Raw genomic sequence first — 115,343 nt, 5'->3', positions numbered from 1 at the left:
GATAACCTCATTGCCTGGATGGGGCCGGCCATCGGCCCAAATCACTTCGAAGTGGGGCCGGAAGTTCGTGAAGCATTCCTGTCTGCCAATAGGCAGGCTGATGAGGCGTTTTCGGTTCAAGGCGCCCGTCCTGGCCATTATATGGCCGATATTTACCGGTTGGCCCGGCAAAGGCTGGAAATGGCCGGGGTTTCGTCCGTTTTTGGTGGCGGATTCTGCACGGTCACCGATGGTGACCGGTTTTACTCCTATCGGCGCGATGGCCAGACTGGCCGCATGGTAACGGTTGTCTGGATCGAATAATTGCACCGGGTCTGTCTCGTGCTTATCAAGCAACAACAGGTGATGCCTGTCAATTTTCTGACAGTTAGTTTGCCCAAGCGCTTGAACTCCCTCTACTTGCCCCTACATTTAAGATCAAAGCAATTCGGATGTTGACTGAGCCACGAAGGCTTGCGAAGCGCATTCGGTAATCGAATCGGGGAAGATGAACTATGAGAATTGACAAGCTGACCAGCCGGCTGCAGACCGCCCTTGCCGACGCACAGTCAATTGCGGTTGGCAAAGACCACAACTTTATTGAGCCGTTGCACTTGATGCAGGCGCTCCTGGATCAGGAGGGCAGCGCCATCAAACCTCTGTTGAAACAGGCTGGGGCAGAACCCGGGCGTGTACGTCAGGCTGTTGCCCGGGAGGTCGAGAATCTGCCGGAAGTGCCGGGTTCAGCCGGTGACGTGTCCATGTCCAACGACATGGGGCGCTTGTTCAATATTGCCGACAAACTGGCTCAAAAGCGCAATGACCAGTTTATTTCCAGCGAACTCATGTTGCTGGCAGCTCTTGAGGACCGCGGAACACTCGGTCGGGTGCTTCGGGAGCAAGGCTTGGATAAGGCAGCTCTGGAAAAGGCCATTGATGAGGTGCGAGGTGGTGAAGCCGTGAATGACGCAGGTGCGGAAGAGAATCGCCAGGCCCTTTCCAAGTACACTATTGACCTTACCGAGCGGGCGGAAGCCGGCAAGCTGGACCCGGTAATCGGCCGTGACGATGAAATCCGCCGCACCATCCAGGTCCTGCAGCGTCGACGCAAAAACAACCCGGTTCTGATCGGCGAACCAGGTGTTGGTAAAACCGCCATCGTAGAGGGGCTGGCTCAGCGCATCGTCAACGGTGAGGTGCCCGACGGGCTGAAAGATAAAAAAGTCCTTTCACTGGACATGGGGTCCTTGATCGCAGGCGCCAAATTCCGGGGAGAGTTCGAGGAGCGCCTGAAGGCAGTTCTCAATGAGCTGTCCAAACAGGAAGGTCAGATTATCCTGTTTATCGACGAGATTCATACCATGGTGGGTGCCGGCAAGGCAGAGGGCTCCATGGATGCTGGTAATATGCTCAAGCCTGCGCTGGCCCGCGGTGAGCTGCATTGTGTCGGTGCCACCACGCTGGATGAGTACCGTGAAAATATTGAGAAGGACGCCGCGCTTGAACGCCGGTTCCAGAAGGTTCTGGTAAGCGAGCCCAGTGAGGAAGACACTATTGCCATCCTTCGAGGCCTCAAAGAGCGATACGAGGTGCATCACGGTGTTGAGGTGACGGACGGCGCCATTATCGCAGCGGCCAAGCTGTCCCATCGCTATATCGCCGATCGCCAGTTGCCGGACAAGGCTATTGATCTGGTGGATGAGGCCGCCAGTCAGATCCGGATGGAAATGGATTCGAAACCCGAGCCTCTGGACAGACTCGAACGGCGACTGATTCAGCTCAAGATCGAACGGGAGGCGCTAAAAAAGGAAACCGATGCGGCTTCGAAGAAGCGACTGGAAGAACTGTCTGAGGTGATTGCCGGAGTTGAGCGCGAATACGCCGATCTGGAGGAAGTCTGGAACACGGAAAAGGCCGCATTGCACGGCTCGCAAAAGATCAAGAGTCAGCTTGAGCAGGCGCGTATTGAACTTGAAAATGCCCGACGAGCCGGTGATCTCGGGAAGATGTCCGAGCTTCAGTATGGCCAGATTCCCGAGCTTGAGCGCCAGCTGGATATGGCGAGCCAGGCTGAAATGATGGAAATGACGCTCCTTCGCAACCGGGTCACCGATGAGGAAATCGCGGAGATCGTTTCCAAATGGACGGGTATTCCGGTGTCCAAAATGCTGGAGGGTGAGCGTGACAAACTGATGCGTATGGAAGAAGCCCTGCATGGCCGGGTTATCGGCCAGCACGAAGCGGTAGAGGCCGTATCCAATGCGGTACGTCGCTCTCGTGCGGGACTGTCAGATCCGAACCGTCCCAATGGCTCGTTTCTGTTTCTCGGACCGACTGGCGTGGGTAAGACCGAGCTGTGCAAGGCGCTGGCATCGTTCCTGTTTGATACCGAGGAGGCCATGGTCCGTATCGACATGTCGGAATTCATGGAGAAGCACTCCGTCGCCAGGTTAATTGGTGCGCCTCCTGGGTATGTGGGCTATGAAGAGGGGGGCTATCTGACCGAGGCGGTTCGTCGTCGCCCGTATTCTGTGTTGTTGTTGGATGAGGTGGAGAAGGCTCACCCGGATGTGTTCAACATTCTGTTGCAGGTGCTGGAGGATGGCCGCCTAACGGATGGTCAGGGCCGCACCGTCGATTTCCGGAACACTGTCATTGTCATGACATCAAACCTGGGCTCGGACATCATTCAGCAGAAGGCGGGTGAGGAGAACTACGAGGCCATGAAGGATGCAGTGATGGAAGTTGTGGGTACGCATTTCCGCCCCGAGTTCATTAACCGGGTGGATGAAGTGGTTGTCTTCCATCCGCTGGCAGAAAGCCAGATTCAGGGTATTGCACGGATTCAGATAGAGTCCCTGAGCAAGCGCCTGAAGGAGCAGGATATGAGGCTGGAGCTAGATGAGGCTGCCATGGAGTTTCTGGCCGAAGTCGGGTACGACCCCGTATACGGTGCTCGGCCTCTCAAGCGCGCCATCCAGCGGATGATCGAGAACCCTCTGGCTCAAAAGCTCTTGCAGGGTGACTTTGTTTCCGGGGATGTCATTCATGGAACCGTGAAGGATCACAAACTGGTATTCGCGAAAGCATAACTCTGTACGGGGTCAGATCATTAGAGATCTGGCCCCGTATTCATTCCGTCCCGATTCATTGCTGGGCCTGACCGTTCTCGGGGCCGCAGTTTTCAGTGGCGATCTCTTCAAACTTCCGGCGCTGCTCGGCAATTTCTTCCGGTGACAGGTAGCGTTGCTCGCCGTTTTCTTCCACCCGGATGCGAGCGTTGCTGTCTATGACTTCCAGATTGGAACGAGCGGTGGCGCAGTTGGCCTCGCGTTGCTTGCGGCGGGCCTCTTGCTTTGCGGTTTCGCGCTGCCTTACGGCCTCGTCCTCCTGTTGTTCCTGAAGGTTGTTCACGCGCTCCTGTGCACTTTCGCGGTTCGAAGCGGCCTGGGAAGCGGTGCCTGAGCGTACGTTCACTTTTTCAGAGTTTTTTCCGGTAGGCTGCCGGTCCCCGAAGTGAGTCACACCATTATCGTCCGTCCACTTGTAGACAGAGGCGCTCATCGCAATACCTGGTACAACGGCCATTAACAAGGTCAGCGTCAGGATTTTTTTGTTCATGGGTCCACTCATCGTATGTTCACTGCTCCCGGGGCAGGTAAAAACCTGGGCAACCGGGCCCGTCTTTCTTCGAACTTGAAACACATCATGCCATTCATTTGGCCGTTTTTCTTCTGTCTGGTTCAAATCTTTGATCCGGAAACGGTCCAAGTATGGCAGACCTTTGGTCATAATGGTGTTATTAAGCCGCACCGCCTATTGACAGGGAGTTTCGCGCTGTCAGAATTACCAATCGCCTGAAGACTGGGGTCAATACGGCAGGCAATCCCGAGCGAGTATCCCCCGTTAATCACCACACTGAACGCACCGCGCCGTTGTCGCGGGATGGTTGTTGCATACTGCAACCCATTGATTGGCCGTTCTCCGCAACCCTCAGGAGGGCGGCTGGCCAGGAGATAACCTCTTACAAGGTGTGGAGGAGTAGCCGGTTCCGCTTTCACAAGAAGCTGGAAAACCGTGAATCCAGGCAACCGGGTTTAAACCCGGCTCATTCACTCGTATGAATATGAAGAGGGTAGAAAATCGTGGAGTTATTGTCTGGTGCCGACATGCTTATTCGCTCCCTGCAGGACGAAGGGATCGAATACATCTACGGCTATCCGGGTGGTGCAGCGCTTCATATATATGACGCGCTGTTCAGGCAGGATAAAGTCAAGCACATTCTGGTAAGGCACGAACAGGCCGCGGTCCACATGGCCGACGGTTATGCGCGCGCGACCGGAAAGCCGGGCACCGTGCTGGTGACCTCGGGTCCTGGAGCCACCAACACTATTACCGGCATAGCCACCGCTTTCATGGATTCCATTCCGATGGTTGTCCTGTGCGGTCAGGTTGCATCCACACTGATTGGCGAAGACGCCTTCCAGGAAACCGACATGATCGGTGTCTCGCGGCCTGTGGTGAAGCACAACCTCAGTGTGCGTCATCCGGAAGAAATCCCCGAGGTGGTCCGCAAGGCGTACTACATTGCCGCGACAGGTCGCCCTGGCCCTGTGGTTGTCGATATCCCCAAAGATATGACGACACCGAACGAACGGTATGAGTATTCGTATCCCAAGAAGGTCAAGCTGCGTTCCTATAACCCTGCGATTCGCGGTCATGCCGGCCAGATCAAGAAAGCAGTGGATATGATGCTCGCGGCACGCCGGCCGATCATCTACGCAGGCGGTGGCGTCATTCTGGGTAAAGCTTCTGATCAGTTGACCGAGCTGGTTCGTCTCCTGGGTTATCCGATCACCAACACCTTGATGGGCATCGGTTGCTACCCGGCCAGCGACAAGCAGCATCTGGGCTGGCTCGGTATGCATGGTACCTATGAAGCCAATATGGCGATGCATCACTCGGATCTGATCCTCTGTGTCGGGGCGCGGTTTGATGACCGGGTTACCAACGCAACCGAGAAGTTCTGCCCGGGTGCCCGCATTATCCATATCGACATCGATCCGGCGTCCATCTCGAAGACCATTGATGCGGACGTGCCTATCGTTGGTCCGGTTGATGCGGTCCTGAAGGAAATGCTGTCGCTGGCAAAGGAAAGTAAGGAAAAGCCGGACGCGGATGCGCTGGCTGCCTGGTGGAAGCAGATTGAAGAGTGGCGTGCCTTCCACGGCATGCGCTATGAAACCAGCGACGATGTCATCAAGCCCCAGGAAGTCATCGAAATGCTGTGCAGGCTCACGAACGGTGAAGCGTTTGTGACATCTGACGTCGGGCAACATCAGATGTTTGCTGCGCAATACTACAAGTTCGATAAGCCCAATCGCTGGATCAACTCCGGTGGTCTGGGCACCATGGGCTTTGGTTTGCCAGCCGCGATGGGCGTTAAATTGACACACCCGGATGACGAAGTGTTGTGCATCACCGGTGAGGGCAGTATCCAGATGAATATCCAGGAGCTGTCTACCTGCAAGCAATACAATCTGCCGGTGAAAATCATCAACCTGAACAACCAGGCGCTGGGCATGGTCAAGCAGTGGCAGGATATGAACTACGAGTCCCGTCACTCCCAGTCCTACATGGGGTCTTTGCCGGATTTCATAAAGCTGGCGGAAGCTTATGGCCATAAGGGCGTTCTGATCGACAAGAAGGCCGATCTGGAAGCCAAGCTGAAAGAAGTGCTGGCGATGAAGGACGAGCTGGTTTTCGTGGACATATACGTAGACCGCTTTGAGCACGTCTATCCGATGCAAGTCGCTCGTGGCTCCATGAAAGACATGTGGCTCAGCAAGACAGAGAGGGTGTGATCATGCGTCGAATCATTTCTGTTTTGCTTGAGAACGAGCCCGGGGCGCTTTCGCGGGTTGTCGGGCTGTTCTCCCAGCGTAACTACAACATAGAGACGCTGACCGTGGCGCCGACCGAGGACGAGACACTGTCCCGCTTGACGGTGACGACCACCGGGTCTGACAAGGTTATTGAGCAGATTACCAAGCAGCTCAACAAGCTGATTGAGGTGGTCAAGCTGGTGGACTTGACCGAAGGCTCCCACATTGAGCGTGAGCTCATGCTGGTGAAGTTGAAGGCTACGGGATCCCAGCGTGCCGAAATCAAGCGCACCGTGGATATTTTCCGGGGCCAGATTGTCGACGTTACCAGCTCGGTGTACACCGTGCAGCTGGCGGGTGACAGTGAGAAGTTGGACGGATTCATTCAGGCTGTCGGTACTTCGGGTGTGCTGGAAGTGGTGCGTACCGGTGTTTCCGGCATCGCCCGCGGCGAGAAAGTACTCAGTCTGTAACGGCTATTCACAGAGTTCGAACATCATGGCCTTGTGCGGCCATTACAAATATACAGAGGTTTGTCATGCAGGTTTACTACGATAAGGATTGCGATCTTTCCATCATCCAGGGCAAGAAAGTTGCCATCATCGGCTTCGGCTCCCAGGGGCATGCTCACGCATGCAACCTGAAGGAATCAGGTGTTGACGTAACGGTTGGTCTTCGCCCGGGTTCTTCCTCTATCGCCAAGGCTGAAGCATACGGCCTGAAAACCGCCGATGTGCCTTCGGCTGTCGCCGCTGCGGATGTGGTTATGGTGCTGACTCCGGATGAGTTTCAGGCACAGCTCTACAGCGCCGAGATTGAGCCGAACCTGAAGCAGGGTGCCACGCTGGCATTTGCTCATGGTTTCGCTATCCATTACAACCAGGTCGTTCCGCGCAAGGATCTGGACGTCATCATGATTGCTCCCAAGGCGCCGGGCCATACTGTCCGCACCGAATTTACCCGTGGAGGCGGCATTCCTGACCTGATTGCTCTTTTCCAGGATGCATCTGGCAACGCCAAGAATCTCGCCCTGTCTTATGCCAGTGGCATCGGTGGCGGTCGTACCGGTATCATCGAAACCACGTTCAAGGACGAGACCGAAACTGATCTGTTCGGTGAGCAGGCCGTCCTGTGTGGTGGCACCGTTGAGCTGGTTAAGGCCGCTTTCGAGACCCTGGTTGAGGGCGGCTACGCGCCTGAGATGGCCTACTTCGAGTGTCTCCACGAACTGAAGCTGATCGTCGACCTGATGTACGAAGGTGGTATCGCCAACATGAACTACTCCATCTCCAATAATGCGGAGTATGGGGAGTATGTGACTGGCCCGGAAATCATCAACGAGCAGTCACGCGAAGCCATGCGCAATGCCCTGAAGCGCATCCAGAGCGGTGAGTATGCCAAGATGTTCATCTCCGAAGGTGCCCACAACTACCCCTCCATGACCGCACGTCGTCGCCAGAATGCAGCTCACGAGATCGAAATCGTGGGTGAAAAGTTGCGTGGCATGATGCCATGGATTTCTGCGAACAAGATCGTAGACAAGGACAAGAACTAAGCTGATTTTTCAGCGTGTTCTGAAAAACGCGGCCCGGGTGGCCGCGTTTTTCGTATATACTCCGCCCAAATGCTTTCCGGAGTAATGGGAATGACCGACAAAAGAAAATCTGCCGACGCTGACGCACAGAGTGCCTCAGCGGAACAAAGCGAAAAGCATGCCTCGGAATACGAAATCGAAGCCGGGGAAGTGGTTGAGGAAGAGCTGGTTGAAGGAGCACCAGTGCGCCGAAAAGGCATTTACCTGCTCCCCAATGCGCTCACGACCGCGTCTCTGTTTTCCGGCTTCTATGCCATTGTATCAGCGGCAAACGGGATGTTTGATAACGCTGCCATTGCGATTTTCGTGTCCATGATTCTCGATGGGCTTGATGGTCGCGTCGCCAGAATGACCAATACCCAGAGCAAGTTCGGCGAGGAGTATGACTCCCTGGCTGATATGGTCGCTTTTGGCGTTGCGCCCGGCCTGGTGGCATTTTTCTGGTCGCTGAACGGCCTTGGAAAGGCTGGTTGGGCGATTACCTTCATCTATGTTGCCGGTGCCGCCCTGCGGTTGGCCCGCTTCAACACCCAGATCGGGTCTGTGGACAAGAAGTACTTTGTTGGCCTGCCCAGCCCGGCCGCCGCAGCGTGTGTGGCCGGCCTCGTATGGTGCTTCCACCAGTTTGAGCCGGCGTCCTGGTTGACGCTGCTCACCATTATTGTGGTGGGCGGTACTGGTGTAATGATGGTCAGCAATATCCTCTACCGCAGTTTTAAGGATCTCGATATGCGAGGGCGGGTACCCTTCGCTGCGATTTTGCTAGTGGTGTTAATGTTCGTTGTGATCGCACTTGATCCGGCAACCGTACTCTTTACCGGATTCCTGATTTATGCGTTGTCCGGTCCTCTCCGTGCGTTGTTTAGAAGAAAGCCTCGTCGTGCGCAGGGAGATTCAGCCTAGGTAAAATGCACCGGGCCCCAGTGGCCCGGGAATTTTGCACGGAACCCCCGGTCAACCTTCTCAGTGCCAGATTCTTTGGTAGCTTGAACGGAGTGTTTCGATGTTTATCAAAAAACAGCCTTCCTGGGCGCTTCCCCGGTCCTGCGTTACGCCCGAGCGCATCTTTCTCAATCGACGAAAATTCATGTCCGGTGCTGTCGCCGGCGCGGCAGGCCTTGCGATGCCCGGTCTGTTGTCAGCTGCCGCACTGCCGGTTCAGGGGGAGTCCCTGAGTTATGTTCCTGCCCCCGGATTGTCGACCAGCGAAGAAAAGACCCCTTACGAAGATGTCATCCGCTACAATAATTTTTATGAGTTTGGTACAGGAAAAGATGACCCCGCCAAATATGCGAATGAGATGTCTGTCGATCCTTGGTCGATTGCCGTCGAGGGCGAGTGCGACAGGCCTGGAACCTACGCGCTAGAGGATATCCTGAAGCCACATGATTACGAAGAGCGGATTTACCGCCTTCGGTGTGTGGAGGCCTGGTCAATGGTCATCCCCTGGGTCGGTGTCTCGCTTGCGGATGTCTTGAAGCGGTTTGAGCCTAATTCAAGGGCAAAGTATGTCTACTTCGAAACACTCCATGATCCTGAGCAGATGCGGGCGCAGCGGTCTCTATTCAGCACTATCGACTGGCCCTACCAGGAAGGCCTTCGCATGGATGAAGCCATGAACGAGCTCGCCTTTCTCGCGGTCGGGCTCTATGGGAAAACGATTCCAAAACAGAATGGTGCGCCGATCCGGCTGGTTATTCCCTGGAAGTATGGGTTCAAGAGCATCAAGTCGATTGTGAAGATTCGGTTTCAGGAAGAGCGGCCTAAAACGACCTGGGAAATGATCGCGCCCCGGGAGTACGGCTTCTATGCCAATGTTAATCCGGAGGTGGACCATCCTCGCTGGAGTCAGAAGCGTGAGCGGCGTCTGCCTTCGGGGCTGCTCTCTCCCAACTGGATTGAAACAGAAAAGTTCAATGGCTACGGCGACCAGGTTGCGCACCTTTACAAGGGCATGGATCTGCAGAAATTCTACTGATGTCCGGGTTTGATTGGCGCCGCAGTCCCGGGTTTCTGCTGACCTTCCGGCTGAGCGCGGCGGTGATTGCCGCGTTGCCTTTGATGCTGTTGGTTCGGAATTTTTTTGCCGCCGGGCTGGGGCCTGATCCGGGGCAAGCGGTCACCGAGTCTCTGGGGATTGCAGCATTTCAGTTGCTGCTTGCGACTTTGTGTATGACACCGCTGAGGCGGTGGACAAAGTGGGGTGGCTGGCTTCGCATTCGAAGAATGCTCGGCTTGTATGCCTTCTTTTATGCAGCGCTGCACATTTTGGCGTTTCTTCAGTTCATCGTCGGATGGTTTGACTTGTGGGCGGCGTTCACCAAGCGCCCCTACATTATCGCTGGCGCAGTAGCCTTCATGTGTCTGGTTCCCCTGGCGGTGACTTCTACCAAAACAATGGTGCGGAGGCTTGGTGGTGGTTGGAAGCGATTGCACCGGTTGATCTATCTATCCGTTGTCGTCGCATGGATCCATTTCATCTGGCAGGCCAGAAGTGATGTCGGCGAGATGGTTTTATACGGACTGGTTGTTCTGGTTCTGCTGGCGCTCCGTGGTTACTGGTCGGGGTGGTCTACCCTGATTCCTCTGAAAAAGGAGTGAATCGGGTTGATTTCTGATCAATTCGGGGTGGTGGTTAGCTCTTTTGTAGGTGGAAACCGCTACATTTAGTGATTAGTTTAAAAACCACGTTGACAGTTCTCCTCACGTCTGTAGAATGCGCATCTCTTCTGAGGGACAAGCCACTGAGACAGCGGCTTCTTGAGGGAGTAACTGTTTGAAAGCGCTGAAGAAATTGAGTTTCAAGATTCTTCAGAAAGCGGTTGACAGGAAAGCGATTCGCTGTAGAATGCGCTCCTCGAAACAAGCAGTAAGCCGGTCAGTTTTTCGGCGATTTCCGGAGACGGGGACGACGGAAAATAAACGGTTGACAGGGCGGCGGTTCGATGTAGAATACGCCACCTTGATTGAGCAACAGCTCAAACGCTCTTTAAAAAATTGACCAAGTAATTCGTGTGGGCGCTGGCCGAGGTATTTCGGATATGAAATATCAGGACAGTGACTCGTCGAAATTGAGTTTTGTCTTGAGCAAGAATAGAGAATCTTCGGATTCTTGTATGATTTAAACTGAAGAGTTTGATCATGGCTCAGATTGAACGCTGGCGGCAGGCTTAACACATGCAAGTCGAGCGGTAACAGGGGGTGCTTGCACCCCGCTGACGAGCGGCGGACGGGTGAGTAATGCTTAGGAATCTGCCCAGTAGTGGGGGATAGCCCGGGGAAACCCGGATTAATACCGCATACGCCCTACGGGGGAAAGCAGGGGATCTTCGGACCTTGCGCTATTGGATGAGCCTAAGTCGGATTAGCTAGTTGGTGGGGTAAGAGCCTACCAAGGCGACGATCCGTAGCTGGTCTGAGAGGATGATCAGCCACATCGGGACTGAGACACGGCCCGAACTCCTACGGGAGGCAGCAGTGGGGAATATTGGACAATGGGGGCAACCCTGATCCAGCCATGCCGCGTGTGTGAAGAAGGCTTTCGGGTTGTAAAGCACTTTCAGTGAGGAGGAAAAGTTAGTCGTTAATATCGGCTAGCCTTGACGTTACTCACAGAAGAAGCACCGGCTAACTCCGTGCCAGCAGCCGCGGTAATACGGAGGGTGCAAGCGTTAATCGGAATTACTGGGCGTAAAGCGCGCGTAGGTGGTTTGATAAGCGAGATGTGAAAGCCCCGGGCTTAACCTGGGAACGGCATTTCGAACTGTCAGGCTAGAGTGTGGTAGAGGGTAGTGGAATTTCCTGTGTAGCGGTGAAATGCGTAGATATAGGAAGGAACACCAGTGGCGAAGGCGGCTACCTGGACCAACACTGACACTGAGGTGCGAAAGCGTGGGGAGCAAACAGGATTAGATACCCTGGTAGTCCACGCCGTAAACGATGTCAACTAGCCGTTGGGGATCTTGAATCCTTAGTGGCGCAGCTAACGCACTAAGTTGACCGCCTGGGGAGTACGGCCGCAAGGTTAAAACTCAAATGAATTGACGGGGGCCCGCACAAGCGGTGGAGCATGTGGTTTAATTCGACGCAACGCGAAGAACCTTACCTGGCCTTGACATGCAGAGAACTTTCCAGAGATGGATTGGTGCCTTCGGGAACTCTGACACAGGTGCTGCATGGCCGTCGTCAGCTCGTGTCGTGAGATGTTGGGTTAAGTCCCGTAACGAGCGCAACCCCTATCCCTAGTTGCTAGCAGTTCGGCTGAGAACTCTAGGGAGACTGCCGGTGACAAACCGGAGGAAGGTGGGGATGACGTCAGGTCATCATGGCCCTTACGGCCAGGGCTACACACGTGCTACAATGGCGCGCACAGAGGGCTGCAAACCCGCGAGGGGGAGCTAATCTCACAAAACGCGTCGTAGTCCGGATCGGAGTCTGCAACTCGACTCCGTGAAGTCGGAATCGCTAGTAATCGTGAATCAGAATGTCACGGTGAATACGTTCCCGGGCCTTGTACACACCGCCCGTCACACCATGGGAGTGGATTGCACCAGAAGTAGTTAGTCTAACCTTCGGGAGGACGATTACCACGGTGTGGTTCATGACTGGGGTGAAGTCGTAACAAGGTAGCCGTAGGGGAACCTGCGGCTGGATCACCTCCTTAAACGAAGCCGAAAGCTTCGGTCAGAGTCCACACGAATTACTTGGTTGATTAATAAAGAGAGCAGATGGGTCTATCAGGCCCGTACCATTGGGTCTGTAGCTCAGGTGGTTAGAGCGCACCCCTGATAAGGGTGAGGTCGGTGGTTCAAGTCCACCCAGACCCACCAGAATTGTCCAGCTCGTCGTTGTGTCCGGACTTGCATAGCAGGCTATGCGGCGCCCGAACACGCCTAGATCTGAACAATTCTTGTAATAGCTTGAATGGGGCTATAGCTCAGCTGGGAGAGCGCCTGCCTTGCACGCAGGAGGTCGGCAGTTCGATCCTGCCTAGCTCCACCAAAACTCTACTGACGAACCTTCGGGTTGCGATCAGTGTACAGAAACAAGCATTTCATCACGATGACAGCGGTTGTTGGGTGAAGTTCTTCTTTCTGATCACTGGGTCAGATTTGCTCTTTAACAAATTGGACGAGATAGAAACACGATTGATGGATTCCATTATCTCCGGAATTCATTGATCAGAGTGATAACGATTTCAAGCGTTATCCGGTGTTGTCGTTGAAGTGGTTGTATATGACTTCGAGCGACTGTCTCTGAACCTCATCCTGGATGGGAAAGCTGGTGTCACTTCGGTGGTGTCGGGGCTCTTGTTCATGTTGAAGTCCAGATCAGTTGTCTTGGGGTTATATAGTCAAGCAACTAAGCGCATACGGTGGATGCCTTGGCAGTCAGAGGCGATGAAAGACGTGGAAGCCTGCGATAAGGTTCGGGGAGCTGGCAAACGAGCTGTGATCCGGACATTTCTGAATGGGGAAACCCACCTGGTTTCGGCCAGGTACCTTGCACTGAATACATAGGTGTAAGGGGCGAACCGGGGGAACTGAAACATCTAAGTACCCCGAGGAAAAGAAATCAACCGAGATTCCCTAAGTAGCGGCGAGCGAACGGGGATTAGCCCTTAAGCTAAACAACTGGTAGGAGAAGGCTCTGGAAAGTGCCGCCATAGTGGGTGATAGCCCCGTATCCGAAACCTGAGTTTAGTGAAATCGAGTAGGACGGGACACGTGGTATCCTGTCTGAATATGGGGGGACCATCCTCCAAGGCTAAATACTCCTGACTGACCGATAGTGAACCAGTACCGTGAGGGAAAGGCGAAAAGAACCCCTGTGAGGGGAGTGAAATAGATCCTGAAACCGTATGCGTACAAGCAGTCGGAGCAGACTTGTTCTGTGACGGCGTACCTTTTGTATAATGGGTCAGCGACTTATGTTCAGTGGCGAGGTTAACCGTTTAGGGGAGCCGTAGGGAAACCGAGTCTGAATAGGGCGATTTAGTCGCTGGGCATAGACCCGAAACCGGGCGATCTATCCATGAGCAGGTTGAAGGTTGAGTAACATCAACTGGAGGACCGAACCCACTGTCGTTGAAAAGCCAGGGGATGACTTGTGGATCGGAGTGAAAGGCTAATCAAGCCCGGAGATAGCTGGTTCTCCCCGAAAGCTATTTAGGTAGCGCCTCGGACGAATACCACAGGGGGTAGAGCACTGTTTCGGCTAGGGGGTCATCCCGACTTACCAACCCGATGCAAACTCCGAATACCTGTGAGTACTATCCGGGAGACACACGGCGGGTGCTAACGTCCGTCGTGAAGAGGGAAACAACCCAGACCGCCAGCTAAGGTCCCCAAGTACCAGTTAAGTGGGAAACGATGTGGGAAGGCTCAGACAGCTAGGAGGTTGGCTTAGAAGCAGCCATCCTTTAAAGAAAGCGTAATAGCTCACTAGTCGAGTCGGCCTGCGCGGAAGATGTAACGGGGCTCAAACTGGTCACCGAAGCTGCGGCTGCATACTTTGTATGCGGGGTAGGGGAGCGTTCTGTAAGCCTGCGAAGGTGTGTTGAGAAGCATGCTGGAGGTATCAGAAGTGCGAATGCTGACATGAGTAACGACAATGCGGGTGAAAAACCCGCACGCCGGAAGACCAAGGGTTCCTGCGCAACGCTAATCGGCGCAGGGTGAGTCGGCCCCTAAGGCGAGACCGAAAGGTGTAGTCGATGGGAAACGGGTTAATATTCCCGTACCTTGGATAGCTGCGATGGAGAGACGGAGAAGGCTAGGTGAGCCGGGCGACGGTTGTCCCGGTTTAAGCGAGTAGGGAGTGGACTTAGGCAAATCCGGGTCCACAATCCTGAGACGCGACGACGACTGCCCTTTTAGGGCGGGAAGTCATTGATGCCCTGCTTCCAGGAAAATCTTCTAAGCTTCAGGCTATTCGAGACCGTACCCCAAACCGACACAGGTGGTCAGGTAGAGAATACCAAGGCGCTTGAGAGAACTCGGGTAAAGGAACTAGGCAAAATGGTGCCGTAACTTCGGGAGAAGGCACGCTGGTGGTATGTGAAGCCCCTGCGGGTGGAGCAGAAGCCAGTCGAAGATACCAGGCCCCTGCGACTGTTTATTAAAAACACAGCACTGTGCAAACACGAAAGTGGACGTATACGGTGTGACGCCTGCCCGGTGCCGGAAGGTTAATTGATGGGGTTAGCATTCGTGCGAAGCTCTTGATCGAAGCCCCGGTAAACGGCGGCCGTAACTATAACGGTCCTAAGGTAGCGAAATTCCTTGTCGGGTAAGTTCCGACCTGCACGAATGGCGTAACGATGGGGGCGCTGTCTCTACCCGAGACTCAGTGAAATTGAAATCGCCGTGAAGATGCGGTGTATCCGCGGCTAGACGGAAAGACCCCGTGAACCTTTACTATAGCTTCACAGTGAACTTTGAGCATGTTTGTGTAGGATAGCTGGGAGGCTTTGAAGCGGCGACGCCAGTCGTCGTGGAGCCAACCTTGAAATACCAGCCTGACATGTTTGAGGTTCTAACTTGGACCCCTTATCGGGGTTGAGGACACTGTGTGGTGGGTAGTTTGACTGGGGCGGTCTCCTCCCAAAGCGTAACGGAGGAGCACAAAGGTGGGCTAAGTACGGTCGGACATCGTACGGTTAGTGTAATGGCACAAGCCCGCTTGACTGCGAGACAGACACGTCGAGCAGGTACGAAAGTAGGTCATAGTGATCCGGTGGTTCTGTATGGAAGGGCCATCGCTCAACGGATAAAAGGTACTCCGGGGATAACAGGCTGATACCGCCCAAGAGTTCACATCGACGGCGGTGTTTGGCACCTCGATGTCGGCTCATCACATCCTGGGGCTGAAGCCGGTCCCAAGGGTATGGCTGTTCGCCATTTAAAGTGGTACGCGAGCTGGGTTTAGAACGTCGTGAGACAGTTCGGTCCCTATCTGCCGTGGACGTTGGAGATTTGAGGAAAGCTGCTCCTAGTACGAGAGGACCGGAGTGGACGAACCGCTGGTGTTCGGGTTGTGTCGCCAGACGCATTGCCCGGTAGCTATGTTCGGATAGGATAACCGCTGAAAGCATCTAAGCGGGAAGCCCCTTCCAAGATGAGATCTCCCTGGACCTTCGAGGTCCCTGAAGAGCCGTTCAAGACCAGGACGTTGATAGGTCGGGTGTGTAAGCGCTGCGAGGCGTTGAGCTAACCGATACTAATTGCTCGTGCGGCTTGACTATATAACACCCAAGACAATTGCGGATAGCGCAACGAAATCAACATCACCCGTTTCCATCTCGTCCCCCAGTGATCAACCGTTTTGTCTGACGACCATAGCGGCTTGGAACCACCTGATCCCATCCCGAACTCAGACGTGAAACAGGCCTGCGCCGATGGTAGTGTGGCATTGCCCATGTGAGAGTAGGTCATCGTCAGACTCTTAATACCAAAAACCCCCAGCGGAATACCGTTGGGGGTTTTTTTATGGCCTCTAAAAACTCTGAGTGAGTGGTATACTCCCGTTGTATCGAGCCACACTATCTGATGGAGCACACGAATGCCCGCCCAAGACCATCTGGTTATCTTCGACACCACGCTGCGCGACGGAGAGCAAAGCCCCGGCGCAACCATGAACAAGACCGAAAAGCTCCGTATTGCGAAAGCTCTGGAGAAACTCAAGGTCGACGTCATCGAAGCGGGGTTCGCAATCGCCAGTCAAGGGGATTTTGATGCTGTAAAAGCCATTGCTGAGTCAATCAAGGACTCGACGATTTGCAGCCTTGCCCGGGCACTGGACAAGGATATTGATCGTGCCGCGGAGGCGATTCAGCCTGCACTCCGTGGCCGGATTCACACGTTTATTGCAACGTCGCCGATTCACATGAAGCACAAGCTGCAAATGCAGCCAGACGACGTAGTCGAACAAGCCGTTCGTGCTGTCAAGCGCGCACGCAGCCACGTCGATGACGTTGAATTCTCATGTGAGGATGCGGGGCGTTCGGAGCTTGATTTTCTCTGTCGCATTATTGAGGCGGCCATTGATGCGGGGGCACGGACGATTAACATTCCGGATACTGTTGGCTATGCCATTCCCGAGCAATTTGGTGAAACCATCCGACAGTTATTTAATCGTATTCCCAATGCAGACAAAGCCATTTTTTCGGTCCATTGCCACAATGACCTTGGGCTTGCTGTGGCCAACTCTCTGGCGGCAGTGAGTCAAGGTGCGCGGCAAGTTGAGTGCACCATCAATGGCCTGGGTGAGCGGGCAGGCAATGCGGCGCTTGAAGAGATAGTGATGGCCGTGCACACCCGTCAGGACCTCTTCAACATTGACACCCGGATTGATACCCAGCATATCGTGCCTGCTTCTCGGCTGGTCTCTACCATTACCGGGTTTCCGGTTCAGCCAAACAAGGCGATTGTCGGCGCCAACGCCTTTGCCCATGAGTCAGGTATCCATCAGGACGGTGTTTTAAAGCATCGGGAAACCTACGAGATTATGCGCGCCCAGGATGTCGGCTGGCACACTAACAGTCTGGTGCTTGGCAAACACTCGGGTCGCAATGCGTTCCGGACTCGTCTGCTTGAATTGGGTATTCAGTTCGAAACGGAAACCGAGTTAAACGAAGCCTTTACCCGGTTTAAGGCCCTCGCTGATCTGAAACATGAGATTTTTGATGAGGACCTGCAGGCAATCGCCAGTGACACGCGTCAGAAGGAAGACATCGGCCGTTATGGACTGGTGTGTATGCAGGTCTGTTCCGAGACCGGTGTGGTGCCCAAGGCAAATCTTACCCTGACTGTCGATGGCAAGGAGCACAAAGTGGACGCGGAGGGCAGCGGTCCGGTAGACGCAACGTTCAAGGCCATCGAATCATTGGTTGATTCAGGCTGTAACCTGCAGCTCTACTCCGTCAATAACATTACCAGCGGTACCGATGCTCAGGGAGAGGTGACTGTCCGCCTGGAGCGGGGAGGCCGTATTGTGAATGGTGTAGGAGCTGATACCGATATTATCATTGCTTCCGCCAAAGCATATATTGAAGCCCTGAACCTTATCAGTCGAGGGGTACGACAGCACCCTCAGGTAGCGGACGTCTGAGTGTTCGTCATGAGGAAGCAGGAAAGCATCTGATGGTTCGGTCGGAGACAGAACGACAGTTTTATCTTGGCATTGCAGGCGTGCGGCTTTGGTATGCCCGTGGGCCGCTCCCGGGAGCTGCGCCAAGCCCCGAATTCTTGTTTACCGAGGAGGAGAGTGGGGCGCAGTCCGAATCGGTTTCGCCGCGTGCCGTGCCAGTGAATCCGGTTCCGGGGGCGGACCGAACAGTGAAACCGGCACTCGACAAGAAGCCGGGTGCGACCCGGATTGCCAACCTTCAGGCTCTTATGGATAGTGCGCCCGAGCCTCATCAGGAGCCAGTTGCTGACTTGGAGCCAACGGAAAAAGTCGCCGGGGAATCGCTCAGCTTTGTTGCGACAGCAGAGGATACGGATCCAAATACGGCTACGACAGCAAGTCTTTCCGTTCGGCTGAATTTGCAGATCTGGAAGGGGCGGCGCACCGCTTTGATTGCGGAATTGTCCCCTGAGGCTAGTGGTCGTTTGCAGGAGACGCTTGCTTTGAACATCCTCAGGAGTCTCGGTGAAGAATCGCCCTTTTGTTTGGGAGGTGTCCGGTGGCCGGTGTTTAATAATCGCCTTGTGCCGGGCAACTCGATGTCTGATCTTCGCTCGGTCCTGAGTCACGTGACGTCGCAATTTGATGGTCAAAATGTGCTGGCGTTGGGGAGTGTCGACTCTGAAGACAAGGATCTTTCCCTGGCTGACCTGATCCAGGATGTCTCGCTGAATGTCACTTTCCCGCATTCCCTGGCAGAGCTTGCCGCGAATCATGAATTGAAGCGCAAGCTCTGGCAGGAAATCAAGTCCCTGGCAGGAAACTGATGTCAAAGCCGGATACCTACAGGTCCGTTCTGGACAGCGATTTCTGTATCCGGGAATTGCTTCAGGACGACCTGCCAGACGTTCTGGACATCGAGCGACAAGGTTACTCGCACCCTTGGCCGGAAACGGTTTTCCGCGACTGCTTCCGGGATAACTATCGGCTGTGGTCTGCCTTTCACGGTGACGCGTTGGTGGGATATGCGGTGGTTGCCTATATGTTCGATGAGGCGCATTTATTAAATCTTTGTGTCCATCCCCACAGTCGTGGGCAAGGGACGGCTCGCATGTTATTGCGCCATACGTTGGCCGAGGCGTCCCGGGAACAGATCTGGCAGGTCATCCTCGAAGTTCGTATCAGTAATGCTGTTGCCAATGGCTTGTACACCAGTGAAGGCTTTATAGAGATCGGCCGGCGTCCGCAATACTATCCCTGTGCAAATGGCAAAGAGGACGCGCGCGTCATGGCCCTTCGTTTCGGCCATTGAGCTGGCACTGCTTTCGGTCGCGTCTTGGCCTGTTAACCCCTATAATAGCGGGTTTTCCGAACATCTGATTCAGGTTGTCTTTCTACTATGTCGAACCTTTCCCAGGAAGTGGCCAAGCGCCGCACCTTCGCGATCATCTCGCACCCGGACGCCGGTAAAACCACCATTACTGAAAAGGTGTTGCTGTTTGGCCAGGCCATTCAGAAAGCCGGTACCGTAAAAGGGAAAAAGTCCGGGCAACATGCAAAATCTGACTGGATGGAAATGGAGAAAGAACGGGGTATTTCCGTGACTACCTCTGTTATGCAGTTCCCCTATGGCGGTAAGCTGGTTAACCTTCTGGATACGCCGGGACACGAGGACTTCTCCGAGGATACCTACCGGACGTTAACGGCGGTGGACTCCTGTCTAATGGTCATCGATAGCGCGAAGGGGGTCGAGGAGCGCACCATCAAGCTGATGGAGGTCACGCGGCTTCGTGATACGCCTATCCTCACGTTCATGAACAAGCTGGACCGGGATACTCGTGATCCGGTGGAGCTGATGGACGAGGTCGAAGACGTTTTGAAGATTGCCTGCGCGCCTATAACCTGGCCCATTGGCATGGGCAAGAGCTTCAAAGGCGTCTATCACCTGCAGCGGGATGAAGTGATCCTTTATAAGTCCGGGCAGGGGCACACTATCCAGGAAACCCGAATTATCAAAGGGCTTGATTCTCCAGAGCTGGATGAAGCCATTGGAGAATACGCAAGTGACCTGAGGGACGAGATTGAGCTGGTCAAGGGGGCCTCAAATGAGTTTGATCAGGAAGCGTTCCTGGCTGGTCAGCTGACTCCAGTTTTCTTCGGTACGGCCTTGGGCAATTTTGGTGTCGACCACATGCTCGACGGCCTCATCGAATGGGCGCCGGAACCGCAGCCGCGGGAAACGGACTTGCGTTTGGTTGAGCCTGCAGAAGACGGCTTTTCCGGGTTTGTTTTCAAGATTCAGGCAAATATGGATCCGCAGCACCGCGACCGGGTTGCGTTTCTCAGGATTGTGTCCGGTAAATACGCCCAAGGAATGAAGGCTCGCCACGTACGAATCGGTAAAGATGTCCGGTTCTCGGATGCCCTGACCTTTATGGCGGGAGACAGGGAGCACGCTGAAGAGGCGTTTGCCGGCGATATAATTGGCCTGCATAACCATGGCACAATACAGTTGGGTGATACTTTTACGGCTGGTGAGGATATGAAGTTCACCGGCATTCCGAATTTCGCTCCTGAATTATTCCGCCGCATCCGCCTCAAGGATCCGCTTAAGGCGAAGCAGCTTCAGAAGGGGTTGATTCAACTCTCGGAAGAGGGGGCGGTGCAGGTATTTCGTCCCTTGCGCAACAACGACCTGATCGTCGGGGCGGTTGGTGTGCTTCAGTTTGATGTTGTGGTTAGTCGCCTCAAGAGTGAGTACAAGGTTGAGGCGATCTATGAGCCCATCAACGTAGCAACTGCGCGCTGGGTGACATGCAAGGATGAGCGCAAATTTGACGAATTTCAGCGCAAGAACAATGACAATCTGGCCCTTGACGGTAGCGACCGGCTTGCCTATATCGCCCCTACCATGGTCAACCTGAATCTTGCGCAGGAACGTTACCCGGATATCCAGTTCCACAAAACCCGGGAGCATTAAGTCTGCCGGAACGGAGTGCCAGGTGCAGATCATCGATGCCCATTGCCACTTTGATTTTCCGCGTTTTGACGGCTGTCGTGAAAGCGAGCTTGCGAAGGCCCGAAAGCAAGGTTTGACTGGTCTGGTAGTCCCGGGGGTGCGGCGTGCGGACTGGTCGCGGGTTCGTGAAACCGCAGAGGCTTATCCGGGCATCTATTATTGCCTTGGCATTCACCCCTGGTTCATCTCTGAGCATTGTGAGAGCGACTTGCAGGTTCTTGGTGAACTCGTTCAGCAGGGTCGTGACAGTTGTGTGGGTATTGGTGAGTGCGGCCTGGATCGGCTGAAAGGCGACCTGGAGGCGCAGTGGCCCTGGTTTGAGGCTCAGGTGCGGCTGGCGTTAACACTTGATCATCCGCTGGTGATCCATTCTGTAAAAACCCATGACGAAGTGTGTGGTGTCCTGGCTCGCGCCAACTGGAGCGGCCGGGCCCTTGTGCATGGATTTTCCGGCAGCTATCAGCAGGCTAAGAAACTGATCGATCTTGGCTGCTATATCGGGGTTGGTGGTGTTATCACCCATCCTCGCGCCCGAAAAACCCGGGATACCATTGCCAGATTGCCACTGGACTCTCTGGTTGTTGAGACCGATGCTCCTGATATGGCTCCCGCCGGGGTGGCAAAGGGGCAGAACTCGCCGGCATTTCTTGATCGGATTGTTCGCGCATTGGCCGACCTCCGGGGCATGTCGGACAGCCAGCTCACGCCGATTCTGATGGCCAATGTCTGCCGCCTGTATGGTTGGGATGTCGGGGCTATAGGGGAATAGCGAAACACTCGCCCTCAGGGTTGGTTTTCTTTTTTGGTTCGAGTATACTTCGCGCCCTGGCTTTTCAAGGCGATGCCACTATCTCAGCCCCGAATAGTGTCACTGCCGACTTTATTACAGGTACAGAATCGCTTCCGGATGCAAAGCATTTACCGGCGGTGGTTTTTAACGTTTCTTATATAGCGTTCAAGGCGGAATCAATGAAGACTCTGAGTGCGAAACCAGAAACAGTAAAACGTGACTGGTACGTTGTAGACGCAGCCGGCAAGACGCTGGGTCGTCTGTCAACCGAAATCGCCCGTCGTCTGCGGGGCAAGCATAAGCCTGAGTATACCCCTCATGTAGACACTGGCGATTACATTGTTGTTATCAATGCGGGCCAGGTGCGGGTTACCGGCAACAAGGCATCTGACAAGATGTATTACAGTCACACCGGCTTTCCGGGTGGAATCAAGTCCATCAGCTTCGACAAGCTGGTTGACAAGGCGCCTGAGCAAATTATTCAGAAGTCTGTGAAAGGCATGCTTCCGAAGGGCCCGCTTGGTCGAGCCATGTTCAAGAAGCTGAAAATTTATGCCGGCGCTGAGCACCCTCATGCAGCCCAGCAGCCCAAAGAACTCGACATTTAACGGAAGGCGGATATGTCTGTAGCACAAAATTACGGTACTGGTCGCCGCAAGACATCCACGGCTCGGGTTTTCATCAAGCCGGGAAGCGGTAACATTTCCATCAACGGTCGTACTATCGAAGATTTCTTCGGTCGTGAGACTCTGCGTATGATCGTTCGTCAGCCACTGGTTGTTGCTGAATCTTCCGATCGCTTTGATATCAATATCACTGTAAAGGGTGGTGGTATCAGTGGTCAGGCAGGCGCTATTCGCCACGGCCTGACTCGCGCTCTGATGGACTACGATGAAACTCTGCGTCCGGCGCTGCGCAAAGCGGGTTACGTTACCCGTGATGCTCGTGAAGTCGAACGTAAGAAAGTGGGTCTGCGCAAGGCGCGTAAGCGTCCTCAGTACTCCAAGCGTTAATTGCGCTGGAGCAGAGCCCTGGAAAACCCGACCCTTTCGGTCGGGTTTTTTTATGGTCGGACGATTTTTACATCAAATTGATCTGGCGCAGGGATGGGGGCCGCCCCCGGCGGCTTTCCGACTTGTAAGGCCCTGGTAATTTCATTACCATTTGGGCGCTTACATTTTTGGGTTGTGAAGTCCTTTTAGATGTACATTGCCGGCTGATTGGCGGGCTGTGACATCGCCTGATGGGAGAAAACCATAATGAGTAATGGCGACGTGAGCCAAGGCCGGCGCAGGTTTCTGATCGGCGCTACGTCCGTGGTAGGTGGAGTCGGCGTCGTCGGTGCGGCAGTTCCTTTCGTGGCATCCTGGAATCCCAGTGCCAAGGCGGAAGCAGCTGGTGCGCCGGTAACCGTCAATATCAGCAAAATTGAGCCGGGCCAGCAAATTACCGTGTCGTGGCGTGGTAAACCTGTCTGGATTGTCCGCCGTACCGATCAGATGTTGGAAAACATCGATAAGTTGAATGACCAGGTGAAGGATCCTCAGTCCGAAGAGCCGCAACAGCCTCAGTACATTGAGGGTGCTTACCGGGCGATCAAGCCCGAGATCGCTGTTCTGGTCGGGCTCTGTACTCACTTGGGGTGTGTGCCTTCTTACCGTCCTGAAGTGGCGCCCGCAGATCTGGGGAAAGACTGGCTGGGCGGCTTTTTCTGCCCCTGTCATGGTTCGCACTACGACCTGGCCGGCCGGGTTTATCAGGCGCAGCCTGCTCCCCTGAACCTCGAGGTACCGCCTTATCGTTTCGACGATGATGTGACCCTTACGATTGGTCTTGATCCGGAGGCAGCGTAATGCAGAAGCTAATTCAGTGGGTAGACGATCGTCTGCCAGTCGTTGATGCCTGGAACAAACACCTGGCCAAGTATTACGCGCCGAAGAACTTCAACGTGTGGTATTTCTTTGGCTCGCTGGCGATGCTGGTGCTCGTTAACCAGTTGGTCACCGGTATCTGGCTGACCATGAGTTACAACCCTTCGGCGGAAGGCGCGTTCTCCTCGGTCGAATACATCATGCGTGATGTTGAGTGGGGGTGGCTGTTGCGTTATCTCCACTCCACCGGTGCTTCCGCGTTCTTTATCGTGGTTTATTTGCACATGTTCCGGGGTCTGATGTACGGCTCGTACCAGAAGCCCCGGGAGCTCATCTGGCTTTTCGGCATGCTGATCTACCTCGTGCTCATGGCCGAAGCTTTCATGGGTTATCTGCTGCCCTGGGGACAGATGTCATACTGGGGTGCCCAGGTAATCGTCAACCTGTTCGGTGCTATCCCGGTGATCGGTGACGACCTGTCGTTATGGATCCGTGGTGACTACCTGATTTCCGGCATTACGCTGAACCGATTCTTCGCCCTGCATGTTGTGGCTCTGCCGATCGTACTTCTCGGTCTGGTCGTTCTGCACATCCTGGCCTTGCACGAAGTGGGTTCCAACAACCCTGACGGTATCGATATCAAGAAAAACAAGGACGAGAATGGCATCCCGAAAGACGGTATCCCGTTCCATCCTTACTACTCTGTTCACGACCTTGTAGGCGTGGCGGTTTTCTTCTTCATTTTCTTCGTCGTGGTGTTTTTCTTCCCTGAGATGGGCGGACTGTTTCTGGAGAAGCCAAACTTTGAGCCAGCGAATGCTCTCAAGACTCCGGCACACATTGCTCCTGTCTGGTACTTCACGCCTTTTTACGCGATGCTTCGCGCAGTTACGGTTGACCTGTTCGGGTTGCCGGCCAAATTCTGGGGTGTGGTTGTAATGGGCGGCGCTATAGCCATCCTGTTCGTACTGCCCTGGTTGGACAGGAGTCCGGTTCGATCCATGCGCTACAAAGGCTGGCTCAGTAAAATTGCCCTTGCGATTTTTGCCGTAAGCTTTGTTATTCTGGGTTACCTTGGTCTGGTTCCGGCGACGGAAGGGCGCACCACTGTCGCGCAAATTCTGACAGTGCTGTACTTCCTCTACTTCATTCTTATGCCGTTCTATACACGCATGGAGAAAACCAAGCCAGTACCAGAGAGGGTGACAGGATAATGAGAAAGCTGATTTTTGGTCTTTTCATCGCAATCCTGCCAGCTCTTGGGCTGGCAGCCGGTGGCGCCGGTGTTCCTCTCGATCATATCGAGACGGATCACACCAACAAGGAATCGCTGCAGAGCGGCGCGAGTCTGTTCACCAACTATTGTATGGGGTGCCACTCTATGGAGTATGCCCGTTACAAGCGTGTTGCCGACGATCTGGAGATCCCTGCAGAGCTTTATGAGGAGAACCTGATCTTCACTGGCGCCAAGATTGGTGAGCTGATGAAGAATTCGATGAGCAAGGACATGGCGGCGGGCTGGTTTGGTGCGCCTCCCCCTGATCTGACTCTCGAAGCCCGACTGCGTGGCGAGTCATGGGTGTATTCCTACCTTCGTGGGTTCTATAAGGACGAAAGCCGGCCTCTTGGTGTCAACAATGTGGTTTTCCCGAACGTGGGCATGCCGCACGTGATGTATGGTTTGCAGGGGCTGTGTGCCGTCGAACCACATATTGGGGTAAAGCCAAGCGTTGAGCCGTTGAGTGGCAATATCAATAACGCGGACGTATGTCCCGAGTATGCCATTGAGGGCAGTATGTCTGCCGAGGAGTTTGATCAGGCGATGTATGACCTGACCAACTTCCTGTCGTACATGGCCGATCCGGTCAAGGTGGAGCGTGAGCGTCTGGGGATCTTCGTATTGATCTTCGTTGCGATCTTCTTCGTCTTTGCCTACTTGCTCAACCGTGAGTACTGGAAAGACGTACACTGAGAAATAGGGTATAATCCCATTTCCTGATTTCCAGCGGGCATTTAACCGGCCCGCTGGAATTTTGCGTTTTTCCAGGATCATTTCGATTTGTTTACTCGTGAGGTAGTTCTATGGGCGTTGTGACCAAGCGGTCATCAATGACGTTTTTCTCGGATCCAGCCAGCCACTATAGTCACAGGGTGCGCATTGTTCTGGCAGAGAAGGGTGTTACGGTCGATGTTGTAGATGTGGATCCCGATAACCCGCCGGCCGAGCTGGCCGACCTGAATCCGTACAACGCCCTGCCAACGCTGGTGGATCGTGATCTTGTGCTCTATGAGCCCAACATCATGATGGAGTATCTGGACGAGCGTTTTCCCCACCCGCCGCTGTTGCCCGTGTATCCGGTTGCCCGCGCAAACAGTCGTCTGATGATCCATCGGATTCAGAAAGACTGGTGCGGCTTGGTGGATCAGATTCTTGCCCAGCCCAATGCGAAAGCATCTGAAGCTGCTCGTAAAGAGCTTCGAGAGAGTCTGCTGGCGACAGCGCCTTTGTTTGGTGAAATGCCGTTCTTCCTGTCCGAAGAATTTACCATCGTTGATTGCTGCATTGCTCCCATCCTCTGGCGTTTGCCGGCGCTGGGTATTGAGTTGAATGACAAGCAGGCAAAACCGCTGCAGAAGTACATGGAGAGCATCTTCAGCCGTGAGGGTTTCAAGGCCAGTCTTTCAGATCTCGAAGAAGACATTCGCAGCTGATTTGGCGGCAACCCGTGTGAGCGGGGCAGGAGAGTGGCAGTGCCTGATAGTAAGATTCCTATGACATCCAGTCGCCCTTATCTTGTTAGGGCCTTCAATGAATGGATACTGGACAATGACTGCACCCCATACATTGTTGTGGATGCGGGTGTTCAGGGCGTTCAAGTGCCGAATGAGCACGTGGCCAATGGCCAGATTGTCCTTAATATCAGTCCGGGTGCGGTCCGGAGTTTAGTCGTTGGAAACGGGGCTTTGGAATTCAGTGCCCGGTTTGGCGGCGTACCCATGCAGGTGTTCATTCCGCTCCAGGCGGTCATGGCAATTTATGCCAAGGAGAACGGTGAAGGCATGGTGTTCGGTAGTGAGCCGGGCTCTCCCGATCCGGACGGTACTAATGATAGAGACGGATCGGAACAGAGCGGTGGGCAGGAAGAGCGACCTTCCGGACGCCCAACCCTGAAAGTCGTCAAGTAGACGGCAAGCAGTTGAAAAGCCAGCAATTATTGCTGGCTTTTTTCTTACCCACCGAAAAGTTTGCTGTCGATCAGTCCGCACAGGGCATTGATGATGACCAGCAGCAAAGGTGTCGCCTCTGTCGGGCTGAGGTTATTCAGTGCGATCTCATGGTCTTCGGGGTGCAGAAGAGAGGTTATGTCGGATTTCTCCCGCGCACTGAGTACTACGATGTTCATTTCCCTGTCATGGGCGGCCTGAATCGCTTGTATCAGGTTGGCTTTGTGGCCGTCATCAACGATAACGAACAGTAGGTCGCCTGACTTGCCAATTGCCCTGACCTGGCGAGAAAACGTGTCATTAAACCGGTTGTCACGGCATATGGCTGAATAGGTTGTCGCGTCAGCACCCAGGTTGATGGCCGGGAGTGCCGGGCGGTCCTGATCAAAACGATTTAATAGAGCTGTGCAGAAGTACTGGGCAAGTACGTTGGCGCTTCCATTGGCGCAGGTGATAATTTTCCCGTCCTGAAGCAGAGTGCCGACGAAAGCATCTGCGACATCCTCAATTGCCGGACCCACCGTGCTCGCTGCCTGTGCGGTGTGCTCCATATGACTCGCGAACCATTGATTTATCTGGTGTTCGGTATCGGTCATTGTGTCTGTTTACTCTGCCTGAATTGCATTTTTAATCCATTGTACCCGGTATTTTTTGACGGTTCCCGGGCTTATGGCAATTACATCTATTCGGCTTAAGGTATCCCAAAGCCCATGTTTGTGAAGATAGAAAGACGCCGATTTCAGTAATCGGCGCTGTTTTGGAAAATTGATCGAGCTGGCTGAGTCTGTGAGGCTTCCGGGGCCTCGATAGCGAACTTCAAAGAAAACCAGGGTATCCTTGTCCCGCCCGATCAGGTCTATCTCGCCACCGCGGTTGTAGACATTCCGTTCGAGAATAAATACGCCGCGACTGGTTAGGTAGCGGGCGGCAACTTCCTCAAAGTGGTTGCCAAGATTCTTTCTGCCTTCCATGGCAATGTTTTCCGGGTGGCGAGTGAATTATTGTCCTGTATTGCCAACGTTTTCGTCAGCTTCCGCAGTCTCTGCATCCGCCATCGGTTTTTCCTGCTCGGGAAGTATTTCGGGTATGCCATTTCTGAACTGCGCCCACATCTGCTGACGGTGGATGCTGCCTTCCGGCGTCATTGTCAGCACGCCTGTCTCCCCGGTCAGTGAGGCCGTATTCACCTGCTTGAGTAATGGCAACCTTTTGCTCAGTTGCCATGCATCGGCGCCCATGGCAAACAGTCGGCCAAGCTGGCCACGAGTGCCGGAGAGGTATCTGGTCGACTGCGTTCTGAGTTCGCTTGGCTTGCCAATGACCCAGGGGATATCCGTAAAGATCACGTCATTCAGATCCCGGTCGCGGGAGGGATCCGGTGTGCCTTCATAAACAATAGACGGAGAGTAGACTGGAAGGTCGCCACCGAAATAATACGCGAACAGTGGCTTGAACTGACGGGCCACAGTCGGATCCGCGACCATAACGATTGCCTCGGCATCCTGCCGTCGTCTCGGTTCAAACTCCACGTCCATGCCGATCGTACGTTCAACCTGGATTGCACGATCCCGGGAAACAGTAATGCCAAGAAGGTCCGCTGTCACAGCCCTGAGATTGTCCTCCCGGAAAAACCTTGCGATATCCAGGGCCGTCGTGTTGGTGTCGGCCATGCGCTGCAAGAGCGCCGCCTCTATGCGGTCTCCCCACTCTCCCTGAGGAATCAGAATCAGTACATCCTGAATACTTTCGGCTGCCAGGCGATCGGCAATCTGGCGCGCTTCATCTTCGGCAGACAGTCCGAACTGGTACAGCCCATCCGGTATCTGGTTGCCGGCTGGAAGATAGTTGAGGCCAAGTGCCGGGACGGGAAGTGTGTTTAGCGACCGGAGACCTGCTAGAGCATCCTTTTCGAGGGGGCCAACGATCAGATCGATATCCTTTCTGGACAACTGTTGGTATAGCTCGCTGAATGCCTGGCCCGATGTGTCGACAATTTGTATGTCGGTTTTGCTGTGGTCTACTGAGTCGTCGAGATAGTACGCGGCGACAAACCCGTCGCGGATTGCCTTGCCGGCACTGGCCAGTGGTCCGTTCAACGGTATGGCCAGCGCAATTTTTTCCGGCCGGCTTTGAGCCAGGGTAGCAATCAGTTGCAGTTCGGAGGGGAGCACTTGCGCGGCCGGGTGTGCCGGCCAATCGTTCTGCCAGCGACGAATGATGCGGCCCTGTTCGTCAAGCCCGGCTCCCTGCGCCCGAAGCGCTGAGGCAAGCTCTAGCCACCCCTGCGTTTCATAGCCGATGGCCTTACTGCTGATGGTTTGGAGTTCGGGGTCAGAAACGGACTTGAGTAATTGCCAGATCCGGTTATGCACCTCTTGCGGATTTACAGTGCTGTCTGTCTGAGCCAGAAGAATCAGGGTCATGGCTGAAGACACCCTATCTCCGGCAAGAGAGTAGGTCTGGGCCTGAAGGTCTGCCGCGCGGCTTACCAGCTCGGGGCTATAGCCAATAAAACTGTCAGGTGTCAGGTTGATAACCAGGTTGCGGGCCCAGTCGCTGTCATCAAGCGCGACTGCGCTCGCCATTGAAAGCAGGCGCTTCTGGTCTTCCAGTGGGGGCGCCAGTTGCGTGAGTTGGGGACTCTGCAGTAGCGTTCGGGCCGCTATGTGGTCACCCTGGTCCTGGAACCGGTTGGCAATACGCAGCAAATAACGCTGGGCTGTGTCACGATTGCTTTCCTGTCCTGCCAGTTCAAGAGCCTGCTCTGGACTCTGGGCAATATGGGACTGCAAATTAACGCTCGCGCAACCCGCTGACAGCAGTGCCACGGCAAATACACTGGCCAGGGCTCGATGGTTGATACGGTTCTTGATCATGGCAAGCTCGAAATACTCCGGAGAAATGGGCTTGTGGCGCCGGTCTAACGGTGGCAAGTTTAACAGCTCCGGGGTCAATTCACATGACGTAAGTGTCATGGTGCGAGGTCAGTAACAATGAGGCAGGTAATTTGAAATCCGAGGTTGGAGGGTCGGTATCCAAAACCGACAGCAAGGAACAGTCCCCAGGGGTTCTTTATATCGTGGCGACCCCGATAGGTAACCTGGCTGACATGTCTCCCAGGGCCACCGCCATTCTGTCCCGGGTTGACGTGGTTGCCGCGGAAGACACTCGCCACAGTGGTCGTCTTCTTCAGCATCTAGGGCTCCAGAAACGCCTGATTGCATTGCACGATCACAATGAGCGGAATCGGGCCGCAGGCCTGTTGGATGAACTGGAGGCAGGGCACGATGTTGCGCTGATTTCGGATGCGGGCACGCCGCTGATCTCGGACCCGGGATACGTTCTGGTGCGCGAAGCACGAAACCGGGGGCTGACGGTTTCCCCGGTGCCCGGGCCCTGTGCTCTGGTCACCGCTCTCAGCGCTGCCGGCCTGCCCACAGACCGTTTTCTGTTTGTCGGATTTCTGCCTGCGAAACGCACGGGGAGGCGCGCTGCCCTCGACCAGCTCCGGCAGGAGTCAGCGACTCTGGTGTTCTATGAATCGCCTCACCGAATACTGGGTGCAGTGAGGGATATCGCTGAAGTCCTGGGCGAGGAGCGGGAAATCGTGCTTGGTCGGGAGTTGACCAAGGCTTTTGAAACCTTTTATTCCGGGTGTGTGAGTGAAGTGCTTTCAGTGCTTGAAGCGGATCCGCATGGTACCAAGGGCGAGTTCGTAGTGATGATTCGGGGTGCGGAGCCTGTTGCCAGTGATGAAGATGCCGGCGCGCTGGATGTCGACCGCCTGATCAGACTGCTGTTGCCGGAGTTGCCTGTGAAGAAAGTCGCTAAACTGGTGGCGGAGCTCAGCGGCCGTCCGAAAAACGAGCTCTATCAAAGGGCGCTCGAGTTGAAGCAGGGTTGATGAGGTGGGGCGCTTTTCCTTGCAAGGCGGGGTGGGCAGGAGTATTGTCTCGCCCGAGCTCGCCAGACAGTCGCCGCCGGTTTAACCGGGGGAGGAAAGTCCGGGCTCCGCAGGGCAAGGTGCCAGGTAACGCCTGGGCGGCGTGAGCCGACGGAAAGTGCAACAGAAAGTATACCGCCTAAGCACCTATGGGTGCCGGTAAGGGTGAAACGGTGCGGTAAGAGCGCACCGCGTGACTGGCAACAGTTCACGGCGATGGTAAACCCCACCTGGAGCAAGACCAAATAGGAATCCAATGGCGTGGCCCGCGCTGGATTCGGGTAGGTTGCTTGAGGCCTGTGGTGACGCAGGCCCTAGATGAATGACTGTCCAAGACAGAACCCGGCTTATCGGCGAGCTCGACTTTTTCCTTTCATGCGAAGTTCATCATTCTTAATAAATGTCTGTTATAGCCAAAAAATCTTAAACCTCACTTGTCTTCTTCAGACTTTTTTGCAGGTGTTTGATTTTTCTTCTTTTCTTTTCTGTAATCTCACCGTTTTCTCAAATCATTGTCCGTAACCTCTTGTCGTAAAAGGAACTTTTGCGAGTACGACGCTCTTCGCGGCGCTTGCATTGTGTATTGCGTGTTTCTATAGTGTGCACAAGTGGGAAAAAGTGGTTTGTAGTGGTTTTTTGTGGATTTCCAGCTCTCAGAGACGGTGTAAATGAGCAATTTTCTCGGCAGTCATGCCATCAATATGGATGCGAAGGGTCGCCTGGCGATCCCCACCAAGGTGCGCGAAGAGCTTGCGCAGTCTTGTGGCGGCCGCATTGTATTGACTGCCAATGCCGATGAAGAGAGGTGTTTGCTGGTTTATCCAGAGCCTGAATGGGAAGAGTTGCGGCCCAAAATTGAAGCGTTGCCCAATATGAACAAGGCTGCTCGCCGGCTTCAACGGTTGCTGCTTGGTAATGCTGCGCCAATGGAACTCGACTCCGCAGGACGTATCCTCATTCCGCCGACTTTAAGAAGCTATGCCTATTTTGAGAAAAAACTGATGCTGATTGGCCAGGGTAAAAAGCTGGAGCTCTGGAGTGAGGAGCGCTGGTTTGCCTGGCTGGATGAGTCTTCTGATGATGAAGATATGCCGCCTGAAATGGAGGCGCTCTCATTATGACCTCCGATCGCAGGCAGAAGGACGGGGCAACGCTTCCGCATCGCTCGGTTCTTTTGGACTCGGCGGTCGACTACCTGATCAGTGACCCCGATGGCAAATATGTGGATGCGACTTTCGGTCGTGGAGGCCACAGTCGCCTGATTCTGGATCGCCTTGCAGAAAAAGGTCACCTGTTGGGCATCGATAAGGATCCCGAAGCGATCGGAGTGGCCGAACAGTTCGCCATCAAGGACGCACGTTTCTCCTGGTTTCATGGGTCGTTTGCGGAGCTTGATCTGGCACTTGCGCGCAGGGAATGGCGAGATGTTAACGGTGTTCTCATGGACCTCGGCGTATCGTCCCCCCAGCTTGATGACGCCTCACGCGGCTTCAGTTTCATGCGGGACGGTCCCCTGGATATGCGAATGAACCCGCAACAATCCCCAAGTGCCGCAGAGTGGCTTGCCCAGGCGGAAGAACAGGACATCGCGAATGTGATCTGGCGATACGGTGAGGAGCGATTCTCCCGGCGTATCGCCCGGCTTGTTGTCGAGCGCCGTCAGGAAGAGGCCATCGAAACGACTCGCCAGCTTGCAGAGCTGGTCAGTGAAGCGGTGCCTAAAAAGGAAAAGCACAAACACCCTGCCACCCGGACCTTTCAGGCCATCCGGATTTTTATTAATCGGGAGCTGGAAGATCTGGAGGCTGGGCTGCATGCGGCCGTGGAGCATCTGGCGCCCGGTGGCCGGCTGGTGGTGATCAGTTTTCATTCACTTGAAGATCGGCTGGTCAAGCGGTTCATGAGGGATCTGGCTCGCGGGCCTCAGTTGCCGAAAGGCATACCGGTGACGGCCGACCAGGAAGCGTCAGCATTTCGTCTGATTGGCAAGGCCAGCAAGGCAGGAGCTGACGAGGTGGGTGAGAACGTCAGGGCCCGGAGCGCAGTGATGCGGGTTCTTGAGCGCATTGAGGCCAATACAAATTCACAGGGGGGCGCGTGAGCATGGGCGCGGTAGCCATAGAGCAGCCGATCAAGTCGGCCAAGCGTAACAAACAGAGAGTGCGTGACGGTGTTGCAGCAGCTGTGCGGATTTCTCGTCAGGTTTTTGAAGCGACCAGGCAAAAAAACGTACTGGTATCACTGATCTTGGTGGTGCTGTTGCTGGCGTCGTCGATCGGAGTGGTTGTCAGCTCTCACGAAAACCGTGAACTCTTCAATACGTTGACTCACCTCCAGGGCGAGCGGGATCGGTTCCACAGAGAGTGGAGCCAACTGTTGCTGGAGCAGAGTGCGCTCAGTGCTCACGGCCGGGTAGAAAACTTGGCCGCCGAACGGTTCAGTATGGTCGTTCCAGGTCGTCAGGACATTGTTCTGGTGCCGCTTATGTCGGCGGCTGCCCCAAAATAATCAAACATAGCAATAACCGTCAGGGTGATTGATTTGTCCGGTCAGGGAAAGCAGACAACATGGCATCAGAGACTGGCGGCGGGCCTTAAAGCCTGGCGCTTTGGGTCTGTGCTGGGCGTCTTTCTGCTTGTGGTTGCGACTCTTGGTTGGCGCCTGGTCGACTTGCACGTGGTTGATAATGACTTCCTTCGTCAGCAGGGCGACGTGCGCACTATCCGGATAGAGACCATTGACGCCCACCGCGGCGTTGTCTCGGACCGCTATGGCGAGCCACTCGCCGTGAGCACGCCCGTTCAGACAATCTGGGCAAACCCTTCGGAAACGGATCCGGACGAAGCGCGACTGACAAACCTGGCCCGGCTTCTGGAGGTCAGTGAGGCCGATCTTCGTGAGCGGCTTCGGGACTACTCGGGGCGAGAGTTCATTTACCTTCGGCGAAAAGTTCAGCCAGCGCTTGCGAAAAGCGTCATGGGTCTGGATATCGATGGGGTCTATACCCGCCAGGAATACCGTCGTTACTACCCTGCAGGGGAAGTGACTGCTCACATTGTTGGTTTCACCAATATCGATGAGCATGGTCAGGAAGGCATGGAGCTGGCTTACAATCAATGGTTGTCCGGCGAGTCTGGCCGCAAGCGGGTTCTCAAGGACAACCGTGGTCGGATTATCAAGGATCTGACCCTTATTCGCGATGCCAGTCCCGGTCGCAACCTGGAACTCAGTCTTGACCTGCGCCTGCAATACCTCGCTTACCGGGAGTTGAAAGCAGTGGTTAATGCCCACAGTGCCCGCGGCGGCACACTGGTGATGCTGGATGTGGACACCGGTGAAGTGCTGGCGATGGTCAATCAAGGATCCTACAACCCCAATGACCGAAGCCAGTTGGCGCCCGAAAATCTCAGAAACAAGGCAATAACCGACCTGTTTGAACCTGGCTCAACTATGAAGCCGATTACCATGGCGGCCGCCCTTGAATCCGGGAAGTATTCGATCAATACCACGATCGATACATCGCCGGGTTACCGCCGTTTTGGCCGTTTTACCATACGGGACCATCGCAACTATGGCGTGATCAGCCTTACCGACATCATCGCCAAGTCCAGCAATGTCGGGATTAGCAAGATCGCAACAGATATTGGCGGAGACACCATACGTGACCTTTACGCACGGGTAGGTATTGGCCAGCCCACCGGCATCGGTTTTCCGGGAGAGGCGGTGGGTGTCTTGCCCGCGCCACCAAAGTGGCGTCCGGTTGAAGAAGCAACGCTGTCCTATGGCTACGGTATGAGTGTCAATGCCCTGCAACTGGCGCAGGCTTATATGGTGATCGCAAATGGCGGCATTCGGTACCCTTTAAGTCTGTTGAAACTGGACAAGGAACCCGAGGGGCAGCGCGTGCTCTCAGAAAAGGTTACCTATGAAGTTCGTAATATGCTTCGGGAAGTTGTTACGCGCGGTACTGGCACCCGAGCGCAGCCCGGTTTCTATTCGGCCGGTGGCAAAACCGGAACGGTTCACCTGGTGGGTAAGCAAGGTTACGAGGATAGCCAGTACAAAGCGATTTTTGCGGGGATGGCGCCCATTGATAATCCGAGAATTGTTGCGGTGGTGGCCGTTGATGCGCCCCAGTCAGGGGAATATTACGGGGGAGAAGTCGCGGCTCCGGTATTCGCCAGGGTAATGAGTGACGCACTGCGACTGCTGAATGTGAAGCCTGAACTGGAAGTCGGGGGCGCATCTGCGCCTGAACGGGCAACCGGGGCGAGGGGGTAGGCCCATGTGTATGACATCTCTCAGTACGTTGTTACAGGGTATTGCTACAGTGCCGTCCGTGTTTGACGTGACCATTCATGGGCTCAAGACAGATAGCCGGGACGTGAATTCGGGGGATGCATTTGCCGCCCTGTCGGGTGCGACAACGCCAGCAGACTTCTATGTGGACAGCGCCATCAAAGCGGGTGCTACGGTAGTGCTGCTTGACTCCGATGTTCCCGGCGAATGCTCTGAGCACCATGGCGCTTTGATCGTGCCGGTGGCTGGGTTGAGAGCGCAGCTTGGCAAGATCGCCGATCGGTTCTTCGAACATCCGTCCCAGCGGTTGCGCCTGATAGGTGTAACCGGAACCAACGGCAAAACGTCAGTTTGTCAGTACATCGCCACTCTCCTGAAAGAAACGGGAACGCCCTGCGGTGTTTTGGGTACCGTAGGATATGGCATGCCTGGTGCGCTGCAGCCCTCGACGCACACAACGCCGGACGTGGTTCAGGTGAATCGTGTGTTGTCACGGATCCTTTCGCAAGGTGGTCGGGCCGCTGTTATGGAAGTGTCATCCCACGCGCTTGACCAGGGACGCGTGGATAGCCTGGTTATGACTGCTGGCGTGTTCACCAATTTGACCCGGGACCACCTCGACTACCACGGTTCGATGGAAGCCTATGGTGAAGCCAAGGCAAGGCTGTTCGAGCGCGAAGAGCTTCACTTTTCCGTGATCAACTTCGACGACCCGTTTGGGCGTCAGTTGTTTGGCCAGCTTGAGGGGCAGTGCGATCGGGTACGTTACAGCCTTCATGAAGCCCAGACGGAACTCTGGCTGAAAGACTTCAGCCCGACAGACAGTGGTTTTGATGCGACAGTAGATGGCCAGTGGGGCAAATTTGATATTTCTGTGCCGTTGATGGGCAGCTTCAATGCAAGCAACGTGCTTGCCGCCATGGCGACGGTACTTACCTTGGGGGTCCCTGTTGATAGGGTGCAGCGAGCGGCGAGCCAGTTGGTGCCCCCTCCCGGCCGCCTCGAAAAATTCAGCAGCGCAGATGGCGTTCGGGTTGTCGTTGATTATGCCCATACGCCGGACGCGCTTGCCAGCGCTCTTGCTGCTTTGAGACCCCATGTTGCCGGGCGCTTGATCTGCGTGTTCGGCTGCGGTGGTGACCGCGATAGCGGCAAGCGTCCGGAGATGGCCCGGGAAGCGGAAAAGCTTGCCGATGTGGTGATCGTTACTGACGACAACCCTCGAAGTGAAGATCCGGTCGGGATTGTTCGGGACATCATTGCCGGGTTTTCCGTGCCGGAACGGGTTGTCATTGTTCATGACCGTGCTGAGGCTATTGCCGCCGCAATTCAGTCCGCCTGTGCCGAGGATCTTGTGCTGGTGGCAGGCAAAGGCCATGAAACCTATCAGGAAGTGGCTGGCCAGAGATTCCCTTTCAGCGATGCAGAGCAGGTTCGCCATGGCTTGAACCTGAACGGGGGTGTGGCATGATGCGCGCCTTTTCCCTGGGAGAGGCCTGTCGCTGGACCGGGGCAGCCGGTGTTTTTCCGGTTTTCGATACCCTGCTTTTCTCCGGCGTGTCCACCGATTCCCGGTCAATCGGGAAGGGCCAGCTTTTTGTGGCTCTTCGTGGTGAGAATTTTGATGGGCATCGGTTTCTGCAGAAAGCGCGGGACCGTGGTGCTATCGCGGCGGTCGTGGACACCGCTGATGATGCTTTGGACCTGCCCCAACTGGTCGTTGAAGACACCATTGAGGCGCTGGCGCAGCTGGCGGCCGGCAATCGTGCAGAGAGCGATGCGCAGCTGGTTGCGGTTACCGGCAGTAGCGGTAAAACCACGGTGCGGGAAATGACGGGTGCGATCCTGCAGCAGATGGGGGCGACGCTAGTCACCGAGGGAAATCTGAACAACCACATCGGTGTACCTCTGACTCTTTTTGGTCTGGCGCCGGAGCATCGCTATGGCGTCATTGAACTCGGTGCCAGTGGCTTGGGCGAGATTGCCCATACGGTGGCGATTACCAGGCCCCAGACAGTGATTCTGACTAACGCCGGTTCTGCGCATCTGGAGGGCTTTGGCAGCTACGAGAATATTGTTATCGCAAAGGGTGAGATTATCGACGGCGTGGCAGACGATGGTCTGGTCGTGCTTAACCGGGATGATCCGGCCTTTGAGCATTGGCGAGATCGTGCCGGGGAGAGGCGCGTTGTGAGTGTCAGCAGACTGGGCCACCCTGAAGCGGACTACATCGGGACCAGATCCGGAGCTGACCTGACGGTAACCGGACCCGGAGGCTGGTCTTGCACTGCGGAGCTGGCTCTGGAAGGAGAGCACAACATCAGCAATGCGCTGCTTGCTATCGCCGCGGCCCGGGATTTCGGGGCCGATAATAGTGCAATCTCGACTGGTTTGACTGCGGTCAAGCCGGTCAAGGGGCGGCTTCAGAGTCTGGATCTGACCCCTGAGCTGACGGTGATCGACGATAGTTATAACGCCAATCCTGCTTCCATGAAAGCGGCAGTAGGCGTTCTCGCAAAGAGGTCCGGAAAGCGAATTGCCGTTTTCGGTGCCATGGCAGAACTAGGGCCCGATGCGCGTGCTTTGCACCGGGAAGTGGGCGAGTGTGCCCGGGATGCGCAAATCGAACGACTGCTGACTGTTGGTCCAGGGTGTGAAGGCTACGCGGAAGGCTTTGGTGAAAGTACGGAGATGTACCAGACCCACGAACAGGCTGTTGACGCAATCATTGATGCCAAACAGACACCCGCAACCGTGTTGGTGAAAGGTTCTCGCAGTTCTGCCATGAATCGCGTGGTGGAGGGAATTAAAGAAAAGGTGAATAACTCATGCTGCTCTGGCTGACAGAGGCTCTATCACAATATTTCTCCGCTCTGACGGTGTTTCAGTACCTGACCCTGAGAGGGATTCTGGGAACGCTGACTGCGCTCCTGATTTCGCTCATCATCGGGCCGGTAATGATTCGTAAACTGGGGCAGTATCAGATTGGCCAGGCAGTGCGTGATGATGGGCCTCAGACCCACCTTAGCAAGGCCGGTACTCCGACGATGGGGGGCGCGCTGATTCTCGTCGCCATCGGTGTCAGTACGCTGCTCTGGGCCGACCTGAGCAGCCGCTATGTATGGGTGACGCTGCTTGTCACCCTTTTGTTCGGTGCCATTGGCTGGGTAGATGACTATCGCAAAGTAGTGGAGCGGAATCCCCGTGGTCTGCCAGCGCGCTGGAAGTATTTTTGGCAGTCAGTTATTGGTGCCGGAGCTGCCATTATTCTGTTTTTCAGTGCCGCGCTGCCGCAGGAGACTTCCCTGTATGTGCCGTTCGTGAAACAGGTCTCGCTGACGCTTGGACCAGTCATCTTTATTCTGCTCAGTTACTTTGTGATCGTTGGCAGCAGTAATGCCGTTAATTTGACCGATGGCCTGGACGGTCTCGCGATCATGCCCACGGTCATGGTTGCTGGCGCTCTTGGGCTCTTTGCCTACCTTTCCGGCCATGCCCAGTTTGCCAACTACCTGTTGATCCCCCATCTGCCGGGCACTGGTGAACTGATTGTGTTCTGCGGAGCCATCGTGGGAGCCGGTCTGGGTTTCCTTTGGTTCAACACCTACCCGGCCCAGGTTTTCATGGGTGATGTAGGCGCGCTGGCCCTTGGTGCAGCGCTCGGTGTGGTCGCCGTAATTGTGCGACAGGAGATCGTATTGTTCATCATGGGCGGTGTGTTTGTGATGGAAACCGTGTCAGTCATTCTACAGGTGGCGTCTTTCCGTCTGACCGGGCGGAGAATTTTCCGTATGGCGCCCCTGCACCATCATTTTGAGTTGAAAGGCTGGCCGGAACCGCGCGTGATTGTGCGCTTTTGGGTAGTTACCGTTGTTTTGGTCCTGATTGGCATTGCCAGTCTCAAGATACGCTAGGAATAGAAGCAATTATGAGTGTCATTGTTTCGGATCGTCGCACACTGGTTGTAGGGCTCGGTAAAACCGGGCTGTCCTGCGTGCGCTACTTATCCGGGCAAGGCAGGGAATTTGCTGTCGCGGACAGCCGGGAAGCACCTCCGGGACTGGATCAGCTGCAGGCCAACTGGCCGGATGTGCCGGTTTACCTGGGTGAGTTTGATGCTGATCTATTCGCGACATTCAACGAGTTGGTGGTCAGTCCCGGTATCAGCACTGCCGATCCGGCTATCGTGCGGGCAGCGCAAGGTGGCACTCTTATTCGAGGTGATATCGACCTGTTTGCTGAGGCTGCTGATGCACCTGTTATCGCGATAACCGGCTCCAACGGCAAGACAACCGTCACCACGTTGGTCGGTGAAATGGCGAAAGCGGCAGGCCGAAAGGTCGAGGTCGGTGGCAATATCGGAACGCCTGCCCTTGATCTGCTTGGCTGCGGTGCCGACCTGTACGTACTTGAGCTGTCCAGCTTCCAGCTGGAAACCACGCATGAGCTGAATGCTCTGGCCGCAACCGTTTTGAACGTGAGCGACGATCATATGGATCGTTATCCGAGCAAGATGGCTTACTTCCAGGCCAAGCAGCGTATTTTCCGGGGCTGTCAAAACGCCATCGTTAATCTGGACGATGCTCTTAGTACGCCCATGGCACGTGACACTCTTCGGTTCATCTGTTTCGGGTTTCACCGGGTCAATCCGGAGACTTTCAGCACCCGCGAGGATGATGCAGGCACTTGGATTACCTATGGCTTCGACAACCTGTTGCTGACCAGTGAGTTGAAGTTGATGGGCCACCACAATATCAGCAATGTCATGGCCGCCCTGGCGCTCGGCTCCGCAGCCGACCTGCCAATGGAGGCCATGCTGGAGGTAGCTCGCAATTTTCCGGGGCTGCCTCACCGCTGTGAGTTTGTCCGCCGAATCGGTGACGTGGACTACATCAACGATTCCAAAGGCACCAATGTAGGGGCTACTGTGGCGGCGATAGACAGTCTTGTTCCTGAACATGGCAAATTGGTACTGATTGCCGGTGGGGATGGCAAAGGCGCGGATTTTACGCCACTTGAGGCCCCTGTGATGTTGAACTGCCGTGCGATGGTGCTGATCGGCCGGGATGCAGAGCAGGTTGCCGAGGTGGCCGGAACAAATGTAAAGGTACAATTCGCCGGCACCATGGCAGAAGCGGTTTCCACTGCGGCCAGCCTGGCGCAGCCCGGAGATCGGGTGTTGCTTTCTCCTGCGTGCGCAAGCTTTGACATGTTCCGTGACTATGGTGATCGCGGCGACCAGTTCCGAAGACTGGTGGAGGCGCTGTGATGCATACCGGTATCGCAATACCTGACCGGAGTCAGTGGCTGGGAGAGATCAAGCCCCTGCCCATGCTGGTGATCAGTTCGGTTGCCTTGTTGGTCATGGGGGTCGTGATGATCTCCTCGGCGTCAATGGATATGGCCACGGAGACCATGGGTAACGGTTATCACTATGTCATTCGCCAGGTGTTGTTTGCGGGCATGGGATGCGTCATGGCGCTGGTCGCGGTGAATGTGCCCGTGGCTTGGTGGGAGCGTAGTGGCTGGCTGTTGCTGGGCGTGGGCATGCTGTCCCTGATCCTTGTTCTGACGCCACTTGGGCGCACAGTCAACGGCTCTACGCGCTGGATTCCTTTCGGCCTGTTTAACGTGCAGGTGTCGGAAGTGGCCAAGCTCTGCCTGATTGCCTATCTGGCGGGATATGTTGTGCGTCGCAGGGAAGAGCTTCTGAATACCTGGTTGGGTTTTTTCAAACCTTTGGTGGTGCTTGGGCTTGCCTCGGTTTTGTTGGTGATTCAGCCAGATTTCGGAGCCACTGTTGTTTTGGTGTCTGCCGCAGCCGGCATGATTTTCCTGAGCGGCGTGAGGCTCAGCAGGTTCGTCCCATTGATTGTAACACTGGTGGTTCTGGGCGCGGTCCTGGTGCTGACCCAACCCTACCGTTTGAAACGGGTGGTGAGTTATCTCGATCCCTGGAAGGATCAGTTCGACAGCGGTTACCAGTTAACGCAATCGTTGATCGCATTTGGTCGTGGTGAATGGGGCGGCGTGGGTCTCGGAAACTCAATCCAGAAACTGTTCTATCTGCCCGAAGCCCATACCGACTTCATTTTCGCGATCATTGCGGAGGAATTTGGGCTGCTTGGGTCGCTTCTCGTTCTGTCCATGTTCACGTTACTGGTTGTCAGTGGTTTTGTGATTGCCCGCCGGGCAGAAAAAGCAGACATGCCGTTTGGCGCCTGTTTTGCCTACGGGATCACGTTGCTGATAGGGCTGCAGGCGACGATCAATATTGCAGTCAGTACCGGCATGTTGCCAACCAAGGGATTGACGCTGCCGCTCGTTAGCTACGGCGGGTCCAGTCTGATGATTATGTGTATCTGTATCGGTGTCCTTGCGCGGGTTGAAATGGAGCGGCTCGACAAAGAAAGGCTCGCCCGCGAGAAAGTTGGTCCGCGAACCAGGGGAGGCGCTTCCTATGAGTGATCAGCGTCGTTTCCTGATAATGGCAGGCGGTACCGGCGGCCACGTGTTCCCGGCTCTGGCGACCGCGCGTGCGCTAGAAGAGAAGGGGCATCAGGTTTACTGGCTGGGAGCCAGCGGTGGTATGGAACAGCGGTTGATTGGCGATACCGATATCCCGCTGTCCCTGATTCATATTTCAGGTTTGCGAGGAAAGGGCAAGCTGGCCCTGCTAATGGCGCCATTCCGGCTGATGCGAGCGTTGGGTGAGGCTTTCACAGTCGTGCGCAGAGTTCGGCCCGATTGCGTCGTCGGTATGGGAGGTTTCGTCACAGGGCCTGGTGGTGTTGCGGCCTGGCTGACCCGGACTCCGCTGGTTATCCATGAGCAGAACGCCATAGCGGGCATGACCAACCGCATTCTGGTTCGATTTGCTGAAACCGTGCTAGAGGCTTTTCCCGGAAGTTTTGGTGGCGGTGTGGTAACCCGGTGTACGGGCAACCCGGTACGTCAGGATCTCGCAAAACTGACCGCACCCGAGCAAAGAATGGCGGGTCGTGCCGGGAGTCTTCGCCTGCTCGTGGTAGGTGGCAGCCTTGGTGCCCAGGTATTCAATGAGCAGTTGCCGGAGGCTTTGGCCTTGCTGCCGCAAGACGAACGTCCGGAGGTTCGCCACCAGTGCGGCGAAAAGAATCTGGACGCCGCCCGTGCGGCGTACGAGCAGCACGGAGTTGAGGCAAGGGTGGAGCCCTTTATCAAAGATATGGCAGAAGCCTATGGTTGGGCCGACGTTGTGCTGTGTCGCGCCGGAGCGCTAACCGTTTCAGAGCTTTGTGCTGCGGGTATTGGCGCGATTCTGGTGCCGTTTCCCCATGCTGTGGATGATCACCAGACCAAGAATGGTCAGCAGATGGTGCAGGCCGGTGCGGCCATGCTTATTCCCCAGCGCCGACTGACGCCGTCGGTGCTGGCTGAAACCCTGGGCGATCTTGGAAACGATCGGACCCGGGTCATGAACATGGCGATGGCCGCGAGAACGCTGGCCCGTCCCGATGCAACGGAGAGAGTCGTGAATTACTGTCTGGAGGCCGCCCATGGCTGATACAACCAATCCGCCGCTGGTCTATCAGGTGCCGGAAATGCGCCGGATTCGCCATATCCATTTTGTGGGTATCGGGGGTGCCGGCATGAGCGGCATTGCTGAAGTTCTCAAGAACCAGGGTTACGAGGTATCGGGGTCGGATCTGAAAGAGGGTGCGGTGACCGACCGGCTCAAAGCTCTGGGCGTTGAGGTTCAAATAGGCCATCGTGAGGATAACAGTGCCCGAGCAGATGTGGTCGTGGTGTCTTCCGCCGTGGCCTCCGATAATCCGGAAGTCGTGTCTGCCCGCAGTCGCCGGGTTCCGATTGTGCCCCGAGCAGAAATGCTCGCCGAAATCATGCGTTATCGCCACGGCATAGCTGTGGCCGGCACCCATGGAAAAACCACCACTACCAGCCTGATTGCATCAGTCCTCGGTGAGGCTGGTCTGGATCCCACGTTTGTTATCGGTGGCAAGCTCAACAGTGCGGGCACCAATGCCCAGCTCGGTGGCTCCCGTTACCTGGTCGCTGAAGCTGACGAGAGCGACGCTTCGTTTCTGCACCTGACACCGGTGATTTCGGTTGTGACCAACATTGAAGCCGACCACATGGATACCTACGGTGGGGATGTCGAGAAGCTGAAGCAGACATTCGTGGACTTCCTGCATAACCTGCCGTTTTACGGGGTCGCCGTTATGTGTGTTGATGACGCCTATGTTCGAGAAATCATTCCCCGCATCTCCCGGGCCATCATCACTTACGGTATTGACAACCCCGAGGCTGACTACCGCGCGGAGCAAATTGAATCGGATGGACTGCGCACCCGTTTTGTCGTCAAACGGCCCGGCGGGCGTAGTGATCTGGTGGTCGAACTCAAGATGCCCGGCCGTCATAACGTATTGAATGCAGTCGCCGCCATTGCGGTGGCAACAGATGAGGGTGTTGCCGATGCTGCAATCTGTCAGGGGCTTGCGAGCTTTGCCGGCGTGGGTCGCCGGTTCCAGGTCTACGGCGATTATCAGACGCCGAAGGGCACGATCACGCTGGTGGATGACTATGGCCACCACCCGACCGAAGTAGAGGCAGTGATTCGGGCCGCCCATGATGCCTGGCCCGGTCGCCGGCTGGTGATGCTATATCAGCCCCACCGTTACAGTCGTACCCGTGATCTCTACGAAGATTTTGTGCGGGTTCTGTCGGAGGTGGACGGCCTGTTGCTGATGGAAGTGTATTCCGCAGGTGAACCGGCCATTCCCGGGGCCGACAGCCGTGCACTGTGCCGGAGCTTACGGCAGCGTGGCAAGGTTGAGCCGATCTTTGTGGAAGACGACAACGAGATTGAAAGCCTGTTGGCCAACGTACTTCAGGACGGTGACCTGCTGATGACTCAGGGGGCCGGAGATATTGGTGGTGTAGCGGCAAGGTTGGCCGTAGCAGGAGTGATTGCCAGTGAGTGACATGCAGCATCCCGAACCTCAGGCATATCAGGCTGCTCCGGAAATTGTCCGGGCCCTGGGCCGTGTTGCCGTGTTTATGGGTGGAGACTCCGCCGAGCGAGAGGTGTCCCTGAAGAGCGGCAAGGCGGTGCTGGCGGCTCTCCTTTCTGCCGGCGTCGATGCCTTCGCTGTGGATGTTCAGGGTTGCCTGCTGAGAACCGTTGAAAATCCGGACTTTGACCGGGTGTTCATCGCACTGCATGGTCGCGGTGGTGAAGACGGCACCATTCAGGCGATTCTGTCGCAAGCGGGTATTCCCTACACAGGGAGCGAGGTGCTCGCGTCGGCCCTGGCGATGGACAAACTGCGTACGAAATACGTTTTTGAAGGGTGCGGTCTGCCGACACCAAGGTTCCGCACCATGGCCGATGTTCGTGACGCGGCTTTGATTGTAAGCGAGTTGAAAACACCGTTGAGCGTAAAGCCGTCCCGGGAAGGCTCCAGTATTGGTATCCGCAAGGTTCACACGGCAGACGAATTAGCGGAAGCCTATGAGGAAGCCGCGGCGCTGGACAGCCTGGTGTTGGTCGAAGAATGGATCGAGGGCCCCGAGTTCACAGTCAGTCTGTTGCAGGACAGGGCGCTGCCGGCCATTGGTCTGAGTACTGATCACGTGTTTTACGATTACCACGCCAAGTACCTGGCGGATGACACTCGCTACCGGATTCCCTGCGGACTGGCACCGGACGACGAACTACGCCTGCAACAGCTGGCGCTGGATGCGTTCCGGGTGGTTGGCTGCCGAACTTGGGGGCGGGTAGACATCATGCAGGACGCGGATGGCCAGTTCTGGTTGCTGGAGGTGAACACCGTGCCCGGAATGACCGATCACAGCCTCGTACCCATGTCAGCAAAAGCCGCAGGCATCAGTTTTGAAGAATTGGTGGTGCGGATTCTTCGCGACACCTTGGAGGATGCCAGTGCTTGAGACATTGCTGATCCGGAGCCGGGCGGTACCGTCCGAGCCCCCCCGCCGTCGGGGGGCTACGACCCTCGGGCCAGAGCGGGACCGGTTTGGCGTGTTGAGAGCCGTGTTGGCCGCGGTCCCCTGGCTGCAAGTTGGAATGGGTGCGGTGATCGTGTTGCTGGCTGCGTTGGTGCCATGGGGGACCGGCAAGGTCCTCAACGCCATGGATCAGCAGTTTCTGGCGGTTGATGTGAATGGTGATTTCATCGGCGACAGCAGAGTCGCCATCGAGCGGGCGGCAGGCGACTGGGTTGGCAAAAGCTACTTCGCCACCGACCTCTCGGAGATCAAGGCGAGCCTTGAACAGAGGCCTTGGGTAGAGTCGGCTGCGGTTCGTCGGGTCTGGCCTGATCGCCTGGTTATAGACATTCGTGAGAAGAAACCACTGGCCTACTGGACCGACGGACGACTGGTTAGCCGGACTGGCGAACTGTTCGCCCCGCAGAATCCCCAAGTCGCGGGCAAGTTGCCACGGCTGGCGGGTCCGGACGAGCGGGTACGCGACGTCATACGGATGGCGCGAACGATGAGCGAGGAGCTGGTTGGTCATGGCCTGAATTTCGCCGGTTTATCGCTTGAGCAGCGGGGAGCCTGGACGCTGAAGTTGTCCAACGGCATCGAGGTGGTGCTGGGTCGGGATCAGGTGGAGCAGCGGTTTGAACGGTTCATCACAGTGTATGAAACCCGACTGGCGTCCCGGTCGGATGAAGTCAGTCGGGTCGATGCCCGTTACACCAACGGTGTGGCAGTGCAGTGGAAGGCAGCCGAAGGCGCTTCCAGTCCGAAATCATAGAAACGGTTAATTCAGACCACGGTTTGGTGAGATACATGTCATCGGTTGAAACGGAAAACATGATTGTCGGCCTCGATATCGGAACCTCCAAGGTGGTTGCGATTGTCGGCAAGCGCAAGATGGACGGCACGATCGAGGTGGTGGGCATCGGTTCCCATCCGTCACGGGGGCTTAAGCGCGGTGTGGTGGTCAATATCGAGACCACCGTCCAGGCTATTCAGCGCGCTGTGGAGGAGGCTGAATTGATGGCCGGGTGCCGCATTCATTCGGTGTACGCCGGGATCGCGGGCAGTCACATCAAGAGTCTCAACTCCCACGGCATCGTTGCCATCCGTGATCGCGAGGTCACGCAGGCGGATATCGATCGCGTCATTGACGCCGCTCAGGCCGTTGCCATACCTGCTGACCAGAAGATCCTGCATATTCTTCCGCAGGAGTTCGTCATCGACAGCCAAGAGGGCATCAAAGAGCCAATGGGCATGTCTGGTGTCCGTCTGGAAGCCAAGGTGCATCTGGTGACCTGCGCCGTTAATGCTGCCCAGAATATTGAAAAATGCGTTAGGCGCTGCGGACTGGAGGTGGATGACATCATCCTGGAGCAACTGGCCTCCAGTCACGCCATTCTTACCGAGGATGAAAAGGAGCTGGGTGTCTGTGTGGTAGACATCGGTGGAGGTACCACGGATATCGCCGTATTCACCGGGGGCGCCATTCGTCATACCGCAGTCATTCCCATCGCGGGTGACCAGGTGACCAACGATATTGCTATGGCGTTGCGCACACCCACGCAGAATGCCGAGGAAATCAAGATCAAGTATGCCTGTGCCCTGACGCAGCTGGCCGGAGCGGATGAAACCATCAAGGTTCCGAGTGTCGGTGATCGTGCCCCGAGGGACCTGTCACGGCAGGCCCTGGCGGAGGTGGTGGAGCCTCGCTATGAAGAGCTGTTTACGCTGGTCCAGTCCGAGCTTCGTCGCTCGGGCTTCGAGGATCTGATTCCTGCGGGCATCGTGATTACAGGCGGTTCCTCCACCATGGAAGGCGTGGTGGAGCTGGCCGAAGAAATCTTCCACATGCCGGTGCGGCTGGCCTGTCCTCAGGCGGTCTCTGGCATGACGGAAGTCGTCAATAATCCGATATACGCCACGGGCGTCGGGTTGTTGATACATGGTTTCCGCCAGATGGATCTGGGGCGGACGCCGGTGCTCAAGGGTGAAGACGCACCCTCGCTGTTTGAGCGCATGAAGGCCTGGTTTACCGGTCATTTCTGACGACGCCGGGCTAGCAGTAAAACGAAGGTATCTCGAAAACACAATCTCGAACAAACAGCCTGGAAAGGCTGACATAACAGCACGAAGGAGTAGGGGAAATGTTTGAACTCGTCGATAATGTCCAGCAAAACGCTGTCATTAAAGTCGTCGGTGTAGGCGGTGGTGGCGGCAACGCCGTACGTCACATGCTCAACAGCGACATCGAAGGTGTGGAATTTATCTGCGCCAACACGGATGCACAGGCGCTGACCGATATGGATGCGCGCCAGATCATTCAGCTCGGTGGCAATATCACCAAGGGGCTGGGTGCCGGCGCCAATCCGGAGGTCGGTCGTCAGTCCGCCCTGGAAGACCGCGATCGCATCGCCGAAGCCATCAAGGGCGCGGACATGGTCTTCATCACCGCGGGCATGGGCGGTGGTACCGGTACCGGTGCTGCTCCGGTGGTGGCAGAAGTTGCCCGGGAACTGGGTATTCTGACCGTCGCGGTCGTAACCAAGCCGTTCGTGTTCGAGGGCGGTAAGCGCATGAGTGTGGCTGATTCCGGTCTCAAGGAACTGGAGGAAACGGTTGACTCATTGATCACCATTCCGAATGAGAAACTGCTGGCGGTTATGGGCAAAAAGACCAGCCTGCTGGATGCCTTTGCGGCTGCCAACGACGTTCTGTTGGGTGCGGTTCAGGGTATTGCTGATCTGATTACCCGCAACGGTATGATTAACGTTGACTTTGCGGACGTGAAAACGGTTATGTCCGAGATGGGTATGGCCATGATGGGTACTGCTCGCGCCACGGGCGAGAATCGTGCCCGTGAAGCCGCGGAGGCTGCGGTCCGTAGTCCGCTGCTGGAAGATATCAACCTGCAGGGCGCCAAAGGCATTCTGGTTAACATCACCGCAGGCATGGACCTCAATCTGGGTGAATTTTCCGAGGTTGGCGATATTGTGCGTGAATTCGCTTCTGACTCCGCGACCGTAGTGGTTGGTACCGTAATCGATCCGGAAATGACCGACGAGTTGAAGGTTACCGTGGTTGCGACCGGTCTTGGCGGCGATCGTGAGAAGCCGACAAAGGTGGTCGATAACACCCGAACCCTGGACGGCAAGACCGACTATAACCAGCTGGATCGTCCGGCGGTTCTCCGCCGTCGTGCAGTTTCCAATGGCAACGTAGCGATTGACCAGAGTAAGGATAGTGAGGAGCAGGGGGTCGACTATCTCGATATTCCCGCATTCCTCCGTCGGCAGGCTGACTGATAGACTATTAAAAATGTGATCCGGTTCCGGTTCCTGTGCGAAAAAGGGAACTTTCAGACTGGTGGCAACGTGCATTGATTGCCTTTAAATCCAGCGCCGTAAGAGCGTAAGGCTTTGCTGGATCGGCTAAATAGTATTCAGTCTTATTTTCTGTTATTCTCCGGGCAGATTTTTGCCCAGAATATCGCCATTTTGTGACGGAATTATGTACCGATGATCAGACAACGGACCCTCAAAAACACCATCCGAGCTACCGGTGTTGGCCTGCATTCAGGTGAAAAGGTATACCTGACGCTAAAGCCAGCCCCTGTAGACTCGGGCATCATCTTCCGACGCACCGATCTGGATCCTGCTATCGAGATCCGTGCCTGTGCGGAAAATGTGGGTGAGACCATGCTGTCCACGACGCTGGTAAAAGACGGTGTCCGTGTGGCGACAGTTGAGCACCTACTGTCGGCTATGGCTGGTCTCGGAATTGATAACTGCTTTGTTGAGCTTAGCGCAGCTGAAGTACCGATCATGGACGGCTCCGCCGGGCCTTTCGTCTTCTTGCTGCAATCTGCCGGTATTGCCGAGCAGGACGCTGCCAAGCGCTTCATCCGCATAAAGCGTGAAGTGGCAATTGAAGAGGGCGACAAGAAGGCGACCTTCCTGCCGTTCGAAGGCTTCAAGGTAAGCTTCGGGATCGATTTCGATCACCCGGTCTTCAAAGGTCGCGCCCAAACGGCGACTGTTGACTTCTCCAGTACTTCCTTCGTGAAGGAAGTCAGCCGTGCAAGAACTTTCGGGTTTATGCGCGATATCGAGAAGTTGCGGGCGATGAACCTGGCGCTGGGTGGCAGTGTGGATAATGCCATCGTGGTTGACGACTATAAGATCCTGAACGAAGACGGTCTTCGCTACGATGACGAATTCGTCAAACACAAGGTGCTGGACGCCATTGGCGACCTGTATTTGCTGGGCAACAGCCTGATCGGTGAGTTCCGGGGCATCAAGTCCGGTCACGACCTGAATAACAAGCTGCTGCGCAAGCTCAGGGCTGAAGAGGACGCATGGGAAGTCGTCACATTTGACGATGAAGCCACGGCGCCCATTTCCTACATGAAGCCTGTGCTGGCGGCCCAGGGTTAAAGCAGGAAGCTTTAATCCCGGACGTGGCTTGCGAGTTTTTCGAGAACCTCGCGTAGTTTTTCATCCTTCGTGTGCCCGGCTTCCTCTTTGAGGAGTCGGGCATTTTCTTTACTCAGAGGGGCTTTTTTAAACCGGGGTTTTTCCCGAAAACGGGGCGGTGCCACTTTCACTTTCAGTTTCCAGACAAAGCGGAAGAGTTCATTCGTCCGTATTTTTTCCATGATTTCATGCTGTCGAAAGCGGATCTGGCTGGCTTTTCCCGCATTTTCCGCAGATAGCACCAGCTCCCCTTCATTACAACTTACGAAGCGGGTTCCTGTGATCAGCTCGGGCGGGACAGCCGTTAAAACCTGCTCCTCGGCCTGGCGATGGAGCTCGGCGCGAGCGACGAGCTCTTTCAGGGCCGGTGTGCCTCCGAGCTTGTCAAAGGTCATTTTCTGTTCGCTTTTTCGCTTCATGGGCGGTTTTTTCTCGACGACTCCGTTTACGATTGGTTACACTTCGGCACGGTTTGTGCGTGGTGGCTGTATTACACTCCTTCTACATTGTGGTAAATCAGTATATCTACCGGGCACTACGATTTTTAGTACGTAGTTGTTGTCAAGGATGGCAGACCCACTCGGAAAATTTCCGGGGCGCAACATTACAGGAACAAGGTTGCGGCTCGTCAATAAAGTCAGACGACAATATGAACATTATCCTCGTTGGCAAGCATCATGGGAAATCCCGTGTGTTAGCTCTGAATGGCTCCGTGGCCGTCGGGTTTGCTGTTGCGGTGCTTGCACTATTGTTTGCGGCAGGCTGGGGCGGCTACCAGGTTGCTATTAGCAAGGCGCATGCAACCGAGCCATCCTCGTCGGAGCTGGTTGCCCATTGGCAGGCGCGCCTGGCAGAGCAGAAGTCCGAGCTTGCCTCGGTTGAGCAGGAGGTCCAGCAACAAATTGACGCCCTGACCCTGCGCCTTGGGGAAATGCAGGGGCGCTTGTTGCGCCTTGATGCGCTGGGCCAGCGTTTTGTTGAATCCGGCCTGGTAGCCAGTGAGGAATTTAATTTTGAGGAGCCTGCGGCAGTCGGGGGGCCGGAGGGCGCGGCGCCCAGAGAGTCCTTTACGGCACCGGGGCTGACCAGCATGATCAAACGCCTTGAAACCCAGCTTGAGGATCGTGAGCAGCAATTGCGCTTGCTGGACAAGCTGGCCTCACGGCAGAAGCTTGAAGATGAAATGTATGTTGAAGGCCGTCCCATCACCTGGGGGTGGCTGTCTTCAAAGTACGGCTACCGTTCCGATCCGTTCACTGGCAAGCGCACCTGGCACGATGGTGTGGATCTCGCGGGTAAGGAAGGTAGTGATATTATTTCCGTCGCTGGCGGAGTCGTGACCTGGGCGGGCGAGCGCTATGGCTATGGTAACCTTGTGGAGATTGATCACGGGGATGGTCTGGTCACTCGCTACGGTCACTGCAAAGAAGTGAATGTGAGAGTGGGTGACGTGGTTCAGAAGGGTCAGGTTGTTGCCCTCATGGGAAGCACCGGTCGCTCCACGGGCCCTCATGTGCACTTTGAGGTTCTGTCCAATGGCCGATCCACGGATCCGGTGAAGTACATCGCTCGTTCCGACAGCTGATATCCCTTTCTTTCGCCGGGTCCTGCCCTTTCACTCTCAGCGCTTTAGTGGTTTTGCGTGTGCGCTGGCGAGTGGTCGTGACTTCAATGAGTTAACACAAATCCTACCGGTGTGAGCCGTGGCTTTTGTCCTGTTGCGAAATAAGGTTAGAATGCCGGCTTCCTCCGTTTAATCAAAGAAGCAGTGGTCTATGTTCACAAAGCTTGCAACCAAGATGTTCGGCAGTAAAAACGCCAGAGAAATCAAGCGAATGCGTAAAGTTGTGTCGCGCATTAATGAACTTGAGGAGCAGTTTGGTAATTTGTCCGACACTGAGTTGCAAGGCAAGACTGCTGAATTTCGTCGGCGTATCGATGAAGGTGAGAGCCTTGAGGCCATTATGCCGGAGGCCTTTGCCACAGTTCGTGAAGCAGGGCGCCGGGTTATGGGGATGCGCCACTATGACGTTCAGTTGGTCGGTGCCATAACGCTCCATGAGGGCCGCATCGCCGAGATGAAGACCGGTGAGGGTAAAACGCTGGTGGCAACAGCGGCGGTTTACCTGAATGCGTTACCCGGGAAAGGTGTTCACCTGGTCACGGTGAACGATTATCTTGCGCGCCGGGACGCCGACTGGATGGGCAAACTATACCGTTTCCTGGGTCTCCAGGTTGGGGTGGTTGTCGCGGGTCAGGCGCCGGAAGAGAAGCGGGCTGCCTATCAGGCTGACATCACTTACGGTACGAACAACGAGTTCGGCTTTGACTATCTGCGCGACAACATGGCGTTCAGCACCGATGACAAGGTGCAGCGTGGGCTTAATTACGCCATCGTCGATGAGGTTGACTCCATTCTGATCGATGAGGCCCGCACCCCGTTGATCATCTCGGGTGCAGCTGAAGACAGCTCGAAAATGTATAAGGCCATCAATGAGCTGATTCCGAGTCTGGAAAAGGGTGAAGTGCCGGAAGAAGGTGAGCCCACTGGAGACTTCACCATTGATGAAAAGTCCCGTCAGGTTGAGTTGACGGAGGCTGGCCACGAGAAGGTGGAAGAGCTGCTGCTTGGCCAGGGCCTTCTGAAGGAAGGCGAGAGCCTCTATTCCGCTACCAACCTGAGCCTTTTGCACCATATTCATTCGGCGCTGCGTGCGCAGCACCTGTTCCAGAAGGATGTTGATTACATCGTTCAGGGTGACCAGGTGGTGATTGTTGACGAGCATACCGGCCGTACCATGCCCGGTCGTCGATGGAGTGAGGGGTTGCACCAAGCCATTGAAGCGAAAGAAGGGGTCAGCATTCAGGCTGAGAGCCAGACCCTGGCCTCCACTACCTTCCAGAATTATTTCAGGTTGTACGACAAGCTTGCGGGCATGACCGGTACGGCCGATACCGAAGCGTTTGAGTTCCGCCAGATCTACGGACTGGATGTGGTGGTAATTCCACCTAACAAGCCGATCCAGCGCATTGATTACAATGACCTCGTCTATCTGACTCAGGAAGAGAAATTCCACGCCATCATCGACGAGATCAAGGATGTCACCACTGAAGGTCGTCCAATCCTGGTTGGTACCGCTTCTATAGAGGCATCCGAGCTGCTGTCCATGCTGCTCAAGAAGGCGCGGATTGAGCACAAGATCCTCAACGCCAAGCAGCATGACTCGGAGGCTTTGATTATTGCCCAAGCCGGCCGGCCGGGCGCCGTCACTATTGCCACCAATATGGCAGGTCGAGGTACGGATATTGTTCTGGGCGGCAACTGGGAATACGAAGTGGCGGCAATGGAGAATCCGACTGAGGAAGAGGTTGCCCGTGTAAAAGCTGAATGGACCGAGCGCCATAACCAGGTACTTGATGCTGGCGGCTTGCATATCATTGGTACCGAGCGTCACGAATCCCGTCGTATTGATAACCAGCTCCGTGGTCGTGCCGGTCGTCAGGGGGATCCTGGCTCGTCCCGCTTTTTCCTGTCACTGGAAGACAACCTGATGCGGATTTTTGCGCCGGACAGGGTGAAAAGTCTGATGCAGGCTATGGGTATGAAGAAAGGCGAGGCCATCGAGCATCGGATGGTGACCAATGCCATCGAAAAGTCCCAGCGCAAGGTGGAAGGCCGCAACTTCGATATGCGGAAAACCTTGCTCGAATACGATGACGTCGCCAATGATCAGCGGACGGTGATCTACGATCAGCGTAACGAGGTTATGTCTTCCGATGACATTTCCGAGATGGTTGATACCATCCGTGAGGATGTCGTGGATGCGCTGGTCAGTGAGTACATTCCGCCCCAGAGTATGCCAGAGCAATGGGATATCGCGGGCCTGGAATCCCAGTTGCAGTCTGAAATGGCCATTGATCTGCCCGTCCAGCAATGGCTCAAGGATGATGACAAACTATACGAAGAGAACCTGCGCCAGAAAGTCCTTGATGAGATCGTGGCAGCTTATCGCGCCAAGGAAGAGATTGCCGGTTCCGAGTCCATGCGCAAGTTTGAGAAGCAGGTATTTCTGCAGGTTCTGGATACGCTTTGGAAAGAGCATCTCTCCAATATGGACCACCTTCGCCGCGGTATTCACCTGCGCGGCTATGCCCAGAAGAACCCCAAACAGGAATACAAGCGTGAAGCCTTTAACCTGTTTGAAGATATGCTGGAAACCATGAAGCGCGACGTCACCCGCGTTCTCTGCCACGTTCGTGTCCAGAGCCGGGAGGAAATGGAAGAGGTTGAGCGTCGCCGTAAGCAGGAGCTGGAACAGGAACTGGCCCGAGCCCGACTTCGCCATGATGAGACCAGTGCTACTGCCCAGAGTCAGGCAGAGGGCGAAGGTCGGGGTGGTCAGCAGCAGGCTGCGCCGGAAACCTTTGTGCGGCAGGAGCGCAAGGTGGGGCGAAACGAGCCCTGTCCTTGCGGGTCTGGCAAGAAATACAAACAGTGTCATGGCAAGGTCAGCTGATCGCCCGATACTGAAGTGATGTTCAAGACCCGCAACCTGAAGCTCTCAGGCTGCGGGTTTTTCCGTTTTGAATCGCCTGTTTCAGGCACTATTAGAGGAGAGGCTCAATGGCGGTAGGTCCAGGAACCTTACCCGAATTTTTTCCGGTGGCCGGGGTCAAGCTTGGCATTGCCAGTGCCGGCATCAAAAAGCCCGGGCGAAAGGATGTTGTGGTCTTTGAACTTGTGCCGGGAAGCCGTGTTGCAGGGATCTTCACTCGCAATCAGTTCTGTGCCGCGCCGGTAACACTGAGCCGGCAGCACTTGGCGAAGAAATCGCCGCGCTACCTGCTTATCAATACCGGTAACGCCAATGCGGGCACCGGTGAGCGTGGCATGACCGATGCCATTGCCTGTTGTGAAGCTTTGGCGGAGAAGGCCGGTGTGAGCCCGGAAGAGGTCCTTCCGTTCTCCACCGGGGTGATCGGCGAGCCCCTGCCAGTTGGAAAAATTGTCGGCGCCCTTGCCGGGGCATTGGCAAGTACCTCGGAACAGGACTGGGTTGAGGCGGCCAAGGGGATCATGACTACGGATACCCGCCCCAAGGGGGCTTCCCGCCAGGTTGACCTGGACGGCGATATGGTGACGATCTCCGGTATCAGCAAGGGCGCAGGCATGATCCGCCCGAATATGGCGACCATGCTTGGTTTCATCGCCACCGACGCACGCATCGAACCGGGCCTGCTTCAGACTCTGGCATCGGAGTTGGGCGAGACGTCGTTTAACAGGATTACCATTGACGGTGATACCTCCACGAACGATTCCTGCATGCTGATGGCTAGTGGGCAGTATCGTGGACCGGAGATCACCGCAGATAGCCCGGCACTGCCAAAGCTCAGGGCGGCGTTAGAGGAGGTGTATCTGGAACTGGCCCACGCCATTGTCCGGGACGGCGAAGGTGCGACCAAGTTTGTCACTATTGAAGTCAGTGGCGCCGCAACCCAGCAGGAGGCGCTGGACGTGGCCTATACCGTTGCGCACTCGCCTCTGGTGAAAACAGCACTGTTCGCCTCGGACCCCAATTGGGGGAGGATCCTGGCCGCCGTGGGTCGTGCCGGTGTTCCGGAGCTTGATCTCAATGCGCTGGAAATTTTCCTGGGCGATGTCTGCCTTGTCCGTGATGGTGGTCGCGCTGATGATTACTCGGAAGCGCGTGGCCAGGCGGTCATGGATCAGGAGGAGATCACTATCGCCATTGATCTCAAGCGTGGTGAGATTAAAGAAACGGTTTGGACCTGCGATTTTTCCCACGATTACGTGACCATCAATGCGGAATACCGAACCTGATCATGGCGGATAAAACGGCCGCAAAGCGGGAGACTCATGTCGCGGTTGCGGTGATCATTCGTGACGGCCGCGTCCTCATTGCCCGCCGACCCAAACATGTTCATCAGGGCGGTCTGCTGGAGTTCCCCGGTGGCAAAGTTGAGCCCGGCGAGACCGTTCAACGGGCGCTGGTCCGGGAGGTTGCCGAGGAAACCGGACTGAAGGTCCCTGAGAGCAGTCTGGAGCCCGTTATTGGTATTCGTCATGACTATGGCGACAAGTGTGTCTTTCTTGACGTCTGGCAGACAACAAGTGCCAAGGGCGAAGCGGAGGGTCGAGAAGGCCAGCCCCTGGCCTGGATGCTGCCCATGGACATGCGGGATCAGGATTTTCCCGCCGCCAACCGGCCTATTATCCGTGCCCTGAGGCTACCGTCATTGCTGGCCATCACCGGTGACATTGAAAAGGTTGAGCAAGGCTGCGAACAGCTGGCTTCGGCACTGAAGCGTTGGTCTCCGCCTCTTGTGGTCGTGCGAGCCCCTCTTCTTAATGGTGGCGACTACCGGCGGTTGGTGGCATCCGCCACACGAGTGTGCGCGCGTGAAGGTGCGGGGTTGATCGTCCATGGCGGGCCGTCGGTGTTTCAGGATGCACCGGAAGCCGCCGGACTGCATCTGCCCTGGCGGGAAGCCAGTCGATTGTCCTCAAGGCCGATACCTGGGCACGCGTGGCTCGGCGTGTCCTGTCATGACGCTGGCCAGATTGGACATGCGGTGCGTCTTGGTGCGGACTATGTCACTTTTGGGCCGGTCAAGGCTACCGCCACGCATCCTGACGCCGTGAGCATCGGGTGGCCAGCTTTCCGGGAGAGTGTGAGCATGGCGCCTCTTCCGGTTTTCGGTCTTGGTGGTCTCGGTCCCGGGGATGTGCTGAGAGCTCGCCAGGAAGGTGGCCAGGGCGTCGCAGGCATCCGTTTTTGGTGGTCCGAAAACTGATGTTTATCAGCGGAATCATTCCGGATCTCTGGTATCCTCGGCGGTCCGCTTAGACGATTTCGCGATTCAAGAACTCCCTGGAGGCGCTGTGAGCAAACTGACTCATCTGGATGACAAGGGCGAAGCCCGTATGGTGGATGTGACGAGCAAGGCGGTAACCGAGAGGGAAGCTCGGGCTGAGGCCACCATCCGTATGGCGCCGGATACTTTGAGCATGATTGTCGGGGGTGAGCACCCCAAGGGCGATGTGTTGGCGGTTGCCCGCATAGCGGGGATCATGGCGGCCAAGAAGACCCATGAACTGATTCCTCTCTGCCACTCCCTCAATCTGACGTCAGTCAAGGTAGAGCTGGAGCCTGGCGAGGATGGAGCGTCGGTGCATATCCTTACCCGCTGCAAACTGTCCGGCCAGACCGGCGTGGAAATGGAAGCATTGACGGCCGCCAGTGTTGCCGCACTTACTCTTTATGATATGTGCAAGGCTGTAGATCGGGGGATGGAGATCGGCGATGTCCGTTTGCTGGAGAAAAAGGGCGGTCGAAGTGGTCACTGGGTTGCGGGCCAGTCCTGACCTTTAATCCGGAAAGTGCACAGGCTCGTAAATCATTGGACTTTAAGATTGTCGGAGGAGCTGCAGTGCCGGGACTACGCCAAGAAGACGGCCACGTGATAGAATGCGCGGCCCGATTGACTGAACCACGAGGAAAGACTGTGGCTGTTCGTTACATCCAGACATGCCGGTTGCCGACCCCCTTCGGGGTTTTCGATATGCACGGTTTTGAAGAGCCGGACACTGGTAAAGAGCATGTGGCACTGACTCTGGGTGAACTGGACAGCGCCGAACCCATGCTTGCCCGAACCCATTCTGAGTGCCTTACCGGTGATGCGCTATACAGCATGCGATGCGACTGTGGCTACCAGCTCGAGGAGGCTCTGCGGAGTATTGCCCGGGAAGGTCGGGGTATTCTTATGTATCTGCGTCAGGAAGGCCGGGGTATCGGTTTGCTGAACAAGATTCGCGCCTATCACCTTCAGGATCAGGGAGCGGATACCGTTGAGGCAAACGAACGCTTGGGATTCGCAGCCGATCTTCGAGATTACAGCATGTGCAAGGATATGCTGGAGCACCTGGGTATTAAAAGCCTGAGACTGATGACCAATAATCCCCGAAAGGTCAAGGCGCTTACATCCTATGGCATTGAGATTTCGGAGCGTGTTCCTTTACACGTGGGGCGCAATCCCCATAATGAACATTACCTGAATACCAAGCAGAGCAAACTTGGTCACTGGCTGGAAACGCATCAGGACGACGATCCGGAGGCATGATCCGGATTACAGAAAAAAGCCCGCCAGATAGCGGGCTTTTTTGTTACCGGAGCAGGCTACTTGACGGCCTTCAGACTCAGTCTTTGGTGCCGGAGGCGTTCCATACGTTCTTCAATGGCGGACTGGATGCCGATGGAGTCCAGTCCGCAGTCACTCAGTAATTCTCCGTGTTTACCATGATCAATGAAGGTGTCCGGCAATCCGAGCTGCAATACCGGCATTGAAACTTCCTGGCGATTCAGGCATTCCGTAACCGCGCTACCCGCACCCCCTGCGATGGCATTTTCTTCCAGAGTTACCAGCAACTCGTGCTGTTCCGCGAGAGCCAGCACCAATTCTTCATCCAGCGGTTTAACGAAACGCATGTCGGCAACGGTTGCTCCCAGGGCTTCTGCCGCCTCCACCGCCGGTGCCAGCAGAGTGCCGAAGTTCAGGATGGCAATGTTGCTGCCTTCGCGAATCCGTCGACCCTTGCCTATCGGCAAAGCGGCCAGTTGCTGCTGTATTTCTGCGCCCGGGCCGGTCCCTCGGGGGTAACGAACGGCTGCCGGGCCGTTGAACAGCATTCCGGTATGCAGCATCTGGCGAGTTTCGTTCTCATCAGAAGGGGTCATGATGACCATGTTCGGAATGCAGCGCAGGAAGCTGATGTCAAACGCCCCGGCGTGGGTTGGTCCGTCCTCGCCGACCAGGCCGGCGCGGTCAATGGCAAACAGCACGTCGAGGTTCTGGATGGCGACATCGTGAATCAGCTGGTCATAGCCCCGCTGCAGGAAGGTAGAATAAATAGCGACTACGGGCTTGGCCCCGTCGCAAGCCATGCCGGCGGCCAGGGTGACAGAGTGCTGTTCGGCAATGGCGACGTCAAAGTAGCGATCCGGGAATCGTTCTGCAAACCTCAGCAGGTCCGAACCTTCACACATTGCGGGAGTAATTCCGACCACCCGGTCGTCCTGCTCCGCTGCATCACACAGCCACTGGCCGAAGATATTGGCGTATTTTGGCTTCGCTGGCCTCGGTTTAACGGGTTCAGGTTTGCTGGGGGGAACCGGTTCAATCTTGTTGATCGCGTGATAGCCAATCGGATCCGCCTCGGCCGGGGCAAAGCCTTTGCCTTTGGTGGTAACGACATGCAGGAATTGTGGGCCTTCCAGTTCCCGGATATTCTCCAGGGTTTCTACCAGCAGGGGTAAGTCATGGCCATCAATAGGTCCGATGTAATTAAATCCCAGCTCTTCGAACAGAGTGCCGGGCGCAATCATGCCCTTGAAATGCTCTTCGGTTTTCTTGGCCAGTGCCATCAGGTGCGGTGCGCCCTGTAGCACTTTTTTGCTGCCGTCACGGACCTGGTTATAGGTGCGGCTGGACAGCAGCTTGGCAAAGTAGTTCGAGAGGCCGCCGACATTGCGTGAAATCGACATGTCGTTGTCATTAAGGATGACCAGCATGTCCGCATGCAGGTGACCGGCATGATTCAGTGCTTCGAAGGCCATGCCGGCGGTCATGGCACCATCGCCAATCACGGCGATGCTCTTGCGTCCTGTACTCTGCAGGCGAGCAGCAATGGCCATACCCAGCGCGGCGCTGATGGAGGTGCTGGAGTGGCCGACGCCGAAGGTGTCGTACTCGCTTTCAGCCCGCTTCGGGAAACCGGCAAGGCCGCCCTTGCGGCGAATGCTGCCCATTTCTTCGCGTCGACCGGTAAGTATCTTGTGAGGATAAGCCTGGTGCCCGACATCCCAGACCAGGCGGTCCTCCGGAGTGTTGAACACGTAATGCAGTGCAACAGTCAGTTCCAGTACACCAAGACCGGCGCCAAAATGGCCGCCCGTCTGGCCAACGGACCACAGCAAAAACGCCCTGAGCTCCCTCGCCAGCTGGGTAAGCTGTTCCGCCGGCAGTTCGCGAAGCCGGGCCGGATAATCCATCCGGTCCAGCAGCGGAGTGTTGGGCCGCTGTGACGGGATTTCCTTGAAAATATAAGTGTCCTGCATTTGCTCGGGTCTTTTCCGGAATATTCAGCAATTGACTGGCATTATAGGGGAACAGGGGTGCCTGTTTCACACCTATCGGGCCAGTTATTGCGAGATTGTAAAGCCAGTGTGCGCCCTTGAGGTGTCGGGGTTCAATGAGTTCGTGCCACTACGTAATCCGCCATCGCCCGAAGTGAGTCGGCTTCTGATCCGAAGTTTCTGAGACTTTCGAGGGCGCTGGTCAGCAGTGCTGACAAGTGTTCCCGTGCGCCGTTTACGCCGAGCAGGGCGGGGTAGGTGGGTTTGGCCCGGGCGGCATCGGATCCCTGGGGTTTACCGATGACTTCTGTGTCGCCCTCAATGTCCAGTAGATCATCCTGCACCTGAAAGGCAAGCCCAAGTGCTTTGGCATAGCTGCTCAATGAATTCAGCGCTTCCTCACTGACAAAAGGAGCCGTCAATGCCCCCAGTCGGACGCTTGCTTCAATAAGCGCGCCGGTTTTGTGTCGATGCATCGCCTCGAGCTGCGCCAGTGAGAGGTTTTTCCCCACAGATTCCAGGTCAATTGCCTGGCCCCCCACCATTCCACCATGGCCGCTGGCCCTCGCCAATTCCTGAACCATAGAGAGGCGCGCTGACTCACTGAGCTGCCCGGTTTCCGCCAGCCATCCAAAGGCCAGTGCCTGAAGTGCGTCGCCCGCGAGAATGGCGGTGGCCTCATCGTAGGCAATATGCGTGGTCGGCCTGCCCCGGCGCAGTTCGTCATCATCCATGGCGGGCAGGTCATCATGGATCAGGGAGTAGGCATGAATCAGCTCCACAGCGCAGGCGGGAGCGAGAGCGGCTTCTCCGGTCTGGCCCATGGCTTTTGCTGCTGCAAGGCACAGTGCGGGGCGGATTCTCTTGCCACCGCCAAGCACGCTGTAACGCATGGCTTCCTGAAGCCTTACGGACGCAGAACTGCGCTCAATGACGCGATCCAGTTCGGTATCCACACGAATGCGGCAGATTTCCAGGAAATCCAGTGCCAGTTTGTTCTGATCACTCATCAGTCAGCATCGTCCGGGGAAAACGGTCGGGTTTCGAGCGAGCCATCACCGGTTTGAACCAGCTGTTCAACCCGCTGCTCGGCACTTTTCAGGGCCTGTTGGCATTCACGTGTCAGTTTGACACCCCGCTCGAAGGCAGACAGCGACTGTTCCAGGGAGAGCTCGCCCTGTTCCAGATCCCGAACCAGTTTTTCCAGTTCATCAAGGGATTTCTCGAAATCGGCGATGGATGTGGCGCCTTGTTCACTGGCCATCGGGGATCCTCCGATCGGGTGGCAGAATTTCGCGGATTATATCAGAGCTTGACGTCTATCGCTGCCAGAGGAAATGACAGCATTCACCTCTCTCGGACCAGGGTCCCCAGCTTTGCTCGGTTACCCGTATCTCGCCCTGTCGGGAAACACTGACAACGGTTGTTGCGCGTGTGCCGTAATCCTCTCCGACAATAAAGGGTGATGAAAGGAAACGCTCGGTTTCCCGGCCGATCCCGGTATCCGGCAGAAGATGGTCCGGAGCGGGCGTGGTGTCCTGTAACAATGAGATCAGCTCTGTATGCAGTGCCTCCGAGTCTTCGCTGGCGGTTGCCACGACCGTTCCCATAGCTTGCCGGAGGCGTAGCAGTTTCGGCCAGGGTGTCTGTAACAGATGGTTGCTGAGGCCGTAGAGCCCGCGATGGATATGCCGGCCCGGGTGCGCATCGCGGTTGCTGTAGTACCAGCCCGCCGTTCCGGCCAGGTTTAAGAGGTTAAAGCCCGAGTATTCACCGGCGTCCTTCGAGAGGCCGGCTGCCAGTGCCGGTATTGGCTCCTGAAGAGCCTTTAGCGGCAGCTCGCCACGACTTCTTCGGCCGGTTTCTGGCGCACCCTCCCGGACATTGGTGACCGCGCTGACGGCCCCTTCCGGAGAAACCGCAAGCCAGGTGCCACCGGATTGCAGATCACGGCCGGCGAGAATGTCGAATCCCGAGTCTGTTTGCCACCAGTGCATAGGAGCAGTGGGCCGGCGAAAAAATTCGTCCCGGTTGGCGGCAACCACGAGCGGGAAGTGTGAGCTCTGGCCAAGGGTGAAGGCGATCAGGCACATGGTTTGGAGTGAGTCTCCCGGATTGGATGAAGTTGGCGGTTCCGGTGTGTATCATACCAGCCTTGATTTTCGGGTGCGGAACAAGGCTATGACCCTGGTATACGTTTTTGCCTCCTACCTTACGCTGGGAGCTCTGGCTGGCACTCTGGCGGGTCTTTTCGGTATTGGCGGCGGGCTCGTTATCGTTCCCGTGCTTATTTTCAGTTTTGGTCTGCAGGGCATCAGCTTTGAAATTGCTGCTCACCTGGCCGTAGGCACCTCCCTGGCCACCATTGTTTTTACATCCATGAGTTCCATCCGGTCCCATCATTCACATAAGGCCGTGCGTTGGGATATCTTCCGGCCCATGACGGTCGGTATTGTTATCGGGGCAGTACTGGGAGCATGGTCTGCTTCGATGCTGAGCGGCCCCACCCTGGAATTGATTATCGGGATTTTTGTTATTCTGGTCGCGATTAAAATGCTCCTGGGAGGTAATCCGAAACCAGGGCGGGATGTCCCTGGTAACGCCGGTTTGGCCGCATCTGGCGGCTTCATTGGGTGGGCTTCCGCTATTTTCGGGATTGGCGGTGGTACCCTGACAGTGCCGTACCTGAGTTGGTGCAATGTACGCATGCAAGAGACGGTGGGTACATCAGCTGCCTGTGGCCTCCCAATTGCAGTTGCCGGTGCTTTGGGCAACATCTGGACAGGCTGGGGCCATCCGAATCTTCCTGACTACAGTCTTGGTTTTGTCTACCTGCCGGCGCTGCTGGGGATTATCCTGACCAGCATGCTCTTCGCGAGGGTGGGCGCCGCTCTTGCCCACCGGTTGGATGCCATTGTGTTAAAACGAATATTTGCCTTGGTCCTGATTGTACTGGGACTCCGTTTTCTTCTGAGCTGAGAGGTTGTCGATGCTACAGCATCCCCAGATAGATCCGGTGGCTATCGCCATCGGCCCCCTCAAGATCCACTGGTACGGGTTGACCTACCTGGTTGGTTTTCTTGCCGGTTGGTGGCTGGGCCGGCTGCGTACGCGCAAGCCTTGGTCCCCGATCAACGAGGAGCAGATGGGGGATCTGCTGTTTTATCTGGCGCTCGGCGTCATTCTTGGCGGCCGGTTCGGCTATGTGGTTTTCTATAATTTCGGTACATTTCTCGCGGATCCGCTTTGGCTTTTCCGTGTCTGGGAAGGCGGCATGTCCTTCCATGGTGGCTTGCTTGGCGTCATGCTGGCGATGTGGTGGTATGGCCGCAAAGTCGGCGCCGGTTTCTGGAAAATCGCCGACTTCGTGGCGCCCCTGGTCCCGGTTGGGCTCGGCGCGGGGCGCATTGGTAACTTCATCAACGGTGAACTCTGGGGTAAGCCGACGGATGTGTCGTGGGGCATGGTTTTTCCGACTGCCCCGGATGCCCTGGCCCGGCACCCCTCCCAGCTGTATCAGTTTGCCCTTGAGGGCGTCGCGCTGTTCGTTATCCTGTGGTGGTTCTCGGCCAAGCCCAGGCCGAGGATGGCCGTATCCGGAATGTTCCTGATCTTTTACGGCATATTCCGATTTATGGTGGAGTTCGTGCGCGAGCCGGATCCGCAACTCGGCTACCTGGCATTTGACTGGCTCACCATGGGGCAAGTGCTGTCGACGCCAATGATTGTGGCCGGTGCCGCCCTGATGTTCATTGCTTACCGGAGAAACGCGGAATGAAAGCCTATCTCGATCTGATGCAGGATGTTGTCGATAACGGATTCGATAAGGGTGACCGGACCGGCGTTGGTACCCGATCAGTGTTCGGGCGCCAGGTCCGCTTCAATCTGCAGGACGGCTTCCCCCTGGTCACCACCAAGAAAGTGCACCTGCGCAGCATCATTTATGAGCTGCTCTGGTTTCTCCAGGGCTCAACCGACAACAATTGGCTGAAAGAGCGCAAGGTCTCGATCTGGAACGAGTGGGCTCTGGATGACGGTGATCTGGGGCCAATTTACGGTAAGCAGTGGCGTAGCTGGCAGTGCCCGGATGGTCGCGTAATTGACCAGATCAGCGAGGTGATTGAGCAGATCCGCACCAAGCCCAATTCCCGCAGGCTTATTGTCTCCGCATGGAATCCGGCGGAACTTCCGGACGAGTCAGTCGGCCCCCAGGACAACGTTCGTGAGGGTCGCATGGCGCTGGCCCCCTGTCACTGCCTGTTCCAGTTCTATGTCGCGGACGGCAAGCTCTCCTGCCAGCTTTACCAGCGCAGTGCCGACCTGTTCCTCGGGGTTCCGTTCAACATTGCTTCTTACGCTCTGCTGACGCACATGATCGCCCAGCAGTGCGATCTCGACGTCGGTGAGTTCGTGCATACCTTTGGTGACTGCCATCTGTATCAGAACCACCTGACCGACGAAATTGTCTTCGAACAGCTCAAACGCGAACCGCGTGCGTTGCCGACATTGGTCATCAAGCGCAAGCCGGCATCGATCTTTGAGTATGAGCTGGAAGATTTCGAGTTCGAGGGCTATGACCCTTATCCGGGCATCAAGGCGCCGATTGCCATCTAGTTTTGAATAGGCTGTCTCATCAGCCTGGTTGCGAGGGGTGGGTAGGCGTTTTCAAAACTGTGCGGAGCCATGGATGGCGGAGCTCAAGCGCCACATGGATGTGCTTGAGCGGGTTTTGAAAACGCCTACCCACCCTTTGCCCACTCCGTAACAAGAGGATCCGAAATGAGGAAAGCCCTCATCGTCGCCATGTCCCGCAACCGGGTCATTGGCCGTAACAACAACCTCCCCTGGTACCTTCCAGGCGACCTGCGTTACTTCAAGCAGGCCACCATGGGTAAGCCCATCATCATGGGGCGCAAGACCTGGGACTCCATTGGCAGGCCATTGCCGGGCCGGATGAATGTCGTGATTTCCCGGAATCCGGACTGGGATGCGCCGGCTGGCACAGTTGCAGCAACGTCGTTACAGGAAGCGTTGATCAAGGCCGAGGCGCAGGCAGAGCTGGAGGGGGGCGATGAAGTGATGATCATCGGCGGTGGCCAGGTTTATGCCGAGGCGTTGCCGATGGTGGACCGGATGTATGTCACCCAGGTACACGCGGAAGTCGAAGGGGATGCGTTCTTTCCGGAAGTGAACTGGGATGTTTGGGAAGAAATCGGACGGGAGGATTTCTCCGCGTCCGACAACAATCCTTACGACTACAGCTTCGTCGTCTACCAGCGTCGGGCTTAAGCCTGACGAGGCGGTCGCTTACCGGCGGGCTTGCCACCCTTGCCGGGAGGCTTTCCGGGGCCGCTGCGGCCCTTCGGGCCACCTTTCTTGAAGCCACCTTTCGGGCCTTTGCGGTTCTCTCCGGGCCGACCGCCACCACCTTTACGGTCACGGCGGGGCGGTGTGGAAGATACCGTGGGCAGTGCCTCAGGCTGTTCCAAAGGCAGGGAGCCTGGCTGGGCCGCTTCCATCCAGCAAGCGAGGGCACCGGCTACCATTGCCATATCCATCTCGTTCCGCTCGGCAATTTCATCCAGCAACGACATGGCCTTGGCCAGCTTACGGTCTTCCGCAAAACCCAGAAGCTGGGTTTCGAACTGCTGTTCCCGCATTTTTTTGAGTTCGACAGGGGACGGCAACTCGTAGGCTTCCATGGGCGAGTTCGTGGCTCGCTCGAGAGTTCTCAGCCAGCTGCGCTCGCGGGGTGTTACCAGCAGGATCGCCTTGCCTTCACGACCAGCGCGGCCGGTGCGGCCAACCCGGTGGATGTACGCCTCGGTGTCGTAGGGAACGTCATAGTTGATGACGTGCGTGATACGGGACACGTCCAGACCGCGCGCAGCAACATCGGTGGCAACAATAATATCTTTCTTGCCACGCTTCAGATCTTCAACGGTCTGTTCGCGCTGGCGCTGGTTAAGGTCGCCACTCAGGGGCGCAACGGCATGGCCGCGAGCCGACAGCTTTTCGGCCAGCATGGTAGTTTCGGCTTTGGTGCGCACGAAGATAATGGCGGCATCAATCGGCTCAACTTCCAGGATACGGGTCAGGGCGTCCAGTTTGCGCTCGGCATAAACGGGCAACACGAACTGTGAAATTCGCTCAACAGTGCGAGTCTCGCTCTCGATTTTCACTTCAGTCGCGTTACGCAGATAGGTTTGGGCGACCTTCTTGATCTGCGGCGGCATGGTGGCTGAGAACAGGGCGCGCTGACAGTTTTCCGGCGTTTTGGCCAGAATGGCTTCAACATCGTCAATAAAGCCCATGCGGAGCATTTCGTCCGCCTCGTCCAGCACCAGTGCTTTGAGGCTGTCGAGTTTCAGTGTGCCTTTGCGCAGATGGTCGAGCATTCGTCCGGGTGTACCGACGATTACCTGGGCACCGCGTCTCAGGCCCTTGATCTGCGGGTAGAAATCCTGGCCGCCGTAAATTGGCAGTACATGGAAATGGCGGAACTTGCTGGCATAGGTGGTAAAAGCTTCAGCCACTTGAATGGCCAGCTCACGTGTGGGTGCCAGCACCAGAATCTGGGGTTCGCTGACAGAGGCATCAATCCGGCTCAGCAGAGGCAGCGCGAAGGCGGCAGTCTTACCGGTGCCAGTCTGGGCAACGCCCAGAAGGTGGTTGCCAGCCAGCAGTGCCGGGATGGCCTGAGCCTGGATAGGTGATGGTTTTTCGTAGCCAACGGCGGTCACGGCTTCAAGTACGGCTGGATCCAGACCCAGTTCGGCAAAGGACAATTCAGACATTGATTTACTCGGAATTCGGGAGGTAAAGCATTGCCGGGCAATGCATCGTGTGCCTACATTATAGCCGCTTTAACGACGCTTTAATACGCCCAATCCCGCGAGACTGGTAGGTAGTTGCCGGTGCGCCCCCTGTTGCTTTGCGCGTGTTTCTGCGGCAGTCTCTTTTTCTTGATAGGTTGCTAACAGGATATCCGGATGACCTTTGATCAATTATTGTCGGCCGGTCGTGCCGGTGAAGAGCTTGTTATGCCCGCGAGCTGGGCGCAGGGGCGTGCCACTTTCGGTGGTCTGATTTCTGCACTCCTATTCGATCGCATGGAGCATCTGGTTGCACCCGGTCGCGCCATGCGCTCGATGCAAGTGTCTTTTGTGGGGCCGGTAGAACCCGGGGTGCCGGCAACATTCCATGCCGACCTGCTTAGGGAAGGCCGGGCTGTCAGCCAGGTTCAGGGTCGTATCGTCCAGAAAGGCGAGCCGCGTCTGGTGTGTATGGCGAGCTTCGGTGGTGATCGGGATTCGGCGGTGCGGGTTGAGGGCCTCCCGGCACCGGAAGCGATACCGGCTGAACAGTGCCAGGGCCTGCCCTATATTGAAGGGGTAACTCCGGAATTTACCCAGCATATCGAGATGCGATGGGCCTTTGGTCATATGCCCTTCACTGGTAAAGGTGGGAGAGAAATGGGTGGCTGGATGCGGTTTCGGGAGCCGCCGGAAGCGATCTCTGGTGCCCATCTCGTTGCATTGGTCGATGCATGGCCTGCCCCGGTTTTGCCGCACCTGGAAGCAAGGGTGCCGGCAAGTTCACTGTCCTGGGCTCTGGATATCCTGCACCCGAGACCGGCCATTAAGCCGGGGGACTGGCTGCTCTACAAGGCAACCATTGATCAGGCTGGCGAGGGGTACTGTCACTTCCAGGCAAGCATCTGGACGCCGAGCGGCGAGTTGGTGGCTCTGAGCCGGCAAACCGTTACAGTGTTTGGCTGAACTGCCCGACAGAAAGGGTGGCTCAGGCGGCCCTTTCTCCCTTCAGGGCATCGTTGATAATGCGGGCGAAGTCCTCGGGAGAGTCCTCCTGCAAAAAATGGCCGCCGCGCAATGTGATATGAGGCTGGCCATGGGCTCCCGGAATCCGCCGCTGCATGTACCGGTCCCCGCCACGTGTAATCGGGTCGCCGTTGCTGAAACAGGTGATGAATGGCTTTTTCCACGTTTCCAGCACTCGCCACGCCGCTTTGTTAGCTTCGCTGGACGGGTCAGTCCCTGATACCGGAACCAGCTTGGGAAATGCCCGGGCCCCGGCCTTGTATTCTGGCGACGGAAACGGTGCCTCGTATGCGGCAAGCTCACATTTGGAAAGCGTACGTTCGGTACCCAGTTGGACGATCCGCCCTACGGGAAACCAGGGGCTGTGAGTGGCAAAGGCCTTCCAAAGGGTGAAAACGGCCGGGACCCTGTTTTCCCCGGTCGGTAGCATGCCATTACCGACTATAATTCGACTGAATCGCTGAGGATGAGCTGCAGCCAGCCTTAAGCCCAGCAGTGATCCCCAGTTCTGGCACACCAGCGTGATGTTTTCGAGGTTCAGAGCTTCCAGCCAGCTTGTCAGCCACGCCATATGCCGGTCGTAGCTGTAATCCTCCACTGAGGCCGGTTTATCTGATTTTCCGAAACCAATGAGATCCGGTGCCAGTACCCGGTGCCCTGAATCCGCGACCAGCGGGATCATACGCCGGTAAAGATACGACCAGGAAGGTTCCCCGTGAAGCATTAACACGGGTGAGGCATTTCCGGGACCTTCATCGACGTAATGCATCCTAAGATTCGGCGCTACGTTCAGATAGTGCGGAGCAAAGGGGTAGTCCGGAAGTCCTGCGAAGCGGGCTTCATCGGTTCTCAGAATACGCATGCCATCGACTGTCCTGACTGATTGGTTGCGTGATTGTCGGAACCGGCTGTTTCCCGTGATTCCCTTAAACAATCGTCGTAGGTCAGGATAAATCAGATGGAAATTTTGTGTGTTTGAGTTGCGTAACAGAGCGTTGCCGCTTTGAATCAGGAGGCGAGCCCAAGTAGCTTTTCAGGGTTGTCAATGTGGGCCATGGCATTGTCGCAACAATTGACGGCACCGCAGTCATCGGCAGAACAGAGAGCGATCGTTTTGCAGTCAGTCAACTGCTGGCTGTCTCCCTTATTATGAAAGATTCTGGCGCGAGACAGAGTTGAGCGGCAATGGCCACAAAGCAGAGTTGGTACTGCACTGTTTGCGGCTAATTCGGCAGTGTAATGCTGTTGTTCGGTCATACTCATGAATACCCTCCTGATAGTCTCAAACATAAGGACAGAGTGTGACAGTTCAAAGTCTGCCCAGTTGTCTATACGGATCAGTTGTCCGGATCGACCAGCGGGCGTCTGTTGGAGCGCTTGTCTTCCCAGTCAAGCTCTTTTGGATTGTACCAGCCAATGGCATTGAGCACTTTTTCGCGGGTTCTTGGGGAAAGGGTGGGCCACAACTCCTGAAAATCATCCAATCCCTGATCTCGCTGCCTCTGTTGTTTGCTCTGGAGTCGGTTGATGATTTTGGGCAAGTGCAGGGCTTCGCCCAGCTGGCCGGGGACCAGAACGTCCTGCCCCATAACCTTGCGGCGATGGGTGCGGGCTGCCAGCACCCTGCGTAACTCAATAGCCGCTTCCAGAGCGGTTTCTGTGGTGAAGGTTTCCAGTTCCAACAACATGACCTGTTTAGTGGCTGATCAATAACCGTCCACTATAACCTGAAGCGGACTACACTCGCCATGCCACCGTGATAGGCTAGCGCTGATAAGGGGTATGGCGGCCCATCGTTATCCGCCTTAATTTGCTCGGGGTAACAAGGATTATGTACGCAAAACTTGAAACACGGACCTTCCTCGCGATGCTGGTGGGAGTTTCCCTGGCCTTCGTGTTTCTGATGAAACCGTTCTTCGGGCCAATATTCTGGGCAGTGGCCATTGCGTTGATCTTTCACCCGGTGCAGCAGTTGCTGATTCGGAAGCTGGGCGAGCGGCCGAACATTAACGCGTTGATTACGCTCGTGATCTGTATGGTTATCGTGGTGATTCCAGTGCTTGTTCTGGTGACCTCGCTCGTCGCGGAGGGTGTGGCGCTGTATCAGCAGATTCAAAGCGGCGAAATCCGCCCGGGGGAATACATAGATCAGGTCAATAAGTCGTTCCCCGCAATACAGCATTTCCTGGCGCAGTTTGACGTGAGCTTTGCTGAACTCCGGGATCGTACCGTCAGTATTTTTGTGGGCGGCAGTCAGTTCCTGGCGAAGCAGGCTCTTGGTTTTGGCCAGAATACCTTCCAGTTTTTCCTTGGATTGGCACTGATGGTCTACCTTGCCTTTTTCCTTTTGCGGGATGGCAACAAACTGGTGGAGCTTATTATACGTGCCTTGCCCCTGGGCGATGAAAGGGAGCGCCTGCTGTTCGCGAAGTTCGCCGAGGTTACTCGGGCAACGGTAAAGGGCAACTTGCTGATTGCCATTATTCAGGGAGCGCTGGGCGGCATTATTTTCTGGATCCTTGGAATCAACGGAGCCTTGCTTTGGGGCGTGGTGATGGCGATCGTCTCGCTGTTGCCGGCAGTGGGAGCCGCCCTGGTGTGGGTGCCTGCCGCGGTTTATCTGGCGGCCATAGGGGATGTCATTGAGGCAGCCGTACTGACTGTTTTTGGCATTGTGGTCATTGGGCTTGCAGACAACCTGTTGCGTCCGTTGCTTGTAGGCAGGGACACGAAACTGCCCGACTACATCGTGTTGCTGTCCACGTTGGGGGGCATTGTTATGTTCGGTGTGAATGGTTTCGTCATGGGCCCGCTTGTGGCTGCCCTTTTCATGTCGTTCTGGGGCATATTTATCCGCGAGTTCGGCCACGAAGCCCATTTGGCTGTGCATCGGGATGCCGGCTCCGACGAGGCGGACCGTGATCGAGGTTAAGGCGACGTCCGACTAAAGTGTGATACGCTTTTCAGTGTTTGCCCCAGCTGGTGGAGATAGGCACCACATAACAAAAAAGAAACAGGTATCGGAGAGATATCAGGAGTAATGCAGGTGAGTACCATGAGAAAAGTGACCAACCCTCTGGGCCGTCTGGCGCTGGCAGCCGGCACTGCCTTTATGCTCGGGCTTGCGCCCGCAGCTTTTGCCGATGAAACCGTTGCACTCAAGAATGCGTTATACGGGGCAGGTTACAACATCACAAATGTCAGTTCCCAAATGGACGATGTCACCCGTTCGGCCCTGACGAAGTTCCAGAAGGATAACGGTCTGCAGGCTACCGGGATTCTTAATGAAGAGACCAAGAAAGCGTTGGGTATGATTTCAGTCCAGGTGGCTGCCGCATCGTCGGCCCCCGCCCAGACCACCACAAGTTCAGCTGCCCCCTCAACAGCTGAGCCTGCTACCTCCGCCGAGCCGGAAGCAGCAGCCGAGGAAGAAGTCATTGAAGAAGACGATGACGGTGGCTGGTCGCTCTGGTAAGGCCGGTCAGCAATGAAAAAGCCCGCCAGGATACCTGAGCGGGCTTTTTGATGGGGGGCTTGCCTTGCTCTCAGTCGAGCTTGGACAGGTCCCTTACAGCACCTTTGTCTGCACTGGTGGCAAGCAGGGCGTAGGCCTTGAGCGCTGCAGAGACCTTCCGGTCCCGGGGAAGCTCCGGCTTCCAGCCCAGGGCGTCACGGGCTTCCCGGCGACGATCAAGCTCATGTTGATCCAGTTGCACATTGATGGTCCGGTTGGGAATGTCGATACGGATCAAATCGCCGTTCTCGATCAGGCCGATGGCTCCACCCGCTGCAGCCTCAGGTGATGCGTGACCTATAGAGAGCCCCGAGGTACCGCCGGAAAAGCGGCCATCGGTCAGCAGGGCGCAGTCCTTTCCAAGACCTTTGGATTTCAGGTAACTGGTCGGGTAGAGCATTTCCTGCATGCCTGGCCCGCCACGGGGGCCTTCGTAACGGATGATGACCACTTCGCCAGACTTGACCTCGTCACCCAGAATGCCGGCGACTGCGGAATCCTGGCTCTCGAATACCCGAGCTTTGCCTTCAAAGACATAAATGCTCTCATCCACCCCGGCGGTCTTCACCACGCAGCCGTCCATAGCAATATTGCCGTAGAGAACTGCCAGACCACCTTCAGAAGAATAGGCGTTTTCGACTGACCGGATGCATCCGGTCTCGCGATCCCCGTCCAGTGTTGGCCAGCGAGTGCTCTGGCTGAAGGCTGTCTGGGTTGGAATGCCCGCAGGCCCGGCTTTATACAACTCCACCACTTCGGAGGACGGTGAACGCATGATATCCCAGGTTTCCAGCGCTTCCTTCATGGTTTTGCTGTGGACCGTCGGCAAGTCGGTGTTTATCAGGCCGCCGCGCTCCAGTTCACCAAGAATACCCATGATTCCGCCGGCGCGGTGCACATCTTCCATGTGATATTTCGGTGAGTTGGGAGCAACCTTGCAGAGCTGCGGCACGCTCCGGGATAGCTGGTCAATCTCGTTCAGGGTAAAGGGCACGCCACCTTCCTGGGCGGCAGCGAGCAGGTGAAGAATGGTGTTGGTGGACCCGCCCATTGCAATGTCCATCACCATGGCGTTTTCAAATGCAGCCATTGAGGCGATGCTCAGAGGCAGTACGCTGGCATCATCCTGCTCGTAATAGCGGCGTGCATTCTCCACAATCTGACGACCGGCCTTCAGGAACAACTGTTCGCGATCGGCGTGGGTGGCCAGCAATGATCCGTTGCCTGGCAGCGCGAGGCCGATGGCTTCTGTCAGGCAGTTCATGGAGTTAGCGGTGAACATGCCAGAGCAGGATCCGCAGGTGGGGCAGGCGCTACGTTCGTATTCCGCAACCTTCTCGTCATCGGCATCGGGATCTGCGGCGATGACCATGGCGTCGACCAGATCGAGTTTATGCTCGGATAACTTGGTTTTACCCGCTTCCATCGGACCGCCGGAAACGAAGATCGTCGGAATGTTCAGGCGCATGGCTGCCATCAGCATGCCAGGTGTGATTTTGTCGCAGTTTGAGATGCACACCAGCGCGTCGGCGCAGTGAGCGTTGACCATGTACTCCACAGAGTCTGCGATTATTTCGCGGGAAGGGAGTGAGTACAACATGCCGTCGTGACCCATTGCGATGCCGTCGTCCACGGCGATCGTATTGAACTCCTTGGCGACACCACCGGCAGCTTCGATTTCGCGACAGACCAGCTGGCCCAGATCCTTGAGGTGGACATGACCGGGAACAAACTGGGTGAAGGAGTTGGCGACAGCGATGATGGGTTTGCCGAAATCCTCGGTCTTCATGCCGGTGGCGCGCCAGAGGGCGCGGGCGCCGGCCATGTTACGGCCTGCGGTGGATGTCCGCGATCGATACTGAGGCATGGTGTGATGGTCTCTCTGTTATTACCTGATGATTGATACCTGATGGCATTGACTAAAAGAAGAGGATACCAGATTAGACTCCTATCGCATGGTTGTTTTGGCTGTCGGTAGTTACAATGTTTAACAGAATTGAAAAAAACCGTTCGCTCGTTTTAGTCAAAGTAGGAGCTTGCCAATGGCCGGCCAGGACAGCCTGTCGCTTCGTCGTCTCAAAGAATTCCAGCCGCTGAACCGGCTTAGTGATGATCAACTGGTGCTTCTTGCCAGCCGGGCGGAGCGTCGAGCTCTTGGCCCGGGGCAACGGGTGCTTGAGCGTGGCGTTCGGGACGGGCTCGAATTTTTTCTGGTGAGTGGCCAGGTCGAGCTTGAAGCGATTGACGGTCGTAAGTCCATAATTGAGGCAGAAAGTGACAAGGCGTTTCACCCGATTGCACGGCTTCAGCCCCGGATGTACGAAGTGACGGCCGTAAAACCTTGCGAGTTTCTCGTTGTCGCGCAAGACATTCTCAACCAGATGCTGCGGTCAGCGCCGGTTGCCCAGGTCGAGATGGATGCCGGTGAGGATCTGGGGGGAGGCGAGAGCGAAGAGCACCACCTGTTGATGGAGTTTTACTCCGAGCTCCGCTCTAACCAGATCAAGCTGCCAAGTGTTCCGGATGTGGCATGGAAGGTGCGACGTGCAGTCGATCGTGAAGACTCAACAGCCGATCAGGTTGCCAGCGCAGTGTCCGCGGACCCCTCTATGGCGGCCAAGCTCGTGCGGGCGTGCAATAGTCCGCTTTATCGCGGGTTCAGTGATGTCCGCAATGTTCGGGAAGCGGTTGTTCGTTTGGGGATGAGAACAACGCGGCAACTGGTGACGGTGTTTTCCATGAGGGAGGTGTTCAAGACCCGGCAAGCGTCTCTGCAGAAAGAAATGGAGAAACTCTGGCGCCATTCCCGCGAAGTGGCAGCCCTTTCCTGGGTTCTGGCCGATCATGCTACGAAGCTGAATCCGGAAGAGGCCTTGCTCGCGGGGCTGCTTCACGATATCGGTGTCGTGCCGGTGCTGGTTCAGGCCGAGCATCACACCAGGCTGTTTACCGACGAGTCCAATCTCCAGCATGCCATTCGCGAACTGCGCGCGGATGTTGGCACTGCGGTATTGGAGAGCTGGTCGTTCCCGCCGGCATTCGTGGAAGCCGTGCGTCACGCAGAGAACTGGCATCACGAGTGTCGCGAATCCGAACCGCAACTGGCAGATGTGGTGATCGTCGCCCAACTGCATTCGATGATTGGATCCAGCCAGAATGCCGATTTACCGTCCTTTGATCAGGTACCCGCTTACCGCCGGCTGGGAGAAATGGAACTGAACGCATCCCGTAGCCTGCAGCTTCTCACGGAGGCCCGCGCCCGGGTTGATGAAGTCCAGCAGCTGTTGTCGATCCGATGACTATTTTTACCGTACTAATTTTGGAGTCTGCTTTCCGGTGACAGTTCCTGAGACGAATGTACCACTCTTCCCCCTGAATTCCATTGTCCTTCCCAATGGAAGGATTCCCTTGCAGTTGTTTGAGCCGCGCTACATTGACATGCTTAAACAGTGTTTCAAGGAAGACCGCGGATTTGTCGTGGTCCTTTTGCGGGATGGTAGCGAGACAGGCCCTGCCAATGCTTTCTACAACATCGGTACGTATGTCCGCATTATTGACTTCCAACAGCTCGAAAACGGTTTGCTGGGGATCACGGTTGAGGGAGCTGCCAAGGTGTCCGTCATTCACAGCTGGCAACAGGAAGATGGTCTCAATCTTGGTGATCTGGAAGTCCTGATGGATGAGGCCAGTCGTGAGGTGCCGGAGCGTTTCATCGAATTGCCGTCGGTGTTGCGGGCGCTTTTCCGGCACCCGGTTATCCGTGATCTCGATATGAATGTGGATTATGAAGATGCCAGGCAGGTTGGTTGGCGTCTTGCTGAGCTCCTCCCCCTGGATAAGCAGGAAAAGCAACGGCTTGTTGAACTGCAGGATCCTCTGGAGAGGTTAAGCCGGCTGCAGGAGTTACTGGAAGCTTTGGAGGACGGCTAGACCGAGCGATATGCGGCCAGCGCGTCCGGCCAGGATAAAAACAGGTAGCCGATTGTAAACGCGAACCACAAGATGCCCGCCAGTATCAGGGATACGTCTGTTCCCAGAGGCACTCTGTCAAAACGACTGTAGCTCGCCCGGACGCTCCCTGTAATAGCCAGTCCCAGCAGTACTCCCCCGATAATGTCCGTGAACCAGTGGACGCCCAGGTACAACCGGCTGATGGCGACGGGCAACAAAGGCAACGACAACAGTACGTAGGTCTGCCAGCGTTTTCGGTAACGGGTCTCACCTGCCACGAAACTGGCGAGAAGGGTGACGAAGACCGTAATGCCGGCACTGTGCCCGCTGGGAAACGAGCCGGAAGAGGGGGGGCTCATTACCTCGTCGGGGCGGGGAATGCTCAGGGTGTACTTCAGTAGCCAGACCAGAACCACGGTCAACAAGGCGGCTGCCAGAATATGAGCTGCGGCGGCGTAATAGCCCCGGAAGATGAGCGCCAGACAGCTCAGTGTGGCGGCTGCGAGAAGGATGGGAGGATCTCCCAGCAGTGTGGCGGCAATGGCAGGGCCATCCAGTAGCGGTTGTCTCAACTGCTCGAACCAGTCCAGTGTCAAAAGGTTGAAAGGTTCCAGAACCTGCGTATGCACCGCCAGCTGTCCCCATAGCAACAGTAGACCGAAAGCTCCCATTGCCAGCATGAACGAAGCCAGAGGAAACTCCCCTTCCCTGGCAGGGCGGCTGTTCGTGTAAAGGCGCCAGAAGCGGTGGGTGGCATCATACTTTGCCATGCTGCGTTCCAGCCATGAATACACCCGGCTGCTCTCGCCAAGGCCAAGCTGGAACCGAAACAGCAACAGATACACCATCGAAAGCACCGCAAGGCTGATCCCCACGACCGCAAAAAAATGCGCTGGTGGCTGAATCTCTCCGGCCAGGGCACTGCCCACCAGAAAACCAGGCAGGATATAGACCGGTGCCCAACCTGCGGCAGACACGATATTGAAAGCGAGGAAGCGTTGCCAGGGCATCCAGAGAGCGCCGGCTATCAGCGGAATGACCGGGCGAATAGGGCCCACGAAGCGGCCAATAACAACGCTTTTTCCGCCGTGGCGCCGGAAAAAGTTTTCTCCTTTGATGATCAGCGCCGGATAACGACTCAGGGGCCATACGGTCCCCAGTCTGCCCTGAAGCATTCGGCCGAGAGCAAAACTGATGGTATCCCCTGCGATGGCGCCCAACCCGGCCCAGATTAATACGGCCGTCAGTGGCATGCCTGTTTTGCCAGCGAGGGCGGCAACTGCGAACAGTATGGCAACTCCGGGCACGATAATGCCGGCAATGGCCAGGGATTCAACGAAAGCTGTGCTGAAAAGTGCAACAGCCAGCCAGCCTGGATGAACGCTGAGCCAGGCTGAAAGGTCGCCAAGCCAGCCCGTGCTCATGTTGTAATGCTCTCTCCCGGGCTGAACCATGTTGAATCCGCGCCGCGTCTTCGGGCTTCCTCCATGGCCTGACGCGCCCGCTTGCGCAGCCCGTCAGTGCGGGTGTCACCGTGGCCGCGGGTGGTGCAGCCCAGGCTGACGGTGGCTTTTCCGACATCCGGCCACTCGTGTTCTGCGATGGTGCGGCGAATGCGCTCGGCAATTACCCTGACACCTTCTTCGGGTGTAAAGGGCAGAATGAGAAAGAATTCGGAATTGTTCAGGGTGTACAGCGTATCACCGGCACGAATGACACCGAAAAGATGCTCGGTCATATGTTGGAAAAGGTTCTGGATGCCCGCCTTGCCATGCAGATCTTCCACTTCGGCGGCGTAGTCAATGCTCAGATTGATGACGGATAGAGCGTGGCCTGTGGCAATAGCCCTGCTTATTTCCTTCTGCAGTGTTTCATCGAGGAACCGGGCGTTGTGGGCACCGGTGAGCGGGTCTGTGATTGCCAGGTCTTCAGCTGATTGGGCCATGTGGTCGTAATGCCAGATGTAGAGAGACGCCGCAGTCAGCAGAAGAAACAGGCCGGCAATAATGGTCAGAGCATCGACGGCTGGTTCCCGGATAAACAGCAGGACTGACGCAGGAACCAGGAGTAACAGTGAGAGAGTCACGCCTTGCCTGAGGGGAAGGATCAGAAAATTGAGAACCAGCAGTGGCATGGCCCAGTGGCTGATGCCGGGGCTGTCGAGAGTGATTATCGCAGCAAGTAAACCGCTGTTCAGGCCGGACAGAATAATGAGATGTCCTGGCGCGGACAACTGATGCCGACGGCAAATGAAGGTGTAGGCGGCTCCTGCGAGTGTCAATGCCGCCATGCCGATGGCAAGATAAAACAGTTCGTAGAAACCATAGCGCAGGTTTTGCATCGCAAGAGTGACGATAAACAGCGTGGCAAGGCCATAACTTATGGTGTGGGTCCAGGTTCTCAGCCGAGTTTCGGTCATGATGCGGACCCTTCTGCCGGAGCCTGTCTGTGGGATGAGGCCTGTGCCCAGGCGCTGTATGCCTGGGTGCGATTACCGCCCTGCTGTTGCGCGCGCCGCAGAGCGTTGGCGGCACTTTGCTGGAGACTGTCGGCGTCATCGCCAATGTTCAGGCCAGCGATGCCGGAACTGACGGTCAGTTTCATTCCATGGGATTCCAGCAGGGTGCACAGGCCGGTGCGGATAATTTCTGCGCGCGTAATGGCATCGCTTGTCGCAATGCCTGGCAGAATAACCAAAAACTGCAGATCGGCAACCCGGTAGTAGGTATCAAAATCCCGAATTTGCGAGTGAAGGTAGCGGCCAATACGGGGCAGGATAGAGCGAATGTCTTCGTCCGGGTCGTTATCACTCAGGTGCGTGTCCAGCCCGATCATGATGATGGACATGTCGGTTCCCTCCCGCTCGCTACGCTGAATTTCCTTGTGGAGATCCGCTGACAAATACTCGCGGCTGGCTGCCTGGGTAAGCTCATCAGTGCGCCTCAGGGGGGCAAGCTGGCGGGCCTTATATTCTCGCAGGAAGATCAGCAGGGTAGACAACAGCGTAGTGAGAAGGAACGCACTGATCATCTGATGGCGATCGGCAAGACCGGTGGCCCATTGTGCTGCGATCACTGACAGGACGACGATCACGGCTGTGGCAAAGGTCGCGATACTACGGGGAATCAGTGCGAATGCAACAAGTGGCACTGCGTAAAGCCAGTGGCTCAGGGTCCAGGGGCCTGTCCAGAAGCTGGTCAGCAGGATCAGCAGGAGTGCAATAAAAAACAACTGCTGGATTCGGGGCCATGGGGTTTTCCGACGGCTGGAGTGGAAGGCTCGCCCACAGATTACGACACCTGCTGCCGCGGCTGCAGCGGCGGCGGTCAGCGGCGCACCAAGCACGGTGCAGAGCACGGCCATGGCGAGCAGAGCCACGAACCCTGCCCGCGACAGTCGGCTTAACAGAAATTTTTCGGCCAGCTGGGCCATGGTGTCCGTCCTTCTTCTGATACTCCCTGAATTGGCATACCGCAGCGGTATAATATCTGTTTGGGGTGCGTACTTGAAACGGGAAAGGTAAAGTTAGTCTCTTATTCCTGAATTCAGCTTTAAATCACAAAGGTAAACGGATGGATATTGCAGCTTACATGTCCGAGGTCGGGCAACAGGCTCGCGCAGCGGCGACGCTGGTTGCACGCTCAACGACGGCGGTGCGCAATCAGGCTCTGCTGGCGACTGCCGATGCGCTTGACTCGGCCCGAAGCGAACTCTCCATGGCGAACAACAAGGATCTGGAGAAAGGCCGGGAAAACGGCCTCGACGCGGCTATGCTCGATCGTCTGGAGCTGACGCCCCAACGTATCGATGCCATGATCGAGGGGCTGCGGCAGGTGGCGTCATTGCCGGATCCGATCGGGGAAATTACCGGCATGACCTATCGTCCATCAGGCATTCAGGTGGGCAAGATGAGAGTGCCTCTGGGCGTGATCGGAATCATCTACGAATCTCGCCCGAATGTAACCGTGGAAGCAGCCAGTCTGTGCCTGAAATCGGGCAATGCCACCATACTGCGAGGTGGCTCCGAATCCATTCATTCGAATCAGGCTATTGCCCGCTGCCTGGCTCAGGGGCTGGCGGAGGCCGGATTGCCAGAGACAGCAGTTCAGGTGGTCAAAACGACTGACCGGGCGGCGGTAGGCGAGTTGATAACCATGCCCAGATTTGTGGATGTGATTGTTCCCCGCGGCGGCAAGGGGTTAATTGAACGCATCAGCAGGGATGCCAGAGTGCCCGTCATCAAGCACCTCGACGGTGTCTGCCACGTCTACATCGACAGTCACGCGGATCCTGAAAAGGCGCTGAAAGTTGCTGTAAACGCAAAGACCCAGCGGTATGGCACCTGCAACACCATGGAAACCCTGCTGGTGGATCGTGAGATTGCCGCCGATCTCCTGCCGCTGCTGGCATCGGAGTTTTCTGCTAAGGGTGTTGAGCTGCGCGGGTGCGAGCAAACCCGCGCAATCATCAACGCGGTTGCGGCAACCGAAGACGACTGGGAAGAGGAATACCTCGCGCCGATTCTCGCGGTGCGTGTAGTGGATGGTCTGAATGGTGCTATCGAGCACATCAATCGATACAGCTCCCAGCATACCGACAGTATTGTTACGGAAAACTATACCCGTGCCCGCCGTTTTATCACTGAGGTGGATTCCAGTTCAGTGATGGTGAACGCGTCTACACGCTTCGCTGACGGCTTCGAGTATGGGTTGGGCGCTGAAATCGGCATCTCGACTGACAAGATTCACGCCCGCGGGCCCGTGGGACTGGAAGGCCTGACGTCGCAAAAATACGTGGTGTTTGGTGATGGGCACATCCGGACCTGATGCTGATGCATGTGATCTATGGGGGGACATTTGATCCGGTGCATCATGGGCACCTTCGGCTGGCACTGGAGATCAGCGATCGTCTCGGCGTTGATCAGGTAAGCCTGATGCCTTGCCACATCCCGCCTCATCGCGGAGATACGGGTGCCTCGTCTGGGCAGCGCCTGCGCTTGCTGGAATTGGCCATTGCCGATGAACCACAGTTGCGAATTGATGACCGGGAGCTCACCAGGGCCGGTGCCTCCTATACTGCCGATACGCTTCGCCAGTTGCGTAATGAGCTCGGGCCCGACGAACCTCTGGTTATGGTGGTCGGCACAGATGCCTTTGCCGGTTTCGATCGCTGGCGGGAATGGCAGCAGATTCCGGACCTGGCCCATATCGTTGTTGTTCGGCGTCCGGGGCCTGAACTGGCCTCGGACGGAGTGCCGGCGCGGTTGCTGGCGGAACGCTCAGCGCACGACCCTGATGCGCTGCGAGCTCAGCCTTGCGGGCTGATTCTCGAGCTTGACCCGCCCTTGCTGGACATCTCCGCTACCGGCATTCGCGGGCGCATTGCTGACGGCCGTTCTCCCCGCTATCTGGTACCGGACTCTGTCTGGCTGGAGATTCGTCGCCAGGGCCTGTATGGAGCCTGCCCTGCGGGGAACTTTTAGTGCTACAATCGCGTCTGAATATGACTTTTCGGGCGGCCACTCCGGCCGACGTCCGACCGACAGGGTGATTATGCAGGCAGAACAACTGAAAGATCTGGTAGTTAACGCGCTTGAAGATGTGAAAGCACAGGACATCAGTATAATTGATGTCCGTGACCGTACCAGTGTCACTGACTTCATGGTTCTGGCATCCGGAACATCCAACCGTCATGTTAAATCCCTTGCCGACTCCGTCGTTTCCGATGCAAAGGAACAGGGCGTGCGAGCGGGCAATGTTGAAGGCATTACAGCCAGCGACTGGATATTGGTGGACCTTGGCGATGTGGTTGTTCACGTCATGATGCCCGCCACCCGGGAATTCTACGATCTGGAGCGCTTCTGGCGCGATGCCCCAGATCTTGGTGTTGCGGGCAGAGAGTAATCATGCGCTTACGTCTGATCTGCGTGGGGCAGAAAATGCCCGACTGGGTCAGTTCAGGGTACAGCGATTACGCCCGCCGGATGCCCCCCGAATTGCCCCTGGAGTTGGTCGAAATCCCCATGGCACACCGGGGAAAGAACCCGGACATTCCCAGACTGATGCAGCGCGAAAGCGACGCCATATTGTCTGCCACCGGCTCGAAAGACAGAGTTGTTGCGCTGGAAGTGGGCGGGCGCCCGTGGTCGACAGAAAAGCTGGCGAGTCAGCTTGAAAACTGGCAGCACGACGGCCGCGATGTGAGCTTTCTGGTCGGCGGCCCGGACGGTCTGGCAGATGCCTGCCGTAAGCGCGCTGATCAACAATGGTCATTGTCAGCCCTCACACTGCCTCACCCGCTGGTGCGAATTGTGTTGGCGGAGCAGTTATACCGGGCCTGGTCGATTACCCGCAATCATCCGTATCACCGGGCCTAGGGGAATACCATGCCGTGGGGTGAATTCAAGGATACTGCCGCCGAGCGTCGTCTGTTTCAGCGCCGCACTCTGGTTGTAATGGCACTTATCATGCTAATGATCGGTGGCCTGATTGCCCGCATGTATCAGCTTCAGATCGTCGAACACGACATTTACACCACACTCTCTGACAAAAACCGTGTGCAGGTTCAATCGGTGCCGCCACCCCGGGGACTGATCTACGATCGTAATCATATTCTGCTGGCAGAAAATCGCCCGGTTTTCAGTGTGACCCTGGTTCCTGAGCGTGTTGACGGCATGGACCATACTCTTTCTCAGCTTGGCGACATTCTGGATGTTTCCGGGGAAGACCTGGAGCGGTTCCATCGACGGTTGCAGGAACCCAGGCGACCATTCCAGGAGATTCCTCTCCGGTATGATCTGAACGAGCAGGAAATGGCCCGTCTCGCGGTGCATCGCCATGAACTCCCGGGTGTGGAAGTGAAGGCCGAACTGGTTCGTTTTTATCCCCACAGTACACTGACCTCTCATTCTCTTGGGTTCGTAGGGCGAATCAACCGTGATGAGCTGCAGCGTATAGATCCTGTGAATTACGCTGGTACCAACTACATTGGCAAATCCGGTATTGAACGTTTCTACGAAGAGCTGCTGCATGGGACAGTGGGTTACCAGCATGTTGAAACCAATGCCCGGGGGCGCACCTTGCGGGTTCTGGAACGCGAAAACCCGGTTCCGGGTGAAGATCTTCAGCTGCACCTGGACCTGAGACTACAGAAGCGGGCCTACGACCTTTTGGACGGCCGGCGTGGCGCGATTGTGGCCATTGAGCCGGCCACGGGCGGAATTCTGGCGCTGGCGAGTGTGCCTGGATTTGATACCAACAAGTTTGTTACGGGTATCAGTGTCAAAGACTACCGGGAGCTGAGTGAAAGCCGGGACAAGCCATTGTTCAATCGGGCGCTCAGAGGGCAGTACCCGCCGGGCTCAACACTGAAGCCAATGCTGGCAATTGCTGCCCTGGACAGCGGCGCGACGGACCGGGACTACACCATCTGGGACCCGGGATACTTCCAGCTCAATAATTCCGGTCGGCGCTATCGGGACTGGAAGCGAGCTGGCCATGGTTGGGTAGACCTGATGGACGCCATGGCGGAATCCTGCGACGTTTACTTTTACGAGATTGCCGTGAAGATGGGCGTGGATACCATCTACAGTTACCTGTCCCGGTTTGGTTTCGGCGAAGATGCTGCACTTGACGTATCCGGTGCCCTCAGTGGTCTGCTGCCGTCCCGCGATTGGAAACGAGCCATGCGGAGTGAGCCCTGGTATCCCGGAGATTCGGTGAACTTGGGCATAGGTCAGGGGTTCATGCTGGCAACGCCATTGCAGCTGGCAACGGCGACGTCTCTGATTGCTAACCGTGGCACCTGGGTCGAGCCTCGCCTGTTGAGGGAAATTGAAGGTGACACGCCCGTTGCGCAGTACCTCCCGGATGGTGGCCACGAGCCCCTGACACTCAAGAACCCGGACGACTGGGAGTTTGTGGTCGAGACCATGGCGGAGGTCATGCATGGCCGGCGCGGCACCGCTCGTCGGGCAGGCAGTGACGCGCCTTATCGGATGGCGGGTAAGACAGGGACGGCGCAAGTATTCAGTCTCGCGGAAGACGAAGAGTATGATGCCGAGGAAATCCGTGAGCGCTTGCGGGACCACGCACTTTTTGTCGGCTTTGCACCGGTGAAGAATCCAAAGATTGCTGTTGCCGTGATTGTTGAGAACGGTGGGGGGGGAAGCAGCACCGCCGCGCCAGTCGCCCGTGAGCTGTTTGATGCATGGCTGTTGGAGTTTCCAGCCGAGAATCAAAAGGCCCTTATCGGAAAAGTCGAAGACAAGGGGCCAAATTGATGGCTTTGAACGAGTTCATTGGTTCGTCCGAGGCTAACCCTCTGGGTCGTCCACGGGGTATCTGGTCCACTCTGCACCTGGATCCTATACTGCTGTTTTTGTTGCTGGCGCTGGTGTCCGCCGGCCTTTTTGTACTATACAGCGGAGCGGACCGCAACATTGAGGTGGTCAAGGCTCAGGGCGTCAGGCTGGGTGTTGCGTTCGTTGTTATGCTGGTCTTTGCTCAACTTGATCCTTCGGTATTCCGGCGGTGGGCGCCCTGGCTTTATGGAGCGGGCGTTGTTGCCCTGATCGCCGTACTGGTGGTTGGTGTGGGCGCAAAAGGCGCTCAACGCTGGCTGGCGCTTCCAGGGCTGCCCCGTTTTCAGCCCTCTGAACTGATGAAGCTGGTTGTGCCGATGATGGCCGCCTGGTATCTGTCCCGCCACTACCTGCCGCCGCGATTCCGGCACGTTGCGGTTGGGCTCGCCATTGTCCTGGTGCCGATGATGATGATTATCAAGCAGCCGGACCTGGGGACCTCTTTGCTGGTGGGGATGGCCGGGGTTTTCGTGGTTTTCTTCGCGGGCATAAGCTGGAAGCTGATTGCCGCATTTATAGCAATGGTCTCCGTCTCCGCGCCCATGATGTGGTTTTTCGTTATGCGCGATTACCAGAAGCAGCGGGTACTGACGCTGCTTGACCCCCAGAGTGATCCGCTCGGAGCCGGTTGGAACATTATCCAGTCGAAGACCGCTATTGGGTCAGGGGGGTTTGATGGTAAAGGTTGGTTACAGGGAACTCAGTCCCATCTGGAATTTTTACCTGAAAGTCATACCGACTTTATTGTTGCGGTCCTGGCCGAGGAGTTTGGCTTTATTGGCATGCTGATCCTGATGACTGTGTACTTCCTCATCATCCTGAGGTGTCTTTACATTGCCGTGACTGCCCAGGACTCGTTCAGCCGGTTGCTGGCCGGTGCTCTGACCATGACGTTTTTCATCTATATATTCGTCAATGTTGGTATGGTCAGTGGTTTGCTGCCAGTGGTGGGCGTGCCTTTGCCCCTTATCAGTTATGGCGGAACCTCAAGTGTTACTCTGATGGCGGCATTCGGGGTACTGATGTCGATTCATACCCATCGTCGCATGATTGGCGCCTAGGATGGTGAAAACGGAACGTGGCGAGCGGGTAATGGTGATTCAAGGTTATAACCCGTTACAATGAAGAAATGGCCGTGAAACAGAGAATCCGGCGATATATGTGCAAGAGGAATTCCGGACTGTGAACTTCAACTCGTGGATCTCGTGGATGCTGGTGGCGGCTGCTCTTGTGTTGGGTGGTTGTGCCTCGTCTCCGGAAACGGACCACTCATCCCGGTATACCATCAGTCAGGACCGAGCTCCGGCGGGTCACTTCGATGCGTCGGGCTTGACGGATGCCAAGCCGGTTTACGAGGCACCCAGGCGAGCGGGCAACAAGTCGCCTTACAATGTCTGGGGAAAGCAGTATCAGGTACTTGCAAGTAATGACGGATACGTAGCCCGGGGCACGGCAAGCTGGTATGGCGAGAAGTTCCATGGCCATAAGACATCGAACGGTGAAACGTTTGATATGTACGAGATGTCCGCGGCCCATAAGTCGCTAAGGATTCCGGGTTACGCCAGGGTAACCAACCTCGATAATGGTCGTTCAGTGGTTGTTCGGGTTAATGATCGTGGACCGTTCCATGGCGATCGGCTGATTGACCTTTCATACGCGGCAGCGAAAAAGCTTGGTTACCAGGCTCGGGGTACCGCAAGGGTGGAAGTGGCAGCTATTACCGTGCATCCGAATGGCTCGATGTTTCTGGCCGGCCAGCCTTTCGTGCCTGGTGCGGCAGCGAGCTCCGTCGAGAGCAGTGTTGCTGCCACTGGCCAGATGGTCGGTGACAACCAGGCGCTGTATGTTCAACTTGGCTCTTTTAGCCGACGGGACCCTGCGGAAAAGCTTCTCGGCAGGGTTCGTGCGGTACTCGAAAACCCCGTGCGCGTGCGCGCTATCGACACTGAGTCAGGCCGATTCCATCGGGTGCAGGTTGGCCCGTTTTTGAATGAGGACAGCGCCAGGCGTACCCAGAATCTTCTGGAAGCCCGGGGCTTTTTACAATCGATATTGCTGACCGATTCAAATTGAAAACCTGACCAGAAAGAAACACACCTAACGACGAATGAATGGACCCATGGCCTTTAAATCAGTACTCCGCTCCGTTTCCGTGATCCTTATCCTGGCCTCAATGCTGGCAGGAAAAGCGATGGCACAGTCTGTCTTGATTCCTTCTCCACCGCAGATTGCGGGGAGTTCCTACGTGCTGATGGACCCGAAGAGTGGGCGAATCATCATGGAAGAGAATAGTCATGAGCGTTTGCCTCCGGCCAGTCTGACAAAAATGATGACCGCCTACATCGTTGAACGTGAGTTGGATGAAGGGCGTATCTCCATGTCAGACATGGTCCCGATCAGCGTTCGCGCCTGGAAGACTGAAGGTTCCCGAACCTTTGTCCGCGAGGGAACAAGCGTTCCGGTCGAAACCCTGCTCAAGGGGGTGATTATTCAGTCAGGCAACGATGCTTCGGTGGCGCTGGCAGAGTTCGTCGCCGGTAGTGAGGGTGCGTTCGTTGATATTATGAATCAGCAGGCCCAGTTGTTGGGCATGAAAGACACCAACTTCGAGAATGCGACCGGACTGCCATCGAACGAGCATTTCTCCACTGCCTATGATCTGGCCAAGTTGGCGCGGGCTATCATCAATGATTACCCCGAAAACTATCCGATCTATGCGGAAAAGCACTTCACCTACAACAATATTCGCCAACCTAATCGTAATAGCCTGTTATGGCGGGACGACAGCGTGGATGGCCTTAAAACAGGTCACACCGAGGAAGCGGGATACTGTCTTGTAGCATCGGCGAAGCGCAATGACACCCGTCTGATTGCCGTTGTCATGGGCACGAGCAGTTCTGAGTCACGGTCCCAGGAAATCCAGAAGATGCTCAATTACGGATTCCGTTACTACGAAAGCGAGCGTCTTTTCAGCGCCGGTCAGGAGCTTATTCAGGCACGGGTCTGGAGTGGTCAGTCGGATCAGCTCTCCGTTGGTCTTGCCGAGGACGTCTATGTAACCATTCCGAGAGGCTCCCGCGACGATCTTGAATCCAGTGTCGACCTTGATTCCGTGATCAAGGCACCCATCAATGTGGGAGACGAGCTGGGACGGGTGAAGGTATCACTCAATGGTGAAGTGCTGGTCGACCAACCGGTGCTGGCCCTGCATGAAGTGCCTGAGGGTGGGTTCTTCAAACGCATATGGGATGCTATCAAGCTCTTTTTCATTCAGTTGTTTTAGACAGGGTAGCTAAGATGCCCGGGAGTAGCGTGTCATGAGTGAGCCGAAAGCACCAAAAATCGAGTTCCCCTGTGACTATGTCATCAAGGTTATCGGCAATTCTGCGCCTGACTTCACCGAGTTTGTTGTTGAGGTCGTGGAGCAGCATGCCCCGGGGATCTCTGAAGCAGACATCTCCGTGAATGAGAGCAGCAAAGGCCGATTTTCTTCTGTGCAACTCAAGATTGTTGCGACCGGCGAGGCGCAGCTCAAAGCACTGTTCGAAGAGCTCAAGGCCAGTGGCCGTGTGCACATGGTGCTGTAATCAAAATGTCTGATCTGATCGTTCGGTCCCTGGGGCAGCAGCCTTACCTGGAAACCTGGGAGGCGATGAAAAAATTCACCGCTGAGCGGGATGACAGCGTCACGGATGAGCTCTGGTGTCTTGAGCACCCTCGGATTTATACACAGGGTCAGGCTGGTAAGGCTGAGCACATACTTGCTCCCGGGGATATTCCGGTCATTCAGGTGGATCGTGGCGGTCAGGTCACCTATCACGGACCCGGGCAGATCGTCGTCTACCTGATGATTGATCTCAGTCGTCGGAGCCTTGGTATCCGGGCGCTCGTGAATCAGATTGAACAGGCCCTTGTCCGCACCCTTGCCCAACTGGATATTGAGGCTGCTTCCCGACCGGATGCTCCCGGGGTTTATGTTGGTGAATCCAAGATAGCCTCGCTCGGGTTGAGAGTCAGGCGGGGTTGCTCCTTCCACGGGCTTGCCCTTAACGTCGCGATGGATATGGAACCTTTTCGACGCATCAACCCATGCGGTTATGCCGGCATGACCATGTGCCAAGTTCGCGACTTTGTTCCGGACGTGACGATCGAGGCTATCGAGCAGCGACTCATGGACCAGCTTGTTTCCGGTCTTAAGTCCTCTGTGGTGGACTACCGCAGAGGTTGGTAGGACTCAGGGCGGCTTCGCCGGTATTGGCTTCCGGCAACAGTGTCGGTTGTTCCTCCCCGCCCCATCGGGCAAGAGTGTCCACTTTTCCCTACTATTCCCCCAAGGCGCGCGCATTGGCCCCGAGGCCGGAAAATTCGGGTCGAATCGGTAAGGTTAGGTCGTTACAGTATCCGTATAATAGGGAAAGCGGTTTATAGCGGTTAAATTCTCTGATCCCGACAGGTCACCCATGTCATCCAGACGCTCAGCAAATTCGGTCTCTCGCATCAAAACCGGCAGTTTCGAGCGCCGGTTGAGTCTAACCCGCGCAGGGCTATTCGCCGGCACGCGTATGGCCTCGCATATGGCGACCAACTGGTTTAACAGCAGAGAGAATCGGGACAAAAAACATCGCGCAATGTTGTCCAAACAAGCTCGCTTTCTCGTTGATGAGCTGGGCCAGCTGAAGGGCAGTGTGGTCAAGATTGGTCAGGTGATGGCGTTGTATGGAGAGCATTTTCTGCCGGAAGAGGTGACCGAGGCACTGCATACCCTTGAAGATCAGACAACGTCTCTTGAGTGGCCTGCCATCGAGCGGGTTCTGAAGGAGGACATGGGCAGCGATCGTCTGGCGGAGCTGGAGGTCGATCCGGAGCCGATCGGGGCTGCTTCCCTTGGTCAGGTGCATCGGGCTTTGCGTCGCAGTGACGGGCTTGAGCTGGTGCTGAAGGTCCAGTACCCGGGTGTGGCCGATGCCGTTGACAGCGACCTGAATGCCGTCGCCCATCTCCTCAAGATTGCCCGGCTGGTCAGCTTTGGTCCCGAATTTAACGACTGGCTGGAAGAAGTCCGGGAAATGATGCACCGGGAGGTGGACTACAGGCTGGAAGCACGCACCACTGAGAAATTCCGGGGCATGCTTGCGTCCGACCCTCGGTTCATCGTGCCGCGCGTCCTGAATGAATACTCAACGGCCCATGTGATTGCTTCAACGTACGAGCATGGCCATTCTGTCAGTTCCCTGGCAGTCAAAGATCTCCCGTTACAGCGTCGAAGTGCACTGGGTGAGGCCGCATTGGAGCTCTTCTTCCGGGAGCTGTTTGTCTGGGGCGAAATTCAGACCGACCCCAATTTCGGCAACTATCGAATTCGCATCGCCGGTGAAGAGGGTGATGACCCGGGCTATGACCGCATCGTGCTGCTGGATTTCGGAGCAGTGCAGTCTTATTCCGAGGATTTTCTGGCACCCGTCAAACAGATGATACAGGCGTCCTACGAGAATGATCTCGAGGCGGCGATCGTTGGTGGAGTGAAGCTGAACTTCATGAGCCGGGACTGGCCGAGGGAAGTCCTGGAAAAATTTGGTTCAGTTTGCATGTCGGTGCTCGAACCGCTGGCGAAGGATCAGAGTCATTGGCCTGACTATGCCGTAAACGGCCATGGCCAGTACCGGTGGAAGCAGAGCGATCTGCCCTCAAGGGTAGCCCGCCAGGCTGCGCGTTCTGCGATCAATCGTTATTTCCGGGTACCCCCGAAAGAGTTTGTGTTCCTGAACCGAAAGCTGATTGGCGTTTATACGTTTATTGCCGTTTTGCATGCCGAGTTCAACGGTGAGCCGCTGCTGCGTAAATACCTTTACGGTGATGGTGCGCCTGAGGCTTCAGCCACCAGCCAGAGAACGAAGGCGTAGCGCAATCCTTTGCCAATGCCAACCAGAATAACGAAGTTGAGCCAGGGGACCCGCATGATGCCTCCCACCAGGGTCAGTGCGTCACCACCTAAAGGCAGCCACCCCAGTAACAACGACCATTGCCCATAGCGATTAAACCGGTTCCGGGCCCGATGCAATTGCTGTTCGCTGACGGGAAACCACCGTTTATGTTTGAAGCGATCGACTTGCCGGCCAATAACCCCGTTAACAACGGATCCAAGCGTATTGCCGAGCGTCGCCCAGAACCACAGCCACCAAAGTGAAAGCCCCTGGGTCACCAGCGTGCCCAGAAGTATTTCAGAGTATGCCGGTAGCAGTGTTGCGGCGGCAAAAGCCGTCAGGAAGAGTGTCAGGTAAGCCAATCGGTTCTCCTTGCTTTCCAAAGGTGGTGCAGGGATCGGTACGCGCTATGGTGGTGATTCAAAGCGTCAATTTTCAATTTTTACCAGCCATGAGATGATTGGCTGATTTTCATTCTATACAAATCAAACGTTAGCGTCGGCGTTCAGGAGGCCGTTATGGAACAGGTTACTATCTATGGTCGCACAAGCTGTGGATTTTGTTTGCGAGCCAAAGGCCTCTGCGAAGCGAAAGGGCTGCCCTATAAATGGGTGGATATGATGTCAGAGGGCCTCAGCAAGGCGGATATCTCCGATCGAATCGGTCGGCCAGTACACACCGTTCCACAGATTCTGGTCGGCGACAGATACATCGGCGGCTGTGATGAGTTCTTTGCATTTGTTCGACATCAGGAAGCCGAAACCGCACGTTAATGAGCGGTTAAAGGCGACAAAAAAGCGCCCGGAGGTTTTGGCCTCCGGGCGCTTTTTTTACTGATTCAGCGAATTTAGAGCTGAAACGTGGTTTTCAGTTTCTTTTCGACCAGTTGATTCTTTAACTTCGCGACCCTCGGCAGGCCATTGTCAAAAGGCGGGAAGCTCTCGCCGGCAATCAGAGGCTCCAGGTAGTCCCTGCAGTCTCGGGTAATGCCAAAGCCGTCGTCGGTGATGTAGTGAATCGGCATTTTCTTTTCCTGGTTGGCGACGTCACTCAGGGGAGCTTCACCAATCTTCCAGCGATAGGGCTTGGCCTGCTCGCGAACGATCGTGGGCATCAGGGCCTGCTTTCCGGCCAGTGCCATTTCCACCGCGGATTTGCCCACAGCGTAGGCCTGCTCCACGTCGGTCGCAGAGGCAATGTGCCGGGCACTGCGCTGCAGGTAGTCGGCAACGGCCCAGTGGTATTTGTGACCTAATGCCTGCTTGACCATGTTTGCCAATGCCGGGGCAACACCACCGAGCTGGGTATGGCCAAACGCATCCTTGGCGCCGGCGTCTGCCAGGAATCGGCCATCTTCGTACTGGGCGCCTTCCGAGGCAACAACAACGCAGTAACCGTATTCCTTCACGCAGTGATCAACCCTTGCCAGGAAGGCTTCGCGATCAAACGGAATTTCCGGGAACAGAATGATGTGAGGTGGCTCGCCTTCTCCCTGGCCAGCCAAGCCGCCGGAGGCTGCGATCCAGCCGGCATGGCGGCCCATTACTTCCAGGATAAATACCTTGGTAGACGTCTCGCACATAGACTTGATATCGAGGCTTGCTTCCAGCGTCGAAGTGGCAATGTATTTGGCAACGGAGCCAAAACCAGGGCAGCAGTCAGTGAAAGGCAGGTCGTTGTCGACGGTCTTGGGAATACCGATGCAGGTAATGGGATAGCCCATTTTGTCCGCAATCTGGGAGACCTTGTAGGCAGTATCCTGAGAGTCTCCACCGCCATTGTAGAAAAAATAACCGATGTCGTGGGCGCGGAATACTTCGATCAGGCGTTCGTATTCACGACGGTTTTCGGAAATATTCTTAAGTTTGTGGCGACAGGAACCAAACGCGCCACCGGGCGTATGAATCAGCGCCTGGATGGCGTCGTCGCTTTCAAGGCTGGTATCAATCAGTTCTTCCTGAAGCGCACCAATAATACCGTTTCGACCTGCGTAGACCTTGCCAATCTGGTCCGGATGTTTGCGCGCGGTCTGAATGACCCCGCATGCGCTGGCATTAATGACGGCGGTAACCCCGCCAGACTGAGCGTAGAATGCGTTCTTGATGGCCATCTCGGGCTGGAGCCTCCTGCTGGTTCGACGATGGCGCAGATGATACGCCAAACGACGGGGATTTTCATGAGCACGATTGCGGATAGCGCGGCTCTTGACGGGCCCGGGCGGATACGGGAGGCTTGTCGGGTTTCAATGGGAGAGGGCAGTAGCGGAATGCATATTCATATCCTGGGAATCTGTGGCACCTTTATGGGAAGCCTGGCCGTACTGGCGCGGGAGCTTGGCCACACGGTCACCGGAGCCGATCAGGGCGTTTACCCGCCCATGAGTACTCAACTGGAAGCCCAGGGCATTCACCTGATGGAAGGGTACAGCGATAGTCACCTGGAACCTGAGCCCGATCTGGTTCTTATCGGCAATGCGATGTCCCGTGGCAATGTGGAGGTGGAAGCCGTCCTCAACCGAAACATCGATTACATGTCTGGCCCGGAATGGCTGGCTCGGGAAGTGCTCCGGCATCGCTGGGTCCTTGCGGTAGCGGGGACCCATGGCAAAACCACCACCACGTCGATGCTGTTATGGATTCTGGAGCAGGCCGGTTTTGAACCGGGGTATCTGGTAGGTGGTGTACCCCGGGACTTTCCGGTGTCAGCGAGGCTGGGCAACAGCGACTTTTTTGTGATTGAGGCTGACGAATATGACAGCGCCTTTTTCGACAAGCGCTCGAAGTTCATCCATTACCGGCCTCACACTCTGATTCTCAATAACCTGGAATTTGACCACGCTGATATCTTCGACAATGTGGAAGCCATTGAGCGCCAGTTTCATCACCTGGTCCGGACAGTGCCGTCCCAGGGGCTGATTATCCGGCCCACCGTGGATCCACACCTGGATAAAGCACTGGATATGGGGTGCTGGAGTGCAGTTCAGGACACGGCAATCGGAAGCGAAACACCCCGCACGTCGGACTGGCGGGCCGAGTTACTGTCTGAAGATGGCAGTCGGTTCATGGTTATCCATCATGAGCAGCCAGTGGCTATGCTGAAATGGTCCCAGACCGGTATGCATAACGTCCGTAATGCCCTGGCTGCCATCGCCGCGGCTCGCCATGTGGGCGTGACCCCGGATCATGCAGTGGCTGCGTTGTGCAGGTTCTCTGGTGTGAAGCGTCGCATGGAGCTGATTGCCGAGGTTGGCGGTGTCCGGGTATACGATGATTTTGCCCATCACCCCACGGCCATTGCGACAACCCTTGAGGGCCTCCGTGCTCAGGTGGGGGATGAGCCGATTGTGGCGTTGATCGAGCCTCGCTCCAACACCATGAAGCAGGGTGTGCATCAGCAGACGCTGCTACCCAGCGCCGCTGTCGCCGACCGTGTGCTGTGGGCCAACCTCAATGACATGGCATGGCTACCTGCGCTGGTCGCTGAATGGCAGTCAGGGCACGATGACACCGGGCACCATGGGGTCGAAAACTCGGTCGAGGCACTGATAAATCGTGTTTTGGACGATCTGCCAAGCCCCTGTCACATTGTCATCATGAGCAACGGTGGATTTGGTGGCATCCACGGTAAACTCGTTGCCGAGCTTGAGCGTATTCAGGGCTGAGTTTTCCGGTCATCACTTTTTCGATTCAGGGCAGACCCATGACAGAGCATACCCCGCAGGTGCGAACCATTAACCTGGCCTTCACCGGCGCCTCTGGCGCCCAGTATGGCCTACGTCTTTTGCAGTGCCTGGTAGCGGCGGGCTGCCGGGTGAACGTGATGATCAGTCGTGCCGCTCAGGTTGTGATCGCTACCGAAACCGACCTGAAACTACCGGGCACGCCACCGGCGATGCAGGAAACCCTGACCAACTGGGCGCAGGCTGAGCCGGGGCAGGTGTTGGTGTTTGGCCGGGAAGACTGGTTTGCACCGCCGGCCTCGGGCTCCGGCGAGCGAGCTCCGCTGGTGGTGTGTCCCTGCAGCACCGGCACGCTTTCGGCGCTAGCCACCGGAGCGAGTAACAATCTCATCGAGCGTGCCGGAGATGTGGCTCTGAAAGAGCGCCGGCCGCTGATTCTGGTGCCGCGGGAAGCGCCGTTCTCCGAGGTTCACCTGGAGAACATGCTGAAGCTGACCCGGATGGGGGCCGTTATCATGCCGGCCAGCCCCGGGTTTTACCACAGGCCGGCATCGGTGCAGGATCTGGTGGATTTCGTGGTTGCCCGTCTGCTGGATCATCTCGGAATTTCCCAGGACCTCATGCCGCGGTGGGGTGAGGCTCGCGCTGAACAAAAGCGCTCGGGCTGACGCCAGCGACACGCAGCGATGGTTTTGGTCAGCCCGATTGATGGTTTTCATCATTGAGCGAAACCGTCTCCCGTCCGAGACTTGGTGAACGACAATTACAATGCAGGTCATTCACCGAGGTTTACCATGATTCCACGTACTCTCTTCGACGCCGATCTCGAGGGCTTTCGCGATTCTGTCCGCAAGTTTCTGGAGCAGGAAGCGGCACCCCATCACGAACAATGGGAAAAGGACGGCCAGGTCAGTCGTGAGCTGTGGCTGAAGGCCGGTGAACTGGGCTTTCTATGCCCTTGTCTGCCGGAGGAGTATGGCGGTGTGGGGGCGGATTTTCGCTACAGCGCGGTGTTGATCGAGGAGGTGGCAAGGGCCGGTCTTACCGGGATTGGCTGGGGCCTGCACTCTGACATCGTTGCGCCTTATGTCCTGAATTACGGTTCCGATGAGATGAAAACTCAGTATCTGCCCAAGCTGGCGAGCGGCGAGATGATTGGCGCCATTGCCATGACTGAGCCGGGTGCGGGTTCGGATCTGCAAGGTGTTAAGGCGACAGCGGTCAAGCAGGGCGATCATTACCTCCTGAACGGATCCAAGACCTTCATCACCAACGGCCAGCTCGCAGATGTGGTTATTGTCGTGGCCAAAACCGACCCCAAAGAAGGTGCCAAGGGTATCAGCCTGTTCATGGTGGAAGCTGCGTGGGAAGGCTTCGAAAAAGGCCAGAACCTGAACAAGGTAGGCATGAAGGCCCAGGATACGTCCGAGCTGTTTTTCCAGGATGTGAAAGTTCCGGCAGAGAACCTGATTGGCCCCGGAGAAGGGCAGGGGTTCTTCCAGTTGATGCAGGAACTGGCTGCCGAGCGCTTACAGGTCGCGCTGGGTGCAGTGGCCGCTGCCGAAGCAGCCTGGCAGTGGACGCTGGATTATGTGAAAGAGCGGAATGCCTTTGGCAAGCCGGTGATCGCTTTCCAGAATACCCGCTTCAAAATGGCCGAAATGAAGGCTGAGATCACCTCGGCGCGAGTGTTCACCGATCGCTGCCTGGAACTTCATCTGGACAAGAAACTTGATATTCCGACCGCTGCGATGCTCAAGCAGCTCACCACCGACCTCCAGTGCAAGGTTATGGACGAATGCGTCCAGCTCCACGGTGGGTATGGCTACATGTGGGAATACCCCATTGCCCGGGCCTGGGCCGATTCGCGCGTACAGCGTATCTATGCCGGCACTAACGAAATCATGAAGGAAATTGTGGCCCGATCGTTCTGATGCGTTCAGCCCCGGGGTCGTATCAGGCCGACGGGGCTCATGCCTCGCTTTTGTTACCAAAGTTTACAAATTGCCAAACCTATCAAGGTCTCCGGCAACGACATCCCCTACAGTAGCGGCACAACCTCCAACAAGGATAAACGGTTGCCGCGATGAAACGCCTCCTTTGCCTGATTGCCCCTGTGTTTACGCTCGCTCTTGCCGGTTGTGGTGAGAAATCTGACCAGCTGTCCGAGGACGGCCGGGATTTCGACGGTGTGGAATACAGTGAGCCTGCACCCTATACCGGCAAAGTTATCGACGGGTATCTGAGCAACGCCCGGGTCTGGCTTGATATGGATGGTGACAGCCAGTTTACACCGGGTCCGTTGGTTGTTGAGCTCGACAACGGAGCAGAGGTGGCCTTGCCCTCCGGGGAGCCGACAACATTGAGTGGCTCCGGTGGCGAGTTCTCCCTGGACGTGTCGGAACTGGTGCTGGATCCGGAAATCGGGCCGGACCTGGACCCCAGGGATTATCCGCTGTATGCATTGGCATTACCGGGTAAAACCCTGGAAGAAACCCGCAGTGGCGATGTGGTTGTCGGCAGTGCGTTCATGATGTCAGCGCCTGCCGGTATCCGGAATATTACACCGCTAACGACCCTGGCTCGTTATCGGGCGCTGGCAGGACTGTTTCTGGATGATGGCAGCAACCTGTCCGCCAGTCTGGCTGGTCTCAATCTGGTGAGGGACTACATTCTGGCTCAGGAAGATCGCGCCCATGCCTATGCCAGGGCGCTCGCCCGGTTCATGGCAAGCCAGTTCCCGCGAGCATTCAATGAACTGCTTGAAAGTGAGGGGAGTGATGGCACTGAACGGTTCCTGAGTCGACAGGCAGCGTTTCTGCTTGGGATCTCTCTGGTCCAGAATGCAGACGATGTCATAGAGGTGGTGGATGCCGCGGCCCAGGGCAATTACGCCAACGTCGACGTCGACTCATTGGCCCTGCCGCAGGTAGCTATTGAGCTGAGCGATCCTGTATTGCTGACCAGTCAGCGTGTTTATGCCGAACCGGAGCGTTCGGACACCCTGCCGGCAAATCGCTCTGACCTGCTTGTTTCCGCCGAACTGGCGTTTGACTATAGCGAGGACGGGCGGCTTCTGTCGGTTTCCGCCAACGGGTGCCTTTCTCCATCCATGCCGGAGTTGTCACGCCTGATCGGGGTTGGCGGGTACATGGCGAAACTGCAGACCCAGTGGCTACCCTCCGCTGCGCTTTCACCCCAAAGCAGAATCAATTACGACGTGGCTGGCACCGACGAGCGGCTGGTGTTCGACTGGGACAATCAGCGCATCTACTTCGAAACTTCAACCACGTGCCACAATCATGAGCGTGTCTTTGCCGGTTCCACGGAGTTGGGGGGGAACCCGGAAATTACCTATAGCTGGACCCTGCAAGATGGGCGTTTAACCGAGTTGGTCGCTCAAATTCCGCAGCCTGATGGTTCAATGTTCATTCGTTCACTGGGGCTGGAGCCGGCGAACGCTATCTCTGGTTTTCCTGGCTATCGCCTGAGTGAGGACGGAACGGAGGTGGCAGCACTGGTTTTCACCGAACCGGTTTCAGACTGCGCGCTTGAGCCTGGTGCCGTGGGTATGGATCTGGTGGTCAGTGCCAGCCAAAGCTATGAGTTTTCCGGGTATGAGCCTCAGCCGGCCAACTTCGTTGGTCTTTCCCTTGAGCTTGATACCCGGGAGTTTGGCTACCCCGAGCCGGGTGATGCGTTTGCTGTGAATCGCTTGCTGAGGTTCGGTTTTCTGGATCCCGCGATGTCGGGGTTGCCCAATGTTGACGCCGACGCGGGTTTCGAGTGGGTGATGTACTATCCACCGGTGGGCGGCATCGGGTTCCAGGATGGGCAGCCCAATCTCGTCAAAGAGGCTTATCTCAAGAAATACAGTGGTGCGCGGAACTGCGGCCGGGAGTTTGAGGAAGTGCCGGCCGGCGCTTACGCGCGGGTGGAGTATGGCCACCAGAGGTTATCGGGGTATTTGTTGAGTTTGCTGGAATGACTGGGGATGCGGGCTCAGGAGCTTGTGGGGCTGCTCCATCGCCCGCTCAATGCTCAGCAAGAGAATGCATGCAGTCGGGGCAGTAAAGGGTCCCCAGGCGAAGGTGATATCGCACGGTTGTGCCGACATCTATCTCTTCGTTGCAGCTATCGCAGAGCGACCCGATTTCCAGTGTGACTTCTCCGTAGCCTGATACTGGAATTTCGATATCGCCTATTTTTCGGTTCCAGGGCTCATCCTTGACAATATCCCCTCGAAAACTGTTCTCCAGACTGCGCCATCGCTCTATCAGGTGTTCAGGTAGATGATGACGTTTCAGACAGTCCACCATCAACGACTCTCTGTAATCGAACAGGTCGTTGGATATGACCATCCAATGGTGTGCATTTCGTGGTCGGTCTCCGAAATAGACTTTTTCTCCGGTGAATTTTTGTTTCAGGAAGAGGTACTGCTTTTCTTGCGCGCGTTGCCGGGTTACACCGTGGAAAAAGGGAGAGAGTCTTTCGTCCGAAAAAGCTTTTGTATAGAAATCTTCCAGAATTTCAGATAGTACTCGACCATTGTCCAGCGCTTCCCACATTTCAGGGTCAGGCGATAAAAATGAGCTATTCTGAGTGCCACTGACGGGCAAATTTTTATTCAGGCGTTCTCTGTTTCTGGGAATAATCGAGAGGGAATCTGTCGGTTTGCATAGACAGGGAAGAAAAAAACCCTGGCTGATCTGCTCGCCACTGAGTCCTTTCTGAGAGTCAGGAGGAAGTGCCCCCTTTTTAACAATATGCATGCAGGCATGGCAGGATCCTTTGCGGCATGAAAAGGGAAACTTCACACCTTGCCGGAGCATAGCCTCAAGTATTGTCTCCTCCGGCCCACAATTATAATGGCTTCCCAGGTATTCAATTTTAAACATTGAAATTGCTCATGCTTCAGTATTCGTTACCGATGAGGTGGTCGATTTTTGTGGCAGATTTGCGTGCCTCAAGAAAGATCCGTCCGAGATTGACGGTTGGTTTTGCCGCCACGGCGAGAACCTTGTCTCCGCCGGCCCTTACCAAAAGCATAAGTCCCTGAGAGCCTTCTATTAGAAGTTGCTTCATCTGGCCCCGGGCGATCTCGTCCGCAGCCCTTTCAGCCAATGCGAGTAGAGACGCACACATTGCGGCAAACCGATCCTGGTCAGTATCTTTACTCAGTACGGCACCGATGATGTAGCCGTCGGTTGTCATTGTGGCTGAGGCTTCAATGTCATCTGAGGAAGCGTTTAACTCTCGCAGGATCGACCTTGCGGCACTTGCCTTCGGGTGATTTTGTCCGGAATTAGTCTCGGCGTTCATCCGTTATTCCTGTTTAATAGCACACTGTTGGAGTCGCCTGGCCGAGCGTAAACCCGGCCGGCAGATGAATTACAGTGCTGCTTCAACCTTTGGTAGAGCGGCGCGGGCTTTTGTAATAACCATGCCCAGGTTGGCTGTTTTTCGACAGACAAAGGTCACAACGTGGTCCTGGTTTTCTTTGGTTCGCATGAACACGTGAATGAGGTTTTCGCTGTTAACGATGATTTCCTGGAAGTAATGGAAGTCGTCAAGCGGCAAGCCTCTCGCTTTCTTGAACATATTTTCGATGCTGACGACATTGGGTCCCTGGAAAAGGTCGGCAGTGGCTGCCGCAAGCATTTCAAGAACTTCCTCAGGGTGTGAGTCCACGGTTTTAATGCCAAGAAGCATCCCGCTGGACAGGTCTACATAGCCACCGGCAAGGCACTCGGGAATGGTTGAGATTGCCTGCTGCATGGCGTTATCAAGGTCGGACATTTATTATTCTCCTCATCTTTGAGTTTTCACAGGACCCGTCAGGATGCCTGCGTGTTTTTTACCCGTTCAGTCAAAAACAGGGCAAATTTTTCCAGGAATTCTACTTGTACTTCGGATTGAACCCAGCGGGGCTCGATACGTCGGACGGTTTCCAGTGAGTCGAGTGCTGCCATACCCTCCCAAATCAGGCAGCAGGCAAGTATGGTTCCTGTGCGGCCGAGACCTGCCCGACAATGGACAGCGACAACGCCACCTTCATCACAGAGCCTCTGTATCATTTTGCAAAGGCCTGCAGCCTGAGTGATAGAAGGAGCTGCCATGTCGCGGAATGGTGACCAGGTATTTTCAATCCCGTACTCGGCCAGAGCTTCGGTGTCAGGCTTGGTCTCGGTAAGTGTGATCAAAGTCGTGACGCCAACACGTTTCAATGCTTTGAGGTCATACTCCAGATCCTGAACAATCCCGGGCCTGGGTGTTCCGGCCAGCTTTCCTTTCTTGAGCCAGAGAAAACCTCTCGGGCCGAAACTGTCGCTGATATAAGATCTTGCTTCCACCGGGAGTGGCGGGGGAGGGGGCGTTTCGGGAGCCAGGGTGTCCGGGTCCGCATCGGGCGCAGCAACTGCACAGGAACCGGTTCTCACAAAGCTTTTCCCAGCCTCACTGGCCGGATGCCTGAGAAAGTCCTCCGTTCTTGCGGCCTCATGAACGCTGCCACCTGCAATCAAAACCATGCGTCCGCCAAGAAGAGAAGCATGAGAGAGGTTGTGCAACGCTATGAGTATTGAGCGGCGCTGTCCCTCGGAAGCAATGTAATTCAACAGGCGCTCTGCTTCCTGATCATTCAGGCCGGTTGTTGGCTCATCCAGTAAGATCAGGCGAGCGCCGGTGGCCGCGAGCCGCATTGTGGCCAGGTGTCTTTGTTGCGCAAGATTCAAATGAATGACCGGCTCATCAATCCGTTCAATAAGCTCGTTCAGCCCCGCTGTCTCAAGAAGTCTCTGCGCCAGTTGACGCTGCTGTACCGGAGACAGAGATCTTCGCTCGGGAAGGTCCTGAACAATGTTTTCGAGGATGCTCGCCATGACCATTCTGGCGTTTTGTGCGGCGAGTACGGGCCGTTCCCCGTCGCCCAAGGAGGCGCCGATATAGCTTATATTGCCCCAGGTACGGAGATTGGGATTGGGGTCGTTAAAACCGGCCAGGGTACGAAGTAGTGTCGATTTTCCGGTCCCGCTGGGCCCGAGAAGGGTGGTGATTTCCCGGTCCGGAACCTCAAGGTCGATACTCGCAAGAACCGTTTTCTCGCCAAAAGCCACGCCAAATCCGCTAAGCGAAAGAACTGATGGATTTGAACTATTCTGTCCGGGAGAATTCACCGCTTTACTCCCGGGTCGAGCATGGCCAGCAGGGCTTGCAGCAAAACAGAAATGTCGTTTCGTTCGCGAGCATCGACTTCAAAAACCGGGGCTTTTATACCAAGTTCACTGAGCTTGGTATGGTAGGAATACAGGCCGGGCCGGGCGTTCATATCCATACGGGTTACCCCGATGACCATGGAGCTTTTTCTGATGAAAGGGCGGAAGGCATGAATGTAGAATTCCAGGTCGGCAAGTGGATCGTCCCGGTCATTGTCGAGTAATAAGACCAGCCCCAGCCCCCCAATTGTGATGATGTCCCACATAAAGCTGAAGCGCTCTTGTCCGGGGGTACCGTACAGGTGAATTTTCTGTCCGCCTCCAACGTTCAGAGTGCCGTAATCCATAGCAACAGTTGTGGTTTCCTTGCGCTTTGAAACATCGTCACTTGCTCTGCTTTCAGTGCTAACCACCTCGATATCACTGATGGTCTGTATTGCTGTCGTTTTGCCAGCACCTACAGGTCCGGCGAAGATGATTTTATGTTCCACAAAGAACTCCTAGCGCCCGGCGAGTTTACTGAGAAGTGACGACAGGAGACTCTGGCTGCGATGAGGCTCCAGTCGGGGTTCCTCTGGCTTCCGGTTGATGGCGCGAGCGAAACCGGCAGCGCGGGCTGCGCTATAAACCTGATACATTTCATCAGCCGGGACCTTTAATAACCGCGACGCAAAGAAGATGGATGTCGGGTGTTTGTAAAAGAGAGCAAGGATCCTGAATGTATCCGGTGTTAAAGGGAGGCGGGTCAAATTGGGCCAGTAATCAAGCTGAACTACATCGTTCCAGTGACATCCCTCCATCAGGCGGCCTTTTGAAACGTAAAATGCGGTTTGCCACATCAGCTCGTCTATGTTTCTTCCCACCCTGTTCCCATACGGGGCACTGTCTTCTTCGGAGAGAAGGTTCACACGAAATGCCCCTGGAGAGAGCTGGAGAAGTTCCGGCAAATCCGGACTGTCTGAAAAATATTCTCCCCGGCTGCTGAGAAGTACCAGGCCTCCATGAGTGTCTGTCGAGATGCGAATATTCTGCTTGTTCGCGGACGCTCGGCGGAAACTTGTAATCATAGAGTCATCGGGGCTGAAAAAGTCAGTAGTCCCGGTGTTCGTGTTGCTGGAAGATTCTGCTTTACTGGTCATGCGACTTCTCGGAGAAAAAATGTATTACCCGCAATTGATTATTTCCGGCGTATGCCACAAATCGTGGGCTTTTATAAATTTTGTTCTGATGAGCTAAGGGTCTGAGATCGACACGTGAGCCAAATAATGGAATATATATCGCTTATATATACATATAAAAGGTGTTTGTTAGGTAAAAATGAAACTTAATGTTGCAGGTCGGTATAGATGTTTTTTTGTGTAATTAAATGTGAGGAAGTGCATTTCAACTACCGAATGCAGGCTATGCGGAGACCGCTCTCTAGCGCAGGCATCCTCAAAACGTCTTTGAGTATACGCACAGGACATATTGCTAAATGTCCGTATATTGCAAAGATGGTTTTATGTATGTCGAAAAACGATGGTCTGGTTTTAAGGATAATGTTTGTGTGCGTGTTGCATGAAGGAAGGTATTTTTCTGAGATGCGATCCGATGGCTCCATCGTTATCGAATTAAAGAGGCCAGCTGGCTTTTTTTAGCCGGGTATGGGGTATGGTTTGTGTTGACTGATATTCCGGAAGGGTGATCTTGTTCGGGAGAGAAGCAACTCCTAGGGACAAGGGGTCGTATAGTTTGAGGTCGGAGGGTGGTATACGTTGAGAATCCCGTCGCTGTTTAGATCCTGTTGAGAGTGAGGTGGCGTCGGATCTGATTTTGGCACTGAACACTCAGCTAGGTAATATTGTTTAAAAAAGTGGATACACTATCGCCGTGGTTTTTCAACGCTATTCGAACAGGGGGTCATCCGCAGTGGTGCTTGCTTGATGCGCTGAGGGTATCGTGGCTCCGTGGAAGGTTTCAGCATAACAGCTGCGGGTGCCGGCGATAGTAATAGGTTTCTTGTTACAGGGATGAATGAACTCTGGAAGGCCATTCTTTAAGTATAAGAATGGTGCCGAGGAGAGGACTTGAACCTCCACGGGGTTGCCCCCACTAGCACCTGAAGCTAGCGTGTCTACCAATTTCACCACCTCGGCAGGTGATTTGCAGAATCTTAGTTTGTTGAAAACTATGTATTTCTGCCAACGGTAAGGTATGTGCCTTGACCGATGGCGCGTACTTTAATAATTCCCTGAAAGCCTGTCAAACATTTTTTAAAAAATACACTGGCAGGTATTTATGCCTATATATCGCTCCGTGTTAGGCAGCTGCGCCAACACAACGTTATACTGCAAGACAAACGAATTAATCTAGGTACCGTGTTGGTACTGAAGCAGAACAAGGATCCGAATGGTTTCCAGCAAAAAAGATGAAAGGGACCCGCACGCCGGTCGGGAAGCCCAGAAGTACGACAACCCCATACAAAGCCGTGAATTCATTATCGCTCACCTGAAGGAGCGAGGTGCGCCTGCGACCCACGAGACGCTTTGCGCCGAGCTTGGGCAGGATTCACCGGAAGGTATTGAGGCGCTGCGTCGCCGCTTGATTGCCATGTGCCGGGACGGTCAACTGATTTGTAACCGCCGGGGCGCTTACCTTCCTATTGAAGAAGCGGACCTGGTAACCGGGCGTGTGATTGGTCACAAGGACGGTTTTGGCTTTCTGGTGCCGGATGACGGCGGGTCCGATCTCTTTCTGACCGCTCGCCAGATGCGCCAGGTATTCCATGGTGACCGCGTCGCTGCCCGGGTTGACCGTGTCGACGATCGTGGGCGCCGTGAAGGTGTGATTGTCGAAGTACTTGAATACCGGACCAGCCAGACAGTCGGTCGCTTTTTCCAGGAGAGTGGCATCAGCTTCGTTGTCCCGGAGAACGCCAGGATCAACCATGAGATCCTGATTCCTCAGGAGAATTGCGGCGAAGCCCGTCATGGGCAATATGTTGTGGTGGACATCGTCCGCCAGCCAAGCGTTCGCACCCAGCCTCTGGGGAAAATTGTCGAGGTTCTGGGCGAGCACATGGCGCCGGGTATGGAAATCGACGTCGCGATTCGCTCCTACGACATTCCTCACAGCTGGCCACCGGCGGTGGGGGAGCAGGTTGCAGAAATCCCGGAACAGGTCACTGAAAAAGACAAGGAAAACCGGGTTGATATCCGTAATCTCCGGCTGGTTACGATTGACGATGAAACCGCCCGCGACTTTGACGATGCGGTTTATTGTGAGCCGAGGCCCCGCGGGGGCTATCGTTTGCTGGTTGCGATCGCGGATGTGTCCCATTATGTTCGTCCGGGTACGCCGCTCGACGAAGAGGCGGTGAACCGGAGTACATCAGTGTACTTCCCGGACCACGTGGTTCCGATGTTGCCGGAAAAGCTTTCAAACGGCCTCTGTTCGCTGAACCCCGGCGTTGACCGCTTGTGCATGGTGGCCGACTTGACCATCAGTGCGGCGGGTAATATCAGCGGCTACAGCTTCTATCAGGCGGTTATGTACAGCCACGCACGGCTAACCTATAACAAGGTGAGCGACATGCTGGAGCACCCGGATTCGGAATCGGGTTATCGTCTGTCCGAGCAATACGCCCATGTGCTCCCACAGCTGCACAATCTTTATGGCCTTTATCAGCTGCTGCGAAAGGCGCGGACCGAGCGTGGTGCGATCGACTTCGAGACCACGGAAACGAAAATTGTTTTCGATGCTGACCGAAAGATCGAAGAGATCGTTCCGGTAACCCGGAACGAAGCCCACAAGATTATCGAAGAGTGTATGTTGTGCGCGAACGTGGCCACTGCCAGGTTCCTCAAGAAGCACAAGTTGCCGGCACTTTACCGGGTGCATGATGGCCCGTCCGAAGAGCGCCTGAATGCCGTCAGGTTGTTTTTGGGAGAGCTGGGGTTGCAGTTGGGTGGTGGCGACAGCCCCACGTCGGCCGACTATCAGGCGTTGCTGTCTGAGATCGCCGATCGCTCCGATGCCAATGTTATCCAGACGGTCATGCTGCGCTCGCTCAGTCAGGCGGTGTATAGCCCGGAGGAGGGTGGTCACTTCGGTCTCGGGTTTGCCGGTTATGCGCATTTCACCTCACCGATCCGTCGCTATCCTGATCTGATCGCCCACCGGGCGGTCAAGTCCGTGATTCACGGCGAACAGGCATCGAAGGATGTTGTGACTCCGCCGAAGACCGACTCCAATCTGGCGGAATACCCTTACGACCTGCCGCGGATGGAGCGTTTGGGCGAGCATACATCCATGGCTGAGCGAAGGGCGGATGACGCAACCCGTGACGTCATGGCCTGGCTCAAGTGTGAATACCTGCGTGATCACGTCGGGGAAGACTACGACGGTGTGATTGCCGCGGTTGTTCCCTTTGGTTTCTTTGTTGAGCTGTCCGGTGTTTACATTGAGGGGCTGGTCCATGTCTCCACCCTGAGTGGGGACTACTTCCACCATGACGCCGCCAAGCACCGCCTGATTGGCGAGCACACAGCCATGAGCTTCCGGTTGGGGGATGAGGTTCGGGTCAAGGTCGTCCGGGTCGGCATGGAGGATCGCAAGATCGATCTGGAACTGATCAGTGAGCCTGTGCATCGTCAGGCTGACCGCGACGCGCTGGCAGTGCCTAAAAAAGCCGACGACCGGGGGAAAGGTAAGCGCGGAAGCAACAAAGGTAAGCCTGGAACACGGGAGAAGTCCGATCGTAAACGGAGCGCGCCGGCCGGCGCCAAGCGGCCCCGGAAAAAGCCCGACTCGGCCGCGCCGGCAAAGTCCGGCAAGCCGGCCAGCGATGCTAATGAGCCGCTTTCCGCCAGAGACGAACTGGTCGCCCAGGCTGCGAAACTTGCCCTTAAAAAGGACAAGAAGCCCGGTAAGGACGCCGGAGCCGGCAAGAACCGAAAATCCCGCAAGTAACAGGAAGCTGAATCAGTGTCCGGAGAATTTGTATTTGGCTGGCACGCGGTTGAGGCGGTTCTCAAGCGTGAGCCGGAAAGGTTGCAGCAGGTCTGGATTCAGACCGGTCGGCAGGATAAGCGGGTAAAGTCCATCACGGGTGCCCTTGATAACCTGGGTGTTCGCTGGAAGGTAGTTCATCGCAAGGAGCTCGACGAACGGGTTGCCGGGGTGCATCAAGGTATCGTGGCGGCGGTCAGCGAAAGCCGGGGGTGGAGTGAGGATGATTTGCTGGCGCAGCTCGCCAGCAGTGACAAGCCGCCATTCCTGCTGGTGCTTGATGGCGTGACCGATCCTCACAATCTCGGGGCCTGTATGCGCACAGCCGATGCTGTGGGTGTTCAGGCTGTTATCGTTCCGAAAGACAAGTCTGCCTCTTTGACCCCGGTAGCTCGCAAGGTGGCGTGTGGTGCGGCGGAAACGGTACCGTTTGTGCAGGTGACAAACCTTGCCCGCTTTCTTCGTACTCTACAGGACCAGGGAGTGTGGTTGATCGGAACGGCCGGTGAGGCCAGCGCAACGCTTTACCAGGCGGATTTCAAGGGGGGCGTTGCTCTCGTGATGGGGGCTGAAGGCAAGGGTATGCGTCGCCTGACCCGTGAACATTGCGATCAGCTCATCAACATTCCCATGCTGGGGCATGTCGACAGCCTCAATGTGTCTGTGGCTACGGGTGTTTGCCTATACGAGGCTCTACGTCAACGCCTTGGTTAACCCTTGCACAGAATGCCTCAGCCGCCTAGAATACGTCACCCCTTTTTGAAGGGATGGTTTTGTATTGCCTGAACAATGGCCGTGCAACACCTCGCTTTTGATCAAGCCTTTTCTTGCAAAGCCTTATTGATAAAGCAAAAAAGAAACCGGCAGTTTCGGCTGTCACCTCCTTGCTTTCACGTTTGGTGGTATGGGGCGTTCGCCCTGTCATCAAAAGAAAGCTGTATAAACCGTAGGGAGAACTCATGCGTCACTACGAAGTCGTATTTATGGTACACCCGGATCAGAGCGAGCAGGTGCCCGCGATGATCGAGCGTTATACCAGCGTCATCACTGAAGATGGCGGTCAGGTACATCGCCTGGAAGATTGGGGCCGTCGTCACCTGGCTTACCCGATTAACAAGATTCACAAGGCTCACTACGTGCTGATGAACATTGAATGTTCACAGGCCGCGATGGACGAGCTGACTCACAACTTCCGGTTCAATGATGCCATCATTCGTGACCTGATTTTGCGTCGCGATGAAGCTGTTACCGATCTGTCTCCGATGAAAGCCGCCGAGTCCCGTGAGGACCGTCGTTCTGGTGGAGATGACCGTCCGCGCCGTTCAGCTGAATCTGATGACCGTCCAAACGACCGTCAGAAAGCTGAAACTCAGGACGAAGAAGAGTAATTAACCGGAGTTGAGGAGTTAAGTTATGGCTCGTTTTTTCAGACGTCGTAAGTTCTGCCGCTTCACGGCAGAAGGTGTTAAAGAGATCGATTACAAGGATCTTGACACCTTGAAAGGCTACATCACTGAAACCGGCAAAATCGTGCCCAGCCGCATCACCGGCACCAAAGCACGTTATCAGCGTCAGCTGGCTACCGCTATCAAGCGCGCCCGCTACCTGGCACTGCTGCCGTACTCGGACAGCCACGATAACTAAGTAACAGATAAACAGGACTTGGGACCATGCGTGCACTTGCACAGTATGTAATGCGCGGTCCCCTTCAGGCCGGCGGAGTCGCAGCAGTAACAACTGCTGTACCTTTGCTGTTCTGGATTGGCGCAGCCGTTGTCGGCCTGGTTATTCTCAGGCTCGGCATCCGTCAGGGGCTCAATATTGGCCTCTGGGCATTACTTCCGGCAATTGGCTGGAGTTGGTACGGGCCTGACCCGACCGCTCTTGCCGTATTGCTTCAGGTAATGCTCATGGCGTCTGTGCTCAGAGTGACGCTGTCCTGGGAAAGGGCCCTTCTCGGAGGGAGCTTTCTGGCGATTGTCACGGGACTGATGTTGCCGGTGGCGTATCCCGGACTGCTGGACGATCTGGTCCAGGCCGGGGTCAGCTTTTACGAACAGTACAATGCCGACGTGGCCCGGAGCCTCGGGGAAGATCTCGAGCGGGTCATCAGGGAAACCATGAATGCCAGTATGGCGGGGACCTACCTGGCTACTGGTATTGGCATGACAATGCTGGCGAGGGCGTGGCAGTCGGGGCTCTATAACCCCGGCGGATTCCGCAAGGAATTTCACGCACTGAGGCTGTCACCCGCCATTGCGGTGGTGTGTGCGGTCACCATGGTGATCGGTCCGGTACTTGGGCTGAACTCCATGTTGCTGGCATGGGTGGCGGGTACACCGCTGCTCCTTGCGGGCCTGGCCCTGGTTCATGGCATTGTGGGTCGCAGAAAGCTGAACGGGCAGTGGCTGGTGCTGTTCTACATTGCACTGGTACTGTTGGGGCCAAGTCTGATGATTCTGTTAGTGTTTCTGGCTTTTGTGGATAGCTGGCTGGATATCCGGAGGCGAATTAAACCTGCCGGGCCGGCTGAATAAAGCACGAAGAGGTTAACGAGATGGAAGTTATTCTGCTCGAAAAAGTTGCAAACCTTGGCTCCCTGGGCGACAAGGTAAAAGTTAAGGCCGGTTACGGTCGTAATTTCCTGCTTCCTTACGGCAAGGCTGTACCTGCCACGGTTGCAAACCTGAAGGCGTTCGAAGAGCGCCGCGCAGAGCTGGAGAAGGCCGCTGCCGAGAAACTGGCTACTGCCCAGTCTCGTGCCGAGGCTCTGGAAGGCGCTTCTTTCACCATCAGCTCCAAAGCTGGTGAGGAAGGCAAGCTGTTCGGTTCTATCGGTGTTCGTGATATTGCTGATGCGATCACAGCTGGTGGCACTGAAGTCGAGAAGAGCGAAGTTCGTCTGCCTGAAGGTCCGCTACGCGTGACTGGCGAGTACGACATTGAACTGCAGCTGCACTCCGACGTGGAAGTGACAATCAAGCTGGCGGTTGTTGCAGAGTAATCTGTTGCGACGTTTTGCCGAGCCGGGGTTACCCGGCCAGGCTTGATTGAACGGGCCCGAGCCGGCGACGGTTTCGGGCCCGTTGCTTTCTGGTGTTCTTGTTACGCACCGAGCCTCTCCCAATCCTGAAGCGTTCCCCGTAAACTGTGTGGTCCGTGGTATCCAGCTGAAGACGTAGTTATGGCCAAGCCCAATCTGAAACCTGCGAGTTCCGACCTCGAAACCAGTCGCATCAAAGTGCCGCCCCATTCCGTGGAAGCGGAGCAGGCGGTGCTGGGTGGTCTTATGCTGGACAACCGCAGGTTCGATGAGATTTCCGAAGTCATTTCCGCAGTCGATTTTTATCGGCAGGACCACAGGCTGATTTTTGGTGCTGCTGAACGTCTTGCCAGCGAAAGTGAACCGCTGGACGTGGTCACATTGGCTGAATTCCTGGAGCGGGCAGGTGATATTGAGGATGCCGGTGGTTTGTCCTATCTGGCGGAGCTGGCGGAAAAAACTCCCGGTGCTGCGAATATCAAGGCATACGCAAACATCGTTCGTGAGCGTTCCATCTTGCGACAGCTGGTGGAAGTGTCTGGCAAGATTTCTGATTCAGCCTTTAATCCCCTTGGGCGCAACAGTAATGAGATTCTCGACGAAGCCGAGCGCAACGTCTTCCAGATTGCCGAATCCCGCGTAAAAGAAGGCTCCGGGCCCCAGGCCATCAATCCGATTCTGACCAAGACCCTGAGCCGTATCGAAGAGCTGTTTGAGTCCGGGGAGCAGACCACCGGTCTGACCACTGGTTTCAGGGATCTGGATGAGAGAACGTCCGGTATGCAGCCTTCCGATTTGATCATTGTGGCGGGTCGCCCTTCCATGGGTAAGACGACCTTTGCCATGAACATTGTCGAGAACGCCCTGATCAGTACCGGTACACCGGTACTGGTATTCAGTATGGAGATGCCCGCAGATGCGCTGGCCATGCGTATGTTGTCTTCTCTGGGTCGTATCGACCAGACCAAGGTCCGGGGTGGTAAGCTCGAGGAAGACGACTGGCCGCGCCTGACCTCTGCAGTCAGCCTGCTCAAGGATAAACCGCTGTATATCGATGACACGCCGGGTCTAAGCCCGACCGAGTTGCGTTCGCGGGCGCGCCGGATCGCCCGGGAAAACGGCGGCAAGATCGGTCTGATTATGGTCGATTATCTCCAGCTGATGCGGGTGCCCGGTAATACCGAGGGCCGGACTGCGGAAATTTCCGAGATCTCCCGGTCCCTGAAAGGCATTGCCAAGGAGCTGAGCTGCCCGGTGGTCGCTTTGTCGCAGTTGAACCGGAGCCTTGAGCAGCGACCCAACAAACGCCCGGTTAACTCGGACCTGCGAGAATCCGGCGCGATTGAGCAGGATGCTGACGTGATCATGTTCGTCTACCGGGACGAGGTCTATAACGAAGACACTCCGGACAAAGGCATCGCTGAAATTATTATCGGTAAGCAGCGTAATGGCCCTATCGGGACGATACGTCTGGCGTTCATTGGCAAATACACCAAGTTTGAAGATCTGGCGCATGGGGATTATGGCGACTATGGCGGGGACTACTGATGCCTCGCAGTACCGTTGCCCGTATTGATCTGGATGCCTTGCGCCATAACTACCGTCTGGCCTGCAATCGCGCAGGTTCTGCCCATGCCATGGCGGTGGTGAAAGCCGACGGTTATGGTCATGGCATTACCCAGGTCGCCCTTGCTCTGGCGGAGGAAGTGCCCAGATATGCGGTAGCTTGTCTGGAAGAGGCTCTGGCGATTCGGGAGGCCGGGTTACGGCAGCCAGTGGTGATGTTGCAAGGCGTGCATGCTGAAGAAGACCTCGATGTGTGCAGGCAGCACGGTTTTGAACCCGTTCTTCACGGGCATCACCAACTGGGCTGGCTTAATCCGACGGGTGGCCACCCGGATTTCTGGCTCAAGGTTAACAGCGGGATGAATCGGCTCGGATTCCTTCCGGATGAGCTGATCGATGTGATGGCCGCCCTGAAAGCCAAAGGGGCTCGCTCGGGTTTGCAGGGTTTTATGACCCACTTCGCCTGTGCGGATGATGTGGATAGCCCCATGACTGCCCGGCAGACACTGTGTTTCGAGCAGGCCACGGCACCCTGGCCGGAACTTCTGAGAAGTGTTGGCAATTCCGCTGCGCATTTCATTCCCGGGCAGCCCCTTTTCGACTGGAGTCGTCCGGGTGTCATGCTTTATGGCGGGTCGCCACTGTTGGACAAGACTGGTCCGCAGCTTGGACTGAAGCCGGTTATGTCACTGGAGGCGCCGCTTATCACGACGCGGACGGTGCACGCTGGTGAATCAGTAGGTTACGGTGCCAACTGGGTGGCGGATCGGGATACTCGTATGGGGATGGTGGCCATCGGCTATGGTGATGGTTATCCACGCCATGCTGGTACGAATACGCCGGCGGCCGTGAAGGGCCAGCGAATCCGTTTGATTGGCCGGGTCTCAATGGACATGCTGGCGGTGGATCTGAGTAATGCACCTGATGCAAAGGAAGGCGACCCGGTCGAACTCTGGGGCCGGGAAGTGGGCGTAGACGAAGTGGCAACCTGTGCAGGGACAATTTCCTACGAACTGCTGACCGGCATTACCGCCCGGGTGCCGAGGGAATACCGTTAGCAGCATGAACCAGAGCCTGGTCAGTTGGTTTCCGGCTCGTGGATGATTTCTTCAATGAAATCGAGGATGGCAGCCAGGCTGCGATCGTCCAGTTTCTTCAGGACCTTGTGAACGACCATCTTGCTGCCTTTGAGCATACTGCCGATGCCCACTCTGGCCATGCCCATCATCATGCTGCTGGCGTCCAGCCGGCGCAGGGGCTCAAGGAAAAAGAAGTCGAGGCCCTCATCGGTCATATCCACGATAAGGCTGAAGAGCTTTTCGACTGCCTCCTTGTCGGCTTTGCCGCGGTCGCGGAGCTCGCCCACTGTGTAGAGTGCGCGGGTACGCAGTTCGTCCGGAATCGGCGCTACTATATGGCTATGTTGTTTCAACATGTCGGTTCCTGTTGTTGTATGCTCTTGAAAGCGATAGTAAAGAGATAGGGGAGCTGGCAATTCAGGCTGACTCTTATTGTATGGACCGGGCGCTTAAAGCCATTGGCCTGACCGGTCCCGGAATTCCGTCACATCAGTGATATTGTGGAGGCATTGAATCCTCGTGCATGTGCTTGTAGTTCACGATTACGGACCGCTTGGGAAAATTCTGCTGGAGCGCCTGCGCGAGACGCCTCTGCAGGTCAGCCCCTTGTTGGTCAGCGATCCTGCCAGTGCCGATCTCAACGCCCTGGAAAACTGGATTCCCGACGATACCGATCTTATCGTCAACGCACTTTGGCTAGTGGATCCGGAAGTCGCCCAGAAAGACCCTGAGGGCGTTCACAAGGCGGCTTTTTCGCTGCCGGTGGCAATGGCAGAGTTTGCCCGTGACCGTGGGATGGCGCTACTTCAGCTCTCCTCCTGCTATGTTTTTGATGGACGCAAGCATAGTGGTTATATCACCTCTAACCCGGGGCAGCCATTCAATGAGCTGGGCAACTGGCAGTGGGAGTGTGAGCAGGCACTCAGGACGCTGCTGCCACGCCATATCATTCTTCGTACCGGCTGGAGTCTGGCTCGGTTTATCCGCAAGGTTAAGGCCAGCACCGCAGCGGATGAGACTCTGTCGTTGCCGGGCCGTTGCCGGGGCCAACCGGTTGCAGCCCGTGATCTGGCGCGTGTTATGACTGCGGTCATTCAGCAAATTGATTGTGGCGCCGAAGTCTGGGGCACCTATCAATACGCGGGTGCCGAGGAAATCAATTTGTACGAGCTGGGGCTGGCGATTGCCGGGCTGCCCGGTATTCCCGAAGGTATTCGTGTTGTTGATGAGGTGCCCGAGTGGGGCAATCTGGAGCCACTGAATACCACGCTCATTTGCACCAAGATCCGGAATACCTTTGGCATCAAGCAACTTCCCTGGCGGTCGGGGCTGGCAGACGAGCTGTCAATGATAAAGCAACGGAACGGAGAGGAAGGTCTGGCAAAGGTGCCAGCCGAATAGGCTATCGGCCGGCATTACACGGTACTTACTGGCCGCCCTGGCGGGAGAATTCCCGGCTCACCATCTGCAGGGCTTCCACATCGAGCAGCTCGACTTCGCGGCCCCGGGCCTTGATGACTCCCTGATTCTGGAAGCGGGTAAAGACCCGGCTCACGGTCTCGACGGCCAGGCCAAGGAAATTGGCAATGTCGTTTCGGGCCATCGGCAGGCTGAAATTGGTACCGGACATCCTGCGGCGCTGGAAGCGGCTTGATAGCGAAAGTAGCAAGGCTGCAATGCGCTCCTCCGCAGTGTTCTTGCTGAGTAGCATGGCCAGCTGATGGCTGTTCTGGATCTCCTGACTCATCAGGTGATACATATGGTGCTGGAGCTCCGGCAGTTTGCCAGTCAGTTCTTCCAGCTTTTCAATCGGGAACTCACACACGCTGGTCCGCTCAAGCGCTTTGGCTGTACAGGCGTAGTTCTCGCTGCTCATGCTATCCAGGCCAACAAGCTCTCCCGGCATGAAAAAGCCGGTTACCTGCTCTTCCCCGTTTTCTGTAATGATCGATGTTTTGATTGAGCCGCTGCGCACGGCAAAACAGGAACGAAAAGGCGTGCTCTGATCGAAAATGTGCTCTCCGCGATTGAATATCCGCCCCTGCTGGACGATGTCTTCCAGTCTTTCGAGGTCATTTTCTTCAACGGCGAGCGGCAGGCAAAGGTTGCTCAGGCTGCAGGTGTGGCATGAGGCCTTGAGTGGGGAGGACGCCTGACGAAGTCGGATTGCTTGGGCCATAGCTGATGAACCGTCCAAATTGATCCATGTCAAAGTCGTACCTTAATACGGATGAGGGTATTTGCCAACAGTCGTGGCCGAAAGATGGCGGGATATCCGTCAACCGCTGGCGGAGTTGGCCGTAAGGACACGCCAGCGGTCACACAGATTCAGAGTGTTTCGAATACCAGAGACGCGTTCGTGCCGCCGAAGCCGAAACTGTTGGACATGACCGTGTTCAGACTCGCTTCTTGCGCCTCAGGGCCGATCAGGGGCAGGTTGCTGATCTTGTCGTCCACCTCTTTCAGGTTGGCTGTGCCGGCAATAAAGTCGTTCTGAAGCATCAGCAGGGAATAGATCGCTTCATGCACGCCCGCTGCCCCCAGAGAATGTCCGGACAGGGATTTGGTGGAAGAAATGGCCGGAATGTCGGTGCCGAACGTGTTTCGGACCGCGCCCATTTCCGCAACGTCGCCTACCGGTGTGCTGGTGCCGTGTGCGTTGATGTACTGCACCTTGCCGCGGATAGTGGCCATTGCTTGATTCATGCATCGCTGGGCACCTTCGCCCGAGGGTGCGACCATGTCATAGCCGTCAGACGTGGCACCGTAGCCCGTCAGCTCTGCAATGATGTTCGCGCCACGCTTTCTGGCGTGTTCCAGCTCTTCGAGCACCACCATCCCGCCGCCGCCGGCAATAACGAAACCGTCGCGGCCGCTGTCAAACGGGCGGGAAGCCGTTTCCGGGGCATCGTTGTATTTGGTGGAGAGGGCGCCCATGGCATCAAACATCATGGTCAGGCTCCAATCCTCCTCTTCCCCGCCACCGGCAAAAACAATGTCCTGTTTGCCGGACTGGATTTGCTCCATGGCGTGGCCGATACAGTGGGCGCTGGTCGCGCAGGCCGAAGACATGGAGTAGTTCACTCCGCGGATCTTGTAAGCCGTTGCCAGGCACGCTGACACGGTACTGGTCATGATGCGAGGAACCATGTAAGGCCCGATGCGCTTGACGCCTTTCTCGCGCATGATGTCGGTAGCCTCAACCTGGCTGGAGCACGAGGCGCCTCCTGAGCCTGCAATCAGACCGGTGCGGTCGTTGGAAATCAGCTCTTCCGTCAGGCCGGCCTGGGCAATGGCCTGCTGCATGGACAGGTAGCTGTACATCGCTGAGGGACCCATGAACCGGCGGACCTTGCGGTCAATGACCGAGGTGTCCACGTCCGGCGAGCCGGAAACCTGGCTGCGAAACCCTTTTTCTTTATAGGTCTCGTTAAAACGGATGCCGGATTTGCCATTCTTCAGGCTATCCAGTACCTCTTCCAGAGAGTTTCCGAGGCAGGAAACAATGCCCATTCCAGTGACGACAACGCGTCTCATACATTCCTCCTTTCCGGCTCCGCCTGAATTGGCAGAGCCCGGCGATCAATAACGTTACTACACAGTCTATGCTCTTTGGGCGCCATGCGATATTTGACCTTGGTACGGGGAGGGAGTTCAGCGCTGCCAGAAAATGTAAGACCCCAATTCAGGGATTGCGTTTGCGACTCTTTTTGTTTGCTTTGGCTTCCTCCCGGGCGGTTTTCTCTGCTTCCGCTATGGCTGCTTCCCTTGTTTCCTGCTCCACCATCGCCGGTGTTTCCAGGGAAATACGGCCAAGGGTTCCCGCCCTGAATTCATTGAGGAGGACTTCCGAAACCTTGTGCAGATCCGGGATGCCTCCCCGGCCAAAGAAACGACGTTTGGCGGCAATGCCATCCATTAGCCCTAACCCGTCCTTTGGTAACTCGTCGAACCCGTAACGGGCCTTCACCAGCTCGGGGTAAGCGTGCAGCAGGTATTCGGCCTCGAACATCGCAATATCCTCAAAGTCCAGGACCGAACTGCGAATGGCGCCGGTGACTGCCAGGCGATAGCCACAGGCTTCCGGTGACAGTTTTGGCCAGAGAAAACCGGGGGTGTCATACAGCAGGATGTTGTTCGGCAGCTTGATGGCCTGCTGCGCCTTGGTAACCGCCGGCTCATTGCCGGTTTTTGCGGCCGGGCGCCCCGCCAGAGTGTTGATGATCGTGGATTTGCCTACGTTCGGAATGCCCAGAATCATGACGCGAAGGGCGCTTCTCTGGCGATCGTGGTCGGGGGTCATTTCCTCGGCCAGCTTCAGGATGCCCAACGCTTCACTGCGTTGGTTGTGAGTGAGTGTCATAGTTCGCACTCCTCGCTCCTTTTCCAGCCATGCCTGCCACTGCTCGGTTACTTTCGGGTCTGCCAGATCCCGCTTGTTGAGCACCCTGATCAGCGGTGTGTCGCCCCGCAGTGCCGGTACCAGCGGATTTTCGCTGCTGAAAGGGATACGCGCATCCAGAACCTCAATAATAAGGTCCATTTGCGGCATTACCTTTTTGATCTCCTTTCGGGCCTTATGCATGTGCCCCGGAAACCAGTTAATTGCCATTTCGTATACTCCGCCGGTCGTTGAACGGGGGCCATTATGAAGGGGAATGACCAAACTTTCACATTTGTTTAAATCCGCCTGTGTGGCGGGCTGTGCGTGGAGATCTTGAGAAGTATGTACAAAAAGGAGGGCCATCGGGGTGAAAAACGACGCCATGATGTTTTAGGGTGTACATCCTGAATCCTGAAACCAATGCACTTTGGTG

At 56.0% G+C, this 115,343-nt stretch carries 106 protein-coding genes, 3 tRNA genes, 3 rRNA genes and 1 other RNA gene (1 of these 113 running past the window's edge); 83 read left to right on the top strand and 30 right to left on the bottom strand.

The window, feature by feature from the left end:
- Together pgeF and clpB are read left to right on the top strand one after the other, a co-directional pair.
- Positions 1–303: the final stretch of a peptidoglycan editing factor PgeF gene (gene pgeF / locus BKP64_RS11710; RefSeq protein WP_070970165.1), read on the top strand. 453 nt of this gene lie to the left of the window's left edge; the window shows 303 of its 756 coding nt (coding positions 454–756); its start codon lies off the left edge, out of view; it ends in the stop codon at positions 301–303.
- A 191-nt stretch (positions 304–494) separates the two neighbouring features.
- Positions 495–3,071, top strand: a complete 2,577-nt coding sequence (gene clpB / locus BKP64_RS11705) for an ATP-dependent chaperone ClpB (RefSeq protein WP_070970162.1) — start codon at positions 495–497, stop codon at positions 3,069–3,071.
- Between the two features lie 55 nt (positions 3,072–3,126).
- On the opposite strand, the gene BKP64_RS11700 is transcribed toward clpB, so the two are convergent.
- A complete protein-coding gene (locus tag BKP64_RS11700) occupies positions 3,127–3,600 on the bottom strand; it encodes a DUF4124 domain-containing protein (protein ID WP_070973659.1) in 474 nt (157 codons plus the stop codon).
- Positions 3,601–4,124: 524 nt separating this feature from the next.
- Between BKP64_RS11700 and BKP64_RS11695 the strand changes: the two genes are divergently transcribed.
- From BKP64_RS11695 to BKP64_RS11585, 23 genes are all read left to right on the top strand, one after another.
- Entirely contained in the window at positions 4,125–5,843 is a 1,719-nt protein-coding gene (locus BKP64_RS11695; RefSeq protein ID WP_070970159.1) for an acetolactate synthase 3 large subunit, read from the top strand.
- 2 nt (positions 5,844–5,845) lie between these two features.
- Entirely contained in the window at positions 5,846–6,337 is a 492-nt protein-coding gene (ilvN, locus tag BKP64_RS11690; RefSeq protein WP_070970156.1) for an acetolactate synthase small subunit, read from the top strand.
- A 65-nt stretch (positions 6,338–6,402) separates the two neighbouring features.
- Entirely contained in the window at positions 6,403–7,419 is a 1,017-nt protein-coding gene (gene ilvC, locus BKP64_RS11685; protein WP_070970153.1) for a ketol-acid reductoisomerase, read from the top strand.
- 90 nt (positions 7,420–7,509) lie between these two features.
- Positions 7,510–8,361: a CDP-diacylglycerol--serine O-phosphatidyltransferase gene (pssA, locus tag BKP64_RS11680; RefSeq protein WP_070970150.1), complete on the top strand. Its 852-nt coding sequence runs from the start codon at positions 7,510–7,512 to the stop codon at positions 8,359–8,361.
- Between the two features lie 100 nt (positions 8,362–8,461).
- Positions 8,462–9,436 carry a protein-methionine-sulfoxide reductase catalytic subunit MsrP gene (gene msrP / locus BKP64_RS11675; protein WP_070970146.1) on the top strand — a complete coding sequence of 325 codons (975 nt, stop codon included), beginning with the start codon at positions 8,462–8,464 and terminating at the stop codon, positions 9,434–9,436.
- Positions 9,436–10,059, top strand: coding sequence for a protein-methionine-sulfoxide reductase heme-binding subunit MsrQ (locus BKP64_RS11670; RefSeq protein ID WP_070970143.1), 624 nt, complete (start codon positions 9,436–9,438; stop codon positions 10,057–10,059). Before msrP ends, BKP64_RS11670 begins: the two co-directional genes overlap by 1 nt.
- Before the next feature lie 522 nt (positions 10,060–10,581).
- Positions 10,582–12,121: ribosomal RNA gene (locus tag BKP64_RS11665) — 16S ribosomal RNA — on the top strand.
- 89 nt (positions 12,122–12,210) lie between these two features.
- A tRNA-Ile gene (locus BKP64_RS11660) sits at positions 12,211–12,287 on the top strand.
- 96 nt (positions 12,288–12,383) lie between these two features.
- Positions 12,384–12,459, top strand: a tRNA-Ala gene (locus BKP64_RS11655).
- A 350-nt stretch (positions 12,460–12,809) separates the two neighbouring features.
- Positions 12,810–15,703, top strand: a 23S ribosomal RNA gene (locus tag BKP64_RS11650).
- 83 nt (positions 15,704–15,786) lie between these two features.
- Positions 15,787–15,901 (top strand): 5S ribosomal RNA (gene rrf, locus BKP64_RS11645).
- Together the 16S, 23S and 5S rRNA genes with 2 tRNA genes alongside form the textbook arrangement of a ribosomal RNA operon.
- A 119-nt stretch (positions 15,902–16,020) precedes the next feature.
- Positions 16,021–17,568, top strand: coding sequence for a 2-isopropylmalate synthase (locus BKP64_RS11640; protein WP_070970140.1), 1,548 nt, complete (start codon positions 16,021–16,023; stop codon positions 17,566–17,568).
- A gap of 32 nt (positions 17,569–17,600) precedes the next feature.
- Positions 17,601–18,413: an alpha/beta hydrolase family protein gene (locus tag BKP64_RS11635; protein WP_070970138.1), complete on the top strand. Its 813-nt coding sequence runs from the start codon at positions 17,601–17,603 to the stop codon at positions 18,411–18,413.
- Positions 18,413–18,898, top strand: a complete 486-nt coding sequence (gene rimI, locus BKP64_RS11630) for a ribosomal protein S18-alanine N-acetyltransferase (RefSeq protein WP_070970135.1) — start codon at positions 18,413–18,415, stop codon at positions 18,896–18,898. Before BKP64_RS11635 ends, rimI begins: the two co-directional genes overlap by 1 nt.
- A gap of 87 nt (positions 18,899–18,985) precedes the next feature.
- Positions 18,986–20,566, top strand: a complete 1,581-nt coding sequence (prfC, locus tag BKP64_RS11625) for a peptide chain release factor 3 (protein ID WP_070970132.1) — start codon at positions 18,986–18,988, stop codon at positions 20,564–20,566.
- A gap of 22 nt (positions 20,567–20,588) precedes the next feature.
- A complete protein-coding gene (locus BKP64_RS11620; RefSeq protein WP_070970129.1) occupies positions 20,589–21,374 on the top strand; it encodes a TatD family hydrolase in 786 nt (261 codons plus the stop codon).
- 200 nt (positions 21,375–21,574) lie between these two features.
- Entirely contained in the window at positions 21,575–22,003 is a 429-nt protein-coding gene (gene rplM, locus BKP64_RS11615; protein WP_070970127.1) for a 50S ribosomal protein L13, read from the top strand.
- A 12-nt stretch (positions 22,004–22,015) separates the two neighbouring features.
- Positions 22,016–22,408, top strand: coding sequence for a 30S ribosomal protein S9 (rpsI, locus tag BKP64_RS11610; RefSeq protein ID WP_070970125.1), 393 nt, complete (start codon positions 22,016–22,018; stop codon positions 22,406–22,408).
- A 246-nt stretch (positions 22,409–22,654) separates the two neighbouring features.
- Positions 22,655–23,248, top strand: coding sequence for a ubiquinol-cytochrome c reductase iron-sulfur subunit (gene petA / locus BKP64_RS11605; RefSeq protein ID WP_070970123.1), 594 nt, complete (start codon positions 22,655–22,657; stop codon positions 23,246–23,248).
- The gene (locus BKP64_RS11600; RefSeq protein ID WP_070970119.1) at positions 23,248–24,480 is read left to right on the top strand and encodes a cytochrome b; all 1,233 of its coding nucleotides are present in this window, start codon (positions 23,248–23,250) and stop codon (positions 24,478–24,480) included. The genes petA and BKP64_RS11600 overlap by 1 nt, the downstream gene beginning before the upstream one ends.
- Positions 24,480–25,238, top strand: a complete 759-nt coding sequence (locus BKP64_RS11595) for a cytochrome c1 (protein ID WP_070970115.1) — start codon at positions 24,480–24,482, stop codon at positions 25,236–25,238. Before BKP64_RS11600 ends, BKP64_RS11595 begins: the two co-directional genes overlap by 1 nt.
- 110 nt (positions 25,239–25,348) lie before the next feature.
- Positions 25,349–25,978: a glutathione S-transferase N-terminal domain-containing protein gene (locus BKP64_RS11590; protein ID WP_070970113.1), complete on the top strand. Its 630-nt coding sequence runs from the start codon at positions 25,349–25,351 to the stop codon at positions 25,976–25,978.
- A 60-nt stretch (positions 25,979–26,038) separates the two neighbouring features.
- The gene (locus BKP64_RS11585; RefSeq protein ID WP_099092554.1) at positions 26,039–26,452 is read left to right on the top strand and encodes a ClpXP protease specificity-enhancing factor; all 414 of its coding nucleotides are present in this window, start codon (positions 26,039–26,041) and stop codon (positions 26,450–26,452) included.
- A 44-nt stretch (positions 26,453–26,496) separates the two neighbouring features.
- Here BKP64_RS11585 and BKP64_RS11580 read toward each other — a convergent pair whose 3' ends face one another.
- From BKP64_RS11580 to BKP64_RS11570, 3 genes are read right to left on the bottom strand one after another with little or no spacing between them, the layout of a single operon-like run.
- The gene (locus tag BKP64_RS11580) at positions 26,497–27,087 is read right to left on the bottom strand and encodes a D-sedoheptulose-7-phosphate isomerase (RefSeq protein ID WP_070970106.1); all 591 of its coding nucleotides are present in this window, start codon (positions 27,085–27,087) and stop codon (positions 26,497–26,499) included.
- Between the two features lie 9 nt (positions 27,088–27,096).
- Positions 27,097–27,462, bottom strand: coding sequence for a YraN family protein (locus BKP64_RS11575; protein ID WP_070970104.1), 366 nt, complete (start codon positions 27,460–27,462; stop codon positions 27,097–27,099).
- 27 nt (positions 27,463–27,489) lie between these two features.
- Positions 27,490–29,424, bottom strand: coding sequence for a penicillin-binding protein activator (locus BKP64_RS11570; RefSeq protein WP_227515376.1), 1,935 nt, complete (start codon positions 29,422–29,424; stop codon positions 27,490–27,492).
- A 74-nt stretch (positions 29,425–29,498) separates the two neighbouring features.
- On the opposite strand from BKP64_RS11570, the gene rsmI reads away from it, so the two are divergent.
- The 18 genes from rsmI to lpxC all read left to right on the top strand — a co-directional run bounded on the left by rsmI (position 29,499) and on the right by lpxC (position 49,174).
- A complete protein-coding gene (rsmI, locus tag BKP64_RS11565; protein ID WP_070970101.1) occupies positions 29,499–30,395 on the top strand; it encodes a 16S rRNA (cytidine(1402)-2'-O)-methyltransferase in 897 nt (298 codons plus the stop codon).
- 54 nt (positions 30,396–30,449) lie between these two features.
- Positions 30,450–30,800, top strand: an RNA gene (gene rnpB, locus BKP64_RS11560) — RNase P RNA component class A.
- Between the two features lie 302 nt (positions 30,801–31,102).
- Positions 31,103–31,555 (top strand): division/cell wall cluster transcriptional repressor MraZ, encoded by a 453-nt coding sequence (gene mraZ, locus BKP64_RS11555; RefSeq protein WP_070970098.1) that lies wholly within the window; start codon positions 31,103–31,105, stop codon positions 31,553–31,555.
- The gene (gene rsmH / locus BKP64_RS11550) at positions 31,552–32,535 is read left to right on the top strand and encodes a 16S rRNA (cytosine(1402)-N(4))-methyltransferase RsmH (RefSeq protein WP_070970096.1); all 984 of its coding nucleotides are present in this window, start codon (positions 31,552–31,554) and stop codon (positions 32,533–32,535) included. The genes mraZ and rsmH overlap by 4 nt, the downstream gene beginning before the upstream one ends.
- Before the next feature lie 2 nt (positions 32,536–32,537).
- On the top strand, positions 32,538–32,942 hold the full coding sequence (gene ftsL / locus BKP64_RS11545; protein WP_070970093.1) for a cell division protein FtsL: 405 nt from the start codon (positions 32,538–32,540) through the stop codon (positions 32,940–32,942).
- Between the two features lie 33 nt (positions 32,943–32,975).
- On the top strand, positions 32,976–34,715 hold the full coding sequence (locus tag BKP64_RS11540; RefSeq protein ID WP_070970090.1) for a peptidoglycan D,D-transpeptidase FtsI family protein: 1,740 nt from the start codon (positions 32,976–32,978) through the stop codon (positions 34,713–34,715).
- Between the two features lie 4 nt (positions 34,716–34,719).
- On the top strand, positions 34,720–36,204 hold the full coding sequence (locus BKP64_RS11535; RefSeq protein WP_070970088.1) for a UDP-N-acetylmuramoyl-L-alanyl-D-glutamate--2,6-diaminopimelate ligase: 1,485 nt from the start codon (positions 34,720–34,722) through the stop codon (positions 36,202–36,204).
- The gene (locus BKP64_RS11530; RefSeq protein WP_070970085.1) at positions 36,201–37,577 is read left to right on the top strand and encodes a UDP-N-acetylmuramoyl-tripeptide--D-alanyl-D-alanine ligase; all 1,377 of its coding nucleotides are present in this window, start codon (positions 36,201–36,203) and stop codon (positions 37,575–37,577) included. The genes BKP64_RS11535 and BKP64_RS11530 overlap by 4 nt, the downstream gene beginning before the upstream one ends.
- Positions 37,562–38,647, top strand: coding sequence for a phospho-N-acetylmuramoyl-pentapeptide-transferase (mraY, locus tag BKP64_RS11525; protein ID WP_070970081.1), 1,086 nt, complete (start codon positions 37,562–37,564; stop codon positions 38,645–38,647). The genes BKP64_RS11530 and mraY overlap by 16 nt, the downstream gene beginning before the upstream one ends.
- Before the next feature lie 14 nt (positions 38,648–38,661).
- Complete coding sequence (murD, locus tag BKP64_RS11520; RefSeq protein WP_070970079.1) at positions 38,662–40,002, top strand: UDP-N-acetylmuramoyl-L-alanine--D-glutamate ligase; 1,341 nt, start codon at positions 38,662–38,664, stop codon at positions 40,000–40,002.
- On the top strand, positions 40,002–41,201 hold the full coding sequence (gene ftsW, locus BKP64_RS11515; protein ID WP_070970077.1) for a putative lipid II flippase FtsW: 1,200 nt from the start codon (positions 40,002–40,004) through the stop codon (positions 41,199–41,201). The genes murD and ftsW overlap by 1 nt, the downstream gene beginning before the upstream one ends.
- Positions 41,194–42,279, top strand: a complete 1,086-nt coding sequence (gene murG, locus BKP64_RS11510; RefSeq protein WP_070970074.1) for an undecaprenyldiphospho-muramoylpentapeptide beta-N-acetylglucosaminyltransferase — start codon at positions 41,194–41,196, stop codon at positions 42,277–42,279. The genes ftsW and murG overlap by 8 nt, the downstream gene beginning before the upstream one ends.
- Positions 42,272–43,717 (top strand): UDP-N-acetylmuramate--L-alanine ligase, encoded by a 1,446-nt coding sequence (gene murC / locus BKP64_RS11505; RefSeq protein ID WP_070970071.1) that lies wholly within the window; start codon positions 42,272–42,274, stop codon positions 43,715–43,717. Before murG ends, murC begins: the two co-directional genes overlap by 8 nt.
- Before the next feature lies 1 nt (position 43,718).
- A complete protein-coding gene (locus BKP64_RS11500; RefSeq protein ID WP_070970068.1) occupies positions 43,719–44,684 on the top strand; it encodes a D-alanine--D-alanine ligase in 966 nt (321 codons plus the stop codon).
- Positions 44,677–45,516: a cell division protein FtsQ/DivIB gene (locus BKP64_RS11495; RefSeq protein WP_070970065.1), complete on the top strand. Its 840-nt coding sequence runs from the start codon at positions 44,677–44,679 to the stop codon at positions 45,514–45,516. The genes BKP64_RS11500 and BKP64_RS11495 overlap by 8 nt, the downstream gene beginning before the upstream one ends.
- Before the next feature lie 35 nt (positions 45,517–45,551).
- A complete protein-coding gene (gene ftsA / locus BKP64_RS11490; protein ID WP_070970062.1) occupies positions 45,552–46,787 on the top strand; it encodes a cell division protein FtsA in 1,236 nt (411 codons plus the stop codon).
- A 98-nt stretch (positions 46,788–46,885) separates the two neighbouring features.
- Complete coding sequence (ftsZ, locus tag BKP64_RS11485) at positions 46,886–48,043, top strand: cell division protein FtsZ (RefSeq protein ID WP_070970060.1); 1,158 nt, start codon at positions 46,886–46,888, stop codon at positions 48,041–48,043.
- Positions 48,044–48,256: 213 nt separating this feature from the next.
- Positions 48,257–49,174 (top strand): UDP-3-O-acyl-N-acetylglucosamine deacetylase, encoded by a 918-nt coding sequence (gene lpxC / locus BKP64_RS11480; RefSeq protein ID WP_070970057.1) that lies wholly within the window; start codon positions 48,257–48,259, stop codon positions 49,172–49,174.
- 11 nt (positions 49,175–49,185) lie between these two features.
- Here the strand turns inward: lpxC and BKP64_RS11475 are convergent, their stop codons facing one another.
- The gene (locus tag BKP64_RS11475; protein WP_070970054.1) at positions 49,186–49,632 is read right to left on the bottom strand and encodes a DciA family protein; all 447 of its coding nucleotides are present in this window, start codon (positions 49,630–49,632) and stop codon (positions 49,186–49,188) included.
- 230 nt (positions 49,633–49,862) lie between these two features.
- On the opposite strand from BKP64_RS11475, the gene BKP64_RS11470 reads away from it, so the two are divergent.
- The 6 genes from BKP64_RS11470 (at position 49,863) to ribA (ending at position 57,355) form a co-directional block, all read left to right on the top strand.
- Positions 49,863–50,798: a M23 family metallopeptidase gene (locus BKP64_RS11470; RefSeq protein ID WP_198402612.1), complete on the top strand. Its 936-nt coding sequence runs from the start codon at positions 49,863–49,865 to the stop codon at positions 50,796–50,798.
- Between the two features lie 190 nt (positions 50,799–50,988).
- A complete protein-coding gene (gene secA / locus BKP64_RS11465) occupies positions 50,989–53,730 on the top strand; it encodes a preprotein translocase subunit SecA (protein ID WP_070970051.1) in 2,742 nt (913 codons plus the stop codon).
- Between the two features lie 107 nt (positions 53,731–53,837).
- Positions 53,838–55,055: a bifunctional glutamate N-acetyltransferase/amino-acid acetyltransferase ArgJ gene (gene argJ, locus BKP64_RS11460; protein ID WP_070970046.1), complete on the top strand. Its 1,218-nt coding sequence runs from the start codon at positions 53,838–53,840 to the stop codon at positions 55,053–55,055.
- 2 nt (positions 55,056–55,057) lie between these two features.
- Positions 55,058–56,029, top strand: coding sequence for a Nudix family hydrolase (locus BKP64_RS11455; RefSeq protein WP_070970043.1), 972 nt, complete (start codon positions 55,058–55,060; stop codon positions 56,027–56,029).
- An 88-nt stretch (positions 56,030–56,117) separates the two neighbouring features.
- The gene (gene moaC / locus BKP64_RS11450) at positions 56,118–56,600 is read left to right on the top strand and encodes a cyclic pyranopterin monophosphate synthase MoaC (protein ID WP_070970040.1); all 483 of its coding nucleotides are present in this window, start codon (positions 56,118–56,120) and stop codon (positions 56,598–56,600) included.
- A 140-nt stretch (positions 56,601–56,740) separates the two neighbouring features.
- Complete coding sequence (ribA, locus tag BKP64_RS11445) at positions 56,741–57,355, top strand: GTP cyclohydrolase II (RefSeq protein ID WP_070970036.1); 615 nt, start codon at positions 56,741–56,743, stop codon at positions 57,353–57,355.
- Positions 57,356–57,411: 56 nt separating this feature from the next.
- On the opposite strand, the gene dxs is transcribed toward ribA, so the two are convergent.
- From dxs to BKP64_RS11425, 4 genes are all read right to left on the bottom strand, one after another.
- Positions 57,412–59,349, bottom strand: a complete 1,938-nt coding sequence (gene dxs, locus BKP64_RS11440) for a 1-deoxy-D-xylulose-5-phosphate synthase (RefSeq protein ID WP_070970032.1) — start codon at positions 59,347–59,349, stop codon at positions 57,412–57,414.
- Positions 59,350–59,480: 131 nt separating this feature from the next.
- Positions 59,481–60,377 carry a polyprenyl synthetase family protein gene (locus tag BKP64_RS11435; protein ID WP_070970028.1) on the bottom strand — a complete coding sequence of 299 codons (897 nt, stop codon included), beginning with the start codon at positions 60,375–60,377 and terminating at the stop codon, positions 59,481–59,483.
- Positions 60,377–60,631: an exodeoxyribonuclease VII small subunit gene (locus BKP64_RS11430; RefSeq protein WP_070970025.1), complete on the bottom strand. Its 255-nt coding sequence runs from the start codon at positions 60,629–60,631 to the stop codon at positions 60,377–60,379. Before BKP64_RS11430 ends, BKP64_RS11435 begins: the two co-directional genes overlap by 1 nt.
- A gap of 55 nt (positions 60,632–60,686) precedes the next feature.
- A complete protein-coding gene (locus BKP64_RS11425) occupies positions 60,687–61,460 on the bottom strand; it encodes an NRDE family protein (RefSeq protein WP_070970022.1) in 774 nt (257 codons plus the stop codon).
- Between the two features lie 88 nt (positions 61,461–61,548).
- Between BKP64_RS11425 and BKP64_RS11420 the strand changes: the two genes are divergently transcribed.
- The 4 genes from BKP64_RS11420 to BKP64_RS11405 all read left to right on the top strand — a co-directional run bounded on the left by BKP64_RS11420 (position 61,549) and on the right by BKP64_RS11405 (position 64,656).
- Complete coding sequence (locus tag BKP64_RS11420) at positions 61,549–62,346, top strand: sulfite exporter TauE/SafE family protein (RefSeq protein ID WP_070973656.1); 798 nt, start codon at positions 61,549–61,551, stop codon at positions 62,344–62,346.
- A gap of 10 nt (positions 62,347–62,356) precedes the next feature.
- A complete protein-coding gene (gene lgt, locus BKP64_RS11415) occupies positions 62,357–63,145 on the top strand; it encodes a prolipoprotein diacylglyceryl transferase (protein ID WP_070970019.1) in 789 nt (262 codons plus the stop codon).
- Positions 63,142–63,981: a thymidylate synthase gene (locus tag BKP64_RS11410; RefSeq protein ID WP_070970016.1), complete on the top strand. Its 840-nt coding sequence runs from the start codon at positions 63,142–63,144 to the stop codon at positions 63,979–63,981. Before lgt ends, BKP64_RS11410 begins: the two co-directional genes overlap by 4 nt.
- Positions 63,982–64,146: 165 nt before the next feature.
- Complete coding sequence (locus tag BKP64_RS11405; protein ID WP_070970013.1) at positions 64,147–64,656, top strand: dihydrofolate reductase; 510 nt, start codon at positions 64,147–64,149, stop codon at positions 64,654–64,656.
- On the opposite strand, the gene BKP64_RS11400 is transcribed toward BKP64_RS11405, so the two are convergent.
- The gene (locus tag BKP64_RS11400; RefSeq protein WP_070970011.1) at positions 64,653–66,164 is read right to left on the bottom strand and encodes a DEAD/DEAH box helicase; all 1,512 of its coding nucleotides are present in this window, start codon (positions 66,162–66,164) and stop codon (positions 64,653–64,655) included. The genes BKP64_RS11405 and BKP64_RS11400 overlap by 4 nt on opposite strands.
- Before the next feature lie 195 nt (positions 66,165–66,359).
- On the opposite strand from BKP64_RS11400, the gene BKP64_RS11395 reads away from it, so the two are divergent.
- On the top strand, positions 66,360–67,148 hold the full coding sequence (locus BKP64_RS11395) for an acyl-CoA thioesterase (protein ID WP_070970008.1): 789 nt from the start codon (positions 66,360–66,362) through the stop codon (positions 67,146–67,148).
- 22 nt (positions 67,149–67,170) lie between these two features.
- On the opposite strand, the gene BKP64_RS11390 is transcribed toward BKP64_RS11395, so the two are convergent.
- From BKP64_RS11390 to BKP64_RS11385, 3 genes are all read right to left on the bottom strand, one after another.
- Entirely contained in the window at positions 67,171–68,070 is a 900-nt protein-coding gene (locus tag BKP64_RS11390; protein WP_070970005.1) for a haloalkane dehalogenase, read from the bottom strand.
- A 146-nt stretch (positions 68,071–68,216) separates the two neighbouring features.
- A complete protein-coding gene (locus BKP64_RS19110; protein ID WP_227515375.1) occupies positions 68,217–68,471 on the bottom strand; it encodes a hypothetical protein in 255 nt (84 codons plus the stop codon).
- A 74-nt stretch (positions 68,472–68,545) separates the two neighbouring features.
- Positions 68,546–68,896, bottom strand: coding sequence for a hypothetical protein (locus BKP64_RS11385; protein WP_070970002.1), 351 nt, complete (start codon positions 68,894–68,896; stop codon positions 68,546–68,548).
- 143 nt (positions 68,897–69,039) lie between these two features.
- On the opposite strand from BKP64_RS11385, the gene BKP64_RS11380 reads away from it, so the two are divergent.
- Both BKP64_RS11380 and BKP64_RS11375 read left to right on the top strand, forming a co-directional pair.
- Positions 69,040–70,140: an AI-2E family transporter gene (locus BKP64_RS11380; RefSeq protein WP_070969999.1), complete on the top strand. Its 1,101-nt coding sequence runs from the start codon at positions 69,040–69,042 to the stop codon at positions 70,138–70,140.
- A 123-nt stretch (positions 70,141–70,263) separates the two neighbouring features.
- Complete coding sequence (locus tag BKP64_RS11375; protein ID WP_070973655.1) at positions 70,264–70,683, top strand: peptidoglycan-binding domain-containing protein; 420 nt, start codon at positions 70,264–70,266, stop codon at positions 70,681–70,683.
- 70 nt (positions 70,684–70,753) lie between these two features.
- On the opposite strand, the gene ilvD is transcribed toward BKP64_RS11375, so the two are convergent.
- Positions 70,754–72,589 (bottom strand): dihydroxy-acid dehydratase, encoded by a 1,836-nt coding sequence (ilvD, locus tag BKP64_RS11370; protein WP_070969996.1) that lies wholly within the window; start codon positions 72,587–72,589, stop codon positions 70,754–70,756.
- A gap of 175 nt (positions 72,590–72,764) precedes the next feature.
- Between ilvD and BKP64_RS11365 the strand changes: the two genes are divergently transcribed.
- Positions 72,765–74,021 carry an HDOD domain-containing protein gene (locus BKP64_RS11365; protein ID WP_070969992.1) on the top strand — a complete coding sequence of 419 codons (1,257 nt, stop codon included), beginning with the start codon at positions 72,765–72,767 and terminating at the stop codon, positions 74,019–74,021.
- Between the two features lie 37 nt (positions 74,022–74,058).
- Positions 74,059–74,652 carry an LON peptidase substrate-binding domain-containing protein gene (locus BKP64_RS11360; RefSeq protein ID WP_257785938.1) on the top strand — a complete coding sequence of 198 codons (594 nt, stop codon included), beginning with the start codon at positions 74,059–74,061 and terminating at the stop codon, positions 74,650–74,652.
- Here the strand turns inward: BKP64_RS11360 and BKP64_RS11355 are convergent.
- Genes BKP64_RS11355 through BKP64_RS11345 form a run of 3 tightly spaced genes read right to left on the bottom strand, consistent with a single transcriptional unit; the run spans position 74,649 to position 78,105 of the window.
- Positions 74,649–76,097, bottom strand: a complete 1,449-nt coding sequence (locus BKP64_RS11355) for a phosphatase PAP2 family protein (RefSeq protein ID WP_070969987.1) — start codon at positions 76,095–76,097, stop codon at positions 74,649–74,651. The genes BKP64_RS11360 and BKP64_RS11355 overlap by 4 nt on opposite strands.
- Entirely contained in the window at positions 76,094–77,092 is a 999-nt protein-coding gene (locus tag BKP64_RS11350; RefSeq protein ID WP_070969984.1) for a GGDEF domain-containing protein, read from the bottom strand. Before BKP64_RS11350 ends, BKP64_RS11355 begins: the two co-directional genes overlap by 4 nt.
- Entirely contained in the window at positions 77,089–78,105 is a 1,017-nt protein-coding gene (locus tag BKP64_RS11345; RefSeq protein ID WP_070969976.1) for a GGDEF domain-containing protein, read from the bottom strand. The genes BKP64_RS11350 and BKP64_RS11345 overlap by 4 nt, the downstream gene beginning before the upstream one ends.
- A gap of 140 nt (positions 78,106–78,245) precedes the next feature.
- On the opposite strand from BKP64_RS11345, the gene BKP64_RS11340 reads away from it, so the two are divergent.
- From BKP64_RS11340 to BKP64_RS11290, 11 genes are all read left to right on the top strand, one after another.
- A complete protein-coding gene (locus BKP64_RS11340) occupies positions 78,246–79,499 on the top strand; it encodes a glutamate-5-semialdehyde dehydrogenase (RefSeq protein WP_070969973.1) in 1,254 nt (417 codons plus the stop codon).
- Between the two features lie 5 nt (positions 79,500–79,504).
- Positions 79,505–80,155: a nicotinate-nucleotide adenylyltransferase gene (gene nadD, locus BKP64_RS11335; protein ID WP_070973654.1), complete on the top strand. Its 651-nt coding sequence runs from the start codon at positions 79,505–79,507 to the stop codon at positions 80,153–80,155.
- A 70-nt stretch (positions 80,156–80,225) separates the two neighbouring features.
- A complete protein-coding gene (gene rsfS / locus BKP64_RS11330; protein WP_070973653.1) occupies positions 80,226–80,576 on the top strand; it encodes a ribosome silencing factor in 351 nt (116 codons plus the stop codon).
- Between the two features lie 2 nt (positions 80,577–80,578).
- Positions 80,579–81,049: a 23S rRNA (pseudouridine(1915)-N(3))-methyltransferase RlmH gene (gene rlmH, locus BKP64_RS11325; RefSeq protein WP_070969970.1), complete on the top strand. Its 471-nt coding sequence runs from the start codon at positions 80,579–80,581 to the stop codon at positions 81,047–81,049.
- A 9-nt stretch (positions 81,050–81,058) separates the two neighbouring features.
- Positions 81,059–82,954 carry a penicillin-binding protein 2 gene (gene mrdA / locus BKP64_RS11320; protein WP_070969967.1) on the top strand — a complete coding sequence of 632 codons (1,896 nt, stop codon included), beginning with the start codon at positions 81,059–81,061 and terminating at the stop codon, positions 82,952–82,954.
- Positions 82,954–84,096 (top strand): rod shape-determining protein RodA, encoded by a 1,143-nt coding sequence (rodA, locus tag BKP64_RS11315; protein ID WP_070969964.1) that lies wholly within the window; start codon positions 82,954–82,956, stop codon positions 84,094–84,096. Before mrdA ends, rodA begins: the two co-directional genes overlap by 1 nt.
- 148 nt (positions 84,097–84,244) lie before the next feature.
- Positions 84,245–85,108, top strand: coding sequence for a septal ring lytic transglycosylase RlpA family protein (locus tag BKP64_RS11310; protein ID WP_070969961.1), 864 nt, complete (start codon positions 84,245–84,247; stop codon positions 85,106–85,108).
- Positions 85,109–85,154: 46 nt separating this feature from the next.
- Positions 85,155–86,318, top strand: a complete 1,164-nt coding sequence (locus tag BKP64_RS11305) for a D-alanyl-D-alanine carboxypeptidase family protein (protein WP_070969958.1) — start codon at positions 85,155–85,157, stop codon at positions 86,316–86,318.
- Positions 86,319–86,352: 34 nt separating this feature from the next.
- On the top strand, positions 86,353–86,622 hold the full coding sequence (locus BKP64_RS11300; RefSeq protein ID WP_070969955.1) for an HP0495 family protein: 270 nt from the start codon (positions 86,353–86,355) through the stop codon (positions 86,620–86,622).
- 5 nt (positions 86,623–86,627) lie between these two features.
- Positions 86,628–87,266, top strand: coding sequence for a lipoyl(octanoyl) transferase LipB (lipB, locus tag BKP64_RS11295; RefSeq protein ID WP_070969952.1), 639 nt, complete (start codon positions 86,628–86,630; stop codon positions 87,264–87,266).
- 229 nt (positions 87,267–87,495) lie between these two features.
- Positions 87,496–88,935 (top strand): ABC1 kinase family protein, encoded by a 1,440-nt coding sequence (locus tag BKP64_RS11290; protein ID WP_070969949.1) that lies wholly within the window; start codon positions 87,496–87,498, stop codon positions 88,933–88,935.
- On the opposite strand, the gene BKP64_RS11285 is transcribed toward BKP64_RS11290, so the two are convergent.
- Positions 88,881–89,318 (bottom strand): YqaA family protein, encoded by a 438-nt coding sequence (locus tag BKP64_RS11285; protein ID WP_070969946.1) that lies wholly within the window; start codon positions 89,316–89,318, stop codon positions 88,881–88,883. The genes BKP64_RS11290 and BKP64_RS11285 overlap by 55 nt on opposite strands.
- Before the next feature lie 156 nt (positions 89,319–89,474).
- On the opposite strand from BKP64_RS11285, the gene BKP64_RS11280 reads away from it, so the two are divergent.
- Positions 89,475–89,729, top strand: coding sequence for a GrxA family glutaredoxin (locus BKP64_RS11280; protein WP_070969943.1), 255 nt, complete (start codon positions 89,475–89,477; stop codon positions 89,727–89,729).
- 74 nt (positions 89,730–89,803) lie between these two features.
- Here the strand turns inward: BKP64_RS11280 and BKP64_RS11275 are convergent, their stop codons facing one another.
- Positions 89,804–91,066 carry a 6-phosphofructokinase gene (locus tag BKP64_RS11275; RefSeq protein ID WP_070969940.1) on the bottom strand — a complete coding sequence of 421 codons (1,263 nt, stop codon included), beginning with the start codon at positions 91,064–91,066 and terminating at the stop codon, positions 89,804–89,806.
- Between the two features lie 156 nt (positions 91,067–91,222).
- On the opposite strand from BKP64_RS11275, the gene mpl reads away from it, so the two are divergent.
- The 4 genes from mpl to BKP64_RS11255 all read left to right on the top strand — a co-directional run bounded on the left by mpl (position 91,223) and on the right by BKP64_RS11255 (position 96,623).
- Positions 91,223–92,617 carry a UDP-N-acetylmuramate:L-alanyl-gamma-D-glutamyl-meso-diaminopimelate ligase gene (gene mpl / locus BKP64_RS11270; RefSeq protein ID WP_070969936.1) on the top strand — a complete coding sequence of 465 codons (1,395 nt, stop codon included), beginning with the start codon at positions 91,223–91,225 and terminating at the stop codon, positions 92,615–92,617.
- A gap of 38 nt (positions 92,618–92,655) precedes the next feature.
- The gene (locus BKP64_RS11265; RefSeq protein ID WP_070969933.1) at positions 92,656–93,303 is read left to right on the top strand and encodes a flavin prenyltransferase UbiX; all 648 of its coding nucleotides are present in this window, start codon (positions 92,656–92,658) and stop codon (positions 93,301–93,303) included.
- 126 nt (positions 93,304–93,429) lie between these two features.
- Complete coding sequence (locus tag BKP64_RS11260) at positions 93,430–94,569, top strand: acyl-CoA dehydrogenase family protein (protein WP_070969930.1); 1,140 nt, start codon at positions 93,430–93,432, stop codon at positions 94,567–94,569.
- Between the two features lie 152 nt (positions 94,570–94,721).
- A complete protein-coding gene (locus BKP64_RS11255; RefSeq protein ID WP_070969927.1) occupies positions 94,722–96,623 on the top strand; it encodes a hypothetical protein in 1,902 nt (633 codons plus the stop codon).
- A gap of 46 nt (positions 96,624–96,669) precedes the next feature.
- Here the strand turns inward: BKP64_RS11255 and BKP64_RS11250 are convergent, their stop codons facing one another.
- From BKP64_RS11250 to BKP64_RS11220, 7 genes are all read right to left on the bottom strand, one after another.
- Entirely contained in the window at positions 96,670–97,533 is an 864-nt protein-coding gene (locus BKP64_RS11250; RefSeq protein WP_070969924.1) for a 2Fe-2S iron-sulfur cluster-binding protein, read from the bottom strand.
- A 16-nt stretch (positions 97,534–97,549) separates the two neighbouring features.
- Positions 97,550–97,957 carry a roadblock/LC7 domain-containing protein gene (locus BKP64_RS11245; RefSeq protein WP_070969922.1) on the bottom strand — a complete coding sequence of 136 codons (408 nt, stop codon included), beginning with the start codon at positions 97,955–97,957 and terminating at the stop codon, positions 97,550–97,552.
- Positions 97,958–98,026: 69 nt separating this feature from the next.
- Complete coding sequence (locus BKP64_RS11240; protein WP_070969919.1) at positions 98,027–98,434, bottom strand: hypothetical protein; 408 nt, start codon at positions 98,432–98,434, stop codon at positions 98,027–98,029.
- Positions 98,435–98,472: 38 nt separating this feature from the next.
- Positions 98,473–99,750: a phosphatase domain-containing putative toxin gene (locus BKP64_RS11235; RefSeq protein WP_198402611.1), complete on the bottom strand. Its 1,278-nt coding sequence runs from the start codon at positions 99,748–99,750 to the stop codon at positions 98,473–98,475.
- 56 nt (positions 99,751–99,806) lie between these two features.
- Complete coding sequence (locus BKP64_RS11230; protein WP_070969913.1) at positions 99,807–100,340, bottom strand: GTP-binding protein; 534 nt, start codon at positions 100,338–100,340, stop codon at positions 99,807–99,809.
- Between the two features lie 9 nt (positions 100,341–100,349).
- Positions 100,350–100,916: a hypothetical protein gene (locus BKP64_RS11225; RefSeq protein ID WP_157755428.1), complete on the bottom strand. Its 567-nt coding sequence runs from the start codon at positions 100,914–100,916 to the stop codon at positions 100,350–100,352.
- 981 nt (positions 100,917–101,897) lie between these two features.
- Positions 101,898–101,984 (bottom strand) — tRNA-Leu (locus tag BKP64_RS11220).
- Positions 101,985–102,237: 253 nt separating this feature from the next.
- On the opposite strand from BKP64_RS11220, the gene rnr reads away from it, so the two are divergent.
- From rnr to alr, 8 genes are all read left to right on the top strand, one after another.
- Positions 102,238–104,799, top strand: coding sequence for a ribonuclease R (gene rnr, locus BKP64_RS11215; RefSeq protein WP_070969907.1), 2,562 nt, complete (start codon positions 102,238–102,240; stop codon positions 104,797–104,799).
- Between the two features lie 15 nt (positions 104,800–104,814).
- Positions 104,815–105,552: a 23S rRNA (guanosine(2251)-2'-O)-methyltransferase RlmB gene (gene rlmB / locus BKP64_RS11210; protein ID WP_070969904.1), complete on the top strand. Its 738-nt coding sequence runs from the start codon at positions 104,815–104,817 to the stop codon at positions 105,550–105,552.
- Positions 105,553–105,797: 245 nt separating this feature from the next.
- The gene (gene rpsF, locus BKP64_RS11205; RefSeq protein ID WP_070969901.1) at positions 105,798–106,226 is read left to right on the top strand and encodes a 30S ribosomal protein S6; all 429 of its coding nucleotides are present in this window, start codon (positions 105,798–105,800) and stop codon (positions 106,224–106,226) included.
- Between the two features lie 25 nt (positions 106,227–106,251).
- The gene (gene rpsR, locus BKP64_RS11200; protein WP_007154918.1) at positions 106,252–106,482 is read left to right on the top strand and encodes a 30S ribosomal protein S18; all 231 of its coding nucleotides are present in this window, start codon (positions 106,252–106,254) and stop codon (positions 106,480–106,482) included.
- Positions 106,483–106,508: 26 nt separating this feature from the next.
- A complete protein-coding gene (locus BKP64_RS11195) occupies positions 106,509–107,375 on the top strand; it encodes a YybS family protein (protein WP_070969898.1) in 867 nt (288 codons plus the stop codon).
- A gap of 20 nt (positions 107,376–107,395) precedes the next feature.
- Positions 107,396–107,842 (top strand): 50S ribosomal protein L9, encoded by a 447-nt coding sequence (gene rplI, locus BKP64_RS11190; RefSeq protein ID WP_070969895.1) that lies wholly within the window; start codon positions 107,396–107,398, stop codon positions 107,840–107,842.
- 180 nt (positions 107,843–108,022) lie between these two features.
- Positions 108,023–109,429 carry a replicative DNA helicase gene (dnaB, locus tag BKP64_RS11185; RefSeq protein ID WP_070969892.1) on the top strand — a complete coding sequence of 469 codons (1,407 nt, stop codon included), beginning with the start codon at positions 108,023–108,025 and terminating at the stop codon, positions 109,427–109,429.
- The gene (alr, locus tag BKP64_RS11180) at positions 109,429–110,505 is read left to right on the top strand and encodes an alanine racemase (RefSeq protein WP_070969889.1); all 1,077 of its coding nucleotides are present in this window, start codon (positions 109,429–109,431) and stop codon (positions 110,503–110,505) included. The genes dnaB and alr overlap by 1 nt, the downstream gene beginning before the upstream one ends.
- 20 nt (positions 110,506–110,525) lie before the next feature.
- On the opposite strand, the gene BKP64_RS11175 is transcribed toward alr, so the two are convergent.
- Entirely contained in the window at positions 110,526–110,882 is a 357-nt protein-coding gene (locus BKP64_RS11175; RefSeq protein ID WP_070969886.1) for a hypothetical protein, read from the bottom strand.
- 163 nt (positions 110,883–111,045) lie between these two features.
- Between BKP64_RS11175 and BKP64_RS11170 the strand changes: the two genes are divergently transcribed.
- Positions 111,046–111,927, top strand: coding sequence for an SDR family oxidoreductase (locus BKP64_RS11170; RefSeq protein ID WP_070969883.1), 882 nt, complete (start codon positions 111,046–111,048; stop codon positions 111,925–111,927).
- Between the two features lie 25 nt (positions 111,928–111,952).
- Here the strand turns inward: BKP64_RS11170 and fnr are convergent, their stop codons facing one another.
- The 3 genes from fnr to ylqF all read right to left on the bottom strand — a co-directional run bounded on the left by fnr (position 111,953) and on the right by ylqF (position 115,138).
- Entirely contained in the window at positions 111,953–112,705 is a 753-nt protein-coding gene (fnr, locus tag BKP64_RS11165) for a fumarate/nitrate reduction transcriptional regulator Fnr (RefSeq protein ID WP_070969880.1), read from the bottom strand.
- 149 nt (positions 112,706–112,854) lie between these two features.
- A complete protein-coding gene (fabB, locus tag BKP64_RS11160; protein WP_083329209.1) occupies positions 112,855–114,063 on the bottom strand; it encodes a beta-ketoacyl-ACP synthase I in 1,209 nt (402 codons plus the stop codon).
- 148 nt (positions 114,064–114,211) lie between these two features.
- On the bottom strand, positions 114,212–115,138 hold the full coding sequence (ylqF, locus tag BKP64_RS11155) for a ribosome biogenesis GTPase YlqF (RefSeq protein ID WP_070973652.1): 927 nt from the start codon (positions 115,136–115,138) through the stop codon (positions 114,212–114,214).
- Between the last annotated feature and the right edge of the window lie 205 nt (positions 115,139–115,343).

This window comes from Marinobacter salinus (assembly GCF_001854125.1).
Classification (GTDB): domain Bacteria; phylum Pseudomonadota; class Gammaproteobacteria; order Pseudomonadales; family Oleiphilaceae; genus Marinobacter; species Marinobacter salinus.
This window is presented reverse-complemented; position numbering and strand designations above follow the sequence as displayed.

Coding starts and splice junctions, on each gene's coding strand:
- clpB (WP_070970162.1), top strand. CDS start 495: ATGAGAATTGACAAGCTGACCAGCCGGCTGCAGACCGCCCTTGCCGAC.
- BKP64_RS11700 (WP_070973659.1), bottom strand. CDS start 3,600: ATGAACAAAAAAATCCTGACGCTGACCTTGTTAATGGCCGTTGTACCA.
- ilvN (WP_070970156.1), top strand. CDS start 5,846: ATGCGTCGAATCATTTCTGTTTTGCTTGAGAACGAGCCCGGGGCGCTT.
- ilvC (WP_070970153.1), top strand. CDS start 6,403: ATGCAGGTTTACTACGATAAGGATTGCGATCTTTCCATCATCCAGGGC.
- pssA (WP_070970150.1), top strand. CDS start 7,510: ATGACCGACAAAAGAAAATCTGCCGACGCTGACGCACAGAGTGCCTCA.
- msrP (WP_070970146.1), top strand. CDS start 8,462: ATGTTTATCAAAAAACAGCCTTCCTGGGCGCTTCCCCGGTCCTGCGTT.
- BKP64_RS11670 (WP_070970143.1), top strand. CDS start 9,436: ATGTCCGGGTTTGATTGGCGCCGCAGTCCCGGGTTTCTGCTGACCTTC.
- BKP64_RS11640 (WP_070970140.1), top strand. CDS start 16,021: ATGCCCGCCCAAGACCATCTGGTTATCTTCGACACCACGCTGCGCGAC.
- BKP64_RS11635 (WP_070970138.1), top strand. CDS start 17,601: ATGGTTCGGTCGGAGACAGAACGACAGTTTTATCTTGGCATTGCAGGC.
- rimI (WP_070970135.1), top strand. CDS start 18,413: ATGTCAAAGCCGGATACCTACAGGTCCGTTCTGGACAGCGATTTCTGT.
- prfC (WP_070970132.1), top strand. CDS start 18,986: ATGTCGAACCTTTCCCAGGAAGTGGCCAAGCGCCGCACCTTCGCGATC.
- rplM (WP_070970127.1), top strand. CDS start 21,575: ATGAAGACTCTGAGTGCGAAACCAGAAACAGTAAAACGTGACTGGTAC.
- rpsI (WP_070970125.1), top strand. CDS start 22,016: ATGTCTGTAGCACAAAATTACGGTACTGGTCGCCGCAAGACATCCACG.
- petA (WP_070970123.1), top strand. CDS start 22,655: ATGAGTAATGGCGACGTGAGCCAAGGCCGGCGCAGGTTTCTGATCGGC.
- BKP64_RS11600 (WP_070970119.1), top strand. CDS start 23,248: ATGCAGAAGCTAATTCAGTGGGTAGACGATCGTCTGCCAGTCGTTGAT.
- BKP64_RS11595 (WP_070970115.1), top strand. CDS start 24,480: ATGAGAAAGCTGATTTTTGGTCTTTTCATCGCAATCCTGCCAGCTCTT.
- BKP64_RS11590 (WP_070970113.1), top strand. CDS start 25,349: ATGGGCGTTGTGACCAAGCGGTCATCAATGACGTTTTTCTCGGATCCA.
- BKP64_RS11585 (WP_099092554.1), top strand. CDS start 26,039: ATGACATCCAGTCGCCCTTATCTTGTTAGGGCCTTCAATGAATGGATA.
- BKP64_RS11580 (WP_070970106.1), bottom strand. CDS start 27,087: ATGACCGATACCGAACACCAGATAAATCAATGGTTCGCGAGTCATATG.
- BKP64_RS11575 (WP_070970104.1), bottom strand. CDS start 27,462: ATGGAAGGCAGAAAGAATCTTGGCAACCACTTTGAGGAAGTTGCCGCC.
- mraZ (WP_070970098.1), top strand. CDS start 31,103: ATGAGCAATTTTCTCGGCAGTCATGCCATCAATATGGATGCGAAGGGT.
- rsmH (WP_070970096.1), top strand. CDS start 31,552: ATGACCTCCGATCGCAGGCAGAAGGACGGGGCAACGCTTCCGCATCGC.
- ftsL (WP_070970093.1), top strand. CDS start 32,538: ATGGGCGCGGTAGCCATAGAGCAGCCGATCAAGTCGGCCAAGCGTAAC.
- BKP64_RS11535 (WP_070970088.1), top strand. CDS start 34,720: ATGTGTATGACATCTCTCAGTACGTTGTTACAGGGTATTGCTACAGTG.
- BKP64_RS11530 (WP_070970085.1), top strand. CDS start 36,201: ATGATGCGCGCCTTTTCCCTGGGAGAGGCCTGTCGCTGGACCGGGGCA.
- mraY (WP_070970081.1), top strand. CDS start 37,562: ATGCTGCTCTGGCTGACAGAGGCTCTATCACAATATTTCTCCGCTCTG.
- murD (WP_070970079.1), top strand. CDS start 38,662: ATGAGTGTCATTGTTTCGGATCGTCGCACACTGGTTGTAGGGCTCGGT.
- ftsW (WP_070970077.1), top strand. CDS start 40,002: ATGCATACCGGTATCGCAATACCTGACCGGAGTCAGTGGCTGGGAGAG.
- murG (WP_070970074.1), top strand. CDS start 41,194: ATGAGTGATCAGCGTCGTTTCCTGATAATGGCAGGCGGTACCGGCGGC.
- murC (WP_070970071.1), top strand. CDS start 42,272: ATGGCTGATACAACCAATCCGCCGCTGGTCTATCAGGTGCCGGAAATG.
- BKP64_RS11500 (WP_070970068.1), top strand. CDS start 43,719: ATGCAGCATCCCGAACCTCAGGCATATCAGGCTGCTCCGGAAATTGTC.
- ftsA (WP_070970062.1), top strand. CDS start 45,552: ATGTCATCGGTTGAAACGGAAAACATGATTGTCGGCCTCGATATCGGA.
- ftsZ (WP_070970060.1), top strand. CDS start 46,886: ATGTTTGAACTCGTCGATAATGTCCAGCAAAACGCTGTCATTAAAGTC.
- lpxC (WP_070970057.1), top strand. CDS start 48,257: ATGATCAGACAACGGACCCTCAAAAACACCATCCGAGCTACCGGTGTT.
- BKP64_RS11475 (WP_070970054.1), bottom strand. CDS start 49,632: ATGAAGCGAAAAAGCGAACAGAAAATGACCTTTGACAAGCTCGGAGGC.
- BKP64_RS11470 (WP_198402612.1), top strand. CDS start 49,863: ATGAACATTATCCTCGTTGGCAAGCATCATGGGAAATCCCGTGTGTTA.
- secA (WP_070970051.1), top strand. CDS start 50,989: ATGTTCACAAAGCTTGCAACCAAGATGTTCGGCAGTAAAAACGCCAGA.
- argJ (WP_070970046.1), top strand. CDS start 53,838: ATGGCGGTAGGTCCAGGAACCTTACCCGAATTTTTTCCGGTGGCCGGG.
- BKP64_RS11455 (WP_070970043.1), top strand. CDS start 55,058: ATGGCGGATAAAACGGCCGCAAAGCGGGAGACTCATGTCGCGGTTGCG.
- dxs (WP_070970032.1), bottom strand. CDS start 59,349: ATGCAGGACACTTATATTTTCAAGGAAATCCCGTCACAGCGGCCCAAC.
- BKP64_RS11435 (WP_070970028.1), bottom strand. CDS start 60,377: ATGAGTGATCAGAACAAACTGGCACTGGATTTCCTGGAAATCTGCCGC.
- BKP64_RS11430 (WP_070970025.1), bottom strand. CDS start 60,631: ATGGCCAGTGAACAAGGCGCCACATCCATCGCCGATTTCGAGAAATCC.
- BKP64_RS11425 (WP_070970022.1), bottom strand. CDS start 61,460: ATGTGCCTGATCGCCTTCACCCTTGGCCAGAGCTCACACTTCCCGCTC.
- BKP64_RS11420 (WP_070973656.1), top strand. CDS start 61,549: ATGACCCTGGTATACGTTTTTGCCTCCTACCTTACGCTGGGAGCTCTG.
- lgt (WP_070970019.1), top strand. CDS start 62,357: ATGCTACAGCATCCCCAGATAGATCCGGTGGCTATCGCCATCGGCCCC.
- BKP64_RS11410 (WP_070970016.1), top strand. CDS start 63,142: ATGAAAGCCTATCTCGATCTGATGCAGGATGTTGTCGATAACGGATTC.
- BKP64_RS11405 (WP_070970013.1), top strand. CDS start 64,147: ATGAGGAAAGCCCTCATCGTCGCCATGTCCCGCAACCGGGTCATTGGC.
- BKP64_RS11400 (WP_070970011.1), bottom strand. CDS start 66,164: ATGTCTGAATTGTCCTTTGCCGAACTGGGTCTGGATCCAGCCGTACTT.
- BKP64_RS11395 (WP_070970008.1), top strand. CDS start 66,360: ATGACCTTTGATCAATTATTGTCGGCCGGTCGTGCCGGTGAAGAGCTT.
- BKP64_RS11390 (WP_070970005.1), bottom strand. CDS start 68,070: ATGCGTATTCTGAGAACCGATGAAGCCCGCTTCGCAGGACTTCCGGAC.
- BKP64_RS19110 (WP_227515375.1), bottom strand. CDS start 68,471: ATGAGTATGACCGAACAACAGCATTACACTGCCGAATTAGCCGCAAAC.
- BKP64_RS11385 (WP_070970002.1), bottom strand. CDS start 68,896: ATGTTGTTGGAACTGGAAACCTTCACCACAGAAACCGCTCTGGAAGCG.
- BKP64_RS11380 (WP_070969999.1), top strand. CDS start 69,040: ATGTACGCAAAACTTGAAACACGGACCTTCCTCGCGATGCTGGTGGGA.
- BKP64_RS11375 (WP_070973655.1), top strand. CDS start 70,264: ATGAGAAAAGTGACCAACCCTCTGGGCCGTCTGGCGCTGGCAGCCGGC.
- ilvD (WP_070969996.1), bottom strand. CDS start 72,589: ATGCCTCAGTATCGATCGCGGACATCCACCGCAGGCCGTAACATGGCC.
- BKP64_RS11365 (WP_070969992.1), top strand. CDS start 72,765: ATGGCCGGCCAGGACAGCCTGTCGCTTCGTCGTCTCAAAGAATTCCAG.
- BKP64_RS11355 (WP_070969987.1), bottom strand. CDS start 76,097: ATGAGCACGGGCTGGCTTGGCGACCTTTCAGCCTGGCTCAGCGTTCAT.
- BKP64_RS11350 (WP_070969984.1), bottom strand. CDS start 77,092: ATGACCGAAACTCGGCTGAGAACCTGGACCCACACCATAAGTTATGGC.
- BKP64_RS11345 (WP_070969976.1), bottom strand. CDS start 78,105: ATGGCCCAGCTGGCCGAAAAATTTCTGTTAAGCCGACTGTCGCGGGCA.
- BKP64_RS11340 (WP_070969973.1), top strand. CDS start 78,246: ATGGATATTGCAGCTTACATGTCCGAGGTCGGGCAACAGGCTCGCGCA.
- nadD (WP_070973654.1), top strand. CDS start 79,505: ATGCATGTGATCTATGGGGGGACATTTGATCCGGTGCATCATGGGCAC.
- rsfS (WP_070973653.1), top strand. CDS start 80,226: ATGCAGGCAGAACAACTGAAAGATCTGGTAGTTAACGCGCTTGAAGAT.
- rlmH (WP_070969970.1), top strand. CDS start 80,579: ATGCGCTTACGTCTGATCTGCGTGGGGCAGAAAATGCCCGACTGGGTC.
- mrdA (WP_070969967.1), top strand. CDS start 81,059: ATGCCGTGGGGTGAATTCAAGGATACTGCCGCCGAGCGTCGTCTGTTT.
- rodA (WP_070969964.1), top strand. CDS start 82,954: ATGGCTTTGAACGAGTTCATTGGTTCGTCCGAGGCTAACCCTCTGGGT.
- BKP64_RS11310 (WP_070969961.1), top strand. CDS start 84,245: ATGCTGGTGGCGGCTGCTCTTGTGTTGGGTGGTTGTGCCTCGTCTCCG.
- BKP64_RS11305 (WP_070969958.1), top strand. CDS start 85,155: ATGGCCTTTAAATCAGTACTCCGCTCCGTTTCCGTGATCCTTATCCTG.
- BKP64_RS11300 (WP_070969955.1), top strand. CDS start 86,353: ATGAGTGAGCCGAAAGCACCAAAAATCGAGTTCCCCTGTGACTATGTC.
- lipB (WP_070969952.1), top strand. CDS start 86,628: ATGTCTGATCTGATCGTTCGGTCCCTGGGGCAGCAGCCTTACCTGGAA.
- BKP64_RS11290 (WP_070969949.1), top strand. CDS start 87,496: ATGTCATCCAGACGCTCAGCAAATTCGGTCTCTCGCATCAAAACCGGC.
- BKP64_RS11280 (WP_070969943.1), top strand. CDS start 89,475: ATGGAACAGGTTACTATCTATGGTCGCACAAGCTGTGGATTTTGTTTG.
- BKP64_RS11275 (WP_070969940.1), bottom strand. CDS start 91,066: ATGGCCATCAAGAACGCATTCTACGCTCAGTCTGGCGGGGTTACCGCC.
- mpl (WP_070969936.1), top strand. CDS start 91,223: ATGCATATTCATATCCTGGGAATCTGTGGCACCTTTATGGGAAGCCTG.
- BKP64_RS11265 (WP_070969933.1), top strand. CDS start 92,656: ATGACAGAGCATACCCCGCAGGTGCGAACCATTAACCTGGCCTTCACC.
- BKP64_RS11260 (WP_070969930.1), top strand. CDS start 93,430: ATGATTCCACGTACTCTCTTCGACGCCGATCTCGAGGGCTTTCGCGAT.
- BKP64_RS11255 (WP_070969927.1), top strand. CDS start 94,722: ATGAAACGCCTCCTTTGCCTGATTGCCCCTGTGTTTACGCTCGCTCTT.
- BKP64_RS11250 (WP_070969924.1), bottom strand. CDS start 97,533: ATGTTTAAAATTGAATACCTGGGAAGCCATTATAATTGTGGGCCGGAG.
- BKP64_RS11245 (WP_070969922.1), bottom strand. CDS start 97,957: ATGAACGCCGAGACTAATTCCGGACAAAATCACCCGAAGGCAAGTGCC.
- BKP64_RS11240 (WP_070969919.1), bottom strand. CDS start 98,434: ATGTCCGACCTTGATAACGCCATGCAGCAGGCAATCTCAACCATTCCC.
- BKP64_RS11225 (WP_157755428.1), bottom strand. CDS start 100,916: ATGATTACAAGTTTCCGCCGAGCGTCCGCGAACAAGCAGAATATTCGC.
- rnr (WP_070969907.1), top strand. CDS start 102,238: ATGGTTTCCAGCAAAAAAGATGAAAGGGACCCGCACGCCGGTCGGGAA.
- rpsF (WP_070969901.1), top strand. CDS start 105,798: ATGCGTCACTACGAAGTCGTATTTATGGTACACCCGGATCAGAGCGAG.
- rpsR (WP_007154918.1), top strand. CDS start 106,252: ATGGCTCGTTTTTTCAGACGTCGTAAGTTCTGCCGCTTCACGGCAGAA.
- BKP64_RS11195 (WP_070969898.1), top strand. CDS start 106,509: ATGCGTGCACTTGCACAGTATGTAATGCGCGGTCCCCTTCAGGCCGGC.
- rplI (WP_070969895.1), top strand. CDS start 107,396: ATGGAAGTTATTCTGCTCGAAAAAGTTGCAAACCTTGGCTCCCTGGGC.
- dnaB (WP_070969892.1), top strand. CDS start 108,023: ATGGCCAAGCCCAATCTGAAACCTGCGAGTTCCGACCTCGAAACCAGT.
- alr (WP_070969889.1), top strand. CDS start 109,429: ATGCCTCGCAGTACCGTTGCCCGTATTGATCTGGATGCCTTGCGCCAT.
- BKP64_RS11175 (WP_070969886.1), bottom strand. CDS start 110,882: ATGTTGAAACAACATAGCCATATAGTAGCGCCGATTCCGGACGAACTG.
- fnr (WP_070969880.1), bottom strand. CDS start 112,705: ATGGCCCAAGCAATCCGACTTCGTCAGGCGTCCTCCCCACTCAAGGCC.
- fabB (WP_083329209.1), bottom strand. CDS start 114,063: ATGAGACGCGTTGTCGTCACTGGAATGGGCATTGTTTCCTGCCTCGGA.
- ylqF (WP_070973652.1), bottom strand. CDS start 115,138: ATGGCAATTAACTGGTTTCCGGGGCACATGCATAAGGCCCGAAAGGAG.